This window comes from Dawidia cretensis (assembly GCF_018598175.1).
Taxonomy (GTDB): Bacteria; Bacteroidota; Bacteroidia; order Cytophagales; family Cyclobacteriaceae; genus Ohtaekwangia; species Ohtaekwangia cretensis.
The window spans coordinates 1-115,343 of record NZ_JAHESE010000006.1; the positions used below are offsets into that span (position 1 = coordinate 1).

The 115,343-nt window shown below is 52.0% G+C and carries 94 protein-coding genes and 1 pseudogene (1 of these 95 running past the window's edge); 32 read left to right on the forward strand and 63 right to left on the reverse strand.

Features of this window, described 5'->3' with window-relative positions:
- Positions 1-109 precede the first annotated feature (109 nt).
- The gene (locus KK062_RS08600; RefSeq protein WP_254083873.1) at positions 110-535 is read right to left on the reverse strand and encodes a PRC-barrel domain-containing protein; all 426 of its coding nucleotides are present in this window, start codon (positions 533-535) and stop codon (positions 110-112) included.
- 210 nt (positions 536-745) lie between these two features.
- Here KK062_RS08600 and KK062_RS08605 point away from each other — a divergent pair, with 210 nt between their 5' ends.
- From KK062_RS08605 to KK062_RS08615, 3 genes are all read left to right on the forward strand, one after another.
- The gene (locus KK062_RS08605) at positions 746-2,101 is read left to right on the forward strand and encodes an acyl-CoA dehydrogenase family protein (protein WP_254083874.1); all 1,356 of its coding nucleotides are present in this window, start codon (positions 746-748) and stop codon (positions 2,099-2,101) included.
- Positions 2,102-2,125: 24 nt separating this feature from the next.
- Entirely contained in the window at positions 2,126-2,551 is a 426-nt protein-coding gene (locus KK062_RS08610; protein WP_254083875.1) for a nuclear transport factor 2 family protein, read from the forward strand.
- Between the two features lie 479 nt (positions 2,552-3,030).
- Positions 3,031-4,251 carry a hypothetical protein gene (locus tag KK062_RS08615; protein ID WP_254083876.1) on the forward strand — a complete coding sequence of 407 codons (1,221 nt, stop codon included), beginning with the start codon at positions 3,031-3,033 and terminating at the stop codon, positions 4,249-4,251.
- Here the strand turns inward: KK062_RS08615 and KK062_RS08620 are convergent.
- From KK062_RS08620 to dnaA, 13 genes are all read right to left on the reverse strand, one after another.
- Positions 4,208-5,446 carry a DUF3999 domain-containing protein gene (locus tag KK062_RS08620; RefSeq protein WP_254083877.1) on the reverse strand — a complete coding sequence of 413 codons (1,239 nt, stop codon included), beginning with the start codon at positions 5,444-5,446 and terminating at the stop codon, positions 4,208-4,210. The two genes, KK062_RS08615 and KK062_RS08620, sit on opposite strands and share 44 nt — an antisense overlap.
- Positions 5,443-7,974, reverse strand: a complete 2,532-nt coding sequence (locus KK062_RS08625) for a DUF2339 domain-containing protein (protein WP_254083878.1) — start codon at positions 7,972-7,974, stop codon at positions 5,443-5,445. The genes KK062_RS08620 and KK062_RS08625 overlap by 4 nt, the downstream gene beginning before the upstream one ends.
- Positions 7,975-8,110: 136 nt before the next feature.
- On the reverse strand, positions 8,111-8,968 hold the full coding sequence (locus tag KK062_RS08630) for a universal stress protein (RefSeq protein ID WP_254083879.1): 858 nt from the start codon (positions 8,966-8,968) through the stop codon (positions 8,111-8,113).
- 284 nt (positions 8,969-9,252) lie between these two features.
- The gene (locus tag KK062_RS08635; RefSeq protein WP_254083880.1) at positions 9,253-9,834 is read right to left on the reverse strand and encodes a T9SS type A sorting domain-containing protein; all 582 of its coding nucleotides are present in this window, start codon (positions 9,832-9,834) and stop codon (positions 9,253-9,255) included.
- A 364-nt stretch (positions 9,835-10,198) separates the two neighbouring features.
- Positions 10,199-10,513, reverse strand: coding sequence for a T9SS type A sorting domain-containing protein (locus tag KK062_RS08640; protein ID WP_254083881.1), 315 nt, complete (start codon positions 10,511-10,513; stop codon positions 10,199-10,201).
- 249 nt (positions 10,514-10,762) lie between these two features.
- Entirely contained in the window at positions 10,763-11,353 is a 591-nt protein-coding gene (locus KK062_RS08645) for an LON peptidase substrate-binding domain-containing protein (RefSeq protein WP_254083882.1), read from the reverse strand.
- Positions 11,354-11,389: 36 nt separating this feature from the next.
- Entirely contained in the window at positions 11,390-11,923 is a 534-nt protein-coding gene (locus tag KK062_RS08650) for an adenine phosphoribosyltransferase (RefSeq protein ID WP_254083883.1), read from the reverse strand.
- Positions 11,924-11,971: 48 nt separating this feature from the next.
- The gene (locus KK062_RS08655) at positions 11,972-13,477 is read right to left on the reverse strand and encodes an NAD(P)H-hydrate dehydratase (protein ID WP_254083884.1); all 1,506 of its coding nucleotides are present in this window, start codon (positions 13,475-13,477) and stop codon (positions 11,972-11,974) included.
- A gap of 57 nt (positions 13,478-13,534) precedes the next feature.
- Positions 13,535-14,755, reverse strand: coding sequence for an NADH-quinone oxidoreductase subunit D (locus KK062_RS08660; RefSeq protein WP_254083885.1), 1,221 nt, complete (start codon positions 14,753-14,755; stop codon positions 13,535-13,537).
- Positions 14,756-14,770: 15 nt separating this feature from the next.
- Positions 14,771-15,253, reverse strand: coding sequence for an NADH-quinone oxidoreductase subunit C (locus KK062_RS08665; protein ID WP_254083886.1), 483 nt, complete (start codon positions 15,251-15,253; stop codon positions 14,771-14,773).
- Positions 15,254-15,258: 5 nt separating this feature from the next.
- Complete coding sequence (locus KK062_RS08670) at positions 15,259-15,792, reverse strand: NADH-quinone oxidoreductase subunit B (protein WP_254083887.1); 534 nt, start codon at positions 15,790-15,792, stop codon at positions 15,259-15,261.
- A 6-nt stretch (positions 15,793-15,798) separates the two neighbouring features.
- Positions 15,799-16,323 (reverse strand): NADH-quinone oxidoreductase subunit A, encoded by a 525-nt coding sequence (locus KK062_RS08675; RefSeq protein WP_254083888.1) that lies wholly within the window; start codon positions 16,321-16,323, stop codon positions 15,799-15,801.
- Between the two features lie 158 nt (positions 16,324-16,481).
- A complete protein-coding gene (gene dnaA / locus KK062_RS08680) occupies positions 16,482-17,909 on the reverse strand; it encodes a chromosomal replication initiator protein DnaA (RefSeq protein WP_254083889.1) in 1,428 nt (475 codons plus the stop codon).
- A 747-nt stretch (positions 17,910-18,656) separates the two neighbouring features.
- On the opposite strand from dnaA, the pseudogene KK062_RS31235 reads away from it, so the two are divergent.
- The 3 genes and pseudogenes from KK062_RS31235 to KK062_RS08695 all read left to right on the forward strand — a co-directional run.
- Positions 18,657-19,172: pseudogene (locus KK062_RS31235) on the forward strand (methylmalonyl-CoA mutase family protein); the annotation flags it as partial.
- A gap of 21 nt (positions 19,173-19,193) precedes the next feature.
- A complete protein-coding gene (gene scpA, locus KK062_RS08690) occupies positions 19,194-21,302 on the forward strand; it encodes a methylmalonyl-CoA mutase (protein ID WP_262899184.1) in 2,109 nt (702 codons plus the stop codon).
- Between the two features lie 343 nt (positions 21,303-21,645).
- Positions 21,646-22,419: an SAM-dependent methyltransferase gene (locus tag KK062_RS08695; RefSeq protein ID WP_254083890.1), complete on the forward strand. Its 774-nt coding sequence runs from the start codon at positions 21,646-21,648 to the stop codon at positions 22,417-22,419.
- Positions 22,420-22,436: 17 nt separating this feature from the next.
- Here the strand turns inward: KK062_RS08695 and KK062_RS08700 are convergent, their stop codons facing one another.
- Positions 22,437-23,396 (reverse strand): cation diffusion facilitator family transporter, encoded by a 960-nt coding sequence (locus tag KK062_RS08700; protein ID WP_254083891.1) that lies wholly within the window; start codon positions 23,394-23,396, stop codon positions 22,437-22,439.
- Positions 23,397-23,552: 156 nt separating this feature from the next.
- On the opposite strand from KK062_RS08700, the gene KK062_RS08705 reads away from it, so the two are divergent.
- A complete protein-coding gene (locus KK062_RS08705; RefSeq protein WP_254083892.1) occupies positions 23,553-27,782 on the forward strand; it encodes a CHAT domain-containing protein in 4,230 nt (1,409 codons plus the stop codon).
- A gap of 68 nt (positions 27,783-27,850) precedes the next feature.
- On the opposite strand, the gene KK062_RS08710 is transcribed toward KK062_RS08705, so the two are convergent.
- Positions 27,851-28,333, reverse strand: coding sequence for a YkgJ family cysteine cluster protein (locus KK062_RS08710; RefSeq protein ID WP_254083893.1), 483 nt, complete (start codon positions 28,331-28,333; stop codon positions 27,851-27,853).
- Between the two features lie 27 nt (positions 28,334-28,360).
- Here KK062_RS08710 and KK062_RS08715 point away from each other — a divergent pair, with 27 nt between their 5' ends.
- From KK062_RS08715 to KK062_RS08725, 3 genes are all read left to right on the forward strand, one after another.
- On the forward strand, positions 28,361-28,945 hold the full coding sequence (locus KK062_RS08715) for a Crp/Fnr family transcriptional regulator (RefSeq protein WP_254083894.1): 585 nt from the start codon (positions 28,361-28,363) through the stop codon (positions 28,943-28,945).
- Between the two features lie 142 nt (positions 28,946-29,087).
- Entirely contained in the window at positions 29,088-29,615 is a 528-nt protein-coding gene (locus tag KK062_RS08720) for a YceI family protein (RefSeq protein ID WP_254083895.1), read from the forward strand.
- A gap of 160 nt (positions 29,616-29,775) precedes the next feature.
- On the forward strand, positions 29,776-31,692 hold the full coding sequence (locus KK062_RS08725; RefSeq protein ID WP_254083896.1) for a beta-1,3-glucanase family protein: 1,917 nt from the start codon (positions 29,776-29,778) through the stop codon (positions 31,690-31,692).
- Between the two features lie 90 nt (positions 31,693-31,782).
- Here KK062_RS08725 and KK062_RS08730 read toward each other — a convergent pair whose 3' ends face one another.
- From KK062_RS08730 to KK062_RS08760, 7 genes are all read right to left on the reverse strand, one after another.
- Positions 31,783-32,574, reverse strand: a complete 792-nt coding sequence (locus tag KK062_RS08730) for an ATP-binding cassette domain-containing protein (RefSeq protein ID WP_254083897.1) — start codon at positions 32,572-32,574, stop codon at positions 31,783-31,785.
- The gene (locus KK062_RS08735) at positions 32,571-33,359 is read right to left on the reverse strand and encodes an ABC transporter permease (RefSeq protein ID WP_254083898.1); all 789 of its coding nucleotides are present in this window, start codon (positions 33,357-33,359) and stop codon (positions 32,571-32,573) included. The genes KK062_RS08730 and KK062_RS08735 overlap by 4 nt, the downstream gene beginning before the upstream one ends.
- A gap of 14 nt (positions 33,360-33,373) precedes the next feature.
- Complete coding sequence (locus KK062_RS08740; RefSeq protein ID WP_254083899.1) at positions 33,374-35,140, reverse strand: OmpA family protein; 1,767 nt, start codon at positions 35,138-35,140, stop codon at positions 33,374-33,376.
- Positions 35,141-35,187: 47 nt separating this feature from the next.
- Entirely contained in the window at positions 35,188-36,150 is a 963-nt protein-coding gene (locus KK062_RS08745) for a hypothetical protein (protein ID WP_254083900.1), read from the reverse strand.
- A gap of 3 nt (positions 36,151-36,153) precedes the next feature.
- Positions 36,154-36,837, reverse strand: a complete 684-nt coding sequence (locus KK062_RS08750; RefSeq protein WP_254083901.1) for a hypothetical protein — start codon at positions 36,835-36,837, stop codon at positions 36,154-36,156.
- A gap of 648 nt (positions 36,838-37,485) precedes the next feature.
- Positions 37,486-39,273: an arginine--tRNA ligase gene (gene argS, locus KK062_RS08755; RefSeq protein ID WP_254083902.1), complete on the reverse strand. Its 1,788-nt coding sequence runs from the start codon at positions 39,271-39,273 to the stop codon at positions 37,486-37,488.
- A gap of 13 nt (positions 39,274-39,286) precedes the next feature.
- On the reverse strand, positions 39,287-40,264 hold the full coding sequence (locus tag KK062_RS08760; protein WP_254083903.1) for a deoxyhypusine synthase family protein: 978 nt from the start codon (positions 40,262-40,264) through the stop codon (positions 39,287-39,289).
- A gap of 97 nt (positions 40,265-40,361) precedes the next feature.
- Here KK062_RS08760 and KK062_RS08765 point away from each other — a divergent pair, with 97 nt between their 5' ends.
- Positions 40,362-41,003 (forward strand): SRPBCC family protein, encoded by a 642-nt coding sequence (locus tag KK062_RS08765; protein WP_254083904.1) that lies wholly within the window; start codon positions 40,362-40,364, stop codon positions 41,001-41,003.
- Here the strand turns inward: KK062_RS08765 and KK062_RS08770 are convergent, their stop codons facing one another.
- Entirely contained in the window at positions 41,004-41,966 is a 963-nt protein-coding gene (locus KK062_RS08770; protein WP_254083905.1) for an arginase, read from the reverse strand.
- A gap of 348 nt (positions 41,967-42,314) precedes the next feature.
- Between KK062_RS08770 and KK062_RS08775 the strand changes: the two genes are divergently transcribed.
- Positions 42,315-43,706 carry a type III PLP-dependent enzyme domain-containing protein gene (locus KK062_RS08775; RefSeq protein WP_254083906.1) on the forward strand — a complete coding sequence of 464 codons (1,392 nt, stop codon included), beginning with the start codon at positions 42,315-42,317 and terminating at the stop codon, positions 43,704-43,706.
- 81 nt (positions 43,707-43,787) lie between these two features.
- On the opposite strand, the gene KK062_RS08780 is transcribed toward KK062_RS08775, so the two are convergent.
- A complete protein-coding gene (locus KK062_RS08780) occupies positions 43,788-44,630 on the reverse strand; it encodes a DUF4412 domain-containing protein (protein WP_254083907.1) in 843 nt (280 codons plus the stop codon).
- A 341-nt stretch (positions 44,631-44,971) separates the two neighbouring features.
- On the opposite strand from KK062_RS08780, the gene KK062_RS08785 reads away from it, so the two are divergent.
- Positions 44,972-45,736, forward strand: coding sequence for a polyprenol monophosphomannose synthase (locus KK062_RS08785; RefSeq protein ID WP_254083908.1), 765 nt, complete (start codon positions 44,972-44,974; stop codon positions 45,734-45,736).
- An 82-nt stretch (positions 45,737-45,818) separates the two neighbouring features.
- Here KK062_RS08785 and KK062_RS08790 read toward each other — a convergent pair whose 3' ends face one another.
- Both KK062_RS08790 and KK062_RS08795 read right to left on the reverse strand, forming a co-directional pair.
- A complete protein-coding gene (locus tag KK062_RS08790) occupies positions 45,819-46,376 on the reverse strand; it encodes a hypothetical protein (protein ID WP_254083909.1) in 558 nt (185 codons plus the stop codon).
- Positions 46,377-46,467: 91 nt separating this feature from the next.
- Positions 46,468-47,688, reverse strand: coding sequence for an ABC transporter permease (locus KK062_RS08795; protein ID WP_254083910.1), 1,221 nt, complete (start codon positions 47,686-47,688; stop codon positions 46,468-46,470).
- 92 nt (positions 47,689-47,780) lie between these two features.
- Here KK062_RS08795 and KK062_RS08800 point away from each other — a divergent pair, with 92 nt between their 5' ends.
- The gene (locus KK062_RS08800; protein ID WP_254083911.1) at positions 47,781-49,028 is read left to right on the forward strand and encodes an exo-beta-N-acetylmuramidase NamZ family protein; all 1,248 of its coding nucleotides are present in this window, start codon (positions 47,781-47,783) and stop codon (positions 49,026-49,028) included.
- 12 nt (positions 49,029-49,040) lie between these two features.
- Complete coding sequence (gene nth / locus KK062_RS08805) at positions 49,041-49,676, forward strand: endonuclease III (protein WP_254083912.1); 636 nt, start codon at positions 49,041-49,043, stop codon at positions 49,674-49,676.
- A gap of 219 nt (positions 49,677-49,895) precedes the next feature.
- Here the strand turns inward: nth and ftsZ are convergent, their stop codons facing one another.
- The 14 genes from ftsZ to KK062_RS08875 form a co-directional block, all read right to left on the reverse strand.
- Positions 49,896-51,500: a cell division protein FtsZ gene (gene ftsZ, locus KK062_RS08810; protein WP_254083913.1), complete on the reverse strand. Its 1,605-nt coding sequence runs from the start codon at positions 51,498-51,500 to the stop codon at positions 49,896-49,898.
- A gap of 95 nt (positions 51,501-51,595) precedes the next feature.
- Positions 51,596-52,903, reverse strand: a complete 1,308-nt coding sequence (gene ftsA / locus KK062_RS08815) for a cell division protein FtsA (RefSeq protein WP_254083914.1) — start codon at positions 52,901-52,903, stop codon at positions 51,596-51,598.
- Between the two features lie 42 nt (positions 52,904-52,945).
- Complete coding sequence (locus tag KK062_RS08820; RefSeq protein WP_254083915.1) at positions 52,946-53,710, reverse strand: cell division protein FtsQ/DivIB; 765 nt, start codon at positions 53,708-53,710, stop codon at positions 52,946-52,948.
- Positions 53,700-55,094, reverse strand: a complete 1,395-nt coding sequence (gene murC / locus KK062_RS08825; RefSeq protein ID WP_254083916.1) for a UDP-N-acetylmuramate--L-alanine ligase — start codon at positions 55,092-55,094, stop codon at positions 53,700-53,702. Before murC ends, KK062_RS08820 begins: the two co-directional genes overlap by 11 nt.
- Positions 55,091-56,203, reverse strand: a complete 1,113-nt coding sequence (gene murG / locus KK062_RS08830; protein ID WP_254083917.1) for an undecaprenyldiphospho-muramoylpentapeptide beta-N-acetylglucosaminyltransferase — start codon at positions 56,201-56,203, stop codon at positions 55,091-55,093. Before murG ends, murC begins: the two co-directional genes overlap by 4 nt.
- A 2-nt stretch (positions 56,204-56,205) precedes the next feature.
- Positions 56,206-57,396, reverse strand: a complete 1,191-nt coding sequence (locus KK062_RS08835; RefSeq protein ID WP_254084068.1) for an FtsW/RodA/SpoVE family cell cycle protein — start codon at positions 57,394-57,396, stop codon at positions 56,206-56,208.
- A 2-nt stretch (positions 57,397-57,398) separates the two neighbouring features.
- Positions 57,399-58,751, reverse strand: a complete 1,353-nt coding sequence (gene murD, locus KK062_RS08840; RefSeq protein ID WP_254083918.1) for a UDP-N-acetylmuramoyl-L-alanine--D-glutamate ligase — start codon at positions 58,749-58,751, stop codon at positions 57,399-57,401.
- A gap of 39 nt (positions 58,752-58,790) precedes the next feature.
- Positions 58,791-60,032 carry a phospho-N-acetylmuramoyl-pentapeptide-transferase gene (gene mraY, locus KK062_RS08845; protein WP_254083919.1) on the reverse strand — a complete coding sequence of 414 codons (1,242 nt, stop codon included), beginning with the start codon at positions 60,030-60,032 and terminating at the stop codon, positions 58,791-58,793.
- Between the two features lie 16 nt (positions 60,033-60,048).
- The gene (locus KK062_RS08850) at positions 60,049-61,512 is read right to left on the reverse strand and encodes a UDP-N-acetylmuramoyl-L-alanyl-D-glutamate--2,6-diaminopimelate ligase (protein WP_254083920.1); all 1,464 of its coding nucleotides are present in this window, start codon (positions 61,510-61,512) and stop codon (positions 60,049-60,051) included.
- Between the two features lie 100 nt (positions 61,513-61,612).
- Entirely contained in the window at positions 61,613-63,703 is a 2,091-nt protein-coding gene (locus KK062_RS08855) for a PASTA domain-containing penicillin-binding protein (RefSeq protein WP_254083921.1), read from the reverse strand.
- Positions 63,693-64,094, reverse strand: coding sequence for an FtsL-like putative cell division protein (locus KK062_RS08860; RefSeq protein ID WP_254083922.1), 402 nt, complete (start codon positions 64,092-64,094; stop codon positions 63,693-63,695). Before KK062_RS08860 ends, KK062_RS08855 begins: the two co-directional genes overlap by 11 nt.
- 25 nt (positions 64,095-64,119) lie before the next feature.
- Complete coding sequence (gene rsmH / locus KK062_RS08865; protein WP_254083923.1) at positions 64,120-65,040, reverse strand: 16S rRNA (cytosine(1402)-N(4))-methyltransferase RsmH; 921 nt, start codon at positions 65,038-65,040, stop codon at positions 64,120-64,122.
- A 2-nt stretch (positions 65,041-65,042) separates the two neighbouring features.
- Entirely contained in the window at positions 65,043-65,486 is a 444-nt protein-coding gene (gene mraZ / locus KK062_RS08870; RefSeq protein ID WP_254083924.1) for a division/cell wall cluster transcriptional repressor MraZ, read from the reverse strand.
- Positions 65,487-65,856: 370 nt separating this feature from the next.
- On the reverse strand, positions 65,857-66,165 hold the full coding sequence (locus KK062_RS08875) for a hypothetical protein (RefSeq protein WP_254083925.1): 309 nt from the start codon (positions 66,163-66,165) through the stop codon (positions 65,857-65,859).
- 177 nt (positions 66,166-66,342) lie between these two features.
- On the opposite strand from KK062_RS08875, the gene KK062_RS08880 reads away from it, so the two are divergent.
- Positions 66,343-67,053 (forward strand): response regulator transcription factor, encoded by a 711-nt coding sequence (locus KK062_RS08880; protein ID WP_254083926.1) that lies wholly within the window; start codon positions 66,343-66,345, stop codon positions 67,051-67,053.
- Entirely contained in the window at positions 67,050-68,384 is a 1,335-nt protein-coding gene (locus KK062_RS08885) for a sensor histidine kinase (protein ID WP_254083927.1), read from the forward strand. Before KK062_RS08880 ends, KK062_RS08885 begins: the two co-directional genes overlap by 4 nt.
- Positions 68,385-68,389: 5 nt before the next feature.
- Here KK062_RS08885 and KK062_RS08890 read toward each other — a convergent pair whose 3' ends face one another.
- The gene (locus tag KK062_RS08890; protein WP_254083928.1) at positions 68,390-70,822 is read right to left on the reverse strand and encodes an ABC transporter permease; all 2,433 of its coding nucleotides are present in this window, start codon (positions 70,820-70,822) and stop codon (positions 68,390-68,392) included.
- Positions 70,823-71,004: 182 nt separating this feature from the next.
- On the opposite strand from KK062_RS08890, the gene KK062_RS08895 reads away from it, so the two are divergent.
- Positions 71,005-72,369, forward strand: a complete 1,365-nt coding sequence (locus KK062_RS08895) for a sigma-54-dependent transcriptional regulator (RefSeq protein WP_254083929.1) — start codon at positions 71,005-71,007, stop codon at positions 72,367-72,369.
- On the forward strand, positions 72,359-73,723 hold the full coding sequence (locus tag KK062_RS08900; RefSeq protein ID WP_254083930.1) for a sensor histidine kinase: 1,365 nt from the start codon (positions 72,359-72,361) through the stop codon (positions 73,721-73,723). Before KK062_RS08895 ends, KK062_RS08900 begins: the two co-directional genes overlap by 11 nt.
- A 165-nt stretch (positions 73,724-73,888) precedes the next feature.
- Here KK062_RS08900 and KK062_RS08905 read toward each other — a convergent pair whose 3' ends face one another.
- Both KK062_RS08905 and KK062_RS08910 read right to left on the reverse strand, forming a co-directional pair.
- On the reverse strand, positions 73,889-74,611 hold the full coding sequence (locus tag KK062_RS08905; RefSeq protein ID WP_254083931.1) for a LytR/AlgR family response regulator transcription factor: 723 nt from the start codon (positions 74,609-74,611) through the stop codon (positions 73,889-73,891).
- Positions 74,589-75,734, reverse strand: coding sequence for a sensor histidine kinase (locus KK062_RS08910; RefSeq protein WP_254083932.1), 1,146 nt, complete (start codon positions 75,732-75,734; stop codon positions 74,589-74,591). The genes KK062_RS08905 and KK062_RS08910 overlap by 23 nt, the downstream gene beginning before the upstream one ends.
- 235 nt (positions 75,735-75,969) lie before the next feature.
- Between KK062_RS08910 and KK062_RS08915 the strand changes: the two genes are divergently transcribed.
- The 3 genes from KK062_RS08915 (at position 75,970) to KK062_RS08925 (ending at position 78,281) form a co-directional block, all read left to right on the forward strand.
- The gene (locus tag KK062_RS08915; protein WP_254083933.1) at positions 75,970-76,581 is read left to right on the forward strand and encodes a retropepsin-like aspartic protease family protein; all 612 of its coding nucleotides are present in this window, start codon (positions 75,970-75,972) and stop codon (positions 76,579-76,581) included.
- Positions 76,578-76,784, forward strand: coding sequence for a hypothetical protein (locus KK062_RS08920; protein WP_254083934.1), 207 nt, complete (start codon positions 76,578-76,580; stop codon positions 76,782-76,784). The genes KK062_RS08915 and KK062_RS08920 overlap by 4 nt, the downstream gene beginning before the upstream one ends.
- A 69-nt stretch (positions 76,785-76,853) precedes the next feature.
- Positions 76,854-78,281, forward strand: coding sequence for an APC family permease (locus tag KK062_RS08925; RefSeq protein WP_254083935.1), 1,428 nt, complete (start codon positions 76,854-76,856; stop codon positions 78,279-78,281).
- Between the two features lie 353 nt (positions 78,282-78,634).
- Here KK062_RS08925 and KK062_RS08930 read toward each other — a convergent pair whose 3' ends face one another.
- The 6 genes from KK062_RS08930 to KK062_RS08955 all read right to left on the reverse strand — a co-directional run bounded on the left by KK062_RS08930 (position 78,635) and on the right by KK062_RS08955 (position 83,441).
- Positions 78,635-79,279, reverse strand: a complete 645-nt coding sequence (locus tag KK062_RS08930) for a response regulator transcription factor (RefSeq protein ID WP_254083936.1) — start codon at positions 79,277-79,279, stop codon at positions 78,635-78,637.
- A complete protein-coding gene (locus KK062_RS08935; RefSeq protein WP_254083937.1) occupies positions 79,272-80,039 on the reverse strand; it encodes a sensor histidine kinase in 768 nt (255 codons plus the stop codon). Before KK062_RS08935 ends, KK062_RS08930 begins: the two co-directional genes overlap by 8 nt.
- Positions 80,040-80,118: 79 nt before the next feature.
- Positions 80,119-80,772: a hypothetical protein gene (locus KK062_RS08940; protein WP_254083938.1), complete on the reverse strand. Its 654-nt coding sequence runs from the start codon at positions 80,770-80,772 to the stop codon at positions 80,119-80,121.
- Between the two features lie 9 nt (positions 80,773-80,781).
- Complete coding sequence (locus tag KK062_RS08945; RefSeq protein ID WP_254083939.1) at positions 80,782-81,357, reverse strand: hypothetical protein; 576 nt, start codon at positions 81,355-81,357, stop codon at positions 80,782-80,784.
- A 176-nt stretch (positions 81,358-81,533) separates the two neighbouring features.
- The gene (locus KK062_RS08950; RefSeq protein ID WP_254083940.1) at positions 81,534-82,076 is read right to left on the reverse strand and encodes a hypothetical protein; all 543 of its coding nucleotides are present in this window, start codon (positions 82,074-82,076) and stop codon (positions 81,534-81,536) included.
- A gap of 111 nt (positions 82,077-82,187) precedes the next feature.
- Positions 82,188-83,441 (reverse strand): Hsp70 family protein, encoded by a 1,254-nt coding sequence (locus KK062_RS08955; RefSeq protein WP_254083941.1) that lies wholly within the window; start codon positions 83,439-83,441, stop codon positions 82,188-82,190.
- A gap of 521 nt (positions 83,442-83,962) precedes the next feature.
- Between KK062_RS08955 and KK062_RS08960 the strand changes: the two genes are divergently transcribed.
- Positions 83,963-84,583, forward strand: coding sequence for a cupin domain-containing protein (locus tag KK062_RS08960; RefSeq protein ID WP_254083942.1), 621 nt, complete (start codon positions 83,963-83,965; stop codon positions 84,581-84,583).
- Here KK062_RS08960 and KK062_RS08965 read toward each other — a convergent pair whose 3' ends face one another.
- On the reverse strand, positions 84,584-85,087 hold the full coding sequence (locus KK062_RS08965; protein ID WP_254083943.1) for an SRPBCC family protein: 504 nt from the start codon (positions 85,085-85,087) through the stop codon (positions 84,584-84,586).
- A gap of 71 nt (positions 85,088-85,158) precedes the next feature.
- On the reverse strand, positions 85,159-85,632 hold the full coding sequence (locus KK062_RS08970) for an OsmC family protein (protein WP_254083944.1): 474 nt from the start codon (positions 85,630-85,632) through the stop codon (positions 85,159-85,161).
- Between the two features lie 116 nt (positions 85,633-85,748).
- Here KK062_RS08970 and KK062_RS08975 point away from each other — a divergent pair, with 116 nt between their 5' ends.
- Positions 85,749-86,501, forward strand: coding sequence for an MBL fold metallo-hydrolase (locus KK062_RS08975; protein ID WP_254083945.1), 753 nt, complete (start codon positions 85,749-85,751; stop codon positions 86,499-86,501).
- Between the two features lie 64 nt (positions 86,502-86,565).
- On the opposite strand, the gene KK062_RS08980 is transcribed toward KK062_RS08975, so the two are convergent.
- The 3 genes from KK062_RS08980 to KK062_RS08990 all read right to left on the reverse strand — a co-directional run bounded on the left by KK062_RS08980 (position 86,566) and on the right by KK062_RS08990 (position 88,793).
- Positions 86,566-87,318 (reverse strand): hypothetical protein, encoded by a 753-nt coding sequence (locus KK062_RS08980; RefSeq protein WP_254083946.1) that lies wholly within the window; start codon positions 87,316-87,318, stop codon positions 86,566-86,568.
- Between the two features lie 184 nt (positions 87,319-87,502).
- Entirely contained in the window at positions 87,503-88,471 is a 969-nt protein-coding gene (locus KK062_RS08985) for an SRPBCC domain-containing protein (protein WP_254083947.1), read from the reverse strand.
- The gene (locus tag KK062_RS08990; RefSeq protein ID WP_254083948.1) at positions 88,461-88,793 is read right to left on the reverse strand and encodes an ArsR/SmtB family transcription factor; all 333 of its coding nucleotides are present in this window, start codon (positions 88,791-88,793) and stop codon (positions 88,461-88,463) included. The genes KK062_RS08985 and KK062_RS08990 overlap by 11 nt, the downstream gene beginning before the upstream one ends.
- A gap of 147 nt (positions 88,794-88,940) precedes the next feature.
- Between KK062_RS08990 and KK062_RS08995 the strand changes: the two genes are divergently transcribed.
- Entirely contained in the window at positions 88,941-91,361 is a 2,421-nt protein-coding gene (locus KK062_RS08995) for an ABC transporter permease (RefSeq protein WP_254083949.1), read from the forward strand.
- A 15-nt stretch (positions 91,362-91,376) separates the two neighbouring features.
- On the opposite strand, the gene KK062_RS09000 is transcribed toward KK062_RS08995, so the two are convergent.
- Positions 91,377-92,531 (reverse strand): threonine aldolase family protein, encoded by a 1,155-nt coding sequence (locus KK062_RS09000; protein ID WP_254083950.1) that lies wholly within the window; start codon positions 92,529-92,531, stop codon positions 91,377-91,379.
- Between the two features lie 143 nt (positions 92,532-92,674).
- Positions 92,675-93,544 carry a hypothetical protein gene (locus KK062_RS09005; protein WP_254083951.1) on the reverse strand — a complete coding sequence of 290 codons (870 nt, stop codon included), beginning with the start codon at positions 93,542-93,544 and terminating at the stop codon, positions 92,675-92,677.
- A 108-nt stretch (positions 93,545-93,652) separates the two neighbouring features.
- Here KK062_RS09005 and KK062_RS09010 point away from each other — a divergent pair, with 108 nt between their 5' ends.
- From KK062_RS09010 to KK062_RS09025, 4 genes are all read left to right on the forward strand, one after another.
- On the forward strand, positions 93,653-95,959 hold the full coding sequence (locus tag KK062_RS09010) for a transglycosylase domain-containing protein (protein ID WP_254083952.1): 2,307 nt from the start codon (positions 93,653-93,655) through the stop codon (positions 95,957-95,959).
- 143 nt (positions 95,960-96,102) lie between these two features.
- Positions 96,103-96,483, forward strand: a complete 381-nt coding sequence (locus tag KK062_RS09015; RefSeq protein WP_254083953.1) for a Ca2+-dependent phosphoinositide-specific phospholipase C — start codon at positions 96,103-96,105, stop codon at positions 96,481-96,483.
- Between the two features lie 95 nt (positions 96,484-96,578).
- Positions 96,579-97,025, forward strand: a complete 447-nt coding sequence (locus tag KK062_RS09020; RefSeq protein ID WP_254083954.1) for an OsmC family peroxiredoxin — start codon at positions 96,579-96,581, stop codon at positions 97,023-97,025.
- A 75-nt stretch (positions 97,026-97,100) separates the two neighbouring features.
- Entirely contained in the window at positions 97,101-97,715 is a 615-nt protein-coding gene (locus tag KK062_RS09025) for a Crp/Fnr family transcriptional regulator (RefSeq protein ID WP_254083955.1), read from the forward strand.
- Here the strand turns inward: KK062_RS09025 and KK062_RS09030 are convergent.
- From KK062_RS09030 to KK062_RS09045, 4 genes are read right to left on the reverse strand one after another with little or no spacing between them, the layout of a single operon-like run.
- Complete coding sequence (locus tag KK062_RS09030) at positions 97,642-101,214, reverse strand: VCBS repeat-containing protein (protein WP_254083956.1); 3,573 nt, start codon at positions 101,212-101,214, stop codon at positions 97,642-97,644. The genes KK062_RS09025 and KK062_RS09030 overlap by 74 nt on opposite strands.
- Positions 101,215-101,234: 20 nt before the next feature.
- Positions 101,235-102,767: a RagB/SusD family nutrient uptake outer membrane protein gene (locus KK062_RS09035; protein WP_254083957.1), complete on the reverse strand. Its 1,533-nt coding sequence runs from the start codon at positions 102,765-102,767 to the stop codon at positions 101,235-101,237.
- Between the two features lie 23 nt (positions 102,768-102,790).
- Positions 102,791-106,276, reverse strand: a complete 3,486-nt coding sequence (locus KK062_RS09040; RefSeq protein WP_254083958.1) for a SusC/RagA family TonB-linked outer membrane protein — start codon at positions 106,274-106,276, stop codon at positions 102,791-102,793.
- Positions 106,277-106,324: 48 nt separating this feature from the next.
- Entirely contained in the window at positions 106,325-107,272 is a 948-nt protein-coding gene (locus KK062_RS09045) for a FecR family protein (RefSeq protein WP_254083959.1), read from the reverse strand.
- 121 nt (positions 107,273-107,393) lie between these two features.
- Between KK062_RS09045 and KK062_RS09050 the strand changes: the two genes are divergently transcribed.
- Entirely contained in the window at positions 107,394-107,954 is a 561-nt protein-coding gene (locus KK062_RS09050) for an RNA polymerase sigma-70 factor (RefSeq protein WP_254083960.1), read from the forward strand.
- Positions 107,955-108,070: 116 nt separating this feature from the next.
- A complete protein-coding gene (locus KK062_RS09055) occupies positions 108,071-109,762 on the forward strand; it encodes a PAS domain-containing protein (RefSeq protein ID WP_254083961.1) in 1,692 nt (563 codons plus the stop codon).
- Between the two features lie 128 nt (positions 109,763-109,890).
- On the opposite strand, the gene KK062_RS09060 is transcribed toward KK062_RS09055, so the two are convergent.
- Entirely contained in the window at positions 109,891-110,595 is a 705-nt protein-coding gene (locus tag KK062_RS09060) for a prefoldin domain-containing protein (RefSeq protein WP_254083962.1), read from the reverse strand.
- 746 nt (positions 110,596-111,341) lie between these two features.
- On the opposite strand from KK062_RS09060, the gene KK062_RS09065 reads away from it, so the two are divergent.
- Positions 111,342-113,111 (forward strand): DUF262 domain-containing protein, encoded by a 1,770-nt coding sequence (locus KK062_RS09065; protein WP_254083963.1) that lies wholly within the window; start codon positions 111,342-111,344, stop codon positions 113,109-113,111.
- A gap of 1,792 nt (positions 113,112-114,903) precedes the next feature.
- Here KK062_RS09065 and KK062_RS30905 read toward each other — a convergent pair.
- Positions 114,904-115,343: the end of a choice-of-anchor tandem repeat GloVer-containing protein gene (locus tag KK062_RS30905; RefSeq protein WP_254083964.1), read on the reverse strand. It continues 1,735 nt past the right edge of the window; the window shows 440 of its 2,175 coding nt (coding positions 1,736-2,175); the start codon falls outside the window, past its right edge — the gene reads right to left on this strand; the stop codon is at positions 114,904-114,906.

Genomic DNA, 115,343 nt, shown 5'->3' on the forward strand with positions numbered 1-115,343 from the left:
ATACCCCACTGCCCAAACCACCCTCGCGCCGCCCCCCCGCCGGCGCCAAAAAAAATCGGCGCCCCCTAAAAACCGGGGGCCCGCCTTTCCTTACATCTATACTCTTGCTTTAGGGTTGTGTATAATAAGTTGACCCCCAATACATATTAACATCGTTGAAGTACGAGTGGTCATTGGTATCCGGCCAGTGATTTTTGTCGAAGCCTGGGATCTGTTTCAGGTATTCTTTGTTGCGTCTTACAATAAACAGCTCGCGCTCTTCATCGATGTGCAGTTCGGAGAACGGTATGGCAAAGAGCTTACCGCCCATGCCGAGGAATGAGCCGAAATCAATCACCGCATATTCTATGCTGCCGTTGTGAAGATTGACCATGAGGTTTTCAATCTTACCGAGGTTGTCACCTTGCTCGTTCTCTACGCGATCGCCGATAATGGATGTCGCCGTCAAACGACGTACGGGCGTGTTGGGAGCGACTCCTTCGTGGTTTAACCCGGTGCGGTTATCCACTTCGTAATTTTTTTCTATTGTTGCCATAATGGTATCTTTTTAGTGTTATTTCCGGGTAAGGATTAAATTTCTGTGCCACCGTAAAAGCCTCGCAAACAGCTTACAACTCCTTGTAAAACAACATTTTAAAAGCACGATAGTACCCTTCCCCAAGATGTCCGTATCCAATCTTCCACAGCTGGCGTCAGCCGAACCCAAATTATGTTTACTTTGGCTGTATTCGCCAACATTCTGTATATGTCTATTTTCAAAAAAATAAAAGCCACGGTAGGACTACTCCAGCAACTCGACCTTGACAAGATCGGTACGCTGGCCGCAAAAGTAGACCTGAATAAAATGGTCGGGTTGGTCAGCTCGATGAAGCAGGAAGACCTGCAAAAGCTCATGAAGTTTATGGAAGGCGGTAAAAAGAAACACGCCTTTCCAGAAGTAGACGGCGACTTCTACGACCTAAAAGAATGGCTTACACCCGAAGAGCGCGCCATTCAACTGCAGGTGCGCGAGTTCATGCGCGAGCACATCGCCCCTATCGCCAACGAATATTGGCTCAAGGATGAATTTCCGCATCACATCATTCCCGAGATGGCCAAGCTTAACATCTGCGGCCTGACCTACCAGGGCTATGGCTGCCCAGGCAAGTCGAACTTGCTCGAAGGATTTCTGGCCATGGAAATGGCCCGGGTAGATTGCTCTACCTCTACGTTCTTCGGTGTACAAAGCGGTCTCGCCATGGGTTCGATCTATCACTGCGGATCGGAAGAACAAAAGCAGCAATGGCTGCCGCCCATGCAACGCATGGAAAAGATCGGGGCCTTCGGCCTGACCGAACCCGAAGTAGGCTCGGGCGCCGCCGGCGGCCTCACCTGTACCTGCAAGCGTGAAGGCGACACGTGGATCCTCAACGGCCAAAAGAAATGGATCGGCAACGCCACTTTCGCTGACCTTGTGATAATCTGGGCGCGCGACCTGGACGATGGAAACGTAAAAGGCTTTATTGTTGAAAAAGGATTCGAAGGCTTCCAAGCCGAAAAGATCCGCGGCAAGATGGCCCTGCGCATCGTACAAAACGCGCTCATTACACTCACGAACTGCGCCGTACCCGAAAGCAACCGCCTGCAAAACGCAAATTCATTTAAGGACACCGCCAACGTACTGCGCATGACCCGTGCCGGCGTCGCCTGGCAAGCGGTGGGCTGTGCGCGCGGCGCCTACGAAAGCGCTCTGCAGTATACCAACGAGCGCAAACAATTCGGCCGCACGATCAGCAGCTTCCAGCTGGTACAAGACTTGCTGGTACAAATGTTGAGCAACCTCACGGCGATGCAAACCATGGTCTGTCGCCTGTCACAACTGCAAGACAACGGCAAGCTCACGGACGAGCAAGCCTCGCTGGCCAAAGTATTCTGCACGCTGCGCACCCGCGACATCGTCAGCCACGCCCGCGAGCTGTTTGGCGGCAACGGCATTCTGATTGAATACGACATAGCCCGCTTCGTCGCCGACGCGGAAGCGATCTATTCGTACGAAGGCACGAAAGAGATCAACACCTTGATCGTAGGCCGCTCGATTACGGGTCAAAGCGCATTTGTATAGTTTATACCAACATCTCTATATTCTATGAAACCAAGTATTCTTATTATGCTGATGGCACTCCTCACAGTACCCGCCTGGGCACAAAAGGGCGGCGAGAAAGAAGTAGCCGCTGCCGTGGAAGCGCTGCGTGCAGCCATGGTAAACGCCGATCGTACCGCACTGGAAAATCTTACGGCAGATGCCCTGAGCTATGGACACTCCAGCGGTAAGGTTGAGAACCGGGCTTCGTTTGTCGAGACCCTTGCCGGCGGCCAGTCGGACTTTGTGTCTATTACATTGACAGAACAACAGATCAGTATTTCTGATAACACTGCGCTGGTGCGGCATAAGTTTCAGGGCGAGACCAATGATAGTGGAAAGCCGGGAAATGTGTCGTTGGGGATTTTGCTGGTTTGGCAAAAGCAAAAAGGGGCGTGGAAGTTATTGGCACGGCAGGCGTATAAGCTGTAGTTATAGCTAATAACGTTAATGGCCCCTTCTTGAGCTTATCAAGAAGGGGCCATTTCTTTTATGCAAGCGTCCCTTATTTTTCCGGTATACTATTCGTTGTCTGTGATCAATTATACATCCATTAAAGACGCCAAAAATTTCCCCAATCCTAAAGAGTATACCCTAGTTGTAAACATTCAACCCGCAGCCTATACACAAACTATCCACATTTTTTTGTGCATAACTCTTCTACTCGTCATTCAATAGTCTGCGAACAGGCAGGATATCCTACTGATAACGTAATTTTTAAGCATTTATACACCACTCATGACCGCGACCTTTATACATCTTGGTCATTTTATGATGCAGTCGAAATTCTAAAAAGTATATATCTTCAATTGATAGTCTTTCGACAAACACTCCCTATATTGTCTTCCGAAACAGTTCTCCCTCTCGCGACCGTTTTGAAAACCAATCGTTTTATTAACCAATATTGATCTATGGCCTTTTTAGAAGAACTTAAAATTACCGGCAGCATCGGTAACCTCAGCTTTTACAAAATGCGCGGCGTTGACGGGATCGTCGTGCGGCAGAAGGGCGGCGCGCCTAAGGAATATGTCAAAAATTCGCCGACCTTTAAAGTACCGCGACTCTATATGAGTGAGTTTGGCGGTTGCTCAAAGATGGGTAAAGAGGTGCGTTTTATGATGCACCCCGTGCGAACCCTGGCGGACTATAACTTTAGCGGCTTTATTAATAAGGCGCTAAAGATCGTGCAGAAGCAGGATGGCACCGGCGAATTGGGGCAACGCTCCATTATGTTATCGAAGCATCCAACCCTGCTGGCAGGCTTTCAGCTGAATAAAAATACCACGTTTGACTCGGTTGTGCGCACGCCGCTCACGTTTACTGTAGACCGCAAGACTCTTTCGGCCCGTGTGAATATACCGGCCTTGCTGCGCGATATCAACTTTCATCCAAACAACAGGCATGCGCGTTTCTGCATCGATGTCAGTTTGGGCATTGTGCCCGACTTTACGTTCGATCCGAAGGAGGGTGCATATAAGCCTTCCGCCTGGTATACGAGTATGTTTTCACCAAAGCGTGTATCGTCACCATGGTATCCTGCTTTGAAGGGATCGCCTGCTACGTCCCTCGAAATAGCACTTACGGACCAGGTGCCGGCGGATGAATCGTATAGCTTGATGCTGACGGTGGGCGTGCGGTATGGCTCGCCGATGGAGGATGATGTGGTAGAGGAGGTGAAACGTGCCGGGGCGGCGAAGGTGGTTGCTATCGCGGGGCGGCCGGAGGGTGAAGGGTCGGGAGACAAGCTGCCGGTGAGCATCACGATGTCGGAAGACATTAAAGAAGAAGGAGAAAAGCGGCCTACAGTATCTGCCCAATCTGCGGCAGCTTGTACGTATGGCTGGCACTACGCTGCGGCTACCCGCTCTGTTGAATCTATTCAGCAATCTGAGCATTCGATAAAGGCCGAAACAGCGATACAAACACGTGCAGAAATAGCTAATAAACGGGTTGCCCCCCTGCGGGGGTTGCCCGGCAGTCTAAGACTGCAACCAGTTTCAGTCACAAGTTCCGCACCTACGCAAACGCTTGGTACTAAAACTTGCGCCAGCAAGCTCTTCGCGTCGCGCTTGCGCCAGCATATCTGTCTTATGACTCCTTTTTGGCATCTTTTGCCAGACGTAGCGTCATGAAGCCGAGTACGCCTATAATGGCTACAATTGCTACCCACACGATATTGCGATTGGTGAAGATCGTGGGGGTTGCATCCTCCACAACAGGTTTGCGCAGGGATGTGACCGGACCGACTGCCATCAGGCCGGGGTTGTCGGGGATGCTGTCGCGGAAGTAGGCGAGGTCGTAGCCCGGCATGGCCAGGCCGTCCGGGCCGAACTTCATGGTGTAGGCTTCGCCTTTCTTTAGCCAGGCGATCAGGTAACGGTTCAGCTGGCTGGCTTTGGTCGTCGCTACTGTCAACGGCGGGTTGTTTCCATTGTCTACTGCGATCATCAGCTCGGATGTCTTTACGGCCTCCAGGTATACTTCCGATGCTTGCTTGGAGCTGACCTCGAGATTTGTTACCGGCCGGTAGTAGTCTATGGCTCCTTTCTTCGTGGTGCGTGTTTGTCGCGCGTACACTGTTGCCTGTCGCAGGAAGTAGGGTGCGTTGGTCATTGTCAGCATAACCTTGTCCACCACGTGGAGCGTATCAAATACCAACCGGATATAGGTCTGCTTTTTGGCAATCGTGTCGGTTACCAGCATTTGTTGCACGGGGACTTCTGCATACGCGCCGGTATACGTCAGGACGTCATAATAGCCTGCCTTCAGAATGTTCAAGGGTCCGCTCGTCGAGTCGGCTATCTGCAGGCGATAATACGCGTAGTCGCTCAGTGGAAAGTTTACGGCCTTGACCTCGGCTGTGCCGTTGGCATTGTCCAATGCGGTCAGCGTAAACCGGTCGCGAATGACAAACCAGTTAGTGCGATCGTCACTGCCTGACAAGATCGCGTCCTTGCTCACGTCGGCATTGCGAATCTGCAAGCTGATGTTGTTGATCGGCCGGCGATCCGGGTTGCTTAGAATGAGCGATGTACAGCACTTGGGTTCCTGTGTCTTTTCGACGATGGTATATTCCCGGAACTGCTGGTGCGAATAGAGCGGCTGCTCCTCCTGAAAGACATATGGCACCTCGCGCCCTTGCGGATCATGGATACGCGCATTGGAAAACGTGCTATTGAGATACGGTGTTACAGCGGGTGACAACTGTACCCGGTAAAAACCGTCGCTCGACACCGTGGGTAGTGTAGCCACCGCTTTAAACTCCTGTGCATGGGAAGCGATGCCGATCAACCACCCTCCTATCAACGCGCCTACGAACTTTCTCATGCGTTTTCTCCTTTTATTTCTGTGCCCGGTGTCTCTTCATTTCCGGAAGGTGCTGTGGATGCCGCGGGCGTTACCGCCTCATCAGTCAACAACAGTTTTTTGAGGCGTTGGTACATGAACGATACTACCAACAGCAATACACCCAGCGAAATGAAGGCTGCGATCTTGCCGCCTTCTGAGATGCCTTTCAAATCGATCAGGACCAACTTGAGCAACGTCACGAGCAGCAGCGTAAGCGAAATGATCCGCAGGTGTTTCTTGCGTTGCCGCATGCCGATGTAGATCAGCAGGAAGGCGCCCAGCCCCCAGAGGATGGGATAGCCGATCTTATGATTCTGGTGGAGTATGTGGTCCAGGTCAACTGGCTGCGTTGGCTGCGCCAGCATCAGGATGCTGTGATCGAGCTCGGTGCTTGCCAGGAATATAAAGAAGAACACATAGAACCAGGCGTGCAGGTTGTGGGTCCGTTTCGTAAAGCCCTCGATCTGGCGCACCTGACGCAGGGTGATGATACAGACGACCAGCAACAGTGCTACATATACATAATGGAATATAAATCCAGTGGACGAAAAGTCGCCTAGGAGGAAACCGTCGCGGGCATCGATGATCTGGTAGTGATAAAATACCAGGAAGGCGAACATTGCCACCGGTCCCCAGAGTGCAAAGAGCTGCTTGATGCGGTCGGGATACGGCGAGCGTTTTACCGCCAGTAACAGACCGGCGAGGAACAGCATATTGTACGCGCCAATGATGATCAGTCCTGCACTTTCGGCGTCCACAAAGCGGTAAATCTGATAGTGCAGCTCCAGGTATTGCGAAGCGTATAGCGCCAGCGTGCCGCCAACGATCAACGCCTGACGATACGGGCCGATATAATCGGCATCGCGTTCGTCTTTCTCGAACCGAAGGAAGTATACCGTTAATGCGATGGAGATGAGCGACACTATGCTGGTGATGTAAGCTTTGTTCAACACGACCGGCATGTAATCCGCCGTCTGCATATACAGTTGCTCCCAATCCATGACCAGGCTGAAGCCCATCAGTATCATCACGAGCACTGAGCCAACTTTCATCAGGCGAATGCCTGACTTCTGCGACAGCCACAACAGCAGCACGCCTTCGGCCGCCCAGAAGAGCGTAATATAATTTCCTTCGAGCTGCACAGGCGCTGCCAGGCTGATGAATGTCAGCACCAGGCCGATCAGCAGGAACACCAGGTTGCGGTCGACGCGTGTATTTTTATACAGGCTGTAGGCAAAGACAAAGTTAAAGACTGCCAGTGTCGCCGTAAACAACCCGCGGAAGTCGCTGGCGGGGGCCTGGTTCAAAATAATCATGCCGGCGGTGTAATACAGGAATGTATTGCTGAGCAGCAGGCTGATCTCGATGGCTTTGAACGTTGTACGCTGGCGCAGGTTGTTGATGATGTTCATGAGGAAGAACACGATATAAAACAACGTAGCGAAGATCAACGCACCGGTTACCATGCTCATGTTTTCGCCATCGAAGCTATCGCTGAGCCAGGCGAAGTACAAGATCATCGTAAACACGTATGACACGATGTTGACCAGGTTCCACTTTTTATAGTACGCCAGCACCAGCATGCCGATGTCGAGTACCAGTATGTAGGTAAACAATACGATGTAGTTGCCTTCACCGGTGCTGACCATGAGCGGTGTGGCAAAGCCACCCAGGATGGCCAGGATGGCCAACTCGATGCGATCGTATCCCAACGAGAGCACGATGGCAAAACCGGTGATCACCACCATGAGCAAAAACGCGGCGGTCTGTGAGAAGATGTGATAGTCGTGAAAGGCTATGCCGATGGTAAAATATAGTACGGCAATACCACCCCCCACCAGCACGGAGCTAAAGGGCGCAAAGGTCTTGCGCAGGCGGTGTGCTACGCCCAATAATATGCCTCCGCAGAGGATGCCGATGAATACGCGACCGATCTCGTTGATCCATTGTTGGTCGATGGCATACTTCACAAAGAAGCCGATGCCGAGTACCAGGATGCCGATACCGATCTTGTTGGCCAGGTTCTCGCCGATGAATTTTTCCAGGTCGGGGTTGCGCTCGAAGAACCCGGGCTTGGGTGCCGGCGGGACGTACGCCGGTGGGGGCGTTGTGGGTTTCGGGGTTTCCGACAATGGCCGGACCGTTGTGGTCGCGGCTTCCTGACGCACCGGAGGCGCTGCCCTTTCGGGCTCGACAGATGGCGCCGGAGCGTGTACCGGCGGTACGACCGGTGGTAGTACCGGAGTGGGTATGGGCGGTGGCGTGACCGGTCGTGATACAGGCACGGGTGGCACTACCGGAATGGCCGGCGGAGGTTTTACCTCCTCGTGGGCGGCCGCGGGTGCTGCGCCTTCCCTGAACCGCGCTTTACCAAGCTCGGTTTTGAGATCGTCGATCTTATACTGCAGGACGGTGATTTGGTTTTGCAGCTTGGTGCGAAGGTTGGCAATCAGCACAACAATAATGACCAGGGCAATAAAGATCAGAAAACTAAAAAACTCTTCCATGGGCAGGAATCCGTGTTTTTATTGGTTAGACAGGGCAAAGGATTAGCAATTTAATCATTTTCAGGAAACGGTTGATTCATAAAAAAGGCCACTTCCGCTGTGGAAGTGGCCTTTTAAGCCAATAGCCTCGAAATTCTTATTTACGACGCTTGGTGACGAACGTCATCACCGGGCGTTTGGAGTGGCTTACCACGTCTTCGGCAATGCTGCCTGCCAGTACGTGGGCGAAGCCTGTGCGGCCGTGTGTCGCCATGGCGATCAGGTCGGCGTTGATGCTATCCGCGAAATATATAATACCTTCTTCTTCGCTCAGGTCGTTGAAGACGTTGATGGTATAGTTTTTCAGTTGCAGCTTCTTGGCGAAGTCTTCCATATACTTTCTCACGACAATGTCGCGCTGGAAGTTGCCGGGAGTGTTGATACGCACCAGGTGAATGGTGGAATTATACATTTCCTGCGTGCGGCGTACGAAGCGCGAGAAGATCTCTTCGTCTTTTTCCATCGCCGTAGCGTATACGATGTTCTTAAATTCTTTACGGCTGGGTTTGTTGCGTACAGTCAGTACGGGGCAGTGTGAGTGGCGCACTACTTTCTCGGTGTTTGAACCGATGATCATATCTTCCAGCTCGGTGCGGCCCGAGCTGCCCATCACAACGAGGTCAACTTTGCGTTCGGTGATGATGGCATTCATACCGTGAAAGGGAGTGCCCACACGCAGCTCCTGGCGTACTTTTACACCTTCGAATTTGGCGTCGCCTACAAGCTTGGCCATTTGTTTCTTAGCTTTCTCAATAAGCTTCAGGGTAAATACTTTATCCTCCCAACTTCCTTCATAGGTTGCTTCGCCTTCTACGCTGAAGGAGCTTTCGCTTGCTTCTTCGATTACGTGCAGCAGGATGAGCTCGGCACCGGCGCGCCGGGCGATGTCGGCGGCAACTTCTGCGCTAAGATTAGCTTGTTTGGAAAAATCGGTTGGAACAAGAATTTTTTTCATACCGGTAGGTTTATCGTTTGTGATAGGGTAAAAGTAGCGATTTCGCGTAAAAATAAAAACCCACGCTTCGGTAGGCGGGCCTGCCCACGCATGAGCCATGCTTCAGCAGGCAAGTGTATTTTATCGTATACGCTATATGCGCTACCGGCCGGAATGAGGCGATCGGTGGTTCAAAGGATGTTTCTGTCGGCGGGTAGCCCCCTAAAAACACAAAAGCCATTCCGAACGAATCGGAAAGGCTTTTGTTTCATCTCGTGTATGAAACCGCTTGACGGGACCGTCGCTTAGAAGCGTACGGTTTTGGTGTTACCGGCGTTGTCGGTTACTTCGAAAGTCAATGCACCGTTTACATTTTTCACTGTATACAGTTGCGCGAAGTTACCGTCTACGGTCTTTGTTTCGCTGTGCACCAGGTTGTTGGCTGCATCATAGATTTTTACGCTGATCTGCTCGTTGCCTTGCGCTGCTACAGACACCAGGTACTTGCCGTTTTCTTTGGCCAGTTTCGAGATGTGTACATTTTTCGCGGCGGCTACTGCAGGCTTGAAGCTTACTTTCTCAGTTTTCTTACCTGTTGCATCGATCAACTCAATGGTATAATCACCGTAAGCCAGGCCTGTGAAGTTCAGCGGGCAGATGAAACCATCTGTACCATTGAATGTCTCAGTAAAGACCAGTTGTGATTGCGTATTGTAAATATTCAGTTTTACCTTACCGGCAGTCTCGCCTTTGTAGATAACTTTGAATACTTCGGCTCCCTTAACAGGTACTACAGCCAAACCTCTGTTGCTTGGCTCTTCCTTTCCAAAAGCTGCTAAAGACGCTGCTGCGAAAAGTGCTGCGATGAAAAGTGATCTTGCTTTCATAATTGTATTGTGTTTGTGTTTTGATAACTGTACAAATATACGGGTGGGTTGCGCGGAAGGCTGGAGTTTGTAAGGAAACCTGGTTTTATTCTACAAACAACGTTTGCGTAAAATTTCCTTCGCGAAATGCTCGAAATGATCGTACAAACCGGGGTGCAAACGCTAACAGAAGAAATTTATTTAGTACAACGTTTGCAATAGGCAATATCGGCCTCCCCGGGCTAAAACACAGAAGGCGCCCTTCGAGGAAGGACGCCTTCAATATAATTCTGTAGAATGGTCTTCTACCTGTATTTCAGTAGCAGTAGCGTTGGCGTTACAGAATATTATTGCAACAGCAAACGTTACCTGCCGATCGTGACGATTAGATCGTTACGTGCTCCAGCTCGCGTACGGCACCGTCGATTACTTCGACTGTATAGTTGCCCTTGCTTAATTGAGACAGGTTGTAAGGTCTGATAAAACCATCCACTTTCCGGATAGTCTCTTTATAGATAAGACGGTTTGACTCGTCATAGATAGACACCTTCACGTCGTTTGACTCCACTCCTTTGTAGAATACCTTCAAAGTAGTACCGAATTGCATAACACCTACACGTTCAACAGGAACAGGATTTTCTTTTGCTGCTACAACGCCCGCTACCAGAAACATACCAACTACCAGTGCCAAATTTTTCATAACTCGTTTTTTTATAAAGTTTTGGTACTAACACGTAGTAGGGTTGTATAATGTTTCGCTGCAAACGTTATTGAATCGTTAACGGAGGCCTTTTGCGCATAGCCCGGTTACCTGAACACTTCTTTTTATTCGCCGGCACGCGAGCCTGACCGAACAAAAAATACTCAGCATCATGGGGCAACGAATAAACCCCTGCCTAACGCCCGGTTGGCCGATGTAAGGGTTTTAACAATAAATTAATAAAGAAATTTAATTGAGGTGGTAAAAATCCTTGCTCTTCTCTTCCTCTTCGAGCAACTGCTCCTGGTAGCGGATACGATTCTGTAAAAACATTTCTTGCCGGCTTTCGGCTAACTGCAAGAATTTATAGCGGTCGCGTAGATCGAGGCTTAGCTCCTGTGCGATATGATATATGCTAAAAGGGGCAATCTGCCGGGTAATATTCCGGCGTTGCATGTATACGGTAAACAAATCATATAGTATAGTGGTCGGCCTGCGTGTGGCGTCTATGTGATGATACCGCACGAAGCCACCGGGGTATAGCTTATTGCTGTCGAATGTACGTTGCAGCTTATCGGTTTCGAAGGTATCCACGCATCGCACGATGATATCGGACTCGCCGCCGGGGTATTGTTTCAGAACGCTTTCCAGGCGGACCAGCGAGCCAATCCTGGCCAGGTTCATGTGATGCGAAAGGTAAATGCCGAAAGAGACATCCTCCGCGGAAGCATCTTCCAACAACTGGCGGTAGCGCGGCTCGAAAATATGCAAGGGTACCCACTCACCAGGCAGGGGTAGAATAGATAGCGGAAACATCGGTATATGGACGACATCCTCCATAGCGCGCAGCACCTGGGATTCATCCCACCCTCGCTGTCAATAGGTCACCAGGTACTGAGGATTAACTCCAAATTGGTGCAGAAGGTTTAGCTCTCCGGGCAAAAAGCTCAAATTAATAATGAAGGAAAAGCCCACCAGCTCGGCGCCGGCGTGTCGCACCAGGTTGGCGGCAGCCCCGGCAGTACCGCCGGTGGCCAGCACGTCGTCGTGCACCAATACACGCCAGCCCGGTTGCAGGGCATCTTCGTGCATTTCGATGGCCGCCGTACCATATTCCAGGCTATATTCCTGCTGGATGGTTTTGTAGGGCAGCTTTCCGGCCTTACGGATGGGTATAAACGGAACGTTGAGCGCGTGGGCCAGAATGGCGCCAAAAATAAAGCCCCGGGCCTCTACGGCAGCAATGGCATCGAGATGAAGGCCTTTGAGGTCCGTTTTCAGCTGGGTGATCATCTCGTTCACCAGCTGCGGGTCGGAAAGTATGGGGGTAATGTCTTTGAATACGATGCCTGGTTGGGGGTAATCGCGCACGTCGCGGATCGTTTGTTTGATCTTGTCGGATAATTGCATGCCGGGCAGGTTTTTGAGGCACTAAAAATAAGCGCTTTTGCGAGGATTTCAGGATTTGCCGCCCGATACTTTCAGGAACGCCGCAGGCAGGTATGTGACGAGGTCGGAGGCGACCAGCGAATCCTCCCCCAGGTCGTGCGTCGCCAGGTCGCCCGCCAGGCCGTGCAGATACACCCCCAGGATCGCGGCATCCAGCGACGTATAGGATTGAGCCAGAAGGCCCGTCAGAATGCCCGTGAGCACATCGCCCGTGCCGCCGGTGGCCATGCCCGGGTTGCCCGTGGTATTGAAGTATACGACGCCCCCGGGACTGGTAATGGACGTATAAGCCCCCTTTACCACCACAACGGACTTCAGCTGCCGCGCCAATTCTTTTTGTTTTTCCAATCGTTCAAATTCATTCGCCGTCTTGCCGGCCAGGCGCTCAAACTCTTTGGGGTGGGGCGTCAGAATGCTGCCTGCCGGCACCCGCAACAATAGCTCGCGGTGCGCAGCCAGGATGTTTAAAGCATCGGCATCGATTACCATCGGCTTGCGGTAGGTCTCCAGGATCTTGCGCATCATTTTTACAGTAGCATCGGCCTGGCCCAGGCCGGGACCCACACCGATGACCGAATATCCATCGGACGACGGCAAGGTGCTGGCGTATTCTTCAAAGGGATCGATGCTGACCATGGCCTCGGGTACGGCTTGCTGTAATATAGCATAGCCACGCACAGGGGTGTGAATCGTCAGCAACCCTACGCCTGCCCGCAGCAGTGCGCGTGCTGCCAATATTGCTGCGCCCGTCTTACCATAGCTCCCCGCCACGAGCAATGCATGACCGTAGGTACCTTTGTGACTAAACCTGGCGCGAGGCTTCCACCGCCGATGTACATCGTCATTGCTGACGTAATAATGATCGGTTTCTGTATCTTGTAACAATCCCTTGTGCAACCCTATATCCACGATATGCCATGTGCCCACATACGGTGCATTGGAAGCAAAGAAGAATGCCAGCTTGGGCACTTGAAACGATACGGTGTCCTGTGCCTGAACGATAGCACCTTGTGACGGCGCGTCGGCACGCAGTCCGGAGGGAACATCGACCGCCACGCGCCAGGCTGCGGCCGCGTTGATGCGTTCAATGACGGCGGCATATATACCTTCGAGCGGCCGCGACAGGCCCGACCCGAAGAGTGCGTCGATCACGATATCGCATGTATCAAAGATCGTCGATGGCGGTGTATCGGCGATCATCTGCAATATTACATTTCCGAGCAGGCGTGTGCGGTTGGCTTCAAAGTCTGCGGTAGGCTTTCCTCCTTCCACCACCCATACGGTTACGGTATAGTGGCGGGCCAGCAACATCCGGGCAATACCCAGGCCGTCCCCTCCGTTATTGCCCGTGCCGCAGACAATGCCGATACGGCGCGAGGTGTCGGCGCGCTTGATAAACCACTCTACAAAGGCACGACACGCGCGCTCCATCAGGTCTATGGACGCGACGGGCTCGTGCTGAATGGTGTAGGCATCGAGGGTCCGGATCTGGTCGGTTGTCAGAATCTTTGTCATGCGGCAGTCTTGTATGTTACGAGCATTGGCGAAAACATCGTGCCTACCGGATCAAGCTTAGCGATCTACTTCGCCCATCACTACATCGATCGACCCGATAATAGCTATAAGGTCGGCAATGAGTACACCTTTGGATATTTCGGGCAGCACCGACAGGTTGACAAAGCTGCACGAGCGACACTTGCAACGGACCGGCACATCATTCCGGCCGTCGGTACGGAAGAAGAATCCAAGCTCGCCTTTGGGTATTTCGGCCCGCACATAAAAGTCCTGCGCCTTGGGCCGGATCTTTTTCGGTACCAACGCCTGCGGATCAAAATCGCGTGAGCGTTTGTGATCGCCCGTAAGTTGTACGAGGCACTGCTCGATGATGCGGAGGGACTCGTAAAGCTCCTGGTACCGCACGGAGGTACGGTCCCAACAGTCGCCCACTTTACCCATCTTGCCCTCTCCTACCGGTATATCAAATTCCAATTCGGGATAGACGGAATAACCATCGACGCGACGCAGGTCGTAGCGTAAGCCCGAGCCTCGCAGCACCGGACCGGTAACGCCTGCGTTAATGGCCAGGTCGAGTGGCAGCACACCTACATTGGCTGTGCGGTCGATGAAGATCTTGTTTTGCAGAAGGACATTGTCCAGTTCCTGCAGTTTTGGCTTTATATACTGTACAAATTCGCGGCATCGGTCTTCAAAGCCTACGGGCAGGTCGTAAAACAATCCACCGATCCAGATGTAGTTATATAACAGCCGCGCGCCCGAGGCCCACTCCAGCAGCCGCAGAATGTGCTCGCGGTCGCGCATGACCCAAAAGAACGGTGTAAAGGCGCCGATGTCCATGCCATAGGTGCCCAGGGCGATAAAGTGCGAGGCAATGCGGTTCAGCTCGGCCACCAGCACACGGATATACTCGACGCGTTTGGGGATCTGATCGGCAATGCCGAGCATACGCTCTACGCCCATGGCATACGCGTGCTCGTTGTTCATCGAGGCCACGTAGTCCAGGCGATCGACAAACGGAATGATCTGGTTAAAGGGCAGGTTCTCGGCGTGCTTTTCAAAGCAACGGTGCAGGTAGCCGATGTGGGGCACGACTTCTTGCACGATCTCGCCGTCGAGCAACACTTCGAGGCGAAGCACACCGTGGGTGGACGGGTGCTGCGGACCGAGGTTGACGATCATTTCTTCCGCGCGCAGGTTCTCCGGCCGCAGCTTGTTCGGCACCGATCGCGACAGGTTGCCTTCTTTGTATTTGTATTGTACCGTGTTTGGTGTCATGGGGCAGCGCTACGGTCAGTATTCAATTTTAATATCGCGGTAGTACTGCGGATTCTGATAGTCTTTACGCAGCGGATATCCTTCCCAGTCGGCCGGCATCAGGATGCGGCGCAGGTCGGGGTGATTGGTAAAGTGAATGCCGTACATGTCAAACACCTCGCGTTCTAACCAGTCGGCCGTGCGCCATACGGACGCTACCGACTCTATCTCCAGCTGTTCGCGTGGCAGAACAACCTTCAGCATCAGGTGCAGGTTGTAGGGTATCGAGTATAGATTATAGATCACCTCCATTGTGTTGACCTGCGGGCCATTGTCCAGGCCGGTGACACACGACAACATATCAAAGTATAGCTCGGGATGTTGGTGTACCGTTTTGCAAACGGCCAGGATCTGCGCACGGTCTACGATCAGCGCCTGCGGCGTGGCGTTGGTGTCGGGCTGCAGCGTTATTTCGCCGAGCGCGCCTTTCAGGATCGAAACGATTGTATCGAGGGTCATACCGGTCAGGCTTGTACTTTTTCTTTTTCTGCCAGCAATCTTGCTACTGCCGTCGGGGCCATGAGCGTTTCCTGGCGGATTTTCTCTTGCAATTTCAGGAAGCCGCCGATCAACGCTTCGGGGCGCGGGGGACAGCCCGGTACATATATATCTACCGGGATGATACGGTCTACACCTTTTACCACGTGGTAGCCATGCTGCCAATAGGGGCCGCCGCAGTTGGCGCACGAGCCCATGGAGATCACGTAGCGGGGCTCGGCCATTTGCTCGTAAAGACGCTTGATGCGATCGGCCATCTTAAATGTTACCGTGCCGGCAATGAGCATCACGTCTGCCTGACGGGGCGATGAGCGCGGGGCCATGCCAAAGCGCTCCATATCGTATACGGTTGTGCCGGTGCTCATAAACTCGATCGCACAGCATGCTATACCAAAGGTCATCGGAAACATAGACGACAGGCGTGCCCAGTTGAGCAGGTCGTCCAGGCGTGTAACGATCACCCCTCCTTGTTCAAATTTCTGATCCAGTAGTCCCTTCATACACGCTTATTTTTCAGTTGACGCGGCATCGCCCGTGGCGCCGCGCGCGGAACGGTACCGTTCGTTTACGCGCTCGTACAGTGCACCCGGCACCGGCGATTTATACTCGGTCGGCCTCGGATTCGGCTTGATCCAGTCCAGGTGCCCGTTGACCCACGCATACGCCAGACCGAGCGCCAGGATGGCAACAAACAAAATCATTTCTATCAGTGAGAACCACGCCCACGCGCCATTGGTTTGCGCGGCCAGCTCTTTATTGGCAAATACAGTCGCCCAGGGAAATAAAAAGACGATCTCTACTTCGAAAAGTAAAAAGATCAGCGCCACGACATAGAAGCGCATGTTGAACTGCGTCCAGGCGGCGGTGATGGGCTCTTCGCCGCTTTCGTAGGTGGAGAGCTTTTCGGGGTTCGGGCGATGGGGACGTACGAACCTGGATACCAGTAGGGTTACTACAATAAAGATGATCCCTGCTAGTGTGTAGAGTAGGATTTCTGCGAATGCTGATAGATAGTGATCCCGATCGGCCATAACGGAATCAAAGATAGGAGAAGATGGGTATTTCTATTAAGAAAGTAGTGATTGTTCGACGACTTAGGCGGGGGGCCTCGGCAGTCGGAAGACTGCCATTGGCGTAGGCACAAGTCGCCCTCCCTTCGGTCGGAAGACTTGTGCCAGCAAACCCGGCGTTACGATACGCGGAGTTTCAACTTCTTGCCGAGCTCTTCTACGGAGCTGCGGAAGTTGGCGTCGGTCTTCATCATGTCTTCTACGGATTCCAGCGCGTGGATGACGGTGCTGTGGTCGCGGCCGCCGAAGTTCTCGCCGATGAGGGCGAGGGTCAGCTGCGTGAAGCGTTTGCAGAAATACATGGCCACCTGGCGGGGGATTACGATCTCGCGTTTCTTCACTTTGCCTTTCATGGCGTCGAGGTCGACTTTAAAGTACTCGGCAACAGTCTTTTGGATGAAGTCGACGCTGACGTCGGACTGAATTTCCTTGATGATATTCTTCAATACCTCTTTGGCGAGGTCGAGGTCAATCTCTTTCTTGAGCAGCGTGGCGTGGAAGATGAGCGAGTTGAGCACGCCTTCCATGTCGCGCAGGTTGGTGTCGACGCTATAGGCCAGGTACTCCGACACTTCGGTCGGGATCTGGATGCCGTCGGCCAGCATCTTGCGGTTGATGATCGCCAGCTTGGTTTCGAAGTCGGGCTCTTGCAGGTCGGCGGTGAGGCCCCACTTAAAGCGGGACAGCAGACGCTCCTGGAAGCCTTTCATGTCGCGTGGCGGGCAGTCGCTCGTCATGATGATCTGCTTGCCGGATTGGTGCAGCTGGTTGAAGATATGGAAGAACATCTCCTGTGTTTTCTCGCGGCCGGCGAGGAACTGCACGTCGTCCAAGATCAGCAGGTCCACCTGCAGGTAATAGTTCTGAAACTCCTGCACCTTGTGGTTTTGCAGGGCGTTGAGGAATTGTGTGGTAAAATCGTTCTGGTCAATATACAGGGCCACTTTGCCCGGCATGTTGTTTTTGATCTCGTTGCCAATGGCTTGTACGAGGTGGGTCTTGCCTACCCCTACTCCACCGTATAGCATGAGCGGATTGAAAGAGGTAACGCCGGGCTTCTTGGCCACCGCGAGTCCGGCGGAACGCGCCAGGCGGTTACAGTCACCTTCTACAAAGTTGTCGAAGGTATAGGTCGGGTTTAACCGCGAGTTTACCGTTTGCGGGTTGAGGGCTTTGAATGTAAAGGGCGAATAGTCGTCGTTGCCAAAGCTACCGTTTACACCGCTGCGGCGATTTGTTATCGTACCGTTTATAGGGTAGTTAACCGACACGGCGGGTGCTTGCTTGTTACCGCTGTCTACTACTACAGAATATTCCAGGCGGCCTGTCGGGCCCAGTACAGTATGTATGGCTTTCTTCAGCACGGGCACATAGTGCTCTTCGAGCCATTCATAGAAGAACTGCGAAGGTACCTGTATGGTCAGTATGTCCCCTTCCACGCGCAGTGGAACGATGGGCTTGAACCAAGTGCTGAAATTCTCTTCGCCAACATTCTCGCGAATGACTTCCAGACAATCGTTCCATACTGTGCCACAGCTAACTTCCATGAGATCTGAATTTGTTAGGATTTTGAGTTCCCCGTCGGGGAAAGGGAGACAAAGATGTGAAAAAAGAGATTAAGAAAACAAGCACCTTTCTCCTTGATTTTCCGGAAAAAAATGTGCTTCCAAATTTTTAAAATTAAAAACGCAAACGGTTGAATAAAACTTAGCTAAAATTGAGTTGAATTGCATAGCATGGCTGAAAAAACGTTTCAGGAGTTGTTGCAGGAGGCCTTTCCCAAAACCGCTCAGGCCGACTGGTATCGAATAGCGTCACAAGAGCTTGACGGAAAAAGTCCCGACGAAACACTGGCCTGGGCCACCGAAGACAATTTGTCTTTTGGGCCTTATTATGGCCCGCATAACCTTCCGGAGGCCCTTCCGCTCAGCCTTCCACCGGCTACCGACCCGTATGCCGGCGCCCGGCATTGGTGGAATCAGCCTTTCATTACAGTTTCCGACGCCAGCGTCGCAAACCAACATGCGTTGGAACATTTGACGCAGGGCGCGGATGGAATTTTATTTAAGCTGCCGGAAGCGTCGCCCGTTGACATGACCGTTTTGCTGGCGGGTATCGACTGGCCGTATTGCAGCGTAAGCTTCTGGCTGTCAACGCCTGCGCACTTCGCTGCGATGACCTCTTTTATAGAGCAGCAGGCTTACGCGCCCGATTCGCTTACCGGCGCCATCTTTCTTCCTCCTTCCGTTGCGGTAACGCCTGTGGCAAATCAAAACAAGCTCCGCACGCTGGGCATGATCATTCACCGCACGACGCCTGTACAAGAGATTGTCGAAGCCCTTACCCGCGCCGCCGCCGCCATCGACGCCTCGGTGCGTGCCGGAAATACTACTGCCAGCGCCGTGCGCCAGGTAGCCTTCTCGGTAGAGACTGAAAACGACTTTATTATAGAGGCCGCCAAACTCAAGGCGCTACGGTATTTATACCTCGGGCTGGTGAACACCTACGGTATACATGATATGCCGTTGGACTCCCTACATGTTCATGTAAGGGTAGAGGCGTTTGCCGCCGAGGCATATGCTCCGCATGGTACCATGCTGAAGGCCACCGCGGCCTCGCTGGCCTCTATATTCGGAGGCTGTAGCGCGTTGTCGGTGCTTCCCGAAGATGAGGGAAACGCCACCTTCCGCCGCATTGCGCGCAACGTCGGCAGTATCCTGCGTGAAGAAAGCCACCTCGACAAGGTCTCCGACCCGTTGGCTGGCTCGTATACGGCCGAAGCCGCTATACAGACTATCATCGCAGAAGTAAAGCGACTGCTGCCGCGGAAGTTGCCGGCGCCAGTATATACTCCGGTCGCGCCCCTGGCCGCCGGTAAAGATAAACCCTGGCTCAGCCCCGAGAAGATCGCGGTGTTTCCGGCGTATGCCCCGGCGACGATCAACAACCTGATCCACCTCGACTATCCTTCGGGCTTACCGCCCTACCTGCGCGGCCCTTATGCCACAATGTATACCACGAAGCCGTGGACCATCCGCCAGTATGCGGGCTTCTCTACGGCCAAAGACTCCAACGCCTTTTATCGTCGCAACCTGGCCGCGGGCCAACGCGGTTTGTCGGTTGCATTTGACCTGGCCACCCACCGTGGCTATGATTCCGACCACCCGCGCGTAACGGGCGACGTGGGCAAAGCCGGTGTGGCCATTGACTCGGTACTGGATATGAAGATCCTCTTCGACCAGATTCCGCTCGACAAGATGTCGGTGTCGATGACGATGAACGGCGCGGTGCTGCCCATCATGGCATTTTATATAGTTGCGGCAGAAGAGCAGGGTGTAGCCCCTAAGCAGCTAAGCGGCACCATTCAGAACGACATCCTGAAGGAGTTTATGGTGCGTAATACCTATATCTATCCTCCGGCGCCGTCGATGCGCATTGTGGCCGACATCTTTGCCTATACCTCGCGCCACATGCCCAAGTTCAATTCCATCAGCATCAGTGGCTACCACATGCACGAGGCGGGGGCGCCGGCGCACCTGGAGCTGGCCTATACACTGGCCGACGGATTGGAGTATATCCGTACGGGCCTTGCCGCCGGTATTGCCATCGACGACTTTGCTCCCCGCCTGTCGTTCTTCTGGGGCATTGGTATGAACTTCTTTATGGAGGTCGCCAAGATGCGCGCGGGCCGGATGTTGTGGTCGTACCTGGTAAAACAATTCCAGCCCACCAATCCAAAGTCTATGGCGCTGCGCACGCACTGTCAAACTTCGGGGTGGAGCCTGACCGAGCAAGACCCGTATAACAATGTGACGCGTACCTATATTGAAGCCCTCGCGGCCATCAGTGGCGGCACGCAGTCGCTGCATACCAACTCGCTCGACGAGGCCATTGCCTTGCCGACCGACTTCTCGGCGCGCATTGCGCGTAACACACAATTATTTATTGAAAAAGAAACGGGTATCACGCGTACGGTCGATCCGCTGGCGGGCTCGTATTACCTGGAGAACCTCACGGCGGAGCTTGCCGAGAAAGCGTGGGAGCTGATTCAGGAAGTGGAGAAGCTTGGGGGCATGACGAAAGCGATTGAAAGTGGCTTACCCAAGATGCGCATTGAACAAGCCGCCGCCGCGAAACAAGCGCGGATCGACGCGGGCAAGGATGTGATTGTCGGCGTGAACAAATATACCGTTACCGACAAAACCGACTTCGACATCCTGGAAGTCGACAACGTTGCCGTACGGCAAGAGCAGGTGGATCGCCTGACGGAGCTGAAAGCCACACGCGACAATGCGGCGGTGGAAGCGGCGCTGCAGGCATTGACGACGTCTGCCACGACAGGCGAAGGAAATCTGCTGGCGCTCGCGATCGATGCCGCGCGGGCACGGGCTACGCTGGGTGAGATCTCGGCGGCGCTTGAAAAAGTATTTGGACGTTATAAGGCCAGTGTACGTTCTATTACAGGTGTATATGCAGGAGAAATGAAGAACCAGCAAGTTTTTGAAGATGTGCGGGCGCTGTCAGACCAGTTTGCCGCACTCGATGGCCGCCGGCCACGCATTCTCGTGGCGAAGATGGGGCAGGACGGTCATGACCGCGGCGCGAAGGTGATTGCCACGAGCTTTGCAGATCTTGGTTTTGATGTTGACATTGGGCCGCTCTTTCAAACTCCGGAGGAAGTGGCCATGCAGGCTGCGGAGAACGACGTGCATATTGTTGGCGCTTCGAGCCTGGCCGGTGGACACAAGACGTTGGTGCCGGAGCTGATACAGGCGCTGGCGAAGATTGGGCGTGCTGATATTATGGTGGTGGCGGGTGGTGTGATACCCCAACAAGATTATACGTTTCTGTATGAGGCAGGGGTGTCGTTTATTTTTGGGCCGGGGACTGTTATTACAGATGCGGCGAAGGAGATACTTGGAAAACTCATGCGCTTGTAGAAAATAATACACACGGGTGATTTCCCCTTTCGCGTCGGGACATTCGTGATTTCATATTATCTTTGTTACCATACCGGTGGACAGTACTATCTATCCTGTACCTGTCGTATGTGTCTGTTTGCCGGATGTGTGTAAGCGTTCTTCCCGTAACCTCTTGTGTGATGCGTTCAGCATCCATTCTACCACAGAGATTCGGGTGCGCCTTTGCAATCCTTACGTACGAGTCCTGAGCTGGTGGCCCTGCCGCATGCAATAGCCTGCGCGTTGGGTAAGCCTATGTGGTTGTGCGCCGTGCGCACGACATGTCTTATTGTATACGTAACCAAAAAAAAACAACACCCCCATGTTGACGGAAGCTCAGTTTACCGAAGGAGTGGCCTATGCCCGGAACAATTTTCAAGCAGAAGATTCTCATTTAATTCTCGACAAAGCTCTTATCAAAGACAAATTCGACCTGACCGGCATGAAAGTGCTGGACTTCGGCTGTGGTATGGGCGGCATGACGCTGTGGTATGCCAAGAACTGGAATTGTGAAGTGACCGGTGTGGACATTGATAACCACCACATCACGATCGCGCAGCACTTGCAGCAAGAATTGCATATCGACAATGCCCGGTTTGAAAAGCGGAACATCATGACAAACCCCTTCGCTGAAAAATTCGACCTCGTTTTTATCAACGACGTAGTGGAACATATTGAACTCAATTTACTGCGGCGGCTGTTGGCCAGTGTCAAGAAATCACTCGCCAAAGGTGGCAAGATCTTTATCAGCTATCCGCCGTGGCGCAGCCCGTATGCGTCTCACCTCACGCATATTATCAAAATTCCCTGGTGTCAATTCCTGCCCAAACCCATTCTGAACAAAATGCTGGAAGAGCGAAACCACATCATCGTGGGCGAGGAAGAAGGCACGATTAAAGAGGTTTATACAAATCTCAATCATCTGACGCATACCAAGCTACAAGAGATCCTCGATGCCAACGGTCTGCGTACGCTGTTCCGCAAAAGTCACACGATCCTGAACCGCGCGACGCTGCTGAAGAAGTATAACATCAATTTCTTCCCGTTCGACTTCCTGGTAACAAAAGAATTTTTGCTGGTCGAGCCTCAGGCGTAATATTGGATTTTTCGCGGTTAGTGTACTACCGGCGTGGTGTCGCACGCCGCATAGCCTTTTATTTCGAATTCAATGGTGGCATGCTGAATGCCGATGGTTTGCAATTGTTTTTTGATGCGCGTTTTTAATGCTTCGAGCGGCTCGGTATCCAGCGGCTGCCGGAGTACGATGTGCGTCGTCAAAATATTGAAGGTGCCGTCGAGTGTCCAAAGGTGCAGGTCGTGCAGCGCTTCCACTTCTTCGAAGGTGGCGAGCTCTTTGCGCACCCTTTCTTCGGATATATTGTGCGGCACGCCTTGCAGCATGATCTGAAAGGCGCCGCGGATGTTACGGTATACATTAAACAGAATGATGCCGCCGATGATCATCGACAGCAACGGATCGATGATGGGCACGTCGGCAAACTTCATCACGATGCTGCCGATCAGCACGGCTACCCAGCCCAACACATCTTCCAGGAAGTGCAGCGACAATACTTTCTCGTTGATCGATTCCCCTTTCTTGAGGCGCAACATGGCGGCGCCATTCACCAGTATACCGATGACGGCAAAGATCAGCATGCCTGTGGTATCGGGTTGTTCGGGGTGCCACAATCGCTTGAAGGCCTCTATAAGAATGAAGATGGACCCGACGGTGAGCACCACGGCGTTGATAAACGCGCCGACGAGCGAGAAGCGTTTATACCCATAGGTATATACTGTATCGGGCTGCCGGTGCGACTTGCGCTCGAAGAACCACGCGGTGCCCAGGGACAGGCTGTCGCCGAGGTCGTGCAGCGCGTCTGACATGATAGCCACCGAGTTGGTATACAGCCCCCCCACCAATTCGAGCAACGCAAACCCCAGGTTTAACCAGAAGGCTACGGCTATATTATTGCCACTGTAGTGGTGATGATGGTGGCCGTGCGCATGGCTATGCCCGTGATCATGTGCATGATCGTGGTCGTGGTCGTGCGGATGGTCGTGATGATGCCCCATATCTCAAAAGTCGGCACAAAACGGCTGCAACAGGAGTGCAGATACCGTATTTTTACCCTTTCTGCAAGGGTGCTGCATAAACTGTATCGGCAGGGTTACGATAGTGCCGGGGAATTTGTAAATTTATACGCCCATAAATATCTAACATCCCCTACCATGAAGAAAAACGGGATCATCCTGTTGGTTGCGCTGTTCCTGGCGTGTGCCCAACCTGCGCTCTCCCAAAATAAAAAGTATGACAAGTCGCTCGCCAAGATCGATGCGTCGTATGCCGGGGGTAGCTTTGAGAAAGCCGAAAGCTCGCTGGCCAAGCTTAAAAAGACGATTACGGCTAAGATGGGGCCGCAGAATACCTACATGCCGGGACTTTACTTACGCGAGGCCCGCATTGGCCTGGCGTTGGGGATGTTGGGCGGCTTTGACAAAGCGCTGGAAAATGCACAAGCCTCCAGCCTGGCCGTGTTTGGGGAAAACAGCGCCAGCTATGCTACCACGCAGATTGACGTTGCCGAGATCTATAACGCTTACGGTAACTACCGCATCAGCCGTGAATATAGTACCAAAGCGAAAGAACAACTGATCCGCACGGGGCAGATGACCGACCTGTTGAAAGGTCGCATTGCCCTCGTGGAAAGTGAAGCCCTGATCGGCCAGGGATTTTGTAACGACGCCCTGGGAATCATGCGCGAGCAGGAAAGCTTCTTTGCCAGCCGTGCAGTCGAGAAAGAAACCAAAGTGGAAAGCGGCGTCATCAAAACGCAGCGCGTGCCGGAAACCGAGCTGATACAACGGTACGGCGATTATGCACGCCTGCTGACACAAATTGCCGTGGCCTATAGCAAAAAGGGTAGCCTCATCAGCGCGGACTCCGCCTTTACCGCTGCGCGCACCTGGCTGAAAAGCAACCGACGTTTCCTGGGCGAAACTGATCTCTCTGCGGAGCGCAACAACTATCAATGGGCCATCAGTTTGATTGAAAACGGCAACCTTATCCTGCCGAAGGAATTAGAGCTCAACCGCACCCTCGACGATCTAAAGAAAAAAGCAAACCCTACCAACACGCTCGCGCAAGACATCTATATCGCCCACCTGCACAAGTTGCTGGTAGACGAAGAGAAAAACCGCTACGTAAATACAAAGGCGGAATTTGAGAAAGTGCTGAGCAAGTATTTTTCGAAAGGCAGCGTGGTGCGCATCAATTTGCAGGCAGTAGAGTTCGACACCAAGCTTGGGCGTGATAAAACCAAGAATGTGGAAGGCGAAGCACTGGGGGTACTCAACACCAAGACCTTGCCGCGCAATCACCCAACTGCGCTGAAGATCCTGAACTTCCTGTATAATGCTGCCATTGCGGAGAAACGTTATGCCAATGCAGAAAGCTATCTGAATCAACGCCTGGAGATTGAGAAGGAGCTGTACGGCGAAATCTCGCCGGCGTATCACCTGTCGCGCATCTTTGCAGCAAACTTTTACCTGGATTATACCAACAAGTTTGAAGAAGCCGGCAAAATCTACGAAGAAAGCTATAACAAAATTGTTGCCCCGCAGATCGGCGACCGTCACAAAGACCTGCTGGACATTCTCAATCACCTGGCTACCTACTATGAAGCGGTTGATTCATACGCCCGCGCCTCTAAAACATTAAAGGCAGCCCTGGAAGCGGCCCGTCTTAAATACGATTATAAAGACATCTTGTATGCTGCCGAGCTCAATAAGATTGCTTACCTGCAGCTCAAGCTGGGCGAATATGAAGAAGCGGAAAAAGGTTTGACGAAGTCGCTCGAGGTCATCGACATGAAAGATAACCGCGACTACAAAGAGTGGCGCCCCACGTACATCAATGCGTTGGAAACGCAGGCCAAGCTGTACGGCATCAAGGGTATGTTTGACGAAGCCGAAAGCAGCCTGGAGCGCTCGCACAAGCTGATTACGCGCTCCAAGACCGATATCAACAGCGAACTGTCGGCGGAAGAAGAGCTTACCGCGCTCTTTATCCAATTGGGCCGCTTCTCGGAAGCTGACCGCCTGGTGGCCGACCAGATACCCGAGTCGGAAAAACTTTATGGCAATACTTCCCGCCGTCTTATAGACCCATTGGTGAACAAAGGCCGCCTGCTACTGGCCAAAGGCGACTATACCGAGGCTGAGCGCACGGCGACTCGCGCCAACCAGATCGCAGTCAAGACGTACGGCATGACCTCCACCAAGACGGCGCCCACGCAAAAACTACTGAGCGATATATACTATACGCTCGGCGACTACGACAAAGCCGAAGAGAACATTACCAAGGCCCTGAGCAGCCAGGAAAAACAGTTCGGCCGCAACCACATTGAAGTGGCCCGCTCGCTGGCGCAACTGGCGCTGATTAAATTCTATAAAGGCGACAATAGCAAAGAAGTAGAAAAGCTGATGCTGGAGGCCCGTACGGTCATTGAGACTCGTCTGGGTAAAGACAACCCGCAATACGCCGAGATCATGAAGAACATGGCCGTGCTGTATATCTCTGAAAAGAAATTTGACATTGCCTTCAATGCGTTGACAGTAGCCGAGAACATCTGGCGTACGAAGACCGGCACAAAAAACAACATTAACGCTGCTGCCATCTATACACTGACCGGCGACGTTTATTACCAGCAGAAAAATTACAAGAAGTCGGAAGAGTTTTACAACCAGGCAAAAGACCTGTACGAAAAATTCTTCAGCCGCACACACCCGGAGTATGTCAAAGTGCTCTCCAAGCTCAGCAAGGTGTATTACATGCAGCATGACTACAAGCGCTCGAAGAACATGATTGAAGAGTCGCTGAACAACTACGAGAAGTTCATCAAAGAATTCTTCCCGGCCCTGAGCGAGCGCGAGAAAGCGAAATACTGGAACACCATTAAAGGCGATTTCGAATTTTACAACACGCTTGCTTTTAGCAACCTCGATGACTTCAAGGACCTGGCCGGCAAAATCTACAACTACCAGCTGCTGACCAAGGCGCTGCTGCTAAGCTCGTCTATTAAAGTACGCGAGCGCATCCTGAACAGCACGGACGAGGAGCTGAAGACCCAGTATACCACCTGGGTGCAGAAGAAGGAGATGCTCACGCTGGCCCTCTCGATGAGTCCTGCCCAACTGACCGAAAACCAGATCGATCCCATGGGGCTGCAACAGGAAGTAGAACGCCTCGAAAAAGACCTGAGCCAAAGCTCGGAGCTGTTTGGCCAAAGCTTTGACGACAAACGCATCTCGTTTGAAGATGTTAAGAAAATTCTGAAGCCGAACGATGTGGCGATCGAGATGGTGCGTTACCGTCACTTCAATCACTCCTTTACGGACTCGATCATCTACGCCGCGCTGTATATCAAGAAGGATATGGTGAAGCCAAGGGTGGTGATGCTGAAAGATGGCAAAAAGATGGAGACCCGTTTCTTCAAATTTTACCGTAACGCCATTGTCGGCAAAGTGCCTGACACTTACTCGTACGGCGTCTTCTGGGAGCCCATTGCGAAAGAGATCGGCCAGGCCGCTACAGTATACCTGTCGGCCGACGGTGTTTATAACCAGATCAACCTGGAGGCCATTCCGACACCCGATGGTAAATATGTGATCGACAATTCCAACATTGTATTGGTCAGCAACACCAAGGATCTATACCTGCGCAGCATCAAGACACGCCCCTCCGCCACAGAGAACACGGCGACGATGTTTGGCAACCCGTCGTTCTATGTCACAGCTTCGGCTGATCAGCGTATTTCCGCACTGCCCGGTACGGAAAAAGAGGTAACGCAAGTACAGTTTATGCTGAAGCAAAAAGGTTGGCTTACGGCAGAGTATATGGAGAAGCTGGCGTCGGAAGAAAAGATCAAGGAGCTGAAAAACCCCAAGATCTTCCACATTGCCACCCACGGTTTCTACCGCCCATCCATGCAGGTGAGCCTGGAGCAGGAGATTGAAGGTAACGAGGCCATGTTGGCCCAGAACCCGCTGATGCGTACAGGCCTGCTGTTGCGCGGTGCCGGCGACCTGATGGACAAGACCCAGTATAATTTCAACATGGAGAACGGTATCCTGACGGCCTACGAAGCGATGAGCCTCAACCTCGATAAGACCGACCTCGTGGTGCTCAGCGCCTGTGAGACGGGCCTCGGTGATATGGAAGCCGGCGAAGGAGTATATGGCCTGCAGCGCGCGTTCCTGGTGGCCGGCGCAAAAGTTTTGATCATGAGTATGTTCAAGGTAGACGACGAGGCCACGCAGAAGCTGATGCTTAAGTTCTACCAGAAGTGGCTCAACACAGGCAACCTGCGCGAAAGCTTTATTGGTGCCAAGAAGGAGCTGCGCACCGAGTACCCCGAGCCAATCTACTGGGGTGCGTTTATCATGATTGGACTAGAATAACACAAGAAAATAACAGATGACAGATACGTTGCGCGGAGATTTGTAATCACTTCGCGCAGCGTCTGTTTTTAAAAGATCTTCTTCAGACGCTCCGTCATTTCCAACACCGCGGGGCATACCAGCGTGTTCTTATAGGTCAGCTCCAGGATCTGCACCATCTTCTTCCGGTCGGTGTGCGGATATTCGCGACACGCTTTGGGGCGGTCTTCGTAGATGCCGCAGTAGTTTTCGTGGTCCAGAAAGGGACATGGCGCGGTTTGCAGCACGTAGTCTTTGTCTTCGTCTATCCGCAGGTATTTCTCCACAAAGTCGCCCGGTTTCATGCGCAGGGCTTTGGCGGCACGTTCAATGTCGTGCTGGTAGAAGATGGGGCTGGTGGTTTTGCAGCAGTTCGCGCAGGCCAGGCAGTCGAGCGCTTCGAAGACCTCTTCGTGGGCCTGGTGAAAATGGTCGTCCACCACACGGGGATCCTTGCGTTTTAGCCCCTGCAGAAACTTCTTGTTCTCGGGGGCCCGTTTTTTTGCCTGCTCACGAAACCGCTCTACATCCATTCCGCAAAGTTATTATTTTTACCGTCCATGAACACGGTAACAATCCTTTCTGCCATTCAGCGCCACGTCACCCTGACCGATGAGGAGACCGCGTTTTTTACCTCCCTCCTGCTGCCCCAACGCGTACGGCAGGGCGAGATGATCGAGCGGGAAGGAGAGCCTACCCGGTGTTTTATCTTTGTTAACGCCGGCTGCCTGATGACCTATTTTACGGATAAGGACGATGTCGACCACGTTATTCAGTTTGCCACGACGGGCTGGTGGACGGGCGACCTGCACAGCTTTACCAAACAGATCCCGTCTATTTACACGACCAAGGGCCTGGCCGACAGCGAGGTATGGCTGCTGCCAAAGGCCAGCATGGAGCAGTTATTGGAGCGTGTGCCGCGTTTTGAGCGCTATTTTCGCATCATTTTCCAGAACTCGCTTATTACCCAGCAACACCGCATTATCCAGAGCTACTCGGCCACAGTGGACGAGCGTTACCTGCACTTCCGTGAAAAATACCCGTCTTTAGAGCAATACGTGCCCCAGAAGTACATTGCCTCCTACCTGGGCATTACGCCCGAATTTCTCAGTAAGGTGCGCCGCCGGTTGATGGAAAAGTCCTGACGACACCTCCGATCTTAACCTAGTTCAATAAACTATCCATTCTTTCTTGTTCTATATCAAGCTATCCCCGCTGGGAGAGCGGCTACCTTTGTATTGTCAAAACGACGGAAAAACATTCAAACACAATAAAACATTAAAGATTATGGCAACTATCTGGAACATCGATCCTACCCACAGCGAGGTACAATTTAAAGTAAAACACCTGGTGATCTCTACCGTAACAGGGGCTTTCAAAAAATTCTCAGGTAGCATCGAAGCGGACGGCGAAAACTTCGACGGTGCAAAAGCACAGTTCAGCCTGGACGTGGACAGCATCGATACCAACCAGGCTGATCGCGACGGCCACTTGAAGTCTGACGACTTCTTTGCTGCTGCACAACACCCGGCTATTACTTTCAAGAACGGTGTGCTGAAGAAAAAATCTGCTGACAGCTATTCTCTGACTGGCGACCTGACGGTACGCGACGTAACAAAGTCTGTTGTCCTCGACGTTGAATTCGGTGGCATCATGAAAGACCCTTGGGGCAATATCAAGGCTGGTTTCGAGCTGAACGGCAAGATCAACCGGAAAGACTTTGGCTTGAGCTGGAGCGCCCTGACGGAAGCGGGTGGCATGGTCGTAGGTGACGATGTTAAACTGCACCTGAACGTGGAAGTAGCGAAGAGCTAAGGGCTCATCGGAAGTATAAATAGCGGAGGCCATCTCATATTTTGAGGTGGCCTCTGTTTTTTCCGCCTTTTAATAACTGAGCGGTACCGTTCAATCAGTCGACCGGTGTTCATGTGGCTATTCCCCTAGCTTTGTGTTGTACCCGAAAACCACAACGTTTATGAACACTTTACTACACCGCCGGTGGAATTTCCGCCTACCCGCGATCATTGCTATCGCCTTTATACTGTATGCGCAACAGGCCTGGAGTCAGGCCGCTATACCCTTCACGCTGAACAACCGCTCGGCTTACACCGATGCCAATGTGTATGTGGCGGTGGTGGGTATCATCAACGACAACCACGTATGGATCGACACACGCACCGGCGCGGTGCGGACCATGAGCACGGCAGACAATACCGTGCAGGGCCCCGTAAACAATGGCGACCAGGGGCCTGGCGGCAATGGAAAGTATGCCAATTGTTTTGCACGCCTCAGTGAGATCCCGAACAAGACCATTCAAGTACCCGGTATCGTTGGATGCCGGATTCTGATCGCGTTCAACTCTCCGTTATATCTATATTTCTTCGGCGCCACGGGCGGTTACGCCGCGCCGAACCTGGCCAACCCCAACGATCCTAACCAGGGTGTTCGCTTTGAGATTATCGAGCTGGCCAATGCTACCAATGGATTATGGGCCAACACCACACGTGTCGACGCCTATCAATATCCCATGGGCCTGGAGGTGTGGGGCAATAATAGCTTTTATAAAAAAGTGGGCGAGCTGAAAACGCATGCCGACATTCTGGCGCAATGGCAATCCACCGCGCCTACTGCCTTTGCCAGCTGTCTGGATGCGACCAAGGGTATTATCCATTGCCCTTCTAAAACCCCAGCCTTTTCGCCCGGTGGCGCGCAGGGTAATTACCTCGGCGGGTATATTGACGCGATCTGGTCGAAGTATACTTCCGGCGACCTGGTATTCAACGGCGGCGATGTCGGCACCTGGCGCGGCCGCGTGTCCGGGCAGACCTTTACATTTACCCGCAGCTCCGACGGGGCGATCGCGACGATTACGCGTAAGCCTACCACCATCGAAGCGTTGGAAGGCAGCGGCTCGCTGGCCGCGGGCAGTGGGTTGGACAAGGCCGTACAGACGCAGATCTGTGCTGCCATCAACCGCCATGCTATCAATCTCAATCTTGCCACCGGCGCCACGCAGGACTTCTCGCCTGCTTCCGGATACTACGGCACTTCGCCCTATAACTGGTATTCTAAATTCTGGCACGGTACCGATATCAGCCACGACGGATTTTCTTACGGCTTCTGCTATGATGATGCTTTCGACCGGTCGTCGACGATCAATGCTTCTTCGCCTATACGTGCTACGGTTACCATCGGTGGTTTCGCCGGCACAACGGGTGGCGGATTCAGCACGGTGATTCAGGCGGAGTCGTGGGCCTATATGGCCGGCGTGCAAACGGAAACGACCACCGATGCCGGCGGCGGTCTGAACGTTGGCTGGATCGACGCAGGCGATTGGCTGGCTTATAACATCACAATACCCCAGGCCGGTACATACCGCATCACATACCGTGTGGCGTCGCCTAACAGCAATACCACGCTCAAGCTGGAAAAAGACGCCGGCGCCACCCCACTGGGCATGGTGACCGTTCCCAACACCGGGGGCTGGCAGAACTGGGCGAATGTATCGCACGACGTAACATTGCCTGCCGGGACGTACGCCGTCGGTATTGCTACCACTACGGGCGGATTCAACCTGAATTATATTACTGTCGCCAGTACCGCTGCTGCCAGCGCGCGAAGCCAGGCCGAAAGCAAGACCACCGCTACGGTAACGTTGCGTGAGGAGAATGCCGTGGTGCTCTCGCCTAACCCTGTGCGAGACCTGCTGTCGATACACCATGCTGAAAATGTGAAACGCGTGAGCATCTATACCGTGGAAGGCCAGAAAATAATGGCTGTTGAGAATCCCGGTAGCGCGATCTCTGTACAGCAGCTGAAGCCCGGCATCCACATCGTCGTGGTCGAGCATCAGGATATGACGATACGCAAAGAGAAGATCATGAAAGAATAACCATTAACCTGAATATGAGATCTGCCTTCGCCAAGGCTCCGGCGGACAAGTAAGAAAAGGCCGTCCCACGTGGGACGCCTTTCTGTTTTATCAGATCTTGTGTTTGATCTGTGCTACGAGATGTTGAAACTCGGCTTTCTCGCGTATCGCGGGATTCCACGCCAGACCGAGCTCGATCAGGTCGATCGTTTCCGTGATGGTCGCACCCGGCTGGTCTTTCTCACACGCTAATACAAACGCGGTGTCGGAGATGGCCAGTGCGTTCTCGACGTCGTGGCTGATGATGATGAGCGTGTTAAGCTCATGCAGCGTTGATATTTTGATCAACAGCTCTATTACACGATCGATCATAAGCGCGTCGAGACCGGAGAATGGCTCATCCAGGAGTATATAACGGTTGCCCGTCAATACCTGCTGCAGTATACTTACCCGTTGACGCTGACCGCCCGAGAGCAGCATAGGATATTTCCTGAGGTGCGCCGTCAGGTCAAACTGTTCGGCATACGTCGCGATGATTTCACCCTTCTCTTTATCTGTCTGCCCCGATTGGCGCATCGCCAGGCGCAGGTTTTCTTCTACGGTGCGGTGATGGAAGAGCAGGTAGTTCTGCGCTACCACTCCCACCTCGCCCGCTACTACCGGGTGTTGCGCTATGCCGATCCGCACCTCACCGTGGGTGGGTGTAATCAGGCCGGCCAGGATCTTGAAGAGCTGTGTCTTGCCAATGCCACTGCGGCCTATCAGCGAGATCACCTGCCCCTGGTTCAACCCGGGACGAACGATGTTGTGAATACGGAAGTTGACGTCGCGCAGGATGAGCTGATCATACGTGAGGCTTATCCCTTGCACATCCATCAACAGCTCTTGTTTGGAATAGGTCATTTGCGTGTTTGAATGTTGACGTATGGAAAGAGCCACACCCTCATCTTTTTCAACAAGAAGTCAAAGAATACACCGACGCCGAATATGATCACCAGGATGGCAAAGACGGTGCTGAGGTCGATGTATTTGTTCGACTTGATCAGCATGGTGCCCAAACCACCTTCAGACATATTTAGCCCCTCCACCATCGTGATCATCATCCACGCGATGGCAAAGTTCTGGCGCATGACTTCAAGCACCTGGTCGAGGCGCCCGACGATGACTACTTCCCACAGCGTACGCCAGCTGTTCATGCGCAGCGTTTTGCACAGCTCGTATTCTTGTGCCGGTATCGCGTCGATGATCGACAGCAACGACGTGACGAAGAACGGCACAATGCCAAACACCAGCAGGCTAAGTTTAAGCTGATGGCCGTCATGGGTAAGCAATGTGAACAAGAAGATCAACCCTGTCAGCGTGAGGTACCGGCACTTGACAATGAAGCGCGACACCGGTGTAAACAAGGGGATCAACGACAGGTAGCTTACCACCAGTGCAATGACGATCGACAACCCCATGCCTGTAAGCGTTAGCCCCAGGCTGGTCAGGAAGTTGTCAAGGAAGTATGACGACGTCACAATCGAAAACGCCTGGCCGGCAATCTTCGCGGGCGTCGGGATCAGTCCACCTCCGCCCAGGATCTCCCAGAGAGAAAGGGCGACCGCGGCTTCGGTCACTACCAGGATGGCCGCGGTCTTCCCTTTTACGGGAGTCAATGGACGAATGATCTGTTTGATAAAATCCATTGCCCGATTATTCATTATTCACCCAATACAATTTGCACACGGCGGTTCTTGGCGCGGCCGGCAGCCGTAGCGTTATCGGCAATCGGTTTGGCGGGGCCAAAGCCTTTCGACTCGATACGCGCCTCGGTCAGGCCTTTGCCCACGAGGTAGCGTTTTACCGCCGCCGCACGAGCTTCTGACAGCTCCTGGTTGACGGCAATGCTACCGGTGTTATCGGTGTGACCGTAGATCCCTACTTTCAGGCCTTCGGCCACCACCGAGCTGCTCAGGATCTCGTCCAGCACCTGGTACGATGTAGGTTTGATCACGGCGCTGCCGGTCTCAAACTGGATCTCGTATGTGCGCGACGATACCTCCGTGGTGATCTCCGCCGAGTAGGTCTGCTTTAACGCCTGACCTTCCAGGAGCTCGGGATGATTGACCAACACTGACTGCAGGAACGACTTGTCCACTATAGTCGAGTACGCCGGGTATGTAGCCATGTATTCCGGGTACATCTTCGAGAGTATATCACCGAACGTGGTGTACACGATCTTGTAGCGGTCGATGCCGTCTTTACCCAGGCCGAACATGTTGGCGGCGTCCTGCAGGTTGAAGGCCATGGAGCCACCCAGTGACACCATGTTACCCTGACGGTCTTTTTCGGTAACACCGTTGTAGTATTTCAACCAGTAATCGGCTGTCTGCTCGTTATATACCTTCGCGGAGACCTTGGCGGCAAATACCTTGGCTTCCGTAAAAGAGCGCACCTGGTCGCCCGCCTGGCCCAGCATCATGATCAGGTTTTCGATGTCGGTACGGTGGTCGTAGGCGAACTTCTTGATCGTGATCGTAATGTTTGGCATCTGCGACGAGTACTGCTTAGTGGTGGCGATGGATACCAGGCCACCTTTTTGCTGGGCGATGTTTACGTCGGCCGGTGTCCAGGTCGATACAGCGTCCACACCTACCGTGATCTCTTCGCTTACTTTTTTACCGTCCTGAATGAGCTTGCGTGTTTCCTTGTAGCCGGTGATGTATTTGTTGGCGGCATCGAGGAAGTCGTTGGCAGCAATCAGGTTGATCGCGTTCTTGTCATACGTCGTTTCGTCCGGGTTTACTTTCAGGTTATTGTCACCTGCCCACTTCAGCAGGATGTTCATGTCGCCGTCGCGCAACACACAGGCTACCGTTTTACCCACGGCCGAGGCAGGATCTTTTTTCCATTCAGCGGGTCCCATCAACTGGTCTTCACCGTATGATTTACCCATGGCGTAGAATGCTACAGGCTGATATTCGGGACCCAGGGGCTCCAGCTCTTTGGAGAGCGCTGCGAAGAAGGCCGGCATACCGTCGCCCATGAAGGACGCGAATACACCCGGAGCGTCAGGGTTGTTTTTATAATCCTGTGCGAATTTGACGATGTCGGTAATCGACTTGAAACAGTCGTCCTGTCGCACGATCTGGATCTGCAACCTGGACTTATCGGCCAGCGACCCCTTGGTAGTGTTCGCGCCACCGTTGGCATAGAGCAAGGGGAACTGCGAGTTCCACGCCATGATCTTCCACACGATGCGTGTACCACCGTTTACCGATTCCTCTTGCGAAGGCAATGGCAACGCTATCGCGTTACCGGCGAGCGAGGCTTCCGGTGCGTCGGGCAAGGCCACGCGACCGATGTCGTGTGACGCTTTTGCTTCCTGCGGACGTTTGTCATACCAGTACAGCTTGCCAACGAAGATGAGTGCCAGGGTAAGAACAATCAAGAAGATCTTGCCCGATGATTTTAATTTAATAGCCATAGTAATGTAGGTTTGTTGTTGTTTTAGTTGGTTACGTTGTTGTTCTGTTATTTTAATAGGTCCTGAAACGCAGTGCCTTCGCCTGATCCTTTTGCTGTACCCCCGGTGGTGAGCTTAAAGGCACCCTCCACGTTGAAAGACTCGAGCATTTTGAGGCCTTCTTTTTCATAGGTAGCATTGTCGAGGTCGATCGATTTCATGAAGTCGGCCGAATAGGTAATGGCCTTTTTCATGTTGGCGAGCTTACCCGCGATGTCTTCCTTGAGGTATTCCATGGACTGTTCTACCAGCAGCTTCTTCTCAGGGTCGCCTTTGAAGATCTTCAGGGCGGAGTTCAGGGCACGGTTACCCGACGTGACGGACTTATACAGGTCGCGCTTCAACTCCAGCTCATTGCGTGCGTCTTCAATGAGGTAGGCACTGTTCTGGTGAATGCGGGTGAGGTATTCACCAATGCGCGACAGGTTATCCCGGATCGGCGTCAGCTGTTGGATATACTCCTTCAGTCGGCCGATCTGCCGCGTCATATTGCCTAGCTCCGGCAACATGTTTCGCTCGCGCGCCACGTGTGCCCTGGTCATGAACTTGTTGATCTCGCTTTCCTTTTCCTTAATCTTGAGATCGATCTTCTCCTTCTGACCATCGACTTCGAGCGATTGTTTGTATAATTTCTCACGCTCTTCGGTCATGTCGCCGATATAGTCCTCGGCAATGATGAAGGGGTCCAGCTCGATTACGATACCCACGAACTTCTTCATCAGAATCTCATAGAGGTAAAAGAGGCCTAGCCTAAACTTCCGGTGCGTGACCATGTAGAGGAATGCGCCGAGCGATGCCAGGGCAATACCAAAGTTTACTGTGTTCCATACGACCTTGGTTAGCACGGGCAGTACATAGTAGCCAGCCGCCACCAGTAAGCCGAGGCCTACGAGGGTTCCGAACTTGCCACCGGGCCGCTTCCAGTACGACTTAAGCTGTTGCGAGTCCGTAGGAAAGAATTGTGTCTCCATAGTTTATAGCGTTGTTTGTATTTTGGTTATGTCGTTGTTGATCTTTCGAAGCATGGCCTCGCACGCCAGCGCGTAACCTTGCTTGTTGGTTTCCAGCTTTTGTTGTTCGTCGGCAATGGAATCTTGCAGGACCTTCATCGCCGCCTGCGACTCGGTGATCTCCTGCGTAAGCTTCCGGATCGCCTCCGAATGCTGCACGATCGTTTCTTCCAGCTGCTTTACCTGCTGCTGTTGCTGACTGATCGCGTGGTCGCCTTTCTCGCGCGCTGCCTTTTCGAAACTACTTTGGTCCTGTTCGATGAGCGTTTTATACTTTTCTGCCGTTTCCATCAACTTCGCTTTGGTCAATCCTTGTATGGCCAACGAGGCATAGGTAGCAGCGATGCGTGCGCGCTCATCTTTGATGTGCACTTCGAGTGTCTCCATCATTTTCCAGAACTCGTAGTAGTCCGGTCCCGGCAGGTTTGCCTGATCAAAAAGCTTTTCGAAGTGTTGTTCGAACTTCTCAAAGGTTTCTTCGTTCAGCGCCGGACGAGCCGGTGCCCTACCCTGCGGAACTGCGTCCGGTGGTTTTGCGCTCTGTCTTTCGACTGTTGTCCGGCTATCTTTTTGGGATAGCCCATGCGTTGCCTTGTCCTCCTCGAATTCCACGAAGAGGCCCATGGCCTTTTTGAAAATTCCAGCCATTGTTGTTTGGTTTATGTGAAGAAATTAGAGAGGCCGAGTAGACACAGTAGTATACTTTCTTCGGCGATGCTCCGCGAAGGCAATAGAAGGACCTGGTTTAAGTTTTTAAACCTCGTTTGTTGTTCGGTACGTCAGGGGAAATAAACCAGCCGTCTAGGAATGCCTTTCTGCAGAGAATTAGAAAGTAGCGGGGGGATTACTGGTCATGTTCGTTGTTGAGTGCTTGTTAATGCGTTGTTCGTGGGAGAATAAACGTAGCTGTTACAGTTTAGTTGAGATTTTGAAAAGGTTGCGTTAAATAAAAATATAGTATAGCGCTTGGAAATTGTTTAGAATATACATTTCGGTAAAAATCGACATATTAATATAGTATAGTAACGGTGGGTGTGGATGGCAAAATATCACCCTGTAGGGCAGTAAAAACATGGACAAAAACGTGTAATTTGGGGTAAAACGGCACTTGCGGTGTTTGCGGTACGGTTCCACGCCAGTAAGACTGGCCGCAATTTCCGTCACAAGTACCGCGCTTACGCTAGCGCTTGGCGCTAATACCTTGCGCCAGCAAATCCTTTTAAATCAGATCCTTTATATAAGCAAAAAGGCCGCCCGGAATAGGCGGCCTTTCAATAGCATCAAAATGATGTCAGTCTACATGCGCTCGGGCACTTCAATGCCCAGCATATGCATCGCGCGTTTGATAGAATTGGCGATGGACTGAGATAAGGCTATGCGAAACTTTAGCTTGTTTGTGTCGGTCTCGTTAAAGATCGGTATGTTCTGGTAGAATTTGTTGTACTCCTTTGCCAGGTCGTAGGCGTAGTTGGCAATGATGGAGGGAGCGTATTCACGGGCAGCTTCCTGTACTTTGTTTTCAAATACGCTCAGCACTTGCAGCGCTTCGCGTTCAGCGGGCTCCAGGGCAGTCACGCCGTTCAGGTCGGCGGCCGATACCTGCAAGTCCAGGCTCTCGGCCTTGCGGACGATGGAGCGGATACGTGCGTGGGTATACTGGATGAACGGACCGGTAAAGCCTTGCAGCTGGATCGATTCCTGCGGATCAAACATCATCCGCTTCTTGGGATCTACTTTCAACAGGAAGAATTTCAACGCGCCCAGGCCGACCATGTTAAAGAGACGCTTTGCTTCGTCGCTGCTCATCTCGTCCAGCTTGCCCAGCTCACGCGACTGCTTTTCGGCGTCCTCGTACATTTCCTCCATAAGCTCGTCGGCGTCTACGACCGTTCCCTCGCGCGACTTCATCTTACCGGTAGGCAAGTCGACCATGCCGTAGGAAAGGTGGAAGCATTGCTTGGCCCATTCGTAGCCCAGTTTGCCCAGGATCAGGAACAACACTTTGAAGTGGTACTCCTGTTCATTGCCCACGGTATATACCTGGCCCATGATTTTGGGGAAATCGCGGAAGCGCAGGATGGCGGTGCCGATATCCTGCGTCATGTATACGGAGGTGCCGTCGGAACGCAGCAATACTTTTTGGTCCAGGCCGTCGGCCGTCAGGTCTACCCAAACGGAGCCGTCGTCTTTCTTAAAGAATATACCTTTCTCTACGCCTTTCAACACTTCGTCGCGGCCCAGCAGGTAGGTATCGGATTCGTAGTACAGTTTATCAAAGTCCACGCCCATTCGGGCATAGGTGGCGCTAAAGCCTTCGTACACCCAGCCGTTCATGGTCTGCCAGAGAGCCACCGTATCGGGGTCTTTCTGCTCCCATTTGCGCAGCATGTCAGACGCGAGCTGCATGATGGGGGCCTGCTTCGCGGCCTCCTCTTCGCTGGCGCCTTTGGTGATCAGGGCCGCCATCTGCGCCTTGTAGGCTTTGTCGAACTCGACATAGTATTTGCCTACGAGGTGATCGCCCTTCATATTCGTGCTCCGCGGCGTTTCGCCATCGCCGTACAGCTTCCAGGCGGCCATGGACTTACAGATGTGGATACCGCGGTCGTTGATGATCTGTACTTTGTGTACGATATAGCCGTTGTTTTTGTAGATTTCGCTTACGCTCCACCCCAGGAAGTTGTTGCGCAGGTGACCGAGGTGCAAGGGCTTGTTGGTGTTGGGCGACGAATACTCGATCATGATCTCCTGGCCGTTGTCCGGCAGTTGACCGTAATTCGGGTTGGCGACAATTGCGCGCAATACATCTACCCATACCTGGTCGCTCAGTACCAGGTTCAAAAAACCTTTTACCACATTGTAGCGGCTCACGATGCCGGCATGTTGCACCAGGTAGTCGCCTACCAGGCGTGCCGTTTCTTCGGGACCTTTGCGCGACAGTTTGGTGAGGGGGAAGCACACGACGGTGTGCGAGCCTTCAAACTCGGCGTTTGTGGGTTGCAGTTGTATAGTTGACAGCGGCTGACCAAACAGGGCTTCGGCCGCTTGTTTGACCGCTGTGCGAAGTGACTGATCTACGTTCATAATAAAGATACCCCTACCACTCGAGTATGTAGGCAAACATCAGGGGTGCGACAATGGTCGCATCTGATTCAACAATAAACTTAGGTGTTTCAATGCTCAGCTTACCCCATGTGATTTTCTCGTTGGGTACTGCGCCCGAATACGAGCCGTAGCTGGTGGTCGAGTCGCTGATCTGGCAGAAGTAGCTCCAGAAGGGCACGTTAGTACGCTCCAGGTCCTGGTGCAACATAGGCACCACGCAGATCGGGAAGTCACCGGCAATACCACCACCGATCTGGAAGAAGCCGATACCGTCTGTTACGGCATTTTGTGTGTACCAGTCTGCCAGCCATACCATGTACTCGATACCCGACTTCATGGTGCTGGCCTTCAGCTCGCCCGTTAGAACGTACGACGCGAAGATGTTACCCATGGTGGAGTCTTCCCAACCCGGTACAACCATCGGCATATTGCGTTCCGCGGCGGCGATCATCCAGGAATTCTTCGGATCAATTTCATAATATTGCTTCAAGTCTCCGCTGTTGATCATGCGGAACATAAATTCATGCGGAAACAGGCGCTCGCCCGCGTCTTCCGCATCTTTCCATACCTTGAACAGGTGCTTCTGCAGACGGCGGAAGGCTTCCTCTTCGGGAATACACGTATCGGTTACGCGGTTGAGGTGGTTTTCCAGAAGGCCCCACTCCTGCTCGGGCGTGAGGTCGCGGTAGTTGGGAATGCGCTTGTAGTGTGAATGTGCCACCAGGTTCATGATGTCCTCTTCGAGGTTGGCACCGGTACAAGAAATGATGTGCACCTTGTTCTGGCGGATCATTTCGGCAAAGCTGATGCCCAGCTCGCCGGTACTCATAGCGCCAGCCAGCGTTACCATCATTTTTTTACCTTCGGCAAGGTGTTTTTTATAGCCTTTGGCGGCATCTACCAGCGCAGCTGCATTAAAATGCAGAAAATTTTTCTCGATAAACGACGATATTGGTGTGTTCTGGCTCATGGCTTGTGTTATTCAAATTACGGGGCGAAATTAAGAAAAACAGGGATTTACGCGTTATGAAAAGCAGCGGCCCGATTGGTAAATTATTAAAAAGCTTATGAAGATGTACGTTTGGGTGTTTTGTAGTTTCATGGCCCTCGCCACGAAAGCACAGGACGACGAGGGGTTTGAACTGGTTAAAAAAGATGGCGATATCAGCATTTACGAGCGCTGGATTACATTTTCCAAGGTCTCACCGCCCGTAGAGGCCCGCGAAGTAAAGGGGGAGTTTTTTTTCAACAACACGGTATATGAAGGGCTGCGCATCATTCAGGACCAAACGTTGGTTGAGCAATGGCAAAGCCATGTGAGCGAGTTTAAGATCTACAAACAACGCGACACCACTACCTGGTTCGAATATTCCTACCACGACATTCCCTGGCCCGTCGCCGACCAGGATAGCTACCTGATCTATCGTCTCTCCTTCCCGGGCCCCGGCATCCTCTTTATCGCCTTCGAATCGCACGTAGACGCTACACGTGCTCCCGTGCGTAAAGGTGTTACCCGCCTGGAGCTGGCCGGCAGCTGGCGCCTGGAACGGCTGACGCCAGGCCGTACAAAGGCCACTTATCGCATCTTGTCCAAACCGGGAAACATACCCAAGTTTATCACCGACCCGATCATCCGCAACAACATGATGACGACGATCCGCGAGTACATTGCATTACTCGAGGATCCGTCACGCTACAATAAAAAATGATTATTCCGCCAATACAGGACGGTTGGCAATAGCCTTGGCAGTGGCTTCCAGAATCTCGAATGCGCTTTCGGCCATCCGGTTTTCTGTGTCCAGTGTCGGGTTTACTTCTACGATCTCCCAGGCACAAACCTTGTGGTCGCGCGCCAGCTCTGTATTGAGCACCTTCGCTTCCGCTACGGTCAGGCCATTGGGCGACGGCGTGCCGGTGCCGGTCGATACATGGCTGTCGAGACTGTCGACGTCAAACGACACGTAAACATAATCGCAGTGGTCGAGCATCGCCAACGCCTTGCGGGCAATGACTTCCGCGCCTTCGCGCTGCACGTCTTCGATCTCGATGAAGTTGACGTTGTATTTGTTCAACAGGTAGTTCTCTGGCTTTTCCAGTTCGCGTACGCCGATGTAGACAATGTCTTCCGGGTAGATCTTCGGGCCGGGCATCCCTACGTTCTTAAGCTGCTCCCAGTATTCGAGCGTCTCGCCGAGCGGGTCGTTGATCTTACACTCGTAATTGTCAATGCTACACGCCATAGCCAGGGCCATGCCATGCATGTTGCCGGACGGAGTGGTGAACGGTGTGTGGATGTCGGCATGGGCATCGATCCAGATCACGCCGAGACGTGCTTTGGGATGCGCCTTTTTGATGCCGGCAATGGTGCCGTAGGCGGTGCTGTGGTCGCCGGCCAGTACCAGCGGGAAGAACTCATCAAAGATGGTTTCGTATACTTCCAGGCAAACGCGCTCTTCCATGATCATGACGCCGTCAATGAACTTGGCGTGTGCATGTTGGGCGCCGTCAAACAGGAGCTCGTTGACGTTCTCTACTTCTACGGACTCGTGTTGCTTAAAAAAATCCGACTGCAGGTCGAGGCTGGCGATCTTCATGGCTTCCACGCCCATGCTCGCGCCGCGGGTTCCGGCACCGATTTCGGACTTCACTTCAATGATCTTTAGCTCTTTCACGACAATGTCTATTAAGGTTTTATGAATTAGTGGTTAACCGCAGGAATAAGTTAAAAAAACGCGCTTCCGTCCGCCCTTAGAGGTCGGGCTGACCGGTGTAGACCGGAACAATCAGATCGGAAAAACGATTAACCATGGGTTCCAAATGAATTATTGCAAAGATGGCAAATTTATCCCAATATTGCACCCTTTGCCAGAGCGTTCGTCACTATCTGTTCATTGCAACAGCAGCAATCGGCCTGTAGTAGACCACTGACAATAAAAAGACCGGCGCAGGAAGCCCTCCGCACCAAACTAAAGTCATTACATTTTTCAAGACGTTCAACAGACTAACAGACAACGGAGTAAATGAAGAGCTACCGCGAACTGATTGAGCAAACTTTTGAGTTTCCTCAAAAAGAATTTAAGGTCCGCGACCACGAATTGCTGTTTAACGATGTTCCCGTGATGGACATCATCAAACAATACGGCACTCCCCTCAAGCTAACCTACCTGCCCCGCATTAGCGAGAATATTCGCTCAGTACAGGCTCTTTTTAAGGCTGCTCTGGAGAAATTTAAATACAACGGTAAGTACACGTATTGCTACTGCACCAAGTCTTCACACTTTTCCTTCGTTCTGGAAGAAGCCGTGAAGAACGAGGACGTGCACATGGAGACTTCGTCGGCGTTCGACATCCCCATCGTGCGGTCTCTCTACGCCAAAGGCAAGATCACCAAGGATACGTACATTTTGTGCAACGGCTTTAAAATGCCGTTGTACACACAATACATCTCCGACCTCCTCAACGACGGTTTCCACAACTGTATTCCGATCCTGGACGAGATGGGTGAGTTCGAAGAATACGAAAAGAATGTCAAGACCCCCTACCGGGTAGGCATCCGTGTGGCCGCCGACGAAGAACCTAAGTTCGAGTTTTACACCTCGCGTCTCGGCATTCGCTACAGCGACATCATTCCTTTCTACCGTGAGAACATTGAGAAGAGCGAAAAGGCGTCGCTTAAGATGCTGCACTTCTTCATCAACACGGGCATTAAAGACACCGCGTACTATTGGAGCGAGCTGAGCCGCTTTGTTTTCAAGTATTGCGAAATGAAAAAGATCTGCCCGTCGCTCGACTCGATCGACATCGGCGGTGGTTTCCCGATTAAGACGTCCCTTACGTTCCACTTTGACTATAAGTACATGATCGAACAGATCGTGGAAAACATTAAGTGGATCTGTGATAAGAACAACGTACCTGTGCCGAACATCTTCACGGAGTTCGGTAGCTACACCGTAGGCGAAAGCGGCGCGGTGCTGTACAATGTCATCGATCAGAAACTGCAGAACGACAAAGAGCTGTGGTACATGATCGATGGTTCGTTCATCACCCACCTGCCGGACGCATGGGGCCTCAACCAGAAGTATGTACTGCTGGCCGCCAACAAATGGGACGACCCTTACCACAAGGTAAACATGGGTGGCCTGACGTGCGACAGCATGGACTATTACAACTCGGAAGCTCACACGGGCGAGGTGTTCTTGCCCATGATCAACGACGAAGAGCCTTTATACATCGGCTTCTTCCACACAGGTGCTTACCAGGAATCTCTGGGTGGCTACGGTGGCATTCAACACTGCCTCGTACCAGCCCCGCAGCACGTCCTGATCGACCGCAACGAAGACGGCGAGATCACTACCCGCCTATTTGCTGCGCAGCAGACTGAGGAGAGCATGCTGAAGGTATTGGGATATTAAGATAACGACAACAAAAAAATAAGAAGCCCGCATGTATACATGCGGGCTTCTCTGTTTATACCGTTATGCTCTTTGAGATAATTACCGGCCGAACATCGACAGCTGCGTTTCTTTATACCCTGTTGGTATAGCGAAGTCCGCGGCCGGCAAGGCATGGCGCTTCAAGGATGTAACTTCCATAATCATGTTGCCTTCGGGAACCGTCATCTCGATGCGCAACGGTACACCGTCGATCTTTTCATAGAACAACCGTTGCGGATTGTTGCCAAAGCGCTGCTGCGCCATACTCTTCATGTCGAAGTCCTGAATAGCCGTGGTCGTCCAAAATATCTGCGTGCTTTTTTTACCCTGGTAGGTGCTCTCTGCAACGTACTTGGTACAGGTGTAGTCCAGGATCTTTTTTGTCTCCGTTGTCTTGGTGACTTTCACCTCAGGCGTCTTGGTTTTATCATCCTGATTTTCGTCGCCTTTGGGCAACACCGAGTAGGTTTTGCTTTCGCGGTCGATGCGGTAAGATTGATTTTTATCCTTGAGGTAGAGCATTTCCATGTTGGCCATGATACCGCCTTCCATTTTGGTCAGCGCGTTGCCATTTTTAGTCTTTTGCTCAAGCCCCGTCGGTATGAACGAATTAATGTTGCCACCTTTCGCTGCCTTGAGCATCGCCTCCATTTGTGTCTTCATCTGGGGGTTTGCTTCCATCATGGCCTTGAACTGGGGGTCGCTCATTTTTGCTTCCAGCTCTTTCATTTGCGCCTGTGTAGCCGGGTCGTTCATTTTCTTTTGTGCTTCTTCCATCTTGGCTTTGGTGGCCGGATCGGTGATTACTGCTTCCATCTTCCAGCGGATCGTGCCTTCGAATAGTTGCGCTTGACCTGGTAAAACCAGGAGCAGCAACAGGGCGGCGAAGAATAGTTGTCTCATATGATGTTTGTAAATGTTTAAGGGTTTTTATGCCAGCATTTTGTAGTACGATTACCGTGCCAGCCAGGTTATCCGTTGGGCCGGATACGGCGCCGAACGTTGTCAAAGTAACAGATTCTTCGCCAATCCAAAAATAGGCCCCTATGAGCCTTCCGTCGTATGTTAAATTTTACGGAGCACGTTCGGTGAATAAAAGAGGAAAAACTGCGCTGACGCGACACAATCGCGACCTAAGCGTCATCGCAATCGACAACACACGGTAAAAAATCGACGCCTGGCACGCCGGATGAATTGTATAAACGCAGGCTTTTTTTAGTTTTGCTATAATCCAAAAACCAGTCGTGAATAACGCTATCGTCATTGTTCCCACGTATAAGGAACGCGAGAATATCCGCGCGATCATCGATACTGTCTTTGCGCTGCCCAAGGATTTTGACATTCTTATTGTAGACGACAATTCTCCTGACGGCACGGCTGAAATTGTCGAACAACTTCAGCTTACGTACAATACAGCAGTTACCCGCCTGCACTTATTAAAACGTCCGGGAAAACAAGGATTGGGTACTGCCTATATCACAGGGTTTAAATTTGCGCTGGAAAAAGGTTATGACTACATCCTGGAAATGGATGCCGACTTTTCGCACGATCCGAAAGACCTGGTAAATCTATACCTCTCGTGCGCGGAGCACGGCAGTGATGTGTCGATCGGCTCGCGTTATGCTACGGGTGTAAACGTGGTGAACTGGCCCATGGGCCGGGTGTTGTTGTCGTACTTTGCCAGTAGCTATGTGCGCATGATCACGAGCATTCCGATACGCGACACGACAGCGGGCTTTGTTTGCTACCGGCGTGTGGTACTGGAGACCATCGTGCTGGATCAGATCAGATTTGTGGGATATGCTTTCCAGATCGAGATGAAATTCCTCGCCTGGAAGTTTGGCTTCAAGCTCACAGAAGTCCCAATCATCTTTACCGACCGCACGCGCGGAGAGTCAAAGATGTCTCCGGGCATCTTCAAGGAGGCCTTCTTCGGGGTCTTGCAAATGACCATTCAAAGCTGGTTCAGAAAATACATTCCCAACCCAGCCGTTACGGCGGTACGCTAAGTGTTCCGGATAACTAACATCCAACCCGCTGGTTCGCGGACAAGCTGACCTGCCCGCGAACCAACGGATCAAATCACGTCAGCTAATCCTCCAGGCCAACAAAAGTGATCGGACCGACGTGTGATTTCACCAGCTCGAGATCGGGCTCGGTAATTTCCACTTCGTAACCGTCCTCTTTTAGCATGTTGAGGATGTCTTCCGCAGCTTCACGCTGTTTGTAAATGTGGTAGTCTTCGCGGGCAAAGACCGGGTACCGGCCTAATTTCTGCTCGCGGTCAACAAAGTTGAAACCACACAAAAACAGCTTGCTACCTGCGTGCTGGATACGATACAAAGGCATTTGCGGATACTGCTGTAGCCATTCTACAACTTCTTCGCGTGTACCTTGTACGATCTCTGTCAGCTTAAAAATGCGCATAACTTCTCCCTGGTTGGGCTTATCCAACATACGCAGGTCAAAATTGTGTACATAAGCAGACAGTCCTACGCATCCGCACAATACCATGAGCGGATTTTGAGCGTCGCCGTGCAACCGCACATCCAGATTCTTGGCGTTAAAGAACGCCTGAAGCCGGCGGTTGCGCTTCTGGATAGTTGAGGTCAGGTCAGGCCTGACCGGATTTTTGAATTTTAATTGCATAACATTAAAACATTTCGATATAAGGTGGGCTCCTTACATCAACAAAAATAGGAAATTATTTGAAGTTTAAACGCTTATAACCACGGATTAACTAATCAAAACGAATGGCTTTTATGGGCCGGATACGGACAATAACCTCGGTAGGGATAATCAGGACCGCGGTAACAACCATGAGTGTCAATAAATTAAGCATCCAGACAGTCTCCCAGTGCCAGCTAATGGGCACAAAGCTCATGTAATAGTCATGAGGATTCAGTTTAGCGATTTTAAAATAATACTGCAAGCTACAAAGCCCCAATCCAATCAAATTGCCTAAAAACAGGCCTTTCATTACAAGACTGAAACCCTGGTATATAAAGATCGAACGCACCAGGCGATCGTTGCCTCCCAACGCTTTTAACATACCAATCATTTGTGTACGCTCCATTACCAAAATCAACACGATTGAAATCATGTTTACACATACCACGGTGAGTATAATGCATAACAAAATTACTACCTGACGGTTCACCAGCCCGAGCCATTCAAACACCTGTTGATAGCGCTCGCTGATCAAGTCTATACGCATATCAAAATCTGTCGACTCTGCCAGTACCTCGCGCGCTTCTTCCGCGTGCTCGGGATCATATAAAAACACTTCCAACCCACCGCTTACACCCTCCGCCCAATCGTTTAACCGTGCAATCAGGCGAATGTCACCGAGAATTACCTTGCTGTCAAAATACTCCGATAAATTCGTCTCATAAATACCGGCAATCTTCAGCTTGCGAAAACGCGGAGGGTTTTGAAAAAAGTGTACAATAATAAAATCCCCAACCTTTGCTTTCAACTTATCGGCGATGATTTGACTGATAACGACCTGATTCGAGTGACTGGAGTCGGGGAATTGAATAAACTCTCCCGCGATCAGGTTTTCCTGAAAGGCCTTTTGGTCAAAGCTTTTACCGACACCTTTAAACACGACGCCTAACACTTCATCTTGCGTCTTTACCAATCCCGTCTTATGCGCATACTCCTGCATGTGGCGGATATAGGGATATTGCTCGGGATGATCGTATGCGTCGACATGAAAGTCCATCGGCTCCTCGTCCACGGAGTTGCTGGGGGTAAGCTTAGTAATAAGCAGGTGGCCGTTAAAGCCGTATATTTTATTCTGAATAGTCTCCTGAAATCCCTTCATGATCAGAAAGGAGACGATGGCGGCGCCGAGCCCAATGCCGATACTGACAATGGCGATCTTGTGGATCGTCGAGGCAAACCCTGACCGCTGCTCCCGGCTGATTCTTTTAGATATGAAATACGAAAGGTTCAAGCCTAATTATTACCTTTTCAGCTAAATATGGCCGTAAAAGTAGGACTTGAACGGTCCATAACCAACTGTCCGTAAAACAACCACCCGTTCCTATGAAAGTACGCACCGCTGCCATCCGAACCGCCTTTTTGCTCCAACCGGGGCTATTCGCCCTTTGCCTGCTGGGGTTGGTACAATGCCACGCCCGGCCCACAACGCCGGCAACGGAGGCTCCGGCGGCCGCCCAGACCCCTGCCCCACCCCCCGGCGTCGTTGTCGGGGCCGCCCGGCTCGATGTCCTGCTGCCCAAACTGGCCGGCAAGCGGGTAGCGTTGGTCGTCAACAATACCGCCCTGATCAACAAAACCCACGTGGCCGATACGCTCAAAAGCCGCGGTGTAAACCTGGTCAAGATCTTTGGACCCGAGCACGGCTTTCGTGGCAATGCCGCCAATGGAGAACATGTGCAAGATAGTATCGATCACCAGACCGGTGTGCTCGTGGTATCGCTCTACGGCAAGAACCGCAAACCCACGCCTCGCCAGCTGGCCGATGTCGACATCATTATCTTTGACATCCAGGATGTAGGCGCCCGCTTCTATACCTATATCAGCACGCTGCATTACCTCATGGAGGCCTGCGCCGAAAACAACAAACATCTCATTATTCTCGACCGCCCAAACCCCAACGGCAGTTATGTCGATGGCCCTATACGCAAGCCGGAGTTTAAGTCGTTCCTGGCCATGCACCCCATTCCTGTCACGCACGGTATGACGCTGGGTGAAATGGCGGGCATGATCAACGGCGAAGGCTGGCTGGACGGTGAACGCAAGTGCGACGTTGAAGTGATTCCGCTCCTGCATTGGAAACGTACTGACGATTATTCACTGCCCGTCAGGCCTTCGCCCAACCTGCCAAACGACCAGGCCATACGCCTGTATCCCTCGATCTGTCTCTTCGAGGGTACCGACATCAGTCTCGGCCGCGGTACGCCGATGCCCTTCCAGGCACTGGGCAGCCCTGCGCTGAAGAATGTGCCCAACATGACATTCCAGTTCACCCCGGTGGAGATCAAAGGCACGACGATGGATCCACCGCACGAGAACGAAACCTGCTATGGGATAGACCTGCGCCAGGTGCCGGTAGCCCGCAAGGTAGACCTGCAATACCTCCTGAAGGTATATAAACTGTATCCCAATAAAGAGAAGTTCTTTATCAAGTCTTTCAATGTGCTGGCAGGCACAGAGGAGCTGCAACAGCAGATCAAGGCGGGTATGACCGAAGAACAGATTCGCGCCAGCTGGCAGCCCGGCCTGGACGCCTTTAAAGAAAAACGCAAGAAGTACCTGCTGTATCCCTGACCGTATCGTTCCATGACCAAAGCCGAAAAAGTGGCGGATATAATCGCCATCCTCGAACATCATTTCCCCGACCCTGAAATACCCCTGCAGCACAAAGACGCCTATACCCTGCTCATCTCGGTGTTGCTCTCGGCGCAGTGTACGGATGAGCGCGTAAACAAAACTACCCCTACCCTCTTTAAGCAAGCCGACAACCCTTACGATATGGTAAAGATGAGCGTGGAGGAAATCCGCGAGATCATCAAACCGTGCGGGCTGTCGCCGATGAAATCAAAGGGTATACATGGGCTCTCGCAGATCCTGATCGATCAATACGACGGCGAAGTGCCCGGTACCTTCGAAGCGCTCGAAGCGTTGCCGGCCGTGGGGCACAAGACGGCCTCCGTCGTGATGACCCAATGGTTCGGGTTGCCAGCCTTTCCCGTCGATACGCACATTCATCGCCTGGCCTACCGGTGGGGCCTGACCAACGGCAAGAGCGTCGAGCAGACCGAGCACGATCTGAAACGCCTCATACCCCAGGAGAAATGGAATAAAGCCCACCTGCAGATTATTTACTTCGGCCGAAAGTTCTGCCCGGCCCGCGGCCACGTGTGGACGGAGTGTCCGATCTGTTCTAAATATATGCGAAAAGACCTGCGCGACTAGAAAAACAAATGCCGAACGTGGTCAACGTCCGGCATTGCCTTGCGCGCATCTGCTGAATAAAAAGCTGCAGACAAAAAATGCGCGCTACTCTTTAGTTAAAAAATTGGCATCCGGTGCCGGCAAAAAATATTTACCACCAACAACCACTACGAATGGAGTAAATGACCTGTCGCACCGGAATGCCATATCTTTACCTACAGGCAATCGCCTGTAGCCTTGTTAATCTACATTGTCATGTAAAAACTTATTGTTGCCCAGAATGCTGTTGTCATCATTCAGGTTATACTTTGAAATGAACGGCTCCGAAGAGTGCGGCACGTCCGTCATCTTTACACCGCGACGCAGGTACGCGGGCAACGCCCACTTTTCGTTGAACTCCTCTTTGGTCATTTCGTTCTTGCGCGCTTGCTTGAGCTTGTCCTGGCGCTCGCGTGCTTGTTGCTGCAAACGCTGTTTGGTGTTGCGCAACTCCATCATGCCGTCGTCGTTGATGATCTGGTCACCATACTTTACGGACACGTCGTCAAACTCGTCGTCGCGAAACAAGCCTTCATCACCCTCGTCGTCATGACGCACGACGGGTTCTTGTTGCTTGTTGTTATTGAACGGGCCGGAGAAGGTAAATTCACGCTCCGACGAACGGTTCTCTTCCGGACGTTCAGGCTTTACTTCCGGCTTGGCTTTCACGTCGAAGTTGCGCTCGTTTACCGAATTGTCGCTGTGCGTCTGCGTGCTGTTGCCGTTGAACAACCAGCCTTGTTGGCGCTCGCTGCTACGGTCCAGGTCGTGCACCTTCTTGGTATCTTCTGCCTTCCTGGGCGGGGAAGTAGTAAACTTCGTTGACTCATGGTTAAAACCGGTAGCGATTACCGTTACACGAATGCGGTCGCCCAGGTCGGAGTCTACACCGTGACCGAAGATCATTTCGGCTTCTTCGCCGGCCTGCTCCTGGATATATTCGGTGATCTCGGTAAGCTCATCCATCTGCAACTCGGCTTCTACACCCGAGATGATGGACAGCAAGATTTTCTTCGCACCCATGATGTCGCGGTTGTCCAGCAGGGGTGACGACAGGGCACCTTCGGCAGCCTTTTTGGCGCGGTCTTCACCGCGCGTTTCGCTGGAGCCCATCACGGCCGCCCCTGCGTTTAGCATGACCGTGCGTACGTCCTGGAAGTCTACGTTTACGTAGCCGGCCAGGGTGATGATCTCGGCGATGCCTTTGGCACCAGTAGTCAATACGTTATCGGCTTGGGCAAAGGCCTGGTTGATCGAAAGGTTGCCATAGATCTCGCGCAGCTTGTCGTTCAGTATGACCAGTACTGTATCGCAGCTTTGACGCAAGGCATCGATGCCCAGCTCGGCCTGTGCCATTTTTTTCTTTCCTTCGAATGAGAACGGCGAGGTAATGATGCCGACCGTCAGGATGTCCATATCCTTGGCGATCTTGGCAATGACGGGCGCCGCACCGGTTCCCGTACCACCGCCCATACCGGCGGTGACAAAAACCATTTTGGTGCCGGTCAGCATCTCGCGAATCTGCTCCTTGCTTTCGAGGGCAGCGTTCTTCCCTACTTCGGGATTCGCGCCGCAGCCCAGCCCTTCCGTTAGGTTGAGACCGATCTGCAACTTGTTCGGTATCGGGCTCAGGTTCAGCGCCTGGGCGTCGGTATTGCAGACGACAAACTCAACATCTTTGATGCCTTGTTTGTACATGTGGTTCACAGCATTGCTTCCGCCGCCGCCCACGCCGATCACTTTGATGATCGACCGCGTGGGGCTCGTCTTCGGAACATCAAATTTGTAGGATCCTGTTTCGAACATGTGTATTACTTTTAGTGGTTGTTGCTTTTTTTGTGACCGGCAAAAATATCGTTCCGAATCTCAAGTCCCAATACTCTCCTGCCAGTTCTCTGTATTTAATATTCGTTCTTACCGTCCAGGTCATCGATCAACAGGCTCTTGGTTTTGTTCAAGATGTCGTTGAAGAAATTCCTCGATGCGACGGGCTTCTTCGCTTTGGGTGCTACTCGTACCACCTCGCGAGCTTCTTTGTAGCGCGATTCCCGCTCGTCCAGCGAACGGAACCCCGATAATACCAGCCCTACCGCAGTCGCATACATCGGGCTCTTCGCGGCCTCGATCTTAGTCTTGCCCAGGTGCTCGTTCGGGTAACCTATACGGGTATCCATACCCGTCATATACTCTACCAGTTGTTTCAGGTTGGACAGCTGCGAACCACCGCCGGTGATGACGATACCACCTGCCAACCGATTTTCAAATCCTGACGCGATGATTTCGGCGTGTGCCATCTCGATGATTTCTTCCATGCGCGCCTGGATGATGTTCGACAGGTTCTTCACGGAAATCTCTTTCGCCGCACGGTTGCGGATGCCGGGGATCGACACGATCTCGTTCGGGCTTGCCTCTTCGGCAATGGCCCTGCCGAAACGGGTCTTCAGCTGCTCGGCTTGCTGCGGCAACACCATTAACCCTTGCTTGATGTCATTGGTAATGATGTTACCTCCGAACGGGATCACCGCCGTGTGACGGATGATGTTGTCATAGAAGATTGCAATGTCCGTCGTACCACCACCAATGTCGATCAGACAAACACCCGCTTCCTTCTCTTCGTCGTTCAGCACGGCGAGGCTGGATGCCAGCGGCTCCAGGATCAGGTCCTCGATCTCCAATCCTTTGCGGCGTACACACTTGTTAATATTGTTGATGGCGTTGGTCTGCGCGGTAATGATGTGGAAGTCCGCCTCCAGGCGCACACCCGACATGCCTACCGGCTCCTTAATGCCGTCTTCGTAGTCTACCATGTAATCTTGCGGCATGACGTGGATGATCTGGCTGCCCGGAGGCACTACCATGCGATACATATCCTGCGTCAGACGCTCCACGTCGTCGATCGTGATCTCATCTTCTTTGGAAGAACGTGTAATACCACCATGTTGAATAAAGCTGCGGATATGCTGACCCGCAATGCCCACGTTTACCACACCGATGTCGATACCGGCCTGATCACCCGCTTCCTTGATCGCCTTTTCGATCGCGTGCACGGTTTTGTCGATATTGAATACGATACCTTTCACCACGCCCTCCGATTCAGCCTTGCCCATCCCGAGGACTTCCAGCTTACCGAATTCATTCTTACGACCGACAATCGCACAGATCTTGGTTGTGCCTATGTCCAATCCGACGACTATTTTCTCGTGTTCCATGGTAGTAATTCTATTTATAGTGGTTGTGTTATTCTTTTTTTATTACTCCGCGACAATCTGCCCCTCGTACTCCAGGTTTACCCTGTCGTATTTATTCCATCCCATACGCGGCAGGATCTCTTTATAAAAGACCCGCAGTTTCTTAAATTTTACTTCCGGATTGTCCGGCCGGCCGAACTCGATGCGCTCATCGCCTACTTGCGAGTACATCGTGATACGTGCCTTGCTATCCATGTCGAGCTGAGCGATCTGGGCATTCCAAAACTCGTCTTCGCGAATGGCATTGATCAGTGCGATCAATTGTTTGCCTTCTTCTGTATCGTTAACGTTCTTCTGCTTCAATAATTGCCGCACAAAACCGCCGCTGATCAGCACCACCCGGGAGGTAAACTTCTCCGACACCGGCATGATCGTACCGTCTTCGGCGATATAGCCATCAGGCCCATCGTTGCGGACTATACGAGCAATCGGTCTGCGAAGTTCCACGCGAATGACCATATTTCCTTTCAGGTCGCTATAAAGCTCACCTTCTTTCACAAACGGCTCGCTCTTTACACGCTGCTCGATTGCCTTCAGGTTGACCTCGTTCAGGCCGGTACCCCGCAAGTTCTCGAGGTTCAGCTGCATGAGCTTCATGACATCGGCCTCGTCCAGGAAATGGTTCTCTTGCTCGTTCTCGATCTTCACGGCGATGTCGCGTACGGTAATATCTCCCTGCCGGCGTTCGGTAAAGGCAATAAATATCGCCACCACGACGACCGCGGCAATGATCTTTACTTCGCGCTTCAGGTTAAACTTAACCTTCATACTTTGTCTCCACGAGCTTTTTAATGGGCTCAATAAAAGTGTCTATATCACCGGCGCCCACTGTCACGACTACGTCGAGGTCGAGTGACGCCAGCTTCTCCATCAAATCGTTTTTGCTGCAGCGGATCTTGACCGGGCTGGTGATGTCTTTCATCAGCATGTCAGAATCTACTCCCGGTATCGGCAGCTCCCGCGCCGGGTAAATGTCCATCAGCAGCAGCTCGTCGGCCAGGCTCAGGCTGGCGGAAAAGCCTTCTGCGAAATCGCGCGTGCGGCTGAAGAGGTGCGGCTGGAAGATGACCGTCAGCTTCCGCTCGGGGTACATCGACTTCATAGACCGCAGAAACGCCTCGATCTCCGTGGGGTGATGGGCGTAGTCGTCTACATATACCACCTTCTTACCGCGTACGATAAACTCAAAGCGACGCTTTACGCCTTTGAATGAGCCCAACGCTTCAACAATTGTCGCGGTGGGAACACCGCATAAATGCGCGGCCACCGAAGCGGCAATCGCATTTTCAATGTTATGAAAACCAGGGACACCGAGCCTTACATGTTCAACCGATCCAATTCCATGGAGGTCGAACTCAAAAAATCCGCTACTTGCGTTAATGTTGCCGGCAAAAAATTGTCCCCGGCTCATGCTGTATACATATTTGGTAACGTGATCCATCCCTGCCGTCAGTTGTTCGGCAACAGACTCATGGATGATCAGCGCACCGCCTGTGTTGATCTGTTTGATATAATCCCGGAACGAAGTGATCAACGCATCGTGGTCACCGTAAATGTCCAGGTGGTCTGCATCGGCAGAGGTGATAATCGCGATCTGCGGGAAAAGCCGCAGGAACGAACGGTCAAATTCGTCGGCCTCCACTACCACCGTGGTGTCGGGCGTTACCTCTCCCTGCATGATCAGGTTCGAGCTGTAGTTGGTGGTGATCCCGCCGAGGAAACCCACCATGTTGCGGCCCGCCACGTGCAGAATATGCGACACCAGGGACGACGTGGTCGTCTTGCCGTGCGTACCGGCCACTCCAATGGTTTTGTATCCTTTGGTGATCAGGCCCAATACTTCCGAGCGCTTCAGGATGGTATAGCCGTGCTCTTTCAGGTATGCATGCTCCTGGTGATCTTTCGGGATAGCCGGCGTAAATACCACCAGCGTTTTGTCTTTCTGGCTCCGCACTTCGCTGGAGATAGACTGGACGTTGTCGTCGTAGTGAACCGCCATGCCTTCTGCTTCCAGCGCTGCCGTGAGCGCTGTGGCCGTACGATCATACCCCGATACCTTCAGGCCTTTTTTCATAAACCACCGCGCCAGGGCGCTCATGCCAATGCCACCGATGCCGAGGAAATAAATATTATCGTATTGCTCTATCTTCACTTGATCAGCTTTTCAATTTGTTGTACGATGTCCGCCGTCGCGTCCGGCTTGGCCAGCCGGCTAATGTTTGCCCGCAAGCGGGCCGCCCGTTGTTCGTCGAAGAGCAGTTTCAGCGCTGTCTCTACGAGTGTTGCATCTGCGTCTTTGTCGGCAATCAGGATGGCTGCATCCTGTTCCGACAGCGCCAGTGCATTTTTTGTTTGGTGATCTTCCGCTACGTTGGGGGAAGGCACCAGGATGCTCGCCTTGCCCGCGACACACAGTTCGGATACCGACAGCGCGCCTGAGCGGGAGACTACCACGTCGGCCACTGCATAGGCCAGATCCATCTCGCGCACGAAGTCGTGCACGCGGATCTTGCGCAGATCGTACTTGCCCAACTGGGCTTTGTACGTCTCATAATATCCTTTGCCCGTCTGCCAGATTACCTGTACCCCGGCATCGATCAACTTTTCGATGCCGTGCAGAATGCTCTCGTTGACAGTGCGCGCACCGAGGCTCCCACCGATGATCAACAGCGTGCGAATGCGTCCATCAAAACCGAAGTGGCTCAGTGCCTTCTCACGTTTCGTCGCCACGGTGAGGATATCCTTCCGTACCGGGTTGCCGGTAAAGACGATCTTCGCTGCCGGGAAGTATTTTTCCATGCCGGCGTATGCTACACATACCTTCGACACTTTGCCAGCCACTTGCTTATTCGCCAGGCCGGCGTAGGAGTTTTGCTCCTGAATGAGCGACGGTACACCGAGGCGTGTTGCCGCCAGCATCACCGGGCTGCTGGCAAAACCGCCGGTGCCGATCACGGCATGCGGTTTAAAGTCCTTTATAATGCGACGGGCCTTCACCAGGCTCACCAGCACTTTCAGCGGGAACAAGAGGTTCGTCAATGTCAGCCGACGCTGCAGTCCACTGATCCACAGACCTACTATTTTATAGCCAGCCTCCGGCACGCGGGTCATCTCCATCTTGCCCTCCGCACCGACGAACAGGATATCTGCGTCGGGATGCCGTTCGCGAAATGCATTCGCAATCGCTACCGCCGGAAAGATGTGACCACCGGTTCCGCCGCCGCTAATGATGAGTCGATATGGTGATGACTTCGTTGTCATGCTTACGCCGCTTTGGCTGTCGGTACGTTTCTCGGTTGTTTCTGTTGTTCGCGTTCTTCCCCACTGTCCGCCTTTTGTTCCCAGTGAGCGTCTTTCTCACCGCGGCTTACGCTGAGCACAATGCCCAGGGCCAGACCGGTAAAGACCATCGATGTACCCCCCATGGAGATCAGCGGCAACGGCTGCCCCGTGATCGGCCCCAGGCCTACCACGACACCCATGTTTACCATCGCCTGACACACCGTGTCGAAGCATAGCCCGGCCGATAGTAATCCACCGAAGGCGCGCTCGCTGGCATACGAAGCTTTCATGCCCCGGTGCAACAAAAGCAGGTATAGGGCCAACACCACGATCCCGCCTACCATGCCATATTCTTCAATGACGATGGCATAGATAAAGTCAGAGTACGGGTGCGGCAGAATGTTACGCTGGTCGCTGTTACCCGGCCCTTTGCCCAGTATGCCCCCTGTGGCCACAGCAATGTGTCCTTGCACCGCCTGGAACGGAAGGTGTGTCCCTTCGATAAAGCTCGTGATCCGGCTCTTGGCAGTTTCTCCGCGCGAACCAAATTTGAGCGCCAACGCGCCGAACAGCAACCCGACAAATACCAGCATGGCGAGGTACTTGGTCGGCACCCGGCCGATAAACATGATCAACATACAGGTCACCAGCAGCAATACCGCTGTCGACAAGTTTGTCAGGGCAATCAACCCGCAGATCACGCCGCACCAGAACAGGATCGGGATCAGCGACTCTTTAATATCATCGATGTTTTGCTGACGCTTCGAGAGCATACTGGCCAGATTTACGATCAGTGCCAGCGACGCAAAGTCCGAAGGCTGGAAAGAGCCCACGATCGGAATATAGATCCAGCGCGCAGCATCGTTCAGCGACACCCCGTTGGTGAACGTATAGATCAACAGTGGAATGCTGATCCACAACGCAAACTTGGAAAGCTTGGAGTAATACCGGTAGTCCACACGGTGGGCAAACCACATCGCCGCCAGGCCGATGAATACGTGCATGGTATGCGTTAATAAGATACGCTCGGGCATGGTCGAATGTTTGTAGGCCAGCGTACCGATGGAGCTATAGACCACCAGGATGCTGATAGCCGACAATGCAAATACGACCGCCCAGATGACTTTGTCACCCTCGAGGTATTTGTCCGCCCACTCTTTAACCTTGATCATCATTACCCTTCTACTTCTTTTTTCAAATCCAATACTGCCTTCCTAAACTGATCGCCCCGGTCTTCGTAGTTCCGGAAGAGATCAAAGCTTGCACAGGCGGGAGACAACAATACCACGTCGCCGGGTTTTGCCTCCTGCAGGGCCATCTTCACAAGCTCCGGCACGCTCTGTGTCTCCCGTACCACGGGCACTACGTCGCCAAAAGCTTTCTTCAGCTTCTCATTGTCCTTGCCCAGACAAATCAGGGCACGGACCTTCTGCCGCACGGCGTCTTCGATCTGGCCATAGTCATTGCCTTTATCGACACCCCCGGCGATCCACACCAGCGGCTTGTCATAGCTGCCGAGTGCATATACTACGGAGTCCACATTAGTGGCCTTCGAGTCGTTTACAAAATCAACCCCTTTGATTGTCGCCACCGGCTCCAGGCGGTGCGGCGCATTCTTAAAGGTCTTCAGTCCCGCACGGATAGCTGCTACCGATACACCGGCCAGGTAGGCCGCCGATACGGCTGCCATGGTGTTGATCAGGTTGTGCGGACCTTTCAGCGTAGTGTCTTCCTGTGCAATGCTAAAGTGCTCACCCAGGTCGAAGCGCATCACCGAACCATCGTAATATGCCGGCGCTGCTTTATCGCGTTGCAACGACACTGCCACCTGCTTGGGTGCGATCTCGCGTTTCTTCAATTCAGTCGAGATGACCACGTCGTCTGTATAGTAGATGAAGTGGTTCGGGGTCTTCATATTCTGAATCAGCTGGAACTTCGAGTCTACGTACTTCTGCATAGTATACTCGTATCGGTCCAGGTGGTCCGGTGTGATGTTCAACAATACACCGATGGCGGGTGAAAAGTCGCACGTGCCATCCAATTGGTAGCTGCTCATCTCCAGTACATACCACTCGAACTTTTCGGTCGTGACCTGGCGTGCCAGGCTAAAGCCCACGTTTCCCGCCAGGGCTACTTTGTGTCCTGCGCTTTTAAGCAGGTGGTATGTCAGTAGCGTTGTCGTGGTTTTCCCGTTGGTACCGGTAATGCCGATGATCTTACCATCGATGTACCGGCACGCGAACTCGATCTCATCGATGATCGAGATCCCAGCTCCTTTAATCTTTTTAACGATCTCAGCCTTGTCGGGAATACCGGGGCTTTTGATCACCAGGCTGGCCAGCAGGATTTGATCTTCGGTGTGCGTGCCTTCTTCGAACGGAATACCGGCGGCGGTCAGCTCGGCCTTGTATTTATCTTTGATTTGCCCTTGGTCCGATACGAATACGTCGTACCCCTTCGCTTTCGCGAGTATGGCAGCACCCGTTCCGCTTTCTCCTGCACCTACGATGGCAATCCGTTCAATCATTTTTTGCTCTTTATACTAAAGCGTTCTTTTCAATTATTGTTAGCGTAGCTTCAGGGTGGCCAGCGTCAGGATGGCCAACAAGATGCCACAGATCCAGAAGCGCGTCACGATCTTTGCCTCGTGGATGTTCTTCTTCTGGTAGTGGTGGTGCAGCGGCGACATCAAAAAGATGCGGCGCCCTTCACCGTATTTTTTCTTGGTATACTTGAAGTACGACACCTGAATGATCACCGATAGGTTTTCGACCAGGAATATGCCGCACAACACGGGTATCAACAGCTCTTTTCGTACCGCGAGCGCCAGCACGGCAATGACACCGCCCAACGTAAGGCTACCCGTGTCGCCCATGAACACCTGTGCGGGATAAGCGTTGTACCACAAAAAGCCCAAACATGCTCCCACAAAGGCCGTACAGAAGATTACCACCTCTGCCAGGTTGGGAATGTACATGATATTGAGATAGTTACTAAAGTCTATACGTCCCGACAGATAGGCTAAGATCGCCAGCGCCAAACCGATAATTCCGGACGTACCCGCGGCCAATCCATCGATACCATCCGTAATGTTCGCACCGTTCGACACCGCGGTAATGATCAGGATCACCACCAGCACATACAGCACCCAGGTATACTCCCGTAGCCCCTCTGGCAGAATCTTGCCATAGTCCAGCTCGTTGTTTTTTACGAACGGCACGGTAGTAATCGTAGTCTTCTTGTCTTTATAGTGCACCTTGTTGGTGGTCGGCCCTGTCTCCTGCTGGAAGTCCTGTACTTCGGACGTGGTGAGCGAGGCTGCATTGTCCACTTCCCGTACCACGACAAAGTCATTAAAGTACAGCGTCAGCCCGACAATCAACCCCAGGCCTATCTGACCAACGATTTTAAAGCGGCCTGCCAGCCCCTCCTTGTTCTTGCGGAATACTTTAATATAGTCATCCAGGAAACCGATCAATCCCAGCCAGCATGTTGCAATGATGAGCAGCACCACGTACACGTTGTCCAGCTTCGCGAACAGCAGCGTGGGAATCAGGATGGCCGCAATGATGATGAGGCCGCCCATGGTGGGTGTACCCTTCTTCTGCAACTGTCCTTCCAGACCGAGGTCGCGAATGCTTTCGCCTACTTGTTTGCGGCGGAGGAAATTGATAAGGTTCTTGCCGAATGTAATGGTGATGAGCAATGACAGGAATGCAGCCATGCCCGCGCGGAATGAAATATACTGGAACACCCCCGCTCCCGGGAAGTTCAGCTCATTCAGATAATTAAAGAGATAGTACAGCATTCCTCAATCAGTATCGCTAGTGTGTCATCAGTTTTATCATACGGGCCACTACCTCGCGGTCGTCAAACGGGTACTTCACCCCTTTGATCTCCTGGTAGTCTTCGTGTCCTTTGCCGGCCACGAGTATAATGTCGTGGTCTTTGGCCATCATGCAAGCCGTTTTGATTGCCTCCTCGCGGTCGGCCATCACCAGGGTCTTGCGTGTTTCCGTAGGCGTTACACCGGTCTGCATCTCGCGGATGATCTCCATCGGGTCTTCGTCCCGCGGATTATCCGACGTCAGCACAACCTTGTCGCTAAAGCGGCAAGCAATCGAGGCCATCAACGGCCGCTTTGTCTTGTCGCGGTTTCCACCACAGCCTACGACGGTAATGACTTGTTCATTTCCCGTGCGGAATTGGGCGATGGTTTCCAATACATTTTTCAAAGCATCGGGTGTATGGGCGTAGTCTACAATGGCCGTCACCTTCGCACCGGGCATCACCAGCTCAAACCGACCGGGAGCACCTGTCAGCGACGAGAGCTGTGTCAGCACTTCTTCGGAATCTTCGCCCAACAGCATCGCGGCGCCGTAGACGCCCAGCAGGTTGTAAGCATTAAAATCTCCGACTATTTTAAACCATACATTCTTGCCGCCGACTTCCAACTCGAGACCCTCGATGGAATTGGTAATGATCTTGCCTTTGAAATCGACCATCTTCTTCAAGCCAAACGTATGCTTGGCGGCGCGTGTGTTTTGCAGCATGACCATACCGCGCTTGTCGTCGGCGTTCACGAGCGCAAACGCGTCGCTGTTCAGATCGTCAAAAAATTTCTTCTTGGCTTTGATATAGTTCTCGAACGTTTTGTGATAGTCCAGGTGATCGTGCGTGATGTTGGTAAAAATCGCGCCAGCGAATTTTATGCCGGCAATACGCTCCTGGTCTACCGCGTGCGAGCTCACTTCCATAAATACATGCGAGCAACCCGCCTCCATCATCCGCTTCAGCAGCTCGTTGAGCTGGATCGGATCCGGTGTGGTATGCGTGGACGGAACAACCGTGTCATTAATACGATTCTCAATCGTCGAGATCAACCCTACTGCGTAGCCCAGCTTGGTAAAGAGTTGGAACAATAACGTCGCCGTTGTTGTTTTACCATTAGTGCCGGTCACGCCGGTTAACTTCAGCTTATCGGACGGGTTGTCGTAGAAGTTTGCCGCGATTACTCCCAGTGCATGGGCGCTGCTCTTTACGGTTACATACGTAACAGTTTCGGTGATCATCTCGGGCAGCTTCTCGCAGACAACGGCCACGGCACCTTGCGCAACAGCCTTCTCGATGTATGCGTGTCCATCGGACTGCGTGCCGCGCACGGCTACGAACAGCGTACCGGGTGTTACTTTGCGCGAGTCAAAGCAAAGGTTCGAGACTTCCACATGCATGTTGCCATAGCTGGAAGTCAGTGAAACTTTGTATACGATGTCTTTGAGCTCTGCCACGTTTATAATCCGGTATAATTTCTATTTTCTACGGTCTCTCTTGAAGTATACTTCTTAAGTTATCCACAAATTCTATCCACAATTCCACATTGGGAATATATCACCCCAAGCGTATATAAATTCTATCACCTCTTTTTACGCGTGCTCCACCCGTGATCGACTGTTGCTGAACACGTCCTTTGCCCTCGTAAAACACATTTAGGCCCGACTTCTCCAGGAGAAAGATTGCATCGCGAAACGTCATGCCCATGACATCGGGCACCAGGTCGCGGCCCGCCGCAGCCTTCTTCCAATCCACGCCGTCGCCGGTGCGAGACGATCGCACCCACTCTTCTTCTGTTTGAGAGTGGTTTGAGATACCCAGCTCATTGCAGAGCATGGTCAGCTCCTGCTGATTGCCCGCACGGATTACCGGCAGCACATCGGTCTTGGCAAACTTCCGTACATCCATCGGCTGGTGCAGATTGATGTCGCGTGCATAGATATTGTCGGCGATTTCCTTAAACACCGGCGCGGCCACACTGCTGCCGTACTGGTACCATCCCCGCGGATTTTTGATCAGTACAATGGCACTGTATTTCGGGCTGTGTGCCGGGAAGTAACCTACAAACGATGTGATATACTTCCGTGTGTAGCGGCCATTCTCCAGAATCTGCGATGTACCGGTTTTACCCGCGATCCGGTAATGTGTACCTTTGATGTTCTTGGCTGTGCCCTTTTCAACAACACCCTCTAACAACAGCTGCAGCTTATCGAGTGTTTTGCCTGAGCAGATCTGACTGTTCAACACTTCTGTGTCAAACTTCTCCTCCTCTTCGTCCGCGCGGCTCACCGAGCGTACAAACACGGGCTTGATCATTTTGCCCCCGTTTGCTACCGCATTGTACAATGCGAGCGTATGCAGCGGCGTGATCTCAAAGCCGTAACCGTAGGCCATCCAGGGTAAGCTGATACCGCTCCATCCTTTTTGTCCCGGGCGTTTGATCTTCGGGATCGGCTCCCCTACCAATTGCACTCCCAGCGGTTTTGACAGTTTCAGCTGGTCTATGTAGTCTACAAACTTTTGCGGCTTCAGGCCGAAGTGTTTGTCGACAAGCTTTGCCATTGCTACGTTCGAAGAGTGCTCGAACGCTTCCTGGATCGAAACACGACCCAGGCCGCCTTCTTCGTGATCGCGTACGGTGCGGTTGTAGACGGTATATTCACCGTTGCCGACGTCGATCGTATCGCTCAACTCTATATTCGTATCTTCCAGCAGGGCCATCATCGTTACCAGCTTGAAAGTCGAACCGGGTTCGAACAAGCCACCCGCCGCGAAGTTGAATTTCTCATAGAAGCTCCCCTGACCATTGCTGCTCAGATTGGACACGGCTTTGATCTCGCCCGTGCTTACTTCCATTACGGCTACCAGTCCGTCGTCGGCATTGTGCGCCTTCATGGCTTTGAGCAGTGCGGTCTCGGCCACATCTTGCAGGTTAATATCAAGCGTCGTTCGCAGGTCCAGACCATTCACGGCTTTCACGTTGTTGGCATCTTGTACCGGCATCCATACACCACCCGCCAGTTTCTGATAGTAGGCGTAACCATCCGTACCACCCAACTGTTTATTGAAGCTATATTCCAGTCCGGCACCGGTTTCATTCTCGTTTACAAATCCAATCGTACGACGGCTCAGGTTCGAGAACGGGCGGTAACGCACATCGATCTTTTCAAAGATCGCCCCACCCGCCTGACGTCCTTCGCGGAAGATTGGCCAGCTTCGCATGATCTTCTTTTCCTGGTAGTCGATTTGACGGCGGTTCAGGATTATATATCGCTTGTGGCCCGCGCGTGCATCTTTCAAAATGCGGCGATATTCTTCGGTAGACTTGTCTTTAAAGAATCTCGACAGTTGCAGTGCCAGCGAGTCTACTCCTTTTTTAAAGATCTCTTCTTTTGGCACGGTGGCATCAAATGCTACCTTATAAAAAGGCAACGACGTAGCCAACAGGCTGCCGTTGTCAGAGTATATGTTCCCGCGGGTGGCTTTTACTTTTTTGTAATCGAACGAAATCTTTGCGCCCATCTTCGCCCACTTCTCGCCCTCCACAAACTGAATATGTCCGGTCTTGATCACCACGGCAATGGCGAACAGGACGACAAACAGAAATGCGATCCGTACTCTTAATAATATGGACTTCTTAATATTCACCTTTTTGTACTACTATCTTATAGGGCGGTGTCAAGCTTTCTTGTAATCCGTAGTCGTTCACTTTACGGGCTACTTCCGACTGTTTGCTGGAAAACATCAGGTCGGCTTTCAATGTGGTATAGTCGGCGCGCAGGTCTTCTACTTCTGCCTGTATGGCATTTATGCCCCGCACGGTCTTTTCTGCATAGTGTGTGTTACTGATATACAGGATGCCGAGCGTCAATACGAACAGAATCTTCGGCAGATACTGCACCGGAAACCCTTCTTCGAAGTAGCTTTCCAGTCTGATGCGGCGCTCCAATACAGCAAACAGGCCACCACCGTTACCGGCGGTCGCCTCACGGCTTTTGCTGTTGCTGCTGGGACGAATCTTAAATTTGTTCTCGCTCATCGTGCTCCTGCCTACGCTATTAATATTACTTCCTGTCTACCAGTCTTTCGGCAACCCGCAGTTTTGCGCTGCGTGCCCGCCGGTTTTGCTCCGTCTCTTCTTCCGATGCTTCGATCGGCTTGCGGTTTACCGCCTCAAAAGGTTTCAGCTCGTGGCCGTAGAAGTCTTTCTCCACATCGCCAAACACTTTCCCTTTGTTGATATAGTTCTTCACCATTCTGTCTTCCAGCGAGTGATATGACATCACCACCAGCCGGCCTTCGGTATTCATGACTTCGCCACATTGGCGCAAAAAATTTTCAAGCGCTTTCATCTCTGTGTTCACTTCGATGCGTAGTGCTTGAAACACCTGGGCGAAATATTTATTCTCCTTGCCGCGCGGGGCAATGCTTTGCAGCGCTGCCTTTAAGTCTTCCGTACGGACAAAGGGGCGATTGGCGCGTTGTTGGGTCACAATCTTCGCGGCGGTTCTGGCGTTTTTAAGCTCGCCATACATGCCGAAGAGTTTGTGCAGGTCTTGCTCTGTATAGTCGTTCAACACGCCCGCGGCGGTAAGCGCCAGGTTCTGATCCATGCGCATATCGAGGGGGCCGTCAAAGCGAGTAGAGAAGCCACGTTCCGGCGAGTCGATCTGGTGTGAAGAAATGCCGAGATCGGCGAGGATGCCGTCAACTTTGGTAATACCGTTGATCTTCAGGTACTTTTTTAAGTACATGAAGTTTGCCTGACAAAATGTGAAAGAACGATCCGTGATGCTAGCGGCTTCACGCTTTGCGTCGTCATCCTGATCGAAGGCAATCAGCCGGCCACCCTGGAGCTTTTCCAATATTGCCTTACTGTGCCCACCGCCACCAAACGTCACATCGACGTAGGTGCCTTCTGGCTGAATACGCAGCGCTTCGATACACTCGCGGAGCATGACAGGGTTGTGATAACCTTCTGTCATAGCTACTCGCCCAGGTACTTCTGCGCCAGAGTCGACAATTCACCTGGATCTTGAATCAGGTGCTTCTCGTACAGGGCAGGGTTCCATACCTCTACTTTGTTTCCCATACCGACCAGGATGATGTCCTTTTCGATCTGAGCGTGCGCCAGGTATTTCTTGGGGATCAGGATACGACCGTTGTTGTCCATTTCTACTTCCGTAATCCCCGCGAAAAAACTGCGCTGCAGCGGTACAGCCTCTTTGTTAAACTCATTTAACCCCGAAATCTTCGAGAAGACCTTGTTGAACTCCACCATCGGGTAGATTATGAGGCATGGATCGAGCGACTTACGGATCATAAGCACATTGCCGTCAGTCTCAGGCAACTGCGCTTTGATCCGCGCTGGCAGGACAAGTCTGCCCTTCGCGTCAAGTTTGCTCTCATATTCACTGGTGAAGAAAGTCATAGACGTGTAGTGGTTGTCTTTTTCTCCTAAGCAAACATAAGTATTTTTGCTCCACTTCCAACCACTTTCCCCCACATTCTTACATTATAAGCGAAAAAATGTCCAAAAAGGCACTTCAAATGTCGCTTTTGATGGCTAAACGACACCAGGAGAATACGTCCAACCCTGCGTTTTTGAGCAAATCGGCGGGTTTCTGAAGGACAAAAACACCATGGTGGAGCAAAGTGGTTGAAAAAGGGTAGGCACGGCCATAAAAAAAAGGCCGCCCCACTTTCTGTGAGACGGCCCTTAACCTAACCTCTGCCCCTTTCCCGAAGGGACTCTACCAAACCTAAAACCTAAAACTATTTATAAGCATTTGCGCGGCGCATTACGGACGTTCAGCCTGCATCCGGGCCACGCCCTTCGATACTACCCATGACGGTGTGCCACCGGTGACAATACGCACAGCAGGACGCGCGGTACGACGAGCGTTGACTGCAGCCACACCCTTGGATACCGCCGAAGCGGCAGTGCCCGTCGTGACAACGGCAGGTGTATATCCCGTTTCGCGGAACTGCAATCGTTGTACATCTTTAGAGATCCATATCGGCGCGTTATCTTTTTTATCGCCAGTTTGAGCAGATGCAGCAACCGTCACACAGCCCACCAGAAACATCATTAACCCTAGCTTTTTCATATCTATTTGATCGTTTGTTTTCTTGCTCAAGTTTACGAGGCCTACGGGGAAAATGATATTAGGATTCACTTATAACCTCATTAGATTTATATTAGAGTATTAGAAATACATTAGGATGTGGGTTTTATCCCGTTGTAACTCGCATTAAATTCCGAAACCGTTTATTATAGGGGTATTATGAAGATATTGGTCGTTGAAGATGAGACGAAAGTCGCCGAAGTATTAAAGCGCGGCCTTGTGGAAGCAGGGTATGAAACCGATGTGGCCTACGATGGACAAATCGGTTTGCGCTTAGCCAAGAGCGGCGGCTACGATCTTATTGTGCTTGATGTCAATCTTCCTTTGCTCAATGGACTGGAGCTCTGCAAACATTTGCGTGAAAAAGATGAGCTCACGCCGGTGCTGATGTTAACGGCGCTCGGCATGAGTGACGACATCGTTGCCGGGCTGGAAGCCGGCGCGGACGACTATTTGCCCAAGCCTTTCCGCTTCAACGAGCTGTATGCACGCATCAAAGCGCTGACACGTCGCCGACGTGTGCAGGCACCACATGCTGCAGCCGATAGCGCCAGCCCCACAGAAGAGAAACTTGTGTTGGCCGACCTGGAAATCGATTTCGATGCACGCGAAGTTAAACGGGCGGGTAAGCTGCTGCAGCTTACAGCAAAAGAATATGCTTTGCTGGAATACCTGGCTCGCAACGCGGGGCGTGTGCGCTCGCGGTTGGAAATTGCCGAGGCGGTGTGGGGACTGAACTTCGAGACGGGTACTAATTTTATCGACGTATACATCAACTACCTGCGTAACAAGATCGATAAACCTTTTACGCCAAAGCTTATCCATACCATCACGGGCTTCGGCTATGTATTGAAATTACCAGAGTTGTGAAAATAAGACAACGCCTTGCCCTGCGTTTTATGATCGTTAGCGCGCTTGTCACCGGCGCTATCCTGATCTTTATTTACCTTTTTACCCGCGGTTTTGTACACGCTGACTTTGTAGACCGTCTGACGCAACAGTCGAGCCTCGAAGTATTGCACTATGCAACGCCGCAAGTGCGTGATGTGATGCCGGCAGGTTCATTTAATCTCGTGAACCCATCCGTATCCATTTATACCCGTGACGGAAAGAAATTATATGGTCGTGGTGAATATAGCATCCCTCCTACCTGGCTCACGTTCTTACAACAAAACGACGTCTTTAATGCCGAGCGCGGTGAGTATACCACCGCCGGCCGCAAGCACGAAGTAAACGACGTGTTGTACTTTGTGTTTGTCTCGGCTAAAGATTTACCGGGCGAGCGCGAGCTGACGTTCCTGCTTAAGGCCACTATTACCGGATGGATCATTAGTCTGATTCTCTCCTATTTGTCCGGTGTCTATTTTTCCGGAAAAGCGTTGCAACCGGTAACACGCGTTGTGGCAGAAGTAAATCAGGTGACCGAAGACAATCTGAGCCATCGCCTGGAACCCGACCGCAAAGACTCAGCCGTAGACGAGATCGACGAGCTGATTCTGACGTTCAACGCGCTGCTGGGGCGTATCGAGCGCGCCTTTATAAATCAACGACGGTTTGTACAAAATGCTTCGCACGAGCTGAAGACACCGCTTACCGCGATCATGGCAGAGGTGGAGCTGGCGCTTACCCGCGAGCGGCCACCCGAAGAGTATCAACGTACGCTGCACGTGGTGTTACAGGAAACCGAGCGCCTGGCCACCATTACGCAAGGGCTATTGACACTCGCACGCCTGGAAGAAGGGCCGATGAAGACGGAAATGAATAGCCTCGATGTATCGGAGCTTGTCGATCGTACATTGGCCGCCTTCAGCCTCCACCACCCCGAGCGCACCGTGATACGGGAAGGGAAGCTGGGACAGTCCCCACTACAAGGCAACTTTCACCTACTTCAAACGGCATTGCTCAACATACTGGACAACGCCTATAAATATTCATCCGACAAAATTTCGGTCATTCTCAGCAGCACGGACCGCGACGTGACCATTGTGATTCAAGATTATGGCATTGGGATTCCGCCCGACGATCTGCAGCGAATCCGTGTGCCCTTGTTTCGCGCGTCAAATGCCTGGTCTATTCCGGGCGCGGGTTTGGGCTTGTCACTGGTCGACCGCATTGTATCCGTACATCGCGGCAGCTTTCATATCACCAGTGAAGAAGGCAAGGGCACCCGCTGCACGATGCGGCTGCCCCTGGCCTCTTGATTTCCTTACTCCGCCGCCAATACCTGGGCCGGATTCGTGACGGCCGCGCGGATGGAGCGATAGCCTACCGTTAGCAGCGCAATGACCAGCGTGGCAACGACCGCCAGCAGAAACACCCACCACGGCATATCAATACTATAGGCAAAACCTTCCAGCCATTTATCCATAAAGTAGTATGCCAGCGGCGCGGCGAACGCGAAAGCTATCAGAATGAGCTTGATAAACTCGCGCGTAAAAAGCATGACGATGCTTGTTACCGAAGCACCCATGACCTTGCGAATGCCTACCTCTTTCAGCTTTTGGTTGGCCATGAATGATATCAGACCGTACAATCCCAGGCAGCCGATAAAGATCGAGATGCCGGCAAAGATCTTAAAGAGGGTAAAGGTGCGCTCATCCTGCCGGTATTGCGCGGCGACTTCCTGATCGAGGAAAGTATACTCAAAGTAGAAGTCAGGGTATACACTTTCCCAGGCGGTCTTAATGGCCGCGATGGTTGCCGAAAGGTTTTTGCTGTTCACCTTGATACCCGCGTCGTAATAGAACTTCGGAAAGATCATCATGATCACGGGCTCGATGGCTTCATGCAGCGACGCGGTGTGATAGTCGGCTACGACGCCGGCGATCTCTGCCTTGATGCCGTATATCCCTGTGATGATCGTGTTGCCGATCGCCGCCTGGGGATTAGGGAAACCCAGCCGATTGATTGCTGCTTCATTTAAGATATACACATACTGGCGTTGTTCCAGCGGCAAATCCATGTCGGTTTGTTTTTCATCGGTCTCGTTCAGCCAACGGCCTGCTAACAGTTTGATGTCGTAGGTATCCAGGTAGTGCCAGTCGACGGGCTTCACCGTGGTGGTATATCCTTCGCTCGATTTTTCACTTCGTTGAAAATTGGTTCTGAAGATATTTTCGGACGTAGGCGGTCCCAGCGAGAGCGATATATTCTGTACGTCGGATATGGCTTCCAGCCGGGTCCGCAACGATGCCAGCAAGGCCTTGTCCGTGTTGGGCAGTGGCACATTAATGATAGCCTCCTGACTAAAACCGAGTGGCTTGTCGCGGAAGTATGTCATCTGCCCGGCAATCACCAGCGTGCAGATAATTAAAATCTGAGCGATACCAAATTGAAACACTACCAGAACCTTTCGTACGCCGGCGCCTGACGTGCCCTGGGCGCTCACGTTACTCTTCAATACGGTAGCCGGATTAAAGCCGGACAGGATAATGGCTGGATAAAATCCTGAAAAGATCGTAGTAAAGAGGATTAATGCCAGCAGAAAAAACAGTAGCATTCCGTTAGATAGCAAGTCTACGTGCAAGCTCTTTTCCAAAAAACCGTTCAACCAGGGCAAGGTCCATTCGGTAATGCAAAGCGAGATCAATACGGCGATCATGGTAAGGAGAAATGTCTCGCCCAGGAAATAGAATGTTAATTGACGACGGCGCGCGCCGAGTGTCTTGCGTACGCCGATCTCCTTGGCCTTGCGAATGGCCAGTGCGGTGGCCAGGTTGATGAAGTTCACACAGGCAATCATCAGGATGAACAAGCCCAATATACCCATCACCCACAAGCTGGAAGCATCGATGGCTTTTGTGACGGATGCGTGATCGGTAAACTGCATATCGAAGTGTATTGTGCGCAACGGTTGCAACTCGAAGACCCGACTGCGGTTGCGCTCCTTCTCATCCTTTTTGTAGTATTTGTCGATAAAGCCTTCCAGCCCTTTTACTACTGTTTCGGGCTTCATGTTGTCCGGCAGGACAAAGTAGGTATAACCCGCGGCCGTCATATCCCAGGAGTCGAGGGGAAAGCCTCCGAAGATGTCGCTCTTCAGAGACGCCATGGAGATGATCATTGAAAACTGAATGTGCGACTCGGGGGCCGGGTCTTCGATAATACCGACTACTTCCAGGTCTTCTACACCGTTATACCGAATGGTACCGTGGCTTTCACCCTTCAGTAACTTGTCAGCCGTTGCTTTTGTCAGGAATACTTTGCCGGGCTCGCCCAGTTCAACCTTTGGATTCCCGGACAGTACTTTAAAATCAAACACTTCAAAGAACAGTGAGTCGGCGTAGACTACATCTTTTAGCATACGCTTGTCATCCCCTACGGCTACCAGGCTTTCGTCTTGGAGGTGAATCTGCGTGACCAGGGGTATTTGAGAGAAGTCATTGCGGAAAGCTTTGGCGATGGGGTACGGCGTTGCAGCGTTGAGCTCCTCGCCTGACGATGAACTGGTGCGTTGGGTGATACGATAGAGGTGATCGTAGTGTTTATGAAACCGGTCGAACCGTATCTCATACGAGATCAGCAAGAAAATAATGATGCAGGCCGTTAGGCCGATCGTCAATCCCAGCACGTTGATGAGCGTATAACTCCGGTTGCGGAGGAAGTTCCGAAAGGCGAGCAACAGATAATTCTTGATCATAAAAAGCAGAAAGTTAGTGATCCTGACTATCCAAATGCAGTGCCATACTTATAATTATCTATTTTTCAATGCATTACAATTAATACCATTCAATATTATGCAGTCAAGTGTATCGATTTCGATACACCCGTTTGTTTGTTTACGATACAATTCTCTACCTTTCTCCGCATAAAAAGACGCATATGACCACGGCTTCGATATTGATTGTCGACGATGAACAGGATATCCTGGACACCGCCCGGATGTTCTTAAAGCAGGAGCTCAGCACCGTGCACATCGAAGACGATCCCACGCAACTGCCGGCGCGGATGAAGGCGACGGACTATGACGTGATCCTGCTCGACATGAACTTCACGCGCGGCGTGAACGACGGCGAAGAAGGATTTTATTGGCTCGGCGAAATCTTACGTCTCGACCCACAGGCCGTTGTCATTCTCATCACAGCCTACGGCGAAGTAGACCTGGCCGTAAAGGCGATGAAGAACGGCGCGACGGACTTTGTGCTCAAGCCGTGGAAGAATCAAAAGCTACTGGGCACCATCCTCTCCGCCTTGCAACTGCGCAACTCAAAGAAAGAAGTCGTGCGGTTGAAAGCGACGCAGGAGAAGCTCAGCGGCGACCTCGATCAGCACTATCATGAGTTTGTCGGCACGTCACCCGCCATACAGCGTGTGCAAGAGCTCATCACACGTGTGGCGTCTACCGATGCCGATGTGTTGATTCTCGGCGAGAACGGTACGGGCAAGGAATTGGTGGCGCGGGCCATTCACCGGCAGTCGGCACGACGTGACCATGTGTTTATCAGCGTCGACCTCGGGGCCCTTAGCGAGACCCTTTTTGAAAGCGAGCTGTTCGGACACGTGAAGGGCGCCTTTACGGATGCACGCCACGACAAGGCGGGACGCTTTGAAATCGCTGCAGGCGGTACAATATTTCTCGATGAGATTGGCAACCTATCGCCCGCCTTGCAGGCCAAGTTGCTGACGGTACTGCAACACCGGCGTATACAGCGGGTCGGTTCGGCGAAAGAAGTTGCTGTAGACTTCCGGTTAATCTGTGCTACCAACATGCCGCTGCACGAGATGGTTTTCGACAAGAAGTTCCGACAGGATCTGCTTTATCGCATCAACACGGTAGAGATACGTGTACCGTCGCTGCGCGAGCGGGCCGATGATATTCCTTTATTGGCTGAGCACTTCCTGGCGCGCTATGCCCAGAAGTATAAACGCCCTGGCATGAAGCTCGACAAGGCGGTGTTAAGCCGCTTGAAGAAGTATGCCTGGCCCGGCAACATTCGCGAGTTGGAACACGCCGTGGAGCGGGCGATCATTTTGACAGAAGGAAAAGTTATTGTGTCCGAAGGATTACTCACGGGCGGCGGACCGCGCCAGCCGGTTACCGCTCCCCCACAGACACTGGATGAAATGGAGAAGTTGTTTATTCAACAAGCCCTGGCCAACCACCAGGGCAATGTGAGTACTACGGCCCGGACACTGGGCCTTACCCGTACAGCACTTTACCGCAGAATGAAACGCCATGGCATTTAATCAAAACTTTACCGTACAGGTGGTCGTGCGTACCGCGTTGCTGCTCGCGACCATGGTAGCCTTTGCCTGGTTGTTACAACATCCCGATCTAAGGGTTAACCAGCTTACGGTCGGGCTGCTGGTGGTGCTGCAAACCGGCGGGTTGATTTGGTATGTACAGAAGACCAACCGCGCGCTGGAGCGTTTCTTCCTGGGCATCCGCCACGGCGACTTTACCATGACTTTTCAACAGACCTCGGGCGGCCGCGGCTTCCAGAGCCTGGAAGCCAGCATGCAGCAAGTGCTGGAGGGGTACCAGCAGGTAAAAATCGAGAAGGAAGCGCAGTATCATTTTCTGCAGATGCTTGTCGGGCAATTGCCCATCGGCATCCTGACATTCGCCGGCGACGAATTGGTACTCATGAATCAAACGGCCGCCAGCTTGTTACACGCGGATGACACCCGTGATTGGAAGCGCTTGCAGGCACAGCACCCCCGCCTGGTCCAGGCACTCGAAAACCTGGGCGACCACGGGCGTACGTTATTAGCGCCCGAACAAGACAGCGGCACGGGGCACCTCACGGTGGCGGTGAGCACTACTGTCATCCTGGGCAAGCCGCACCGGCTGATCAGCTTGCAAGACATTCGCACAGAGATCGAGCAGCAGGAGATTGAAGCCTGGCACAAGCTGATCCGGATCCTTACACACGAGATCATGAACTCCGTTACGCCCATCGCGTCGCTCACCGAGACATTACAGGCCATGCTGACCGATGCCCAGGGCCATCCCAAACCCTACGCTGCCGTGACGGCCGACAACCTGGACGATATACGCTTCTCGCTTAATACCATTCACAAGCGAAGCGAGGGACTGCTGGGCTTTGTCGACAAGTATCGCACGTTGTCGCGTGTGCCGCGGCCGGCGATGGGTGCCATTCAACTCCGGTTGTTCCTGGAACAGCTGACTACGCTCCTCGCGCCTGACTTACAACGACAGGATATTACACTCACTACATCTGTAGAAGACGCGGCATTGACGATTACCGGGGATGCGGCGCTTATTGAACAGGTCATTATCAACCTGGTGACTAATAGTACATATGCGTTGCAGGCGACGCAGCAGAAACGCATTTCGATTTGTGCGTATGCGGGCGAGCGACATGTCATTATAGAAGTGACAGATAATGGTAAGGGTATACCGGCTAAAGAGATCAATGACATTTTTATTCCTTTCTTCTCGACACGAAAGGAAGGAATGGGGATTGGATTGAGTTTGTCCAAGCAGATTATGAGCCTGCATGGCGGAAGTATGCGGGTACAGTCGGCTGTTGGAGCGGGGGCTACGTTCTTATTATACTTCAAGAAACAATCTTAACGCGAGGCTGGCGCAAGAGTAAGCGCGCAGCGCGGCTCTTGTGCCTGAACCTGCCGCCTCGGCAGTCCAAGACTGCCGACAGTTTCAGGCACAAGTTCCGCACCTCTGCTAACGCTAGGTGCTAAAACTTGCGCCAGCAATCTCCTACATATTACCTCTGCTCCATTACTGCAACACGTTGTCGCGGTGCAGTACTTTGAGCGTGCTGTTTTTATAGTTCCTGCCTATGGGGATTTCCAGCCCTCCTACCCGTACCGAGTGTACGGTGAACGACGAGACGTGATCGCAGGCTACGATGAACGACCGGTGTATCCGCACGAATTTACTCTCGGGCAGCTTCTGTTCCAGGTAACTGATCTTCTGATACGTGATGATCTGCCGTTGCTCCGTTTTAATACGGACATAATCGCGCAAGCTCTCAATATAAAGTATATCTTTTAGAAATACCTTGATCATTTCGCGATCTTCTTTTACATAGATATACGCACCGTCAAAAGATTGCACGCTAGGCAATACCTCCTCAATTTGGGTGATCGGTTGGCGAAGCTGATATATTTTGCTGATGCTGCGTAAAAAGCGGTCGAAGGAGATCGGCTTTAGCAGGTAGTCTACCACGTCGAGGTCGTATGCTTCAAAGGCGTATTCGCGGTAGGCGGTGGTGAGGATGACGCGGGGGCGCTGCTTGAGCGACCTGAGCAATTCGATGCCGGTAATCTGGGGCATCTGTATGTCCAGGAAGATGAGGTCGACGGGCCGGTTCTGGATCACCGTGAAGGCGTCGATGGAGTTCTCGGCGCTTTTTACCAGGGTCAGGCCGTTTACGCCGGCAATGTACCGCTCCAGCAACTGCCGGGCCAGGGGTTCGTCATCCACGATAAGACATTTCATACGCTTCGGGGCTAGGGTTCATTTCTGTGTGGGCATTTTCTTCGATGGCCAATCGCAATACGACTAAGTAGGAGTCTTCTTCGTCCAGTACATCGAGGTGGTAACGGCCGGGGTACATCAGGTCGAGTCTTTTTTTCAGGTTGTCCAGGCCAAAGCCCGAATGAAGGTTCGAGCGATAGGGTCGCTCGCTTTCCGGGGGCTTGCTGTTCTCCACTTTGATAATCAGCACGCCCTCGCGGAAACCAATATCAATGCGAATCCACGCACCTGCCAGTTGGTGGCTGACGCCGTGCTTGAATCCATTTTCGACAAAGGGTAGCAGCACGAGCGGTGCGACCTGTAAGTGGCCCACGTCATCATATACATTAAAGGCTACTTCCAGGCGGGCGTCATAGCGGATCTGTTCGAGCGCAATATAGTTGCGGATATAGTGGATCTCGCGCTCCAGCGGCACTTCGGCGTGATTGCCTTCGTAGAGCATGTAGCTCATGAGGTTGGACAGCTTATAGACGATCTCCGGCGTCTTCTCGGATTGCTGGAGTGCCAGCACATATAAGTTATTCAGTGTATTAAAAAGAAAGTGTGGATTGATCTGTGACTTGAGCAGCTTAAGCTCGGCCTCAAGCATTTCTTTTTGTAATTGCTGCTTGACGTCCTCAAGCGCTCTGGTGGCCTGCTCGTGTCGATACCATTGTCGCACCAGGTGAAAAGATGCGAGGATTCCCACCACCGAATAAATGGAGAAGATGGTGATCAGGATCTTGGGTGTAAAAAAGACGCCCACACCGAGCGCTTCGGGATAATACATGGGGTAAATGACATAGTACCCCACCACGCGGGAGATGATGCCGAACACCGTCATCGACAACAGCAGCAAAAAGAGGAAGCCGGCATACCGGCGCTGAATGAAGAAGCGATCGATCAGCACGTAAAGGGTATAATATGCTGCGACGAGCTTGACGGGCAGATCAATCAGGGAGCAGACCAGGCGCCTGCTGTAGTCGCCATCGACCCGGCCCCACACAATGCCCTCGTAAAAGACGTAGGCCATCCAGAAGATCACGTGCAGCCAAATGCGGTAGCGATCTTGCCGGAGGTCAAAAAAGGACATTTTTCTATCCATGGCAGGCTGGGTCTCTCAGCATATACTGTGAATGTCTGAAATAGGTTATAGAACTGCATTCTTTTTAGACGAACGACACAACAGGCCGTACAAACGACTTTCATCGGCCGTTGCGGGCTTTGGTGCGGTACAGGCGGTATGTAACGCCGTCTCTGTAACCTTAGTCTAATAGGCCGGTACTGTAAGAAACCCGTTGCCTTTCTTCGCAGTACAATCGCTCATAAACAAACTGTGTATGGCATCGACTCATTACTTTCATGATTCCAGCAAATGGCTCGCGGGGCTAATGCTGATGGTATCTATCCTCGCAAGCTGTGCACCGCAACATACGAGTGTTGCCCGGAAGGAAGAGCAGTATGTTTCTTTTCGCATGGTCAACCGCATACCGGTGGTGAACGGCCGCATCAATGGCAAGTCTGCCTGGTTTATTATCGATACAGGCGCTTCTGTGTCGGTGTTGAACGCAGCCGAAGCCCGGTACTTTGGTTTTCATGTAGCCAATACGGTATATCACGAAGCGCGCTCGATCAATGGCCTGGGAGGACGCAGCAACATCTACGACGTGTCGGGATGTGACCTCGAAATCGGGCAACTGCCGCTGAAGTATATCGCCTGGCAAGGTCAGGATATGCACGCACTGTTCCGGGCGATACACGATAACGAAGAGATTCGCATTGCCGGCATCATCGGTTCAGATGTATTGTCGAAGTATCGCATCAGCATTCACTACAACAAGCTCGCCTTGTCTTACCGGCCGCCACGCCACGTTGTCCCTGTGCCCATGACAACCGATACCCTTTCGATCGCGCCGGCGCTGACATCACTCATCACACCCCACCTGCCATGAGCGCGACACGTGATACTGGCTCGAAACACATGACGGACACGCTGGAGCAAAAGCTGCTGAAAAAGAAGGCTCAGCTTCGCCTGGCACAGGCACGGCTCAAGGCGGCCCGGCAGAAGCTCAAGAAGTTGAAGGCGATTGTGTTTTACCAACGGCAGCGTATCCTGGAACTATACCGCGAAAAAACCACTACCGACGAGAAATAGGGGTTGCAGCCCGGAGAGCAGGTTGGATATTTGAACATAATTTCCCGTTCTTTACGCCAACCTGAAACTATGGCACAACCATCTTCCTCACAAGGACAGCTCGTCCGCTCGCTTGGGCTCTTTTCTGCCTTCATCCTGACCGTAAGCTCTGTTATCGGCTCGGGCGTATATAAAAAGGTAGCACCCATGGCCGCCGAGCTACACTCGGCGGACCTTGTTCTGATGGCCTGGATCCTGGCAGGTCTCATTACACTGTGTGGTGCCCTTAGCAACGCAGAGGTTGCCGGTCTGCTGGCCGACTCCGGCGGTGAGTTTGTATACTTCCGTAAGTTATACAATCGCTTCTTTGCGTTCCTTTTTGGGTGGACCACCTTTACCGTGATTCGCTCAGCGGCGGTGGCGTCCATTGCCTATGTCTTTTCGCAATCGTTTAATGCCCTGGTACCGCTGCCCGTACTGCCGGCCGAGTGGGCCACGATTTCAATTGGTGGCGTCTTTACCCCCTTCGATAACTTTGGTGTGAAAGTGCTGACCGTCGCGCTGATCATGGCGCTGTCGTACAATAACTATATCGGATTGAAGTTTGGCGAAGGTCTGAGCAAAGCCGTACTGATCATTGTAGTGTTCAGTATCGTCATGATCGTCATTCTCGGACTTACCATGGGTGGTGGCAGCCTGGAGACCTTCCAGACGCCTTCTATCAACTTTCAACCGCGGTCGTGGCTGAGCGCATCCTTTATTCAAAGTATGTTCGCGGCGTTACTCGGTGCCTTCTGGGCATACGAAGGATGGAGCGCTACGGGCTACATCGGCGGGGAAATCAAGAATCCCAACCGTAACCTGCCGCTGGCACTCGTCTCCGGGGTAATGTTTGTGATGGTGGTATACCTGTGCATCAACTTTACCTACCTGTACATCCTGCCGGTGGATCAGATCATCGCTTCCAAAACTTCACAGAACACGATTGCCGCCGTCGCGGTAGTGCGTCACTTCCTCGGTGAGCAAGGTGCATTCTTTATTGCTATCCTTATTTTGCTGACAACGTTTGGTTGTACCAACACCACGCTGTTGGGTCCGCCACGGTTGTATTACGCGATGGCCAAAGATGGCATGTTCTTTAAGGCCGCGTCGTATATTCACCCAAAGTATAATACACCGTCCAAGGCTATTTGGATCCAGGCCGTATGGTCATCCATCCTGGTGTTTTCCGGCAGCTTCGACCAGCTGACCGATATGCTCATCTTCGCAGCCTTTATCTTTTATGGTGCCACCACGCTGGGTGTATTTGTGCTGCGCCGCAAGATGCCGGATGTACCACGCCCTTACAAAGCATGGGGATATCCCGTTGTACCGGCCATCTTTATACTTTTCTGTATCGCGTTAATTGTTGTCACACTTATCGGTAAGCCACGCGAGGCGCTGATCGGGTTGGCCCTGATGTGCAGCGGGTTGCCCTTCTATTGGTATTGGAGTCGTCAGGAAAGGAAACAGGCCTAAAAAACAGAAAGGTGCCTTTCGACACCCTTTCTATTAACCTAGAGACCTAAACCAACTACGACATATAAGACAGAATATTTTAATACGTGTTTGATATGTCAAAGGTACTACGTCATGCAGGGGAAGGGTAAGAGGAGAAGTACCCATGCTAAAGGGGAAAATCACCCTTGAAGCCAAGCGGCTACATTCGCCATCTTTGTAACACGCAAAGAGAATCCCTCTCTCGAAAGCACAGGCCAAGGATTTTGCAAACCCCACAGTTGCAAATCTTTGGCCTCGTTTTTTATAGGGATGACCAGGAGGAAAGATGTGCCGGCACAGCAGCTTTGCTGGCAAGAGCCCGGCGTACAGTACTACTCCACCTTATAAACCTTGTTCTTAATAGCGTAAATGACGAGCCCTACGCGGCTTTTGATCTGGAGTTTTTCAAAAAGCGCCTCGCGATAGCCATCGATGGTCTTGGGGCTAAGGAACATGTCGGCAGCAATCTCCTTGTAGGTCTTCTCGGAGCAAACGAGTTTCAGGAACTCAATTTCGCGGTCCTTCAGGACTGTTTCCTCTTCGGCACGGTGCAGAGAGCTGAGGACGGTGTTGGTGATCTTATCTGAATAATAGAAACCTTTTTCCAGTACGTCGCGGAAGGCGTCTTGCAGCACGGCAGGGTTGATGTCCTTGAGCAGGTAGCCATGGGCGCCGGCCCGCAGCATCCGGATCACAGTGGTCTCCTCGTCGTCCATGGACAGTGCCAGACCCTTGATTTGCGGCTTGTGGCGGGTAAGCCACTGCATGGTTTCGATGCCGTTCATGACGGGCATGTTAATATCCAGGAGGCAAATATCGGGTACGTTCTCGGGAGAGCTCAGTTTTTCGATCAGCTCTTCGCCGTTCTTGACATGATAGAGTACATGGTACTTGTCAAATGTATTGATAAGAGTCTTTAAAGCTTGGGCGAAAAGTGCGTGGTCGTCGACAATTACAATAGAGTATTGGTCAGGCATGCGCCGTTTTTTTAAAAGTGTACCCTAAAGATAGGTGAACGCCGCGATTTGGGGAAGTTTCAAGCTCATAAGTAGCGCCAATGAGGGACGCGCGGCGCTGCATATTGTCCAGGCTGGAGGTGCCGGGCACCCCCCGGGTGCCATTGTGATAAGCGTCTATATGCAGGCTATCAGCCTCGTAGCTAAGGGTTACCTGCAATTTGCTGGCGCCGGATTGCTTGACAACGTACAGAAAAAACTCTTGCAGTATGCGGAATAAAATGATCTCCTCCTCGTGCTCAATCGAGATTTCCTCTCCGATAGTGGTCAGATTGGCGTCCAGGAATTTCAGCCGGTTAAAGCGCTGAAGCTCAATATTAATGGATTTGATCAGGCCGGCCGCCCCGAGTGCCTCGGGACTAAGGGTTTTCGACAACAGGCGTATTTCTCCCAAACTGGCGCCAATCAGGTTGTTAACCTCCTCGACATATTGCTTGTCTTCCTCCGACAGCCGCGACTGCAGCATGCTGAGCTGTAACTTGGCAATGGACAGCAATTGGCCAACATGGTCGTACAGCTCCCAGGACACATTTTTCAGGCCCTGCTCGCGAATCTCCATTTTTGATTTTGCCAGCTCGTCCGCCAGGCGCTTCTCCGCTTCGATGCGGGCCAGGATAAACTGGTTCTTTTTGCTTTGAAAAATGACAAAAAAGATAATGATGATGACCACCAGCGTGATCAACGTAAGAGTAGCTGCTAAAATTACTTCGCGTTCCATCATCGTTTCTCTTCTTTAATCTCTCCTCACTCCCGCTCTAAAAAAATGTGCCGTGCCCTATATCGTTCAGGCACCGACAGCATTAGTCCGTATACGTGTTGGCTAACGCGAACCCCGTGACAAAGCAACTATACATCACCAGGTTCAGTGTAAAGAATATAATTGACAACATGTCCGAGCTCAGCAATAGGGGCATAAAATTCACACCCACCATAAACGGAATGATCCCTGTATAAAACAGGAACAACCCGATGCTGATCCAGAACATGAGGTAGCGTTTAAAATACAATACCTTCTCGGTATTCAATATTTCGGCAAAGAATAACCCGATCGTTACCATCAGCAGAATGGCTCCCAGGGTAAAGGTATAGGAATGAAACGGTGCCGTGAGCGTGAGCCGCTGCATCCACAAAAAATTAATCGTTACGGCTATGGGAAACGCCACCAGAAAGCCAGCCACGATCTTTTTGTACCGCCGGGTTTTCAACGTATAATAATACACGAAGAAGAAGTACACATATTGTACCGACGTCAGCAGGTTATATACAAAATTGTTTTGCACGACTATGCCCGAATAAAAATGCTTCACAGCGGCCATCGCAAATTCGACGGCGGCTACAATCCACAGCAGGTACACAAAGTGCCGCAAATGTGACGTCGCATACTTGCGATAGTACAACAGCGCCACCAGGGCCGCCAGCAGCTCCAGGTATTTAATCAGTCCGAAAAGGCTCATGATCGCCTGTTACTCCGAACAGTTTGGCTTACACATCTCACCCATGTTTCCAACCGAGCCCGGCGCCACCGACATCAGCAGACCTGCCTTGAGAAACATAGCCTCTTTGCTTTCACCCTTGGTGATCAGGTCGTGCACCGGTATAGGTTTACCGGCATCGTCCAGGTACAGCGGGTCAAAGGCAATGTGCTTATCCTGTTTTTTGTCGTAGTACGTGGGGAGGTATATAAAAGTCTGGTAGCCGCGCTGATCGCCGGACTCGCTATCCTCCGGATACGCTACATAGTATAAGCGCAGGCCCGAGACCTCGACACCGATCTTGTTACTTTCGTCTTCGAGATAGGCAATGTATTCCTTGTAGTAGTCTAGTGAGTGCCAGCCGTAGCGGGCATCTTCGTTGCCATCGCGGAATTTGGTGACGGCGTCAAACCGGGGCTGATAGGCCTGGTACATCTCGCGCGCACGTTTTAAACTAATAAGCCCGGAGGGCTTTGGCGGGTGACCGTGGTCTTTCTGACAACCGATAGACAACATGCAGATCACGAGCACAAACGGGAGGGTCCCCGTAAAACGTCCAGTTTTCATGGTATAGCCGTTAATGAGTTAGCTGTTTAACGTCTAAACTATACAGAAAACCAGCACCAGAAAACTAAGGGTACCCGAAAGGGTATTTTTCCCCCTTCTCCCCCCATTCGCGGCAGGAAAATGGCGCTAATTCGTACAAAATCAAGGGGTTTGCAGATCGCCGACGCGTGCCCAGGCTACTCCTGAATGATATCCAGCTTGCCCTGGTAGTAGCCTTCGAGCTTAGTATATATGCGACCGTCCAGTTCCAGATCGTACGAAATGGTGTACACATCATTATTCTTTCGTATGCGCATGACTCCTCCCTTAACCAAAGCTTCACGCTCATCCATATTCTCCGCGTTGGCCCAGGTGCCTTGCGCGATCTGTCCCCAGCCGCCTTCGGCATTGTTCGGCTGAAGAATGTAATTATTGGGTTCCAGCGCTTCACTGCGGGTGTTCAGCCAAAAGTCGACTGTTTCGCCCTCGCCTGTTACCACGTTATTGACATAAGTATAACCATCGTCCCAAAACTTAATCTGATGCCTGTAAAATGTACTCCCGGAAGCATTTTGCATTTGAATGACGGGACCTATTCGTGCTGCGAGCGTTACCGGATGTTGCTGGGCACCCGTCGTAAAATAGTTTTCCTGGGAATCGTCATCATCACTACTACACGCCGTAATGACCAGAATGGCAAATAGGGACAGCGATAACGCCGTTAGGATTTTACTTTTCATATACATACATATAAAGTTTACACCAGAACGTTTCTGGAAACTCAACGCTCGTATATTGCCCGATCGTATAAAAGTGCACGAATAAATTTAGTTGTATAAATCGGCTATCGCCTAGCCAAATTTAGTGCGACTGTCGTATGCCAGACCGAGTCCGACAGAAGAGAGTTTATTCTCATCCGCCAGCGCGGCATTGGGAAAAAGACGACGAAACTCTTCTTGTACCCGGGGCACTTCTGTCGAGCCCCCCGTCAGAATGACCAACTCAATGGCGGCAGCGCTCACCCCCGCGTCATGTATACACTGTGTAGCGGCCTGCGCAATCTTTTCAATCTCCGCACGGATGGATTCCTCAAAAAGTTGACGAGGCACATCGATGAAAAAGCCACGTTCTATAAATTCAAATGGCGCCTGGTGCGTTGCCGCCGACGTTAACGCGATCTTGGTTTCTTCCGCAGACGCAAGCAGGGCATGCCCCGTCTCCTGCTCCAGCACCGTGAGCAAGCGGCCGAAGCGTTTTTTGTCGTGCGACTGGTATAACAACTGGCGTGTTTGCGCCACCGTCTTGATGGTATAGAGAACGTTTACTTTGCTCCACTCGGCCAGGTCGTGATAAGGTTTAAGCGGCACCTCCAAATGTTTCTCCCCGTAGGTACTGCGGTAGCCCAGCTCGGGCAGAATGGCCGACAAGCTCAGATCTTTGTCAAAATCGTTTCCGCCGATGCGCACTCCGGTGTTGGCCAGGATGTCGCTGGTGCGGTCAGCCTTTTTTACGTAGGCGTTTGAAAGACGAATAACGGTGAAGTCGGACGTACCACCGCCCAGGTCGGCCACGAGGGCCAGCTTCTCGCCTGACAAGTTTACTTCGTGCGCAAACGCAGCGGCAATCGGTTCGAACTGAAAGTCTACGTACCGAAAACCTACGGCCTCTGCCATCGCCTTTAGCTCGGCTTGTGCGCGGCTGTCGGCATCGGGATCGTTGTCGACAAAGTGCACGGGCCGGCCCATCACCACGTGTTGCAGGTCGAAGCCGCTGGTGGCGTCTGCCTTGTCTTTCAGATTCTTGAGAAAGGGCGTGATGATCTTTTCAAACTTCATCACTTTGCCATTGACCAAGGTCCCTTGTTTCATGAGCGAGGTGCCCAGCACACGTTTTAAGCTGCGCATGAAGCGGCCCGGGCGACGGGCAAAAAACATCGACACGGCCTCGCGGCCGTACGTGGGCGTGTTGTCTTTGGCACCAAAGAACAAGGCACTGGGAATGGTCACATGCGTTCCTTCCACGGGTGCCAACCGTATGCCCTCCTGGGTAGCCAGCGCAACGCTGGAGTTGGACGTTCCAAAATCGATTCCGCAGGAGGCATTCATGAGACAGGCCGTTTTTTTAGCCTGCAATTATCTGCCAATTTTTCTTCCCCTCCTACTCCTTCTTTTCGCCGGGTAATATTTCCCGGCACAAAACATTTTTCCACGTCGTGTTTCGTGGACCTGGTCGTGATGCTCTAACGTATAGGTCCAAATGATCCGGTCGGTGTGATTCGCCACTGCCCCTGCCAGGCTGCCGTTGACAATGTGCGCAGGCCCATATATGGTTTCATCATTCTTGTCGTTAGGGTTATATACAGAAGACCAGGGGGTATGTAGCCATTATCCGCTCCCAGGGCCAAAGTATAGCATGGCAACCGATAAAAATATGAACTACCTCCCGTGGCGTCGTGACTTTCATCAGCCCGGGCACGTACTTTTAAGCATAATATTATTAGCTTTAGCGGCCTGGCGTCTATGCGCGTTTTGCCGTGCCGCTACAGTATAAAACAGTTATTCTATTAAAACGTTTTTGTATGAACTTCCCCAAGCAGATGAGATGTTGGAACAATTAGACTAAGAGGATGGAAACGAACGAACTACTGCAGTCGGGATTGTTAGAGCTCTATGCACTCGGGCAGCTGGAAGGCGCTGCCCTCGACGTGGTGCAACTCGCCATTGCTCAGTATCCTGAAGTTGCCCGCGAGCTCGAACAAATTGAAGAGACATTATTTCTCTTAGCTAAGACACAAGCCATCGCGCCTCCGCTTACCGCCAAGCCGCTGCTGATGGCCAAGATTGATTTTCGCGAGCGGGTGCGCGGTGGCGAGGTCCTGGAACCCGTTCCCCTATTGAGTCCAAACGCTAAAATCGAAGACTTTGAGAAATGGCTGGTGCGCAAAGACCTGGATGCCCCCGAAGGGTTTGGCGCCATGTTTCTAAAGATCATTGGCCACGACCGCGAAAAGACCACCGGCCTGCTGTGGCTGCGCTACGGCGCGCCCGACGAAATACACACCGACGAGTTCGAGCATTTCCTCATTCTCGAAGGCACGTGCGACATCACGGTGGGTACTGAAGTACACAGCTTCCGGCCCGGCGACTATTTCGCCATTCCGCTCCACATCAATCACAATGTGCGCGTAACATCCCCAACACCTTGCAAGGCAGTTTTGCAGCGCACACTCGTTCAGCCTAAACGTTAATTATACCGGCGATTTGGCCAACTCCTTCTTCAACAGTCCATCTAACTTTTCATAGCCGTCGTTCACGCCCGTCTCCATGCCCGATTTGATCATGCCGTCACGGTCTTCGACAGATTGAAAAATGGAGTGTGTTGTTACACGGGTGCGGTCGTGGGGAAGGATTTCGAAGTCGACCGTGTCCAGGCATACGTGGCCGGTCTCGGGCATGCTCTCGAATTCAAATGTCTGGATGATGCGCACGGGGTCCGACACTTCGTGAAAGGTGCCACGGAAAGCATACTCCTCTCCTTTCGGGCCAATGTGAATATAGCGATAGGCGCCGCCACTGCGTGCATCAAATTTCTCAATCCGCATATCATAGTCACGCGGCGACAGCCATTGCGTTAACCAGGCGGCATCGATGTGTGCTTTAAAGACCAGTTCACGCGGAGCCTCAAACTCGCGTATCATCGTAAGATCAAACTTATCCGGTTCCGCGACGAGGGTGATTGATTTTGTTGTCATACGTGTTGTCGTTTAAGTAAGCCCTAAACTTTCAGGACACCAAAACTTCGTGCCTGCGCCGGAAAGGATAATTACACCTCTGCGACGCGGCTGGAAGGCTTGTGGTAAATGGGGAACTTACACGAATTGGCAATAAAACAAAGGCGGTTGGCTTCGTGGTGCAAGGCTGTTGCCTTGTTGATCATGCTGCTGTCCGCTACGGTTACAACCGGGTATAACGTCATTTCGCTAAAGTGGCCGCCACCGTCCTCGGTCTCTGTCATGACGCCGGTGGCCTGATCATGGTACGCCGTCACGACTACACCGGCTTCGGCGCAGAGGTGCAGGTACCACAGCATGTGACAAGAAGAGACCGATGCCAGGAAAAGCTCCTCGGGGTTATAGCGGGTACGATCGCCACGGAAGCTTGGATCGGACGACCCGGGTATAACCGGTTTCCCGGTTGCCGTCACCGTATGGTTCCGCTCATATGCACGATAATGGGAGGTTCCACTCCCGGTATTACCCGTCCAGGTAATTTCGACGTTGTAGTGATGTTCGTGCATGGCAATCGTAAGTGACTAGATGCTGACTTTCACGAATTTCCTTCAAAATAGTTGTCGATTTGCGCAAAAACCGAAATGCTCTACCTTTGACATCAACTCCAAAAAATTTCGTGCATATGAAAACGACATTGTATCTTTTCCTGATGCTGTTTGCCACAGCTACCTGGGCGCAGCGCGCGCCGGCCGATATACTCCAAACTTCAAAGGGCCCGCTCACCATCCAACCCCTGCACCATGCTACACTCGCCCTTACCTGGCAGGGCAAAACAATCTATGCCGATCCCGATGGCGGCGCCGAGGCCTTCCAGGGTATAGCACCGCCCGACCTGATCCTGATCACCGATATTCACGGCGATCACTTTAATCCTGCCACACTCGAAGCCATTCCTGCTTCGAAAGCAATCATCGTCGCACCCCAGGCCGTCGCCGATAAAATGCCGGAAGGATTAAAAGCAAAGGTTGTTGTTCTGAATAACGGACAGACCACAAACCAGCTTGGCATTTCCATCAAAGCCATTCCGATGTATAACCTGCCGGAAGCTGCCGACGCCAAACATACCAAAGGGCGCGGCAACGGTTATGTCCTTACCTTTGGCAACAAGACCGTCTATCTTTCGGGCGATACGGCCGGCATTCCCGAAATGCGCAGCCTGAAAAATATCGATGTAGCCTTCGTCTGCATGAACCTGCCCTATACGATGGATGTACCGGAAGCGGCAGCGGCAGTGTTGGACTTCAAACCTAAGATTGTATACCCCTATCACTATCGCGGTGCCAATGGACTGAGCGATACCGATCAATTCAAGAAGCTTGTGCAGGCTTCGGACAAATCGATTGACGTGCGGACAAGAAATTGGTATCCGAATTGACGGAACGTTAAGTAAGTAGTCGCCCGTATGGGCGACTACTTTGTTTTTATGCCCACGTGAAGGATCACGGACGACTTACTTCTCTTACCGTTGCTGTATGGTTCTTAACATCAATATCGATCGTCACCTGGTCGTCGTCCAGGAAGATGTACTGAAAGTCGATGATACTTTTGTCGGAGTCGCGATAGATACCAACCTCTTCCATACTCTCGGGATTAACAATACGGGCGATCGTCTCTTCTTCTGAACCTGGCAGATACTGCTGAACGAATACGTGGTACCGGTTGGGGAACATGGCACTTCGGAGAAAGCTACCGTTCAACGTCACGGTTTCATGAGACTTTAAATAAGCAGCACCAAATCCCACGCCGCCGATCAATTTCTTCCTGGGCTTGCCCTGTACCGTAAACGCCACCGAGGCGTTCACATCCTTATACTTCGCACGCGCGAAATCAAAATCAGAACAGCACGTATTATATTCAATATCGTAGGTTTCTCCCGCCACCAGGTCCACTAAAATCATTTCAGTTTTATAGTGGGGTTTGATAAAGTATATAGTATCCAGCCCGGAGTGCGCGGGCACTATAAAGCTAACATCCTGAGTGCTATCTGCCTGTACCTCCCGACCATTAATCTTCCAGACATACTCAAAATACTCCTTCTCAAGAAGCTGCTTATCCACAACTACTTTCACCGTGCAATGTTGTTGGGAGAGTTCCGCTGAAGCATTGGCAGGCGCCGAGGCCATGGAGTGCGTTTTTGTACAGCCACCGACGATAATTCCAGCTGACAAGGCCACGTGTATGAATTCATGCATAACCAGTATAAATAGACATCATAATGCCAACAGCCGTAAAAAGTAACGAATGTACTACATTTTTATAACGTAACATCCGACGCAAGTCTTAAGCTGTCCCGGCCGAGACTTGCGTTTAGTCCCGATCCTATCGGGATGCCCGGTATGGCGGGGGGCCTCCGCCCCCCAACGACAACGTCGTAATCTACCCAACCATAAAGTTAAACATCCAGTTTATACCAAACCGGTCGGTAATAGTACCGAAGTAAGCACCAAAGAACATGTCTTGCAGCGGCATCGTAACATTTCCGCCTACCGCAAGCGCATCGAAGATCCGCTTCGTCTCCTCGCGGCTGTCGGGTTCCACGCAAATGTGCATGTTGGTGCCTTGTGTTAACGCAAAGCCCATCTCTTTGGGCGAATCGGTGGCCATCAGCAGGTGGCCACCGGTAATGGGTAACTCGACATGCAATACCATTTTCTTTACGTTCTCGGCTACAGGCGGGTGACCCGTCTCGGCCGGTATTTCACCAAATCGTTTTATACCCTGCCCCGAAAATTCTGTCTTGAACACAGACTTGTAAAATGTAAAGGCCTCTTCGGCCGTGCCGGGGAAGTTGAGATAGCTCGATACACGTGGCCGCTTGCCATACGACCGCAGCTGCTGGCGGATCTTGAACTGTGCCTTGAGGTATTGGTCCAGGTTGCCCAGGGCCATGGTGAACCCTTCCTCGAAGCCCATCTCCAAGATCTTCTTAATCGCTGATTCCTCTGCTCCGGTAATGACCACCATCACCTTTGTGCCGGTAGCCGTCGGGTGAAATTCAGTATGCCAGTATGTCTCGGGAATCACGTCATTCTTCGCACCGTTCTCGTCGCAAAAAAAGCTGGTGGATTCAAAGCTCCTCTGAAATTCGATCTTACTAAAGATTGCGCCGGACCAGTGACGCTCATTATTAGGACCTATCATCGCGTATAGCCATCGGCCGCCTTCGCTGAAGTTTAGGCTTTTCGTTTCGGCACGCCAGGGCTTGGGCGCCCACCACTGATCGAGCAATTCTTGCTCGGTCCACGTGAGCCACACCAACGCTACTTCGGCATCGAAGTGCCGGGTGATGGTCATTTTTTTGTTTGCCAGGTCTTTGACGAATTGTGGTTCAGGGTTACTTGCCATGCGGTTTTGATTTTAGCTGTTTTAAAACTTTATCCAATTGATTGAATCGTGCTTCCCATAGTTCCCGGAACTGGTCCAACCACGCGTCTACTTCCTTCAGCTTTGTTGGATTAAACGAGTAGTATATCTCGCGACCGGACTGTTCCTGTTGCACCAGCTCGCATTCAGTCAGGATCCGAATGTGTTTGGAAACCGCTTGCCGGCTGGTATCAAAGTGCTCTGCCAATGCGTTCGGCGTCATCGCCTGTATCGCAATGAGTGTCAAAATGGCCCGCCGGGTAGGATCGGCAATGGCCTGAAATACGTCCCTTCTCTCAATCATACGCTTAATTAGAAACTATCTGGTTGCAATATATGCGCAACTACGTGGTTTCACAAATATTATTTTAAAACGCATGCAACCTTTCCCCCCTTCATCGGTATCTTCAGACAGTACCCCCATATTCTCCACAGTTAAACCCTCCTGCGTATGTTGAAGAATTTCCTCCTCATTGCCTTGCGGTCAATGTCACGGCAGAAAATGTACACCACCATTAATATTGGTGGCTTTGCGCTGGGGCTTGCCACGTGCATGCTCATCTTCTTGCTCATCCGGCATGAGCTAAGCCACGACCAGGCCTACCAGGAAGGGAACCGCATCTATCGACTCTATAATGATTTTACTAAACCCGATGCCGGCAAATGGACGTCCATGCCCGCCTCGGTGGCTTCTATTGTAAAAGCCGACTATCCCGAGGTAGAGCTTTCCGCACGGCTTATTCCCTTTAACTGGTTTAAAGCCGGCAGCAACTTGTTTCGCCGCGAAGAGCAGGCGGAGAATACGTTTGAAGAAGGCTTTGCTTACGCCGATCAGGACCTGCTTCAAATTCTGGAAATACCGATGATCTATGGCAACGCGCTGCATGCGCTGGACCGCCCCAACACCATGGTGATCTCGAAAAGCAAAGCCGACAAATACTTCCCAGGCGAAGACCCCGTTGGCCGCACGGTCGTCTTAAATGACGAGCGCAAAGTGCCCTATACCATTGGCGGGGTGATGCCCGATTTTCCGGTCACATTACACTTGCATTTCGACTTCCTGATCACACTACAAGAGGTTGAATTCTGGCCCGGCGAGCAAACGAGCTGGTGCTGCTGGAATTACGATGTATACCTTCGCCTGCGCCCCGATGCCAACCCGCATGTCCTGGAACAAAAGCTGCTCAGCATGCGCGATAAGCACTTGCTGGGCTATATGAAGGAAGTGGGCGATCAATCTATCGACGACGTGCGCAAGTATCATCACTTCGGCCTGCTGCCCGTACGCGATATATACCTGACCGCCGAAATCAACGACTCCCTTCAGCACGGTGATATGCGGTACGTTTGGCTATTCGGAGCCGTGGCATGTTTTATCCTGGCGCTGGCGTGTATCAACTTTATCAATCTCTCCACGGCCCGGTCGGCCAATCGTGCAAAGGAAGTGGGCTTGCGCAAGGTCGTCGGTTCATTGCGTTTCCACCTGGTCCGGCAGTTCCTGATGGAGTCATTGCTCTATAGCCTCTTCTCCTTTGTCATTGCCTTGCTGCTGGTATGGATGGCATTGCCATTCTTTAGCGCCCTGACCGGTCGCACGCTCGCCATGCCGTGGACAGTCTGGTGGTTGGCGCCAATGGTGTTGCTTGCTGCGGTGCTGATCGGTGTGATCGCCGGTATATATCCCTCGTTCTACTTATCGGCCTTTAAGCCGATCGATGTATTGAAAGGCAGCGTGAGCCGCGGCAGCCGCAGCGCCGGACTGCGCAACGGCCTGGTGGTCTTCCAATTCACCACCTCGATGATCTTGATCATCGGCACATTTATCATCTACCGGCAGACGAACTATATGCTGCACACCAAAATCGGATTCAGCAAAGATCAGGTCATCATGATCCAGGGCACCAATACGTTGACCACGGAGGGACTCAAAACACTGAAAGACGAAGTATTAACCCTATCCGGGGTACAGCGCGCCACGACCGGCAATTATCTGCCCGTGGCCGGATCGCACCGCGACCAGAATTCGTTCTGGAAAGAAGGTCGCTCCAAGATCGACAAAGGTGTTTCCGCACAGCGTTGGTTTGTAGACCCCGACTATTTGGCCACCATGGATATGAAACTGTTACAGGGGCGGAACTTCGATGCACAGATCGCCTCCGATTCACAGGCAGTCATCATTAATCAGGCGATGGCCCGCGAGCTGGGCTTACAAAAACCGCTTGGCGAGCACATTCAGAACTGGGAGACATTTACCGTGATCGGCGTGGTCGAAGACTTCCACTTCGAATCCATGAAAAGTAAGATCAATCCCCTGTGTATGACGTTGGGCAGTGGCGGTTCGGTCATGGCTGTCAAGACGCAAACGGCCGACATGCAGGGTACACTCAAAGCAATTCAGAATAAATGGGACGTGGCCATGCCCAACCAACCTTTCCGGTATACCTTCCTCGACGAAAGCTATGCCAAACTCTACGAAGATGTGCAGCGTATGGGGAGTGTGTTTGCAAGCTTCGCCGTACTGGCCGTCATCGTTGCCTGCCTGGGGTTATTTGCACTTTCATCCTTTATCGTCGAGCAACGCAGTAAGGAAATCAGTATACGTTTGGTATTGGGTGCCTCTGTCAATACGATCCTGCGCCTGCTGACGCAGAGCTTTGTACGCCTGGTATTGATCTCGTTTGTGTTGGCTGCTCCGCTGGCCTGGTATCTCATGCAGCGATGGCTGGACGACTACTCTTACCGCATCGAGCTCACGTGGGATGTATTTGCGCTGGCGGGCATAGCAGCGATCGCGATTGCCCTGCTAACGATTAGTTACCAATCGATCAAAGCCGCGCTGGCAAATCCGGCTACGCGGTTACGATCAGAGTAAAAGAAGAAGGGGTCTTCAAAGCCCCTTCTTAAATGTATTCACGATATACTCTACGGGTTGATATAGCAACGTTTCATTGACCATCAGCATCGCGCGGTCGCCGTCGGGTATAGGCATCAGAATGTTCGATTCGCGCAGCGTATCTCTCAGCTTTTTACGGTCTATCTCTTTATCCAGATCAAGCGTATAGATGTTCGTCCCTCCGTCAAGCGTGCTGATCTTTACACCCGGCAATTTGTTCAACGCTGCAAAGATTGCTTTAGAGGCTTGAATGGCATTTTGCAGACGGGCTTCAAAACCTTCCATGCGGTGTAATGCCATGGCGGCATTCGCCCAGTTACCATACATGGCGCCACCGTGTACTTTTACCAGGTGGGCCATTTTATCCATGACCTCGCGTGGGCCGCAGAGCATGGCACCGGCTGCCGCGCCAAAGTACTTGTACAGCGAAATGTATACTGTATCAAAATAAGACGCATACTCTTTTATTGATACACCTGTCCAGCCGGAGGCCAGGAAGAGGCGTGCACCGTCCAGGTGCAAACCGATGTTGTTGCTACGGCAATAGGCGCTGATCTTCTTTATCTCTTCGAGGGGTACTACCCGGCCGTCGGCACGGCGTACGGGGTTTTCGATCGACACCGCGCCCACACTTGTCTTGAATGCCTCCGCCTCCTTCAATGCTGCAATACCCTCTTGTAATTGTTGACCGGTGAAATAGGCAGCGTCTTTTGCCAACGGCACAAGCCGTTTGTTGAATATCGTTTGGGCAGCGTCGCTTTCATCGCGGAATACGTGGCTGGTCTCCTGTACGATCACCTTCGTGTTTTCACCGCTCAGCACCGAGATTGCCAGTTGGTTTGACATTGTACCGCTGGGCATAAACACGGCTTTTTCTTTACCCGTTATTTCGGTAAACTTCCTTTCCAGCGCTTCAATAGATCCACCCATACCATACCTGTCGCGACCAATGCCGGTGGCCGTCTGAAACTTTTGCAGCTCGGCCAAATAGTCAACGGGTTCAAACATTTCACCGTCGCCGAAGAATTTCACCGCAGGCCCCGTGGGTGCCGCCGATGTGCCCATCGCTAAAACCGACGATACGGGAATCATGGCCGGCAACAATGCCGCACCGGATGTCTTCAGGAATTTTCTTCTGTCCAGGTTCATAGAATAGGTATGTTACAACTGCTGTAAGATAGGGAAGTGACAAGGGATCCACAATACTATTCGCTGCGCAACGCCTCCGCGGCATTAGACCTGGCAGCCCATCAGCGGACGGAAGTGTCCGCTGGCGGATAACAGGGTACCGCCTATTTCTGCCGATACAACCAACGACCCGGGCCTGCTTGCTGGAACGTAAGATCGTTTCGCAGAAATTGCTTATTATCCAAATTGGTACCGCGGTGGTTCCTCAAGTCGTATTCATGGACCAGGGTATCATGACCATTCACGTATGCGGTATAGATCCGGTCCTTCACGTCTAACGCATAGAGCGTGCCGGGAATTTCAATAAAGTCGCCCTGTTTACCAACAAGATTTATTTTACCGCCATATTCGCTGTACTCCACGGTCATGAACATGCCCGGAATGGGCTGCTGATCAGGCACCCAAACGCCAACTTCCGAATCGATCGACCCCACGCATTTTTGGGTGACGCTGTCACCCACGAGTCGTTGCGCCCAAACCTCGCCTGTCTGGGTAAACGTTGTATCCGACTCGACGGCTACAATCAATACGATGCGGAAAGAGTCTGCTTCGATGGTATCATAGGCGATAGTATATTTATCGGACGGATATTTCGCGCGCGAGAACTTGCCTTCCCAGCGCTCCTCCACGGGAGGGGAAGCCATGAATGCTGCCGGTTGCCGTAGCCGATACATGGCGCTCCGTATAATGATCAATGTACCGATCACAATCACAACCAGTATACCCATTACAATCTTAAGTATGATACCGGAACTACTAAAAGCCGCCCGGCACCCGTACACCATTACAAACAGCACGATAAAAACAACGACCAGGAACAGCGTCTTGGTGAAAACAAAATACGTGTCATGAAGTTGTATGTCGATCGGCTGGCCATCCCACAGGGCGTCACCAAAAACCAGGACACCGGTAATAAACGTCGCCAGCAGAATCCCTTCGATCCAGTATAGCTCTTTTTTTGTCTTTGAATTCATAGTCACTGATGCGCTTAGACAACCGTCTGACGCGCTTAAAGTAGAAAAAACGTTACCGTAATGTAATAAAACGCCAAGTTAACTATATTTAGGGCTCCTACAGTATGTATGGTACAACCTACCCGTAACACCTCGCCACGGAACTTTGCGAACAAAGTTCTCGGCGCCCTTAGCCTTCAACGCTCCTGGTTTAAGAAACTTACAAAAGCCATCTGGATCCTGCTCATGAGTTTTACGGTGGCCGTGCCGCTGTACTTTTATGTGGTCAGTATCAATCTGTTCGGCCTTTTTGGCGAGATGCCCAGCCTGCGGGCTATTGAAAATCCGGAGAATGATCTTTCCTCCGAGGTTATCTCTGCCGACGGCGTGTCGCTGGGGCGTTACTTCCGTTTTAATCGAAGCCAGGTAACGTACGAGCAGCTTTCGCCCGTATTGGTTAAAACCCTGGTGGAGTCCGAAGACCATCGCTTCCATAACCATTCCGGCATTGACTTCTGGGCCTATCCGCGGGTAATCTTTGGTGCGATAACCTTTAACCTCCAGGGCGGCGGCAGCACGTTGACACAACAGCTTGCCAAGAACCTCTATACGCTCGACCTCGACGGCCCGTTGGCGAAGGCAGGCAAGCTACCACAGCGGCTTATTCAAAAATCCAAGGAATTAATTATCGCCATCCAGCTCGAACGTAACTATACGAAAAACGAAATTCTGACGATGTACTTAAACACCGTCGAGTTTAGCAGCAATGCGTATGGCATTAAGGTTGCCAGTGAAACGTACTTCAATAAACCGCCGTCAAAACTCAACCAGCAGGAAGCCGCCGTGCTGGTAGGAATGTGTCAGAACCCCGATTATTTTAATCCTCATTATCACGCAGACCGGTCGCTTCGCAAACGAAATGAAGTGTTATACAAACTTTACACGCGTGGACATATCGCGAAAGTCCGGTACGATTCGCTGAAAGCGTTGCCCCTCGAATTGAAATACTCCGTGCAAAACCAAAACAAAGGCATGGCAACTTATTTTCGTAGTGTTCTTTATCCGGAGCTTAGTACGTGGTGCCGGGAACATGGCTATGATTTACGCGATGCCGGATTAAAGATCTATACCACGATCGACAGCCGCCTGCAACACGATGCCGAAGAGGCCGTCGCGAACCACATGGCCGGCCTGCAGCAACAATTCAACCGGGAGTGGCGCCAACGCGGTCTTAACCCCTGGGTAGACCCTCGCACGGGGCAGGAAATAAAAGGCTACCTGGATACCAAAATTAAACGCACCGACGCGTATCGCAACCTGGTGAAACACTACGGCGCCGACTCCGATTCGGTCGGTATCCTGCTCCGGGCTAAAAAGCCCATGACCGTCTTTACCTACCACGGCGAGCGCGATACACTCTTCAGCTCCATGGACTCGCTGGCGTACTACAATCGATTCTTACAAACCGGACTGATGTCGATGGACCCGCGCACCGGCGCGATCAAAGCGTGGGTGGGCGGCATCTCGCACAAATATTTCAAATACGACCACGTCCGCCAGGGCACACGTCAACCCGGCTCTACGTTCAAGCCTTTTGTTTACGGCACCGCCATCGAAGCGGGCTTTAGCCCCTGCCAGGAATTTGCAGACATCTCGCCCACCATCCGCCTCGCCGACGGCACCACCTGGACGCCGCCCAACTCTTCAGGCTCCCACGGCTCCGGCGACCTGCTGACCATGCGCCGGGCGATGGCGTTGTCACTGAATTCCATCACCGCGCAGGTCATGCAAAAAGTTACGCCGCAAAACGTCGTCTCCTTTGCGCAGCGGCTGGGCATCACCAGCAAGCTGGACGCAGTACCCGCCCTGTGCCTGGGCACCAGTGATGTTACGCTGTATGAGATGGTAGCTGCCTATTGCAGTTTTGTCAACCTGGGAATCTATACGCAGCCGTACTATATCACGCGGATCGAAGACAAGAACGGCAATGTGCTGGAGAACTTTACGCCCAAAACACGACAGGTAATGGATGAGCTTACGGCCTACAAAATGATCTATATGCTGCGCGGTGGCGTGGAAGAGGCCGGTGGCACCTCGGAGGGACTAAGCTACGATTTGAAAGACAACAACGAGATTGGCGGAAAAACGGGGACGACCGACAATGCCTCTGACGGCTGGTATATAGGCATCACCCATAACCTCGTGACGGGCGTATGGGTGGGTGGCGACGAGCGCAACATTCACTATCCGTCCTGGAGCTTTGGCTCGGGCACACGCACTGCACGCCCCATCTGGGACAAGTACATGACCCTGGTATACCGCGACCGAAACGACGGCTACGACAAAGGGCTGTTCCGCAGGCCTAACCAAAAAATGGACATGGAGCTGGACTGCAGCCAGTATGCCGCAATGCCCGAAGAGGAAGAAACATTCTGACCGCACCGGCAGCCGTCCATCCCCATTTATTTCGCTACCGACAATCATAACGATTTCTTAAAAAGCTTTTCGGTCGCAAACGCCGATACCGCCTTACCTTTCGACCATGGCCGGACCACATACGTCCGGCCAAACTTCGTATCATGAATCTGAAAGTATTGCTGCCCCTGCTCTGGGCAATCCTGCTGTGCGCGAATGCCCACGCGCAAACCGACAAAACTCCTATCAACCACCTGCAAGTGATCGGCTCGCACAATAGCTATAAGAAAGCCATGAAGGGCAACGTTGCCCTGATCAAAAACCTGGTCGAAAAAGGTTATATCGTACGTACACGGGCCGACTCGGACACACAGGAGGCACGGGCCAATGACAAAAGTGCCTTCGAGGCGGCGTTACAATCAGGCGCACAGATCATTACAACGGACTATTACCGCAAAAGCACGCACTTTGACTCGGAATACATCATCCGCTTCGAAGGCGGCGGTTTTTCGCGGGAGAATCTGTTGTTTACCGGTAAACGGTAACTTTCTTTTGTTTTTTTCACCCAGGTGAAAATTCTTACGGTGGTAATGCGGCATGTTTGTATTGTCAATACGACAACGACTTAATAAACACGCATATGAAACGTACTGCTACCGCCGTTTGGAACGGCAACATCAAAGAAGGTCAAGGCAATATTTCTACGGAAAGTGCTGTCCTGAACAAAACATCCTACTCGGTTGCGAGCCGATTTGAGAACGGTGTTGTGAAATACAACGGCCAGCCATCCACCAACCCGGAGGAATTGATGGCCGCGGCCCATGCCGGATGTTTTACCATGAAGCTGAATCTGCTGCTGACGACCGCCGGCTTTAACCCCACAACACTGGAAACACAGTGCAGTGTAACGCTCGATCCGAAGATTGCGGCCATCACCCAGTCAGCGTTAAAGCTCAAGGCGCGGGTGTCCGGCATTACCAAAGAACGGTTTAACGAGATCACGCAAGACGCCAAAGCCAACTGCCCGGTGAGCAAGGCGTATCAAAACAACATGGAGATCACGCTTGAAGCCGAGCTGCTCGCGTAAGTGTCATCTGACTGCTACCAGATTTGAGGCGCCCGTCTTATCTTTGCGCCGCACTTCCCCGGTGCACGATTGACCATGGATCAGAATAAAGCGTTTCTTACTGAACGGCTAACAGCTTTTTCCGAGCTCACTGCGAACGACATCGCGGTGAGCTTGCCTTTTTGGAAAACCCGTAAGATCGGCAAAGGCGATTTCTTCAACATGCAGAATATCGTCTGCTCCGACCTCGGACTGGTTATCAAGGGCATCTTCCGCATATACTATATCGACGCCGGGACGCAGGAAGAACGCAACGTGTTTTTCTTTTCTGAAAACCAGTTCATCGTATCCTTCCGCAGCTTCCTGCACCGCATGCCTTGCTATTACTTCATCCAGGCCCTGGAGGACTCTGAGATCATTTCCATTCAGCATCACGACCTGAACTACCTCTATACCACCTATAAGCCGTGGGAACGTTTTGGCCGTCGGATTGCCGAGCTGTTTTTTGAATATTCTCAATCCAGCATTGAAGACCAGCTTTTTAGCTCGGTAGAAGACCGTTATATAAAACTGGTCCAGAACCACCCACAACTGGTGGAACGCATCCCCCTCTATCATATCTCTTCTTACCTCAACATCAAGAACCCTTCGCTGAGCCGGATCCGGAAGCGGCTCGAGGCACGCGACCGCGCACGTGTGAAACCTCAGTAGCACCTGGCGAACGCCATACACTTCTTGTCACCCCCTGGCTATTGGTAAGCGTTGCAGACGCTACCCCCGCAGGAACGGGAACCTTGCGCGTCGATGCCGACAAGTAGCCACTGCCGTGGTATAGCTCCTGGCGTTGGCGTTTGCCGGAAGACCATGCAAATTCAATGGCAACATCGAGCGATGCGGGTGTAATCCAGTCGGTTCGCGAGGCTACCGGCGTGAAAACCCGCAGACTGTCCCGATTGGCCGTGGCTAACCAATGCGAGGCACCGTTTGCACCGGCCAGCAACGCCAGGCTCTTCGCATCGCTGTTTATAAAGAAACCGGAACGCATTGCCGGCAGCGCGTGAAATGCGCCGTGACCGTCACCCAACAGGCAAACGCCAATGCCGGCATCGTAACGTCCCACCAGTGGATCGATTGCATAGCAGTTGCCAATACCCAACAGATCGGGATGGCCGTCGTGGTTGATGTCCGTTGCCTGCAGGCCGTTGAGGGGAGCCGTCTGTGCCTCCACCGGCAGGGGACGTATGGCAAACCGGCCGCCACCCAAATTCTCCACGTATGACGATGTTAGCGTGGTTACCTGAAAGACTATCGCACCTTTCAGTTGTTCCGCCGACAGCAGGTCGGTGCGCGTAGCGGCACCGTAAGTGCTATACCGTGTCAGTTTACGTTTGTAGCCCACGATCTGGTCGGTAAGGGTTTCGCGTGGGTGGGTAAGGTGCTCCCGACCGTTGATGTAGCGCGCCATCAGCGGGTCGAAGGATCCACTGCCATCGAAGTCTTTCGCATAGATCGAAACGGGTTCCTGTGCCGACGCTTCAAACAACGTATTCAACCCGACGTTGCCCGCGATATAATCCGTGTCACCATCGTGATCAAAATCGCCACCGGTAATGCTGTTCCACCAGCCGGGCGCTTCGGCAAATGCCTGTGTCAGCGAGCGGCCCTCGTTGTTGTGATAGAAAGTAATGGGCATCCACTCTCCTACTACAGCCAGGTCGGTCCAACCATCATTATCGAAGTCCGTCCACAAGGCGCCGGTGATCATGCCGGCATGTTTCAGCGTGGGCGCTAGAGTGTCGGTGATGTTGGTGAATATACCCTTACCGTTATTCAGCAAGATTAAGCTCTCCGGTGCGGACGGATACTGTCGCGGCACAATGCGGCCGCCGACGAACAGATCAAGATCGCCGTCGCGGTCAACGTCACACGCTACCACGCAGCTACCGCTGCTGATTTCGCGGGGCAGGGCCGCGGTATCCGCGCGCAGTATGCCGCCATCGTTGCGATAGAAACGATCCTGATACAAGGTATGCCCGGCGCTGAGCTCGCTGCTGCCGCTCACGCAGTACAGGTCGTTATCGCCATCACCGTCGGCGTCAAATAATAGCAGGCCGGCATCTTCGTTTCCTTTGCCCGGCAACGAGTCGGGGCGGAACGTGCCGTCGCGTTGCTGGTGGAAGATGCGCGCTGCCCGACGGGCGGCGCCGCACAAGATCACGTCGTCCAGACCGTCGCCGTCGATATCGCCAACTGCTACAGCCGGGCCGGCTTGAGAATATTGCATGGGCAATGTGGGCGTGGCTTTGAAATCAATATAGGGATCTTCTTCGTGACGATATTGCAAATGAAGCGATGCCGACATTTCCCGGAACAACCGCGCGGGCTTTTCATAGCGAAGCTCCTGTACCCGCGTGGCATCTTTACTATTAACCGTCAGTACCTGGTTCGCGGGCACAGCAGTGAGCATCTGCTCGTAGCCGTCCGGCCACCGTATGTGTACGGTGTCCACAACAGTGGATTCACCCAGACCAAAGTGTAAGTATGGTTCCACCGTAGATTGATACCCGCGCTGAGGCGCATACTCCCGCACTTGTCGCTGCCCGTGCTGATGCAGTGTAACGCGCGCCCCGACGCCGTTTTGGTTCGCGGCCGGGCCTTTTAATTGTATCCGCAGATAATGATGGTGCGCTGCGTCCAGGTCGACGCTGGTGTTTTGATATACAAAAGCTCTTTCATTTATATTGTTTACTACCAGGTCTAAGTCGCCGTCATTGTCCAGGTCGGCATAGGCGGCGCCGTTACCATAGGCTTCGTGTGTTATGCCCCAGGCCTGCGAGGCATTGGCAAAGCGCAGGTTACCCTCGTTGTGAAATAGCAGGTCGGGCTTGGGGACTCCCTCCAACGCTTCGACGGCTTTCAACGCATGCTTGAGCCGAATGGCGTCGGTACCAAACTTCGAGGCTTCCTTGCTGTAGGCCATGAAGTCGAGGTTGGTAATGTCTTTGCGATAACCGTTGGTGATCAGCATGTCCTGCCGGCTGTCGTTGTCGAGGTCGGCCATCAGCGCGCTCCAGCTCCAGTCTGTAGCGTAGATGCCGGCCAGGTAGCCAATGTCGCTGAAGGTACCGTTGCCATTGTTGAGCTGTAACACATTGCGCACGTACTGTGGCTGGTAGCCCATGCGTATATTCTGTTGAAACCGGTCGTAGCCCGTGCCCGAGAACATTGTTTTCTGGCGCAAATTGTCTTCCGGCATCATGTCGACAACAAGTATATCTTGCAAGCCGTCGTTGTTGATGTCGCCAATATCGGCACCCATGCCGTTGTACTCCTGGTGGCGCAGGGCGGCAGCGATGGTGTTGGTAAAAGTACCGTCTCCGTTGTTGGTATAAAGATGGTCGTTGGACAGGAAGTCGTTGGCCACATAGATGTCGGGACGACCGTCGAGATTTATATCACTAACAACAATCCCCAGCCCCCACCCCTCTGTGAGGATTCCCGCGGCTACGGAGACATCCGTGAAATGAGGCAAGGCGCCGGCGGGACCGTCGTTGCGGTATAACTTGTCCACGCTCTTACCCCCGCCGTCGGTGCGCTGACCGATGGGAGCGTTGCGCGTATAGCGCTCGATGGCGTTGGTAAGCAAATACATATCGAGGTCGCCGTCGCCGTCGTAGTCCAGAAAGGCGGCCTGGGTCGAGTAGCTGTGATCGGCCAGGCCAACCCGGGCAGCCACTTCTTCAAAGATCGGTATTCCCTGATCGTCGAGGCCTTTGTTGTGAAAAAGCAAGTTGGGCGACGAATGTTTGGGGTCGGGATGTACAGTAGAAATATACACGTCCTGCCAGCCATCCTGATCGATGTCTACGACGGCCACGCCCGTACACCAATGCCGTGTAGACACGCCCGAAGCCGCCGTGATATCGCGAAACCGCAGAGAACCTTCATTGAGATACAGACGACTGCTGACCATGTTGCCGGCCAGGAATACATCCGACAATCCATCGTTATTAAAATCGCCGATCCCGACACCCGCACCGTTATAAATATACTCAAACGTCAATACGTTGAGTGTGTCGTTTTCGGTCAGGCGGTTTTCAAAATCAATGCCGGTATAGGCTGCCTGCATGAGCTCAAACCGTTTAGGCTGGCGACAGCTGATCGCCGCCGCCAGCACTAAACACGCTATCGTGTAGAATTTCCTGTTCATGCCTAACGTTGAAGACTGGGTCAATACCCCTGGTTCTGATCGTCCTGGGTAATGTTGGGATTGTTGTTCAATTCGTCCTGCGGCAGCGGCAACAACTCATACATCGGGGCGTAATACGAAATTGGTTCCGTGGCGAGCTTCTCGTCTTTGCGCCAGCGCAGAATATCAAAGTTGCGGACTTCCTCTCCCGCCAGCTCGACGCGACGTTCGTGAATGATGGCCCGCGTGATCTCCGCCTGCGAGTTGACAGGATATTCCGCCGTAGGATACTCCAGCATGTTTACGCTCGGCCGGTTGCGGATCTCGTTGAGATAATCAATGGCCGCATCGGGAGAGCCGACTTCGTTTTCGCACTCGGCCAGCATCAGCAACACATCCGCGTAGCGGTACATGCGGTAATTGATCCCGATCTTATCCCAAAAGCCTCCGGGGTCGAGCTTGTACATCACGGAGTATTTCTTCCAGCTCACCTTCTGCTCTACACCGTTAAAAATACTTTTGTTACCCTGCACTTTGTCTTCTGTAAGCTCCAGCGGCGCACCCGGATCGCCGTAGGTATCGCCGATAAAGTAGAAGGTATCTTTCAGGCGCGGGTCGTTGGGCTCGTATTCCGCCAGCAAACTATTGGAAGGAATCAGGTTGCGCCATCCCACAGCCGAATATTCCTGTGAGCGGATCCACGACTCGTTTACTTGCGTGGCATTGCCGTCGGCGTCCCAGTTATAGTTGCCGCCAGACGTATACGACAGCTCAAAGATCGACTCCTGATTGTATTCTGTCTCCTCGGTAAAATTATCAAAGTAATTATCGGTAAGCGTATACCCCAGGTCTTTGATGGCCTCCAGACGGGTTTTGGCGTTGGTGTAGTCGCCGTTAAAGATATAGGCCTTCGCCAATACCATCAGCGCCGCGCCGCGACCGGCACGACCGAAATCGTTTTTGTTATACTCCTCCGGCAGGTCGGGGACAACGGCGTTCAACTCGGTGTAAACAAAGTTCCAAATCTCGGTAGCGCTACTGCGCGCTTGCGGTTCGGAGTCTTCAAACTGTATGGGCGTGGCGGTATACAGCGGCACGCCGCCCCAGAACCCTGCCAGCTGATAATACGCCCAGGCACGTAAGAAGCGAGATTCGGCAACCAAACGTTTCTTCAGCTCTGCATCGCCGGTAGCCTCCGGCGCATTTTGGATGATGGCGTTGGCGCGATGTATCAGACGGAACAGGCCGTTGTAGACCGACGTCATCACCGCGTTGGTGGGGCCGTGCGAGCCGATCAGCAGCTGGTTGCGCGGCGTTTCCAGCTGGCCGCCACCGGCCGTCACGTCGTCCGAGCGCAAGTCGTGCAGGAAAAAGTATTCCCGTCCGCCCAGGTTGTTACTTTGCAAGATGGCGTAGGCGCCCGTGAGGGCACGCGAAAGCTCGTCTACAGTACGATAATAGTTATCGACCTGCACATAGTTCTCGCTCTTTTTGTCGAGGGCCGAATCGCCGCAGGCATTTGCCAGCAACGTCGCGGTGGCGGCTAACAGTATAGTTGTGATGTTGATTCTCATGATGCTGTTTCTTTATCGATCCTTTAAAAACCTAACTGTATACCGGCCATCACCGTGCGGGGCGATGGAAACTGACCGTAGTCGATGCCGTTGATCAGCGTATTCCCTGTCGTGTTCTGATAGCGGTTGCCGATCTCGGGATCATAGCCCGTGTAGTCGGTAATCGTAAACAGGTTTTGTGCCGACACATACACGCGAAGTTTCTTCAGCGTGCCGCGTGTCATATCCTGCGCCAGCGTCCCGGGCAAGCTATAGCCCAGGCTGATATTCTTCATCCGCAGGAAGGAACCGTCTTCCACAAAGCGATCGGATGTGCGTGAGTTCTGATTCGGATCGCCGCTCACCGCGCGGGGTACATCGGTATTCCGGTTTGTCTCTGTCCAGGCATTGTTCACCGCCGTGCCGGCGCCAAACAACCGCAGCATACCTTGTTCCAGCACCTTTGTGCCGTTGTAGATGGAATTGCCCTGTACACCTTGCAGGAAAACGGTCAGGTCGAAGTTGCGGAAGTTGGCCGAGAGGTTTACACCGTAGGTAAAATCGGGCAGGTAGTTGCCCAGGCTTGCCTGGTCGGACGCATCGATCACGCCGTCGCCGTTGATGTCTTTAAAGCGGATGTCGCCCGGGGCAGCGTTGTTTTGATATTTGGTCGTAGGATCACCGTCCAATGCGTTGGCCGCCTGGATCTCTTCCGTATTTTGAAAGATGCCATCGGTCTGATAGCCATAAAATTCCTGTATCGGGCGTCCTGCCACGGTGCGGGCTATATTAAAGCCGCCAAAGTCAGCATTGTTACCACTAAAGAGCGCCGCATTCGGAGTATTGAGGCTCTTCACTTCATTGCGGATAATGCCCACGTTGGCCGCCAGGTTAAACGTCAGCGCGCCCACGGCCCGCGTGTACCCCACGGAAAATTCACTCCCCCAGTTCTTCATTTTTGCCACGTTCATTTTGGTGGGCGCCGTGAAGCCGAGCGAGGGTGTGGCGTTTACGTCAAGCAACAGGTCGTCGGTGTTACGCACAAAATACTCCACCGAAAAGGTCAGCGCATTGGCAAACAACCCCACATCGATACCGTAGTTGATCATGTTGGTTTTTTCCCACGTGAGGTTGGGATTCGACAGGCGCTCGTAGTAGGAACCGGGCGTCGCGACATTGTTAAAGTCATAAGCCGTATTGGAGCTGATGAAAGACTGGTACTCATACGAACCCACGCTGGAAATAGAACCCAGCGAGCCATAGCTCGCACGCACCTTCAATTCCGATATCGCCGGCACAGACTGCAAGAAGGCCTCTTCGCTCAGGCGCCATCCCACCGACACACCGGGAAAGCTTCCCCACCGGTTGTCGGGCGAAAAGCCCGAGTAGCCATCGCGACGAAGCGACGCACTTAGCAGGTATTTTGATTTATACTCATAGTTCACACGTCCCAGGAACGACAGCAGCACATTCTCGTTCAGGTTACCGCTCACGGCCGGGTTGGCCGTTCCGTCCATCTGGCCAATGTCGTTGCGGGCATGCTGGGCGGAGCTATTGAGCACCTGGATGGCGTTGTCCTGACGCTCGGCTACGGCCACAACGTTAAGCGTATGCGAACCGATAACTTTATCGAATGTCAACTGATTGGAATAATACGGCGATAGCGTCGTCGTGCGGTTGTCTACAATGTTGTGCGTCGTGCGGCCGTTGAAGCTGTCACTATAAATAGGAAGGTCTTCAGTATGGCGTAAGACAGAGTAGTTCAACCCGGCGGTAAAGCGATAATGCAGACCATCGACAATGCGGGCGTCAATATAGGCGCGGCCGATCAGGTTCATGACATTGTCCTTGTTGACGTCCATCGTGGCAATGCGCACCGGGTTCTCGGGGTCGGAGCCGTCGTTGCCGCTCGGCGCACGGAAGCCACCCGCCAGCGTCGGATCGTATATCGGGATATAGGGTACCGACCGGATGAGGTGCTGCACCATGGTGCGGGCACCGCTTTCGGGTTGGTTCTGGATGTTCGCCGTCGAAATACTCATGTTCTCACCAAAGGTAAAACGGTTGCTGATGCGCGTCTCGTAATTCAGGCGCAAGCTGTAACGATCGAAGTCCGTGCCGAGCATGATGCCCTCCTGCTGAAACCGGCTCACGGAAGTATACAACTTAGACTTCTCTGTTCCGGTCGACAACGACACCTGCACTTGCGAAATCGGGGCCGTGCGGAACATCGCATCCTGCCAGTCGGTGTTAGTCTGCCGGTAGGTTTGCGTGGCGCCGGCATAGACCGGATCATCCATGGCCGAGAATCGTTTCGGCAATTCACTGCCCGCATTTGTCAGCAGGGTGGTGCCGTACCTGACATAATCGTCCGTACCCAACAAGTCGAGCTGGCGCCAGGCCTTCTGTACGCCATAGTAAGCGTCTACATCGATGTGTACCTTGTTATCGCGGGAGCCGCTTTTGGTGGTAATGATAATGACACCGTTGGCCGCACGCGAGCCATAAATAGCAGATGCTGCGGCATCTTTCAGTACCTCTACCGATTCAATGTCTTTGGTATCGATGTTATTCAGGTTTCCGGCTTGCGGAAAACCATCAATTACATAAAGCGGTTGAGACGACCCCGTGATCGATCCGATACCGCGGATGCGAACAGATGGTGTAGTACCGGGACTACCGTTGTTGGTCACTTGCACACCGGGCACGCGGCCTTGTATGGCGGCATCCACACCGGCTACGGGCAAGGCCGCTACTTCATTGGAAGAGACTGTCGTTACAGCACCGGTAACCGACGAACGCCGTTGCGTACCGTATCCTACAACCACCACTTCATTCAGTTGCTGTACATCGGGTTGTAACACAATGTTCAGGCTTGTTTGTGTACCGACGGTAATTTCTTGTGATACATAGCCAATAAAGGTAATGACCAGTACCGCACTTCCATCCGGTACAGACAGCGAGAAGCGTCCATCGGTATCGGTCGTTACCCCTTGCGCCGTTCCTTTCAGCAGGATATTTACACCCGGCAGCGGACTACCGGCATCGTCCGTTACTTTGCCGCTCACAACGATATCAGCAAAGGCAGCAGTCAGCGCTTCCGTCGTACTCACCGATGTTATCGGGGTGAGAAATATATCAGCGGTGCTTTCTGCATTGACTTGCGAGAGCTGCGCGTCGGCCGCCGGGCGTGTACGCGCTTTGGGAAAGATGGAATACGTACGACTATTGATCTTTTTGTATTTTAATCCCAACGGGTCCAGTACGTATGATAAGACATGTTCTATTTTTTCGCGGGACGGTAACGTTCCGGAAAATTGTTTTCCTTCTACCGCGGCAGGCTCGTAAATGAACGTGATGGCAAAATGGTCGCGAATTTCCTCCAGCACATCGGGTAGCGGTCGGGTACCTGTTCTGCGTTCCGCCTGTGCCAGCATGCCGTCCTGCGCCGGCAGCAGCAGCGGCAGCAGCGTCAGTACCAGCATGCCGCAGAGCATTCGTATGGCGTTATAGTTGTAGCGATATAACATATTGGGTTTGGTTTTTGGGTTAAATTGATATAATTGATTGTTAGTATCTTAGGGTGATGATATTGTCACATGCTGGCCCTCGCGGTGTACTTCGAGATCGAAGGTCTCGGCAATGGCATATAATACATCCTCTACCGTGGCCGAGGAAATCTCGCCGGAGAGCTCACGGTGCTCCAGTCTTGGACCGACAAACGTGACTTCTAATCCATAGGTGTCGTGTAACAGGGTAGCTACTTCGGCCAACGGTGTGCGGTCGAATACCAGTGTCTGATGCAACCACGATGTGTACCGATGCTCTTCCACTTGATGAGTCGACACCGTCGTGCCCACGACGGAGGCGAGCTCGCCGGGGCGAAGGTATACCGGGGCACCGGTGCCGTTCACTACCTCGAGTTTTACTTTGCCTTCCGTCAGCATCACTTCAGACCGTTCCGAGCGGCTGCGCACATTGAATTTTGTACCCAGCACTTCGACGTTCAATTCCTGGGAAGTATGCACGACGAACTTGGTATGGAGCTCGGTGTGGCGCACCGCAAAAAAGGCTTCACCGTCTATCCAGACCTCTCTTTTCCCCTCTTTTCTCCAATCGGTTGCATACCGCAACGTCGAGTTCCCATTGAGAGTCACCTGCGAGCTGTCGGGCAGCATCACGCTGATCCGTTCGCCGGGCAGACTATAAATAGTAGTCATGGCGTTTATCTTCCAGTACAATGCCACCGTGGCCGCCAACAGCAAAAATACTGCGGCTGCCATGCGATAGGCCTGCGCAGTATATATCCACCGACGCGCGGGCTGCTCCAACCGTATGATTTGCCGACGCGTTTCCGCGAACATGGTCTCTTTTAACAGCACCCGGTCCTCCGGTGACAAGCTGTCCAGGTAGGAAGTATCTTCCATGGCCCGTTGCCAGAAGTCTTCGAGTTGTTGGCGCTCATGCGGCAATAGAGTTCCTGCCCGATGCCGTCGAATCAGGTCCCCAAGAGGGTAATAGTCCATTTTACTATAAGGTTTCTATCTGTATGAAGGTTGTGGGTACCCGACACCCTAAATCGATTGCAATATTTTTTACATCGATTACATTTTTTTATAACTTCCCTACACCAACACCTAACCCAATATGTTCAGCACCCGGAAGGAAGGCATGACCGATGTGGAATTTGCGGAGATCTATGAAGTCTTCTGGGCGAAGCTTTACTCGATTGCCTACAACTATTTCCGGGACCGGACCACAGCACAAGAGCTGGTCCAGGATGTTTTTGTACACCTCTGGATGAAACGTGCCGAGCTCAGCCATGTACAAGACCTGCCGGCATACCTGTTTCGTTGTATGCGGAACAAGATTTACGATCAATATGATTCGCTGGCCAGTCGCGAAAAGCTGATCCGCTCCGCCACGCATAGCTATCGCGAAGAAGTATATGCAACGGATGAGACACTGGCCTATGAAGAGACGCTCGACCTTCTGAACCAGGAGCTTGCCAAGCTTCCCCCCACGACCCAAACGATCTTCAGGTTAAGCCGTTTTGACCGCTATACCAACGAAGAGATCGCCAAGCGCATGCAGGTGTCGGCCAAAGCCGTGGAATATCACATAACCATCGCGCTGAAAAAGCTACGGATCAAGCTGGACCGGGTAGTTTACATTATTATAGCCATTCTGACATCGGGTAACTCCTGACGAAAGGGTATAGTACCATAAAAAATATATAGCAAGGGTACTTTCACCCGTAAACGGGTAAATTATTTCAATATCTTTGAGATTGCGTTTGCCAACTATAAGACTATCTGCCCTGCATGAAAAGGTATATGCTTTTGCAAAAAGACCGGTGGGATGCCGCGTCCAATACCAACGATTCCCTGCGCCTGGAACTGACCGAGGCCATTAAATTCCTGGAATCCATTAAATCCGGCAATCTTCAGGCCATCTACGAAGGCGATCAGCAGTCCGAGTTCGGACTGGCCCTGACCTCGTTGCGCGACCGCATGGTCGAGCTCAACCAGGAGGAAGAACAGCGGAACTGGATCAACCGTGGCCTGGCCACATTCACGGACATCCTGCGCCAACAGCAGGACGACATCCATCAGTTATTTGACCAGGTAGTCTCCAAGTTGGTAAACTACCTTGGCGTAAGCCAGGGTGCCATCTTCGTACTCAACGACGACGATCCCGACGACGCCCACCTGCAACTGATCAGTGCCTATGCGTACGAGAAAAAGAAACATGTAGACATGCGCGTAGGCATCGGCGAAGGCCTGATCGGCCAATGCTTCCTGGAAAAAGACCTCGTCTACCTCAGCGACGTACCCCGCAGCTACATCCGCATTACCTCGGGACTGGGCGAAGCCACCCCCCGTTGCGTGGTGATCGTCCCCCTCCTGTTGGACCGCGAGATTGTCGGAGTCCTGGAACTGGCATCCTTCCGCGCGGTAGAACCCTATAAGATCGAGTTCCTCAAGAAGATCGCCGAGAACATCGCCGCCCTCTATTCCAGCGCCCGCACGGCACGCCGCACCCGCACCCTGCTCCAAGACAGCCAGGCGGCCGGTGAGCAGCTCAGGTCGCAGGAAGAAGAAATGCGCCAGAACATGGAAGAGCTTGTCGCCACGCAGGAAGAGGTGTCGCGCCAAATGCAGCGCGCCCGCGACAACCAATTATACTATAACGAGATCATCGAAGGCATCGACGATTGTATTGTCACCGTCGATCCGAGCTTTCAGATCATGGTCGCCAACAAAGCCTTCCGCACGCTGTTCTCCCGCTACGGCGTACCGGTGGACCCGGGCAACAGCCTGTTGGCCATGGCCCCGGGCCGCGAAGAGCAATTCAAGCAGCCTTACCTGCGCGCCCTGGCCGGAGAGCACGTAGAAGAACCGTTGCGCCACCACTTCGACCGCGACTTCCACGTCACCTATAACCCGCTCCGCAATACCGTCGGCACCATCATCGGCGTAAGTCTGATCGCCCGCGACATTACCGACCAGCGGACTCAGCTAAAGAAGACTGAAGCCATGCTGCTCGAATCCCAGCAGCAAGCCGAAGAGCTCAAATCGCAGGAAGAAGAAATGCGCCAGAACATGGAAGAGCTCAACGCGCAGCAAGATGAAATGGTACGCGCCATGAATGAAATGGATGCGCGCGAGCAATACTTCAGCGAGCTCATCAACCACTCGGGCGATGCCATCTTCACCCTGGATCGTAAATATCGTATTGATACCTTCAACACCCGCTTTGCCGAACGCATGCAGCAGATGGGCGTGAAGGTTAAGAAAGGATTTGATTTCTTCTCGATCTTAAAGCCGGAAGCGCATGCCGCGCACAAGGAACGGTACGATCGCGCCTTCGCAGGCGAAGAGTTTGAGCATGCGGATCTATCGATGGTGAACGGGCATGAGCTGCAGATCGTATCGCGATACGCTCCGATGCGGGATTTGAAAGGAGAGATCGCTACAATTGCCTGTTTTGCGAGGGAAGTGAAGGGGACATAATACTTGTGGCCAACGTGAGTCTCCTCCCCGCAGTGGGGCGAGGACTCACGCCACCCTGGTCGGATCTTCAGACTCCCGGCACGCCGACACAGAGTCGTCATACGAACTCAGAACTCGCCAAGAAAACTTCAATTAAAATACCGATAGACGTCCTTTAGTTCACCAAATTCTTCGCCACGAAGAGACAAAAAATTTTCAGACTCGTGATGCGGTCCTACCAAATTCCACTTTCGAAGTAAGTAGTAAGATATTTTCTGCAAGTCGGTAAACTGATCTTTAAACTGATTATACTGCGGTTCCAACTTCACAAGAAGGCACTTCCCTTCTTTATCCAATGATGTTATAGTGAAATACAAATGAGTATAGAATAGCAAACATGCCTTCTGGGCGATCCGAAGAGTCTCTGTTCTATCGTTGATCTTAGTCAAATCACTAAGACAGACCCGTATGAGACAAATTGAATACTGAATTTTGTCTATAACTACTCTTGGATGTGGAGTTCCTCCAACGACATATTCCTTTGCGAATAAAATAATAGCGTCAGTCCCCGTCTTAGACGAATATTGAATCGTTTCAATTAAGCTGGAAATTTCGTCCAGGAGTGCATTAATTCTATTGAGTTCATCTCGAATATTCTGCGTCTCCGCCTGTATATAAATAAAATATAATGACAACGATACAAAAAACAACCCCAGGAAGTTTAAGCCATCACTCCAATCAGGTGGCTCGGAACTAATTGGCATATCCCCAAATAGAAAGATAGAAAAGGAGAGTAAAATCAAACACGGAGCCAAAAATATCCACAAAATCATTTTATTTCTTTTCTTTTTCATAGAGATGATTCAATGAAACAACTACAGACTATCTATCTTCAAACAACGAGTATTTTCTTTTGATGCCACAATTTAATACTTCCATACGCGAAAGCCAAAAGCTAATCTGTACCGCCATTTGAGTCTGTTGCAAAAGCCGTTGAAACTCCGAGTAAGGTCATAATATGCCCTACAAGAATAATTTTGGAATTACGACTTACCAGAGCGCCTTTGAAAAGCCCGAAAATCCCATTTTTTTTTAAAAAACTACTTAGCGTGATCAGCCTTCCAATAAAAAGGCACACAAATAAACCAGACCGCGGCCGTTAGCCGAACTTAGTCTAAAAAAATCCGTATATTCATTTATGCCAGAGAGATTATTTAAAGGTCTATTGGCCGGACTCAAAGGCGAACTATTAACCTGGATCATTTTATTGACCTCTCCGGAATCGTCTACCTAATAATAAGCATACGTTAAATTCCCTTCACGGAGAATTCGCACATCTGGTACTAATCCGTCCACTAACAACAGAAAAGTAAAAGGGTTGGCAAAGTGCGCGTTACACACAACAAAGTCTATAACGCATTTACTTTCTTTTGATTATTCCTATTTTGGCAAGGAAAAATGTAGCACATAAAGGCGAGTACGTAGCAACATCAATTAAGTGTACACTACGACCGGTGAGAGTCTTCAGGACTCCCGACAAAGCCAAACCTATTTTCTAAATGTCTATTAAAATCACACGTTTAACCGAAAGCATTAATCTATGATCCAACCTGAGTTTAAGTCTTTAATTGATATCGTATCGAATAAACTATTCAGAATTCCCGAGTACCAACGTCATTATAGTTGGACCCAGGAACAGAGGGCAGATCTTTTTAATGACTTAAAAAAGTTACACCAAGTACAGAGCAAAGTAACCGATCGCACACATTTTATGGCAACAGTCGTGTGTTACCAAACCAAAGAAATTAAAACGGTTGGATCGACAAAACATACAGTTTACGAGATTGTAGATGGTCAACAAAGAATAACGACTTTAGTAATACTATTTAAGGCAATTGCCAAAGTTGTTGCTAAAATAAATACCCAGCAAGCAAGCCGCGAAGCAGACGATTTACATAGACTGTTGGTAAAGGAAGACGATAGTTTGATCATTCTTCAGAATAATCACGACAATCGCGAAATCCTCAGAAAGTATCTCACGAAAGGTGCTGGTCCTGACTCTTCAGCGTTGGAAACAAATGCTGATAAAAACCTGGCCCAGGCAATCGTTGATTGTGAGAAGTTTGTAGATGAATGGCCAGATAAAATAGAACTTCTAACATTAGTAAAAAACTCGCTCTTTTTCGTATTCCACACTGTAGAAGATTCAGGCAGCGTCTATACAGTATTTGAGGTGCTGAATGGCCGCGGTCTTGACGTCGATTGGTTGGATAAGACTAAAAGCATTCTCATGGGCCTACTCCATGAATACGGGACGGACGACACAGGGAATAATACGATTTTTAAGGATCATCTAGTTGAGCATCATCGGTATTGGTCTGATATTTATAAACATCTCGGAAAACATAGTATTCCCGGGCATGAAATCATCCGATTTACAGCGACACTAAATAGCGATGAAATATTTGGACGTAACTTAGGTCCTGAAGACTCTATCATTTTTTTCCGACGTCATTGCAGCACAGGAGCCGACACAAGTGATAAAGTCCGTAGGATCGGCGAAGTGACACTCTGGATTAAAAACGTAACCGAGAAACTCGCGCGACTATACGGAGACTTTCGCCGGAATTCAGTAACGGGAATTACACAAGCCCGCCTCCTCGCGTTGGCAATTATGCTGAGAGACGATCTCAGTGAAGCTGATCGGGAAATCTTAATTGATGCTTGGGAAAGAGTGACATTCAGGATTTATGGCATGTATGACAAAGATTCAAGATCAAAACTGGGGGATTACGTGAGAGCTGCCAAAAGCATCTACAACGACTCCAGCTTGACCGTTGAGGGAATGAAAAAACTTATTAAAGAAATCGGATCCGAATATCCTATCGGAAAAGCGATAGATATCCTGCGCAAAGGTGACTGCTATACCGGTTGGCAAACCAGCCTTCGATATTTTCTATTTAGATATGAAGAATACTTGCTCACTCAAGATAATTCTCAGCTGAATACAACGGAATGGACTAAAATCTGGAAAGAAAGTCCAAACAATTCTATCGAACATATTCTTCCACAAGGCGACAACACACCAACGCTTCCGCAATGGAAACATTTTAAGCCAATCGCATATAAAGCTTGCCTGCATCAATTAGGAAATCTAACATTGCTGACACCGGGACTAAATTCCGAAGCAGGGCAGAACAGTTTCGAAATCAAACTGACCGTCTACAATCGCGTGTCATTAAAACATTTAAATGATGTAAAACAGACCAGAGCAGGTGAAGTCCGGATGCAGTGGACTGAAAACGATATTAAAGAAAGAACGGAAGACATGCTAAAATTTGCGAGTACCCAATGGGACGACGCGCAATGAAAGGACTCAAAAGAACTTTAAAACATGCTTTGACATTCCAGAGACCAAGGTACTCGCACGAGCCTCCACCCTTCACCAGGGCAGAGGCTCGTGCTAAAACGTGCCAAGCGCAGAATACTTTGAGGATTAGAACTTACCTGAAACGCTTCAAGAAAGCCTTAGGAAATCCATGTTCGCCAAAAACTTCTTAGAATCATCAGCCTTCTTAGGGAAAGAAAAATAAAGGTAGTCAAACTATTGTAATGCCTTCTTACGACGGACAAACCGGAATGGTTAACATTATTCGTCGACTTACTTAGTCCTACTTTGTCAACTTAAAAAAAGCGGGGAACGTTGCGTCCAACAGCCTTCGTTCCCATCAGCTCCGACGGCAGACCAACTTCAGCCATCAGCTCCATTTCAAAAACCCCCGAAAAATCAGGTATGATTCTACCCAACTTCTAACATATCCAATAGATATCTAATAGTTAAGTAAGGATTAACCAGTAAATATCCAATACTTATATAGCTATTGAATATCTTCTTCATAAAATTTACTATTCTAAAATTAATTTATTCGGTATATAGGAAGACGTCATACTTTTCGTACATTCGATTTAGACACCGTTACCAAATTTGATGTTGTCTAAAACCCTCTCGTTACCCATAAAACTAATTGATTATGCCCTTTCTCGAAGGACCGTTCGCCTTTACCGGCAAGTTGGACATGTTAAGCGCTTACCGCATGCGCGGCGTCGACGGGATTGTCGTCCGGCGCAAAGGCGGGCCTAGCGGCGAAAAAGTAAAAAAGGCCGACAGCTTTGCAAATACGCGCCGCACCATGTCGGAATTCGGTGGCTGCTCGCGCCACGGCAGCTACGTGCGCAAGGCATTGATTCAGATCCGGCATCTATCGGACTATAATTTCGGCAGTGACATCAACAGCATCATGCGCCAGGTACAACTTCGCGATGGCACCAGCGAATGGGGCCGCCGCCGTATTACGCTCTCCGAACATACGCGCCTGCTCGAAGGTTTCTCGACCACGCTAAAAGCCCCGACCTTCGACTCCATTGTGCGCGCGCCTATCTATTATACGGTGGACCGCCAAAAGCGTTCGGCACGCATCGACCTCCCTGAGCTGCTGCGTGATATTAACTATTTCCCGCAGAATAATCATGCTATGTTTCGCCTGACCGTCACGTTGGGGATTGTACCAGACGTAACATACGACGTGCCGTCCAAGGAGTACCTGCCGCCAACCTGGTATAGCCGGGAATACAATTCAATAGATACTTCGACAGATTGGAATCCTTCATTGGAAGGTATGCCCGGTACCACACTGGAGCTCGCCATGGATGCGGCACTTCCGCCGGACGATTCGTGGACGTTGATGCTGTCCATCGGCATCGAATATGGCGCGTTTCGCGAAAACGGAAAGATCAGAGAAATACCCCGGGTCGGCGCGGCGAAGATTATGGCCCTGCAGGGGAAGGATGGGGCATCCGGAGAAGCTCCGGAAGACGACGGAAGCGAAGCCGATGCAGCACGTGTGATCGATACGCCGGTAGTGGCTGAAAGTATGTCACCTATAGCCTTGGAAAAAGCACCGGACGTCGCGCAACAGCCGACGTTACGCTATGTCTACACAACAAAGGAAACCGTGACAGAGAAACAGAAGGCCAGGGTTTATAGCTATGTCGTTCCAGTAGGGGTGCAGGACGTGGACTGTACTGGTACATCCCAACCCGCTGCAACGCAGGCAGCACACGAGCTCACACCAGCCCCAAACAACGATCTTTGTCGTTCGACGCTAACGAATCACAATTTTCTTTACCAGGACGATAATGTCTCTGTGGATCACCAAGCTATACAGCCCCGCAGGGAGATGTTCCAGCGATATCGTGGCGGGTTCTTTCGTCAGGGTGATTGTCTGCGCATGCACTACGTTTCCTTGCGCATTGACCACCGACACCGAAGCTGTACCGTGCAAAGCATTGTTCACACGTATCTGCAATACGCCCCTGCTGGGGTTGGGATAAACTTTCAGTGCCTGATCTGAATGCTCTTCCATTCCCGTAATAACGATTTGGCGAGACGCGTAGCCAGCGGAAACACATTCTGCTTCGCTTATGCTATATACCTTGTAGACGCCGGACTCCGTCGCCGTGATGGTGGCCGCGTGTGTTTGTAGCACAACGTCGTTTAGTGACCATCGATAGGTATCGGCGTTGCTGGTGGCCGTTAAGGTCG

Coding starts and splice junctions, on each gene's coding strand:
- KK062_RS08820 (WP_254083915.1), bottom strand. CDS start 53,710: ATGAAGGTTAAGTTTAACCTGAAGCGCGAAGTAAAGATCATTGCCGCG.
- KK062_RS08925 (WP_254083935.1), top strand. CDS start 76,854: ATGGCACAACCATCTTCCTCACAAGGACAGCTCGTCCGCTCGCTTGGG.
- KK062_RS08695 (WP_254083890.1), top strand. CDS start 21,646: ATGTTGACGGAAGCTCAGTTTACCGAAGGAGTGGCCTATGCCCGGAAC.
- KK062_RS08610 (WP_254083875.1), top strand. CDS start 2,126: ATGAAACCAAGTATTCTTATTATGCTGATGGCACTCCTCACAGTACCC.
- KK062_RS09035 (WP_254083957.1), bottom strand. CDS start 102,767: ATGAGAATCAACATCACAACTATACTGTTAGCCGCCACCGCGACGTTG.
- KK062_RS08935 (WP_254083937.1), bottom strand. CDS start 80,039: ATGATGGAACGCGAAGTAATTTTAGCAGCTACTCTTACGTTGATCACG.
- KK062_RS08910 (WP_254083932.1), bottom strand. CDS start 75,734: ATGGATAGAAAAATGTCCTTTTTTGACCTCCGGCAAGATCGCTACCGC.
- KK062_RS08600 (WP_254083873.1), bottom strand. CDS start 535: ATGGCAACAATAGAAAAAAATTACGAAGTGGATAACCGCACCGGGTTA.
- KK062_RS08745 (WP_254083900.1), bottom strand. CDS start 36,150: ATGGAGACACAATTCTTTCCTACGGACTCGCAACAGCTTAAGTCGTAC.
- KK062_RS08660 (WP_254083885.1), bottom strand. CDS start 14,755: ATGACACCAAACACGGTACAATACAAATACAAAGAAGGCAACCTGTCG.
- argS (WP_254083902.1), bottom strand. CDS start 39,273: ATGAACGTAGATCAGTCACTTCGCACAGCGGTCAAACAAGCGGCCGAA.
- KK062_RS08965 (WP_254083943.1), bottom strand. CDS start 85,087: ATGACAACAAAATCAATCACCCTCGTCGCGGAACCGGATAAGTTTGAT.
- KK062_RS09010 (WP_254083952.1), top strand. CDS start 93,653: ATGGTACAACCTACCCGTAACACCTCGCCACGGAACTTTGCGAACAAA.
- KK062_RS08780 (WP_254083907.1), bottom strand. CDS start 44,630: ATGAGACAACTATTCTTCGCCGCCCTGTTGCTGCTCCTGGTTTTACCA.
- KK062_RS09015 (WP_254083953.1), top strand. CDS start 96,103: ATGAATCTGAAAGTATTGCTGCCCCTGCTCTGGGCAATCCTGCTGTGC.
- KK062_RS08990 (WP_254083948.1), bottom strand. CDS start 88,793: ATGATTGAGAGAAGGGACGTATTTCAGGCCATTGCCGATCCTACCCGG.
- KK062_RS09050 (WP_254083960.1), top strand. CDS start 107,394: ATGTTCAGCACCCGGAAGGAAGGCATGACCGATGTGGAATTTGCGGAG.
- KK062_RS09055 (WP_254083961.1), top strand. CDS start 108,071: ATGAAAAGGTATATGCTTTTGCAAAAAGACCGGTGGGATGCCGCGTCC.
- KK062_RS08605 (WP_254083874.1), top strand. CDS start 746: ATGTCTATTTTCAAAAAAATAAAAGCCACGGTAGGACTACTCCAGCAA.
- KK062_RS08700 (WP_254083891.1), bottom strand. CDS start 23,396: ATGGGGCATCATCACGACCATCCGCACGACCACGACCACGATCATGCA.
- KK062_RS08945 (WP_254083939.1), bottom strand. CDS start 81,357: ATGAAAACTGGACGTTTTACGGGGACCCTCCCGTTTGTGCTCGTGATC.
- ftsZ (WP_254083913.1), bottom strand. CDS start 51,500: ATGTTCGAAACAGGATCCTACAAATTTGATGTTCCGAAGACGAGCCCC.
- KK062_RS08735 (WP_254083898.1), bottom strand. CDS start 33,359: ATGGATTTTATCAAACAGATCATTCGTCCATTGACTCCCGTAAAAGGG.
- KK062_RS08970 (WP_254083944.1), bottom strand. CDS start 85,632: ATGCACGAACATCACTACAACGTCGAAATTACCTGGACGGGTAATACC.
- KK062_RS08730 (WP_254083897.1), bottom strand. CDS start 32,574: ATGACCTATTCCAAACAAGAGCTGTTGATGGATGTGCAAGGGATAAGC.
- KK062_RS08645 (WP_254083882.1), bottom strand. CDS start 11,353: ATGGAGGATGTCGTCCATATACCGATGTTTCCGCTATCTATTCTACCC.
- KK062_RS08940 (WP_254083938.1), bottom strand. CDS start 80,772: ATGAGCCTTTTCGGACTGATTAAATACCTGGAGCTGCTGGCGGCCCTG.
- KK062_RS08615 (WP_254083876.1), top strand. CDS start 3,031: ATGGCCTTTTTAGAAGAACTTAAAATTACCGGCAGCATCGGTAACCTC.
- KK062_RS09065 (WP_254083963.1), top strand. CDS start 111,342: ATGATCCAACCTGAGTTTAAGTCTTTAATTGATATCGTATCGAATAAA.
- KK062_RS09040 (WP_254083958.1), bottom strand. CDS start 106,276: ATGTTATATCGCTACAACTATAACGCCATACGAATGCTCTGCGGCATG.
- KK062_RS08725 (WP_254083896.1), top strand. CDS start 29,776: ATGAACACTTTACTACACCGCCGGTGGAATTTCCGCCTACCCGCGATC.
- KK062_RS08635 (WP_254083880.1), bottom strand. CDS start 9,834: ATGAAAGCAAGATCACTTTTCATCGCAGCACTTTTCGCAGCAGCGTCT.
- rsmH (WP_254083923.1), bottom strand. CDS start 65,040: ATGACAGAAGGTTATCACAACCCTGTCATGCTCCGCGAGTGTATCGAA.
- KK062_RS08720 (WP_254083895.1), top strand. CDS start 29,088: ATGGCAACTATCTGGAACATCGATCCTACCCACAGCGAGGTACAATTT.
- KK062_RS08835 (WP_254084068.1), bottom strand. CDS start 57,396: ATGATCAAGGTTAAAGAGTGGGCGGACAAATACCTCGAGGGTGACAAA.
- KK062_RS09025 (WP_254083955.1), top strand. CDS start 97,101: ATGGATCAGAATAAAGCGTTTCTTACTGAACGGCTAACAGCTTTTTCC.
- KK062_RS08640 (WP_254083881.1), bottom strand. CDS start 10,513: ATGAAAAATTTGGCACTGGTAGTTGGTATGTTTCTGGTAGCGGGCGTT.
- KK062_RS09030 (WP_254083956.1), bottom strand. CDS start 101,214: ATGAACAGGAAATTCTACACGATAGCGTGTTTAGTGCTGGCGGCGGCG.
- murG (WP_254083917.1), bottom strand. CDS start 56,203: ATGACAACGAAGTCATCACCATATCGACTCATCATTAGCGGCGGCGGA.
- KK062_RS08670 (WP_254083887.1), bottom strand. CDS start 15,792: ATGAAGGGACTACTGGATCAGAAATTTGAACAAGGAGGGGTGATCGTT.
- KK062_RS08665 (WP_254083886.1), bottom strand. CDS start 15,253: ATGACCCTCGATACAATCGTTTCGATCCTGAAAGGCGCGCTCGGCGAA.
- KK062_RS08675 (WP_254083888.1), bottom strand. CDS start 16,323: ATGGCCGATCGGGATCACTATCTATCAGCATTCGCAGAAATCCTACTC.
- KK062_RS08740 (WP_254083899.1), bottom strand. CDS start 35,140: ATGGCTATTAAATTAAAATCATCGGGCAAGATCTTCTTGATTGTTCTT.
- dnaA (WP_254083889.1), bottom strand. CDS start 17,909: ATGGAAGTTAGCTGTGGCACAGTATGGAACGATTGTCTGGAAGTCATT.
- KK062_RS09020 (WP_254083954.1), top strand. CDS start 96,579: ATGAAACGTACTGCTACCGCCGTTTGGAACGGCAACATCAAAGAAGGT.
- KK062_RS08650 (WP_254083883.1), bottom strand. CDS start 11,923: ATGCAATTATCCGACAAGATCAAACAAACGATCCGCGACGTGCGCGAT.
- mraZ (WP_254083924.1), bottom strand. CDS start 65,486: ATGACTTTCTTCACCAGTGAATATGAGAGCAAACTTGACGCGAAGGGC.
- KK062_RS08975 (WP_254083945.1), top strand. CDS start 85,749: ATGAAAACGACATTGTATCTTTTCCTGATGCTGTTTGCCACAGCTACC.
- KK062_RS08620 (WP_254083877.1), bottom strand. CDS start 5,446: ATGAGAAAGTTCGTAGGCGCGTTGATAGGAGGGTGGTTGATCGGCATC.
- KK062_RS09045 (WP_254083959.1), bottom strand. CDS start 107,272: ATGGACTATTACCCTCTTGGGGACCTGATTCGACGGCATCGGGCAGGA.
- KK062_RS08950 (WP_254083940.1), bottom strand. CDS start 82,076: ATGAAAAGTAAAATCCTAACGGCGTTATCGCTGTCCCTATTTGCCATT.
- KK062_RS08705 (WP_254083892.1), top strand. CDS start 23,553: ATGAAGAAAAACGGGATCATCCTGTTGGTTGCGCTGTTCCTGGCGTGT.
- KK062_RS08775 (WP_254083906.1), top strand. CDS start 42,315: ATGAAGAGCTACCGCGAACTGATTGAGCAAACTTTTGAGTTTCCTCAA.
- KK062_RS08900 (WP_254083930.1), top strand. CDS start 72,359: ATGGCATTTAATCAAAACTTTACCGTACAGGTGGTCGTGCGTACCGCG.
- KK062_RS08875 (WP_254083925.1), bottom strand. CDS start 66,165: ATGAAAAAGCTAGGGTTAATGATGTTTCTGGTGGGCTGTGTGACGGTT.
- mraY (WP_254083919.1), bottom strand. CDS start 60,032: ATGCTGTACTATCTCTTTAATTATCTGAATGAGCTGAACTTCCCGGGA.
- KK062_RS08930 (WP_254083936.1), bottom strand. CDS start 79,279: ATGCCTGACCAATACTCTATTGTAATTGTCGACGACCACGCACTTTTC.
- KK062_RS09005 (WP_254083951.1), bottom strand. CDS start 93,544: ATGAATTCAAAGACAAAAAAAGAGCTATACTGGATCGAAGGGATTCTG.
- KK062_RS08630 (WP_254083879.1), bottom strand. CDS start 8,968: ATGAAAAAAATTCTTGTTCCAACCGATTTTTCCAAACAAGCTAATCTT.
- KK062_RS08955 (WP_254083941.1), bottom strand. CDS start 83,441: ATGAATGCCTCCTGCGGAATCGATTTTGGAACGTCCAACTCCAGCGTT.
- murD (WP_254083918.1), bottom strand. CDS start 58,751: ATGATTGAACGGATTGCCATCGTAGGTGCAGGAGAAAGCGGAACGGGT.
- KK062_RS08920 (WP_254083934.1), top strand. CDS start 76,578: ATGAGCGCGACACGTGATACTGGCTCGAAACACATGACGGACACGCTG.
- KK062_RS09000 (WP_254083950.1), bottom strand. CDS start 92,531: ATGAACCTGGACAGAAGAAAATTCCTGAAGACATCCGGTGCGGCATTG.
- KK062_RS08800 (WP_254083911.1), top strand. CDS start 47,781: ATGAAAGTACGCACCGCTGCCATCCGAACCGCCTTTTTGCTCCAACCG.
- KK062_RS08625 (WP_254083878.1), bottom strand. CDS start 7,974: ATGGAAGAGTTTTTTAGTTTTCTGATCTTTATTGCCCTGGTCATTATT.
- KK062_RS08905 (WP_254083931.1), bottom strand. CDS start 74,611: ATGAAATGTCTTATCGTGGATGACGAACCCCTGGCCCGGCAGTTGCTG.
- KK062_RS08715 (WP_254083894.1), top strand. CDS start 28,361: ATGAACACGGTAACAATCCTTTCTGCCATTCAGCGCCACGTCACCCTG.
- KK062_RS08915 (WP_254083933.1), top strand. CDS start 75,970: ATGGCATCGACTCATTACTTTCATGATTCCAGCAAATGGCTCGCGGGG.
- KK062_RS08790 (WP_254083909.1), bottom strand. CDS start 46,376: ATGCAATTAAAATTCAAAAATCCGGTCAGGCCTGACCTGACCTCAACT.
- ftsA (WP_254083914.1), bottom strand. CDS start 52,903: ATGGAACACGAGAAAATAGTCGTCGGATTGGACATAGGCACAACCAAG.
- KK062_RS08980 (WP_254083946.1), bottom strand. CDS start 87,318: ATGCATGAATTCATACACGTGGCCTTGTCAGCTGGAATTATCGTCGGT.
- KK062_RS08655 (WP_254083884.1), bottom strand. CDS start 13,477: ATGACAAAGATTCTGACAACCGACCAGATCCGGACCCTCGATGCCTAC.
- KK062_RS08860 (WP_254083922.1), bottom strand. CDS start 64,094: ATGAGCGAGAACAAATTTAAGATTCGTCCCAGCAGCAACAGCAAAAGC.
- KK062_RS08960 (WP_254083942.1), top strand. CDS start 83,963: ATGGAAACGAACGAACTACTGCAGTCGGGATTGTTAGAGCTCTATGCA.
- KK062_RS08765 (WP_254083904.1), top strand. CDS start 40,362: ATGAAGATGTACGTTTGGGTGTTTTGTAGTTTCATGGCCCTCGCCACG.
- KK062_RS09060 (WP_254083962.1), bottom strand. CDS start 110,595: ATGAAAAAGAAAAGAAATAAAATGATTTTGTGGATATTTTTGGCTCCG.
- KK062_RS08995 (WP_254083949.1), top strand. CDS start 88,941: ATGTTGAAGAATTTCCTCCTCATTGCCTTGCGGTCAATGTCACGGCAG.
- KK062_RS08985 (WP_254083947.1), bottom strand. CDS start 88,471: ATGGCAAGTAACCCTGAACCACAATTCGTCAAAGACCTGGCAAACAAA.
- KK062_RS08750 (WP_254083901.1), bottom strand. CDS start 36,837: ATGGCTGGAATTTTCAAAAAGGCCATGGGCCTCTTCGTGGAATTCGAG.
- KK062_RS08890 (WP_254083928.1), bottom strand. CDS start 70,822: ATGATCAAGAATTATCTGTTGCTCGCCTTTCGGAACTTCCTCCGCAAC.
- KK062_RS08880 (WP_254083926.1), top strand. CDS start 66,343: ATGAAGATATTGGTCGTTGAAGATGAGACGAAAGTCGCCGAAGTATTA.
- KK062_RS08760 (WP_254083903.1), bottom strand. CDS start 40,264: ATGAGCCAGAACACACCAATATCGTCGTTTATCGAGAAAAATTTTCTG.
- nth (WP_254083912.1), top strand. CDS start 49,041: ATGACCAAAGCCGAAAAAGTGGCGGATATAATCGCCATCCTCGAACAT.
- KK062_RS08895 (WP_254083929.1), top strand. CDS start 71,005: ATGACCACGGCTTCGATATTGATTGTCGACGATGAACAGGATATCCTG.
- KK062_RS08710 (WP_254083893.1), bottom strand. CDS start 28,333: ATGGATGTAGAGCGGTTTCGTGAGCAGGCAAAAAAACGGGCCCCCGAG.